This window comes from Sphingobacterium litopenaei, from assembly GCF_014692495.1.
Classification (GTDB): Bacteria; Bacteroidota; Bacteroidia; order Sphingobacteriales; family Sphingobacteriaceae; genus Sphingobacterium; species Sphingobacterium litopenaei.
Map to the genome: position 1 here is coordinate 57,672 of NZ_JACOIJ010000002.1, position 115,343 is coordinate 173,014.

Consider the following 115,343-nt stretch of genomic DNA (forward strand, 5'->3'; position numbering starts at 1 on the left):
ATACGAAAACTATGAGAATCCTTCACGTAATGTATATTATTTCTTGCCTTTGTTTTTAGGAATTCTTGGATTGGTGTGGCATTATAAAAAATCTAAACGTGACAGTTTTATCGTTGGTTTATTGTTTTTCTTTACGGGATTAGCAATTGTCATTTATTTAAACCAAACTCCGATGCAACCGCGTGAAAGAGATTATGCCTATGCTGGCTCTTTCTACATGTTTAGCGTTTGGATTGGACTAGGGGCAATTGCAGTTTTAGATATTTTACGACGGATATATGCGAATAAAGTAGTCGCTAGCATTTCTTTAGCGTTTGTATTTGTAGCTGGTCCGGGGATTTTGGCGTATCAAAATTGGGATGATCATGATCGCTCCGATCGTACGTGGACGCGTGATATGGCGTACAACTATTTGGAATCATGCGAGCCCAATGCTATACTTTTCACTTATGCAGATAACGATACCTTTCCTTTGTGGTATTTGCAAGAAGTAGAGGGTGTGCGGACCGATGTTCGGATAGTGAATTTGAGTTATCTTCAGTCAGATTGGTATGTTAAACAAACCATGCAGGACATCAATTTGGCTCAGGCCGCACCAATTCATATTCATCCTGATAAAATCAAGAAAGGTATACGTGATGTAATCCATTATTACGATATGGAGGTGGATGGATATGTTGATTTGGACACCCTTCTAGAGGTTATGCTTTCTGATAATCAAAGCAACCAATTGCCCTTATCTAATGGAAAATATGTAAATGTATTGCCTACTAAAAATATCCAAATGATAATAGATAAAGATTCAGTACTGCGTAATAAAGTCGTTCCAAAATCTTGGGAAAAAGACATCGCTGAGGTGATGCAATGGAGTTATAACAAACCGTATGTTACAAAATCTGAATTGAGTTTACTTTCCATCATACTACATAATAATTGGGAACGTCCGATTTATTTTGCCAATATGTTGGGGTCTGAAAATTTTATTGGTCTAGACAAATATTTAGTAAATGAAGGATTAGTCTATCGATTAATGCCCATTGAAAAAGAACAGCCTGAAAATGAAATTTCTTTGGTGAATACAGATACCTTGTATCGAAATGTAACTTCAAAATATGTTTATGGAAGTATATCAGATCTTGAACATTATGATGTGGATTATAGACGTTTTGTACAGAGTTATTTGTTTGATAAAACCGTAAATCTCACATTGGATTCTTTAGTAAAAGAAGAACGCTTGCAAGAAGCTAAGAACGTTGCATTGTTAGCGTTGCAGCATATGCCAAAACGTATAGTTGATATACATCATGTGCAATCTAATGCTGTAGTTGTGGATACGTTGATTAAAGTAAAAGAAAAAGAAAAGGCTCAACTGATTGCCAGTCGTGATATTGATTATATCGAATCAAATTTAAACTATTTAGTGGGAAAGGCAGATAAACTTACAGGATTCGATCGATTGGAAATAAATACCACGGTTGACTCCTTAAATCGATATAAAGAGATTGCTAATGCTCTTGGAAACGAGAAGCTAATTACACAAGTTCAGCGTATTGAGAATAAATACTTAAGTAATTAAAAAAGGAGGTCTTTGACCTCCTTTTCTGTATGTTTATCCTTTTTTGACTTCTTTAGCCCAAGAGTCTTTCAAAGTAACTGTTCTATTGAAAACCAGATGTTCTGGTGTAGATTTAGTGTCCAAATTGAAATATCCTAAGCGAATAAATTGGTAACCTTTGCCTGGTACAGCATTTGCCAAATCCGGTTCGATATACGCTTTTGGAATAATAGTCAAGCTATTTGGATTTAAAGATGCTTTGAAATCTTCTTCCGCAGCTGGGTTTTCTACTTGGAATAGACGGTCGTACAAACGTACTTCTGCTTCTTTAGCATGTGCTGTAGAAATCCAGTGAATAGTTCCTTTTACTTTCAATCCTGAAGTATCTTCGCCAGATTTCGAATTTGGAATATAATTACAGTGGATTTCTGTTACATTTCCATTTTCGTCTTTTTTGAAATCATGACATTCTACAATATATCCATGTTTCAAACGTACTGAAAGACCTGGTCCCAAACGGAAGAATTTCTTAGGAGGCTCTTCCATGAAATCATCACGTTCAATCCACAATTCTTTTGTGAAAGGAATAATGCGTGAACCTTCGCCACCTTCTACTTCTGGATTATTTTCTCCTACAAGCTCTTCCACTTTTCCATCAGGATAGTTTGTAATTACTAATTTGATAGGATCCAATACCGCCATTCTGCGCCAAGCTGTTTTGTTCAAATCCTCACGGATACAGAATTCCAACAAGCTGACATCGATCATATTTTCACGTTTTTGGATACCAATACGTTCCGCAAAATTTCGAATACTTGCAGGTGTATAGCCACGACGACGCAACCCTGAAATAGTAGGCATACGCGGGTCGTCCCAGCTTTCTACGTGACCTTCGTTTACCAATTGTAATAATTTACGCTTACTCATTACGGTATAAGTCATGTTAAGACGCGCAAATTCATATTGTTTAGAAGGGAAAATTTCTAATTGTTCGATCAGCCAATCGTACAAAGCACGGTGGGGAATAAATTCCAATGTACATATGGAATGCGTGATTTTTTCTATGGAATCCGATTGTCCGTGTGCAAAGTCATACATTGGATAGATGCACCATTTGTCTCCTGTACGGTGGTGATGGGCATGTTTGATACGATAAATAATCGGATCACGCATGTGCATGTTTGGATTAGACAAATCTATTTTAGCACGTAGCACCTTCTCACCATCTTGATACTTTCCATCACGCATCTCTTGGAAGAGCTGTAAATTTTCTTCCACCGAACGGCTGCGGTTTGGTGTAGGAACACCAGGTTCTGTAGGTGTGCCTTTTGCTGCTGCAATTTCTTCTGCTGTACTGTCATCTACATAAGCCAATCCTTTTTTGATTAGCGTGACAGCATATTCATATAATGTTTCGAAATAATCCGAAGTGTATAATTCTTCAGCCCACTGGAAGCCTAACCATTGGATATCGTTTTTGATGCTTTCTACATACTCAGTATCCTCAGTTACAGGGTTTGTGTCATCAAAACGAAGGTTTGTCTTGCCATTATATTTTTGTGCCAATCCGAAGTTAAGACAGATGGATTTGGCATGGCCAATATGAAGATAGCCGTTTGGCTCAGGAGGAAATCTCGTCAATACGCGACCATCATGTTTTCCTGTTCGAAGATCTTCTTCGATAATTTCTTCAATAAAATTTAATGATTTTTCTTCCTCTATCATGGTGCAAAGTTACTTATATATTGCTAAATATAGGAATGTTGCGTATAAAATATATAGGACTATGTCGTAATAAATCTAAATAGTTTTTAAATTAGGATATGAATAATCTACATTGCACTCGATACTGGATTTTATTAATTCTCAGTCTGCCTATATTGCTTATTGCTAAACCTAAAAAACCAGCTGTTTTAATTTACGGCAGTACGATAGAAGCCTATGTGGCAGCTTTGCAATCGGCAGCTTCTGGTGTTCCTACGCTTTGGGTAAATCCTGCCTCGTATTCTTTTGAGAAAGATAAGTTTGAGCTTAAAAGTTCAGAAGAAGGAAAGCTGATAGATGGAGGTGTGGTAAATCAATTCATAAAAGAAGAACGAAGTAAAAAAGACTCCACGAATAGTTTTATCCTGAACGGAAAAAGGCAATCTTATAATGTGCTTACAGCAGATAATTTATTTTTAACAATACTTAATGGTGAGGATGTTGTAAATATTGAACATTCGAAAAGTTGGAAGGTGACTTTGTCCAACAAAAGCAATTATGCAGTTCATGTGGTTATGGACGCCAGCATTGGTCATACATTAGCATCCAAAGCTAAAGTTGAAAATTTGCCACAAGCTCAGTTTATGCGAGCGAATGCGCTTACAATAGCCGATGCTAGAAGTGTCGTATTGGTAGGAGAGAAGCAAGGTGAGGTAGTGGTTTCGAGGTTAGGAGATTTGATAAGCCAAAAGGATAATTTTTTTGTAGCAGATGGGAATGATTTTATAGAAAGAGATAACCTTAATTTTAGATTGGCATATGGACAGGTGATGGGGGCTATTGCAGGTTATTGTACTTTTTTTAAGACTACTACAGACAAAATAGACTTGCGTACGTTGCAAAATGAATTACTGATGTTTAGAAGCCGATTATTACCTACGGTAGATGTGAGTTATCAAGACAAGAATTTTATATCGTTGCAAAGAATGTATCTTGCCGGAATACTTCCTTTAAGCACGAGCGAGGGTAAGCCCGCATTTGATTTAGCAGATTCGGTACGAGTATCGGATATTAAACCCATAGTAAATCAATTTTATTCTCGGGCACAATTGTGGTTCGTAGACAATACTCCAGAATTTTTAACCGTTCAAGATGCTTTAAATCTAATTAAATTCACGGCTTTTAGAGCGGAAGAATTGGATGTAGAAGTGAAAAATAAATGGAATAAAGAATTAACCTTCAAGGGTGAATTTGATCCCTCAAAGGTTGTTTCCAGATATGAATTTGCTGTATTGTTTGATAAATATGCTGCGCCCTTTGTGAAAAAAGTAAGTCAGGATGGTGCTACGATCTATCGTTAGTCCGTAACATTTAGTAAACGATCGCGCAATAATAGACAAGCGCCAAAAGAGGCTAGGTTATCATTTTTTGAAGATAAAATTATCTTGGTGTCCCTGTTTACAGTTGACAGCGAGTATTTGTTTACTGCATTTTTCAATGGCAAACTAAGGTATTCTTCGGATTTGGCAACTACTCCACCAATTATAATTAATTCTGGATTGAAGATATTAATAAGTGAAGCAATACCGCGTCCAAGCTTATCACCGATATAATTGATAGCTTCAATACAAAGGTTATCATCTTTTTTGGCAGCGGAGATAATATCATTTAGTTTGATCTCCTCAATTTTTTTGAATTTTTTGGTCAAACTACTAGTAGCTCCATCATTAATTTGATCTGTCACACGTCTTATTAAAGCATAACCAGAAGCTTCTGTTTCCAAACATCCTTTTTTACCACATTTACAGATTATATCGTTATCAAAAATGGAGATATGTCCGAATTCACCAGAGAACCCAGATTTACCATAATATAATTTTCCATCAATCATTATGCCTAGACCAATACCGTTGTCGACATTGATAAATAAAGCATCCTTTTCATCGGTTAATATTCCGCTACTAAACTCTGCATAGGAAAGCGCTTTGGTGTCATTCTCCAAGAATGTGGGAATGCCAATATTTTCCTCAAACAATTTAGATAAAGGATCCTCATAAAAATTAAAATAGGAATACGAGTAACCCGTTCTGTAGTTAATGCGTCCGGTAAGGTTAATACCCACACCTAATATTTTTTCTTTTACGATATTGTGTTTCGCGATAAATTCATTGATCTCTTTACAAATATCCAAAAGAGATTGCTCATTGTTTTCCAATAAATAAGGGATGTTATCTTTTTTGGAGACAATATCTTTTTTCATATTGATCATAGAGATACTTAAGTTGTCAATACCAACTTGTACCCCTATAAAATAAGCGGAATTTGCCACCAGACCATAGATGTTCGGTTTGCGACCTACGGCAGAAGTTGTCTTACCGTAATCTTTCACGAGCTCGTCCTCGATAAGTTCGCTTACGCACTCATTAATTTTAGGAATACTTATATTGAACTCTTTACTCAATTCTGCAATTGTAGCAGTCTCGTTTGTGGCAAAGTAGGCTAATATCTTTTTCTTAAGTCTAATATTTTTGTAGGCAACACCATTTTTATTTGCCTCGTGAATATCTTTAAAAAAGTTAGATGTCATATAACTTGTTAGGCTTAATACATTTATTTAATCAAATTAGCTAAGTAATAAGAGTTTATAAAAATATTTAATAATATGTTTTTAATAATTCATTTTTTTTAAATATAATTGAAAACTATTTGTAGCTAAAAGCTAATTTATAGTAAATCTAAATTATTTTTAGTTGAAATCCTAATTTTAGATATTAAAACATTACACTACAAAAACCTAATCTGTGAAAAACGAATCGAATAAAAAATCCATTCATCCAATATCTTGGATACCTACTACATGGTTTGCAATGGGGTTGCCTTTTGTCGCATTGTCTGGAGCTAGTTCAATCATGTACAAAAATATGGGTGTTTCTGATGCTCAGATCGCATTTTGGACTTCTTTAATCATGTTGCCGTGGACGCTAAAACCTTTTTGGGGACCATTTTTGGAATTGTACAAGACGAAGAAATTCTTTGTGTATGTCACGCAAATTTTCACTGGAATATTATTTGGATTAGTAGGATTAACGCTACAATTGGATCATTTTTTCAGTTTCTCAATTGCGGTTTTGACTATTATAGCTTTGAGTGCTTCCACGCATGATACAGCCGCCGATGGGGTGTATTTAAATGAGTTGGATGCCAAAAATCAGGCGAAATATGTGGGATGGCAAGGTGCTTTTTATAATATTGCTAAAGTTTTTTCTGGAGGCGTATTGGTGTATTTGGCGGGCGAATTTGAACAAAGGATCGGTATTTCAAACGCTTGGATGGTTGTCATGTTTTGTTATGGAATCTTGATGGTTGGTTTGGGGTTATATAATGCAAAAGCTTTGCCGAATAGCCAAGAAGAAGCTAAAACCACTACGTTAAAAGAAGGTTTTGTGACCCTTAAAGATGTGATTATCACTTTTTTTCAAAAGAAGAATATATGGTATAGCTTATTGTTTGTCGTTTTTTATCGTTTTGCTGAAGGTCAAGCAATTAAAATTATTCCTTTGTTTTTTAAGGCGGATCGTGCTGAAGGTGGCTTGGGTTTAAGTACTTCAGAAATCGGTTTATTGTATGGAGTTTTCGGGGCAATCGCTTTCGTTTTAGGGTCTATTTTGGCTGGTAATTATGTGGCTAAGAAGGGGTTAAATAGGCGAACTTTATTGATTTTGTGTGCCTGTTTCAATATTCCATTTGCGGCATATGCATTTTTAGCTGTTTTTGTTCCTACTAATTTAGTGGTTATTGCTACGGCTGTAATCGTCGAATATTTTGGATATGGTTTTGGTTTTGTGGGGATAATTTTGTTCACCATGCAAAATATTGCTCCAGGAAAATATAAAATGGCTCACTATGCTTTTGGTAGTGGACTGATTAATTTGGGTTTTATGTTGCCTTCGATGTTGAGTGGGGTGCTAAGTGATCATATGGGGTATAAAACATTTTTTATATGGGTTCTAATTTCTACTATTCCTGCTTTTCTTGTATCATGGTTTGTGCCTTTACGCAAGCCCGATGAAGAAGAGGAAGAGATGAGTAAAAATTAAATTATATTTCTTAATAAGATATTATTATTTATTGGGATGACAATATATATTTTAAAAAAAATTAAAATATATATTGTCAATTTGAATAATTTTTTATTATTTAGCGTCAATTACCTAAAAAAGTAAATTTCAGGTTTAGATGATTTCTAACCTCATAAATTTTCTAACAATTAGGTCTGCTACTAACGTTAAACATTTAGAACCATAATAATGCGTAAATTTTTTATTCTCTTTAGTCTTTTTGTAATAACATTAACCTCTGCTTACGCACAATTAAAAACTGATGTAATTATTGTTGGAGGAGGGGCGAGTGGCACTATGGCGGCGATTCAGTCGGCTAGATTAGGAGTAAAGTCTATTGTTATAGAGGAGACAGTTTGGCTAGGAGGGATGTTGACCTCAGCGGGAGTGTCTGCGATAGATGGAAATCATAATATGCCTTCGGGCTTATGGGGGGAATTTCGTAGTCACCTGTATGCTTATTATGGCGGACCTGCAGCTGTTGAAACAGGCTGGGTAAGTAACACTTTATTTGAACCTAAGGTAGGTAATCAAATCTTGCAAAAAATGGTTGCGGCAGAGCCAAATGTCAAGGTGCTTTATGAAAGTAAATGGAAATCTGCAGAAAAAAAGAATGGCGATTGGGTGTTAACGTACGCAGATTCCAAAAATAAAATTCATACTATTGAAGGTAAAGTATTGATCGATGCAACCGAACTAGGTGATGTGATGGCTTCATTAAAAGTGCCTTATTATTTAGGTATGGATAGCAAAGATCTGACTAAAGAGCCGTTTGCACTGGATCAAGCGAACGATATTATTCAAGACATGACGTATGTAGTTACGTTAAAAGATTTTGGTCCCAACGCTAATAAGACGATTAAAAAACCTAAAAATTATTCGAAAGAAGAATTTGCTGGCTGTTGTGATGTCTCCGACCCTGCAACATTCAATAAGGACAACAACGATTGTTTCAAGATGTTGACTTATGGTAGATTGCCAAATAATAAGTTTATGATCAATTGGCCTAAAAAAGGAAATGATATCTACTTAAACATTATTGAAAAATCTCCGGAAGAGCGCGTCAAAGCTTTGGAAGAAGCAAAGCAAATGACATTACGCTTTGTATATTATATTCAGCATGAGTTGGGTTTCAAAAATTTAGGTATTGATTTCGATGAGTATCCTACTAAAGATGGATTCCCAATGATTCCTTATCACAGAGAATCAAGACGTGTTGTAGGTAAATCTTTGTTTGCTTTGCAACATATCATGACGCCGTATGAAACGCCAGAAAAGTACTACCGTGCTGGTGTTATTGTGGGTGATTATCCAATTGATCATCATCATTATAAATATGGTAATGCCCCAGAAATTGATTTTGTGAAAATACGTGTTCCATCCTACAATGTTCCGTTAGGTGTATTATTACCTAAAGATTATGAGGGATTGATTATCGCTGAAAAGAGTATAGGTTCTACAAATATCGTTAATGGAGCGACGCGTCTTCAACCTGTAGTGTTAGGAATAGGACAAGCGTCAGGTGTATTGGCGGCGCTTTCTGTGAAACAAAATAAATTGCCTTCTCAAGTATCTATTCGTGATGTACAATCTACTTTATTAGATCATAAAGCGTATATCATGCCATATTTTGATGTTCCTACTACGGATCCTCAGTTTAAAGTCTTGCATAAAATAGGTGCAACAGGTGTAATTAAAGCTGTGGGAGTGCCTTACAAATGGGCTAATCAAACTTGGTTTTACCCGGAAAGAGAGATTAGTGAGTATGAATTGATGGAGGGCTTGCGTCTTTATTATCCAGTATTAAATAGTGTGTGGACAGCTTCAGGTAAAGCATTGACAGTAGCAGGCTTCCAGGATTTGATGAAAGAAATCAAGAAGGAAATTTCTTTGGAGCAAGTAAATACATTATTGAAGAAACAAGGTCTACCAGTTGTAACAGGAGAAAGTGCTCTTCTAAACAGAAGGTATACTTCGGTGTTGTTGGATGCGCATCTTGCACTTTTCGAAAAAGAAATTGACCATTCTGGAAATCTAAAATAATTATCTATCTACCTTTTTTTGCCCTTCATTGACCATGTTGGGCAAAATTATAAATCTATGAAAATGAAAAAAATATTGTGTTATTCTCTTTTGTTGGGGGCTTTAGGAACATATCAAGTTTCAAAAGCACAAGATTTCAATAATCCAAAAGTTATAAGTAAAGTGGAGCAAGTTATCAAAAAGGCTAAAGTTGGTAATTTGGTCATCTTGGATGAATTTTTGACCACTGCATATCCTACAGTTAATTACACAAAAGAGGTGTTGCCAAGTCCACAGTTTCTTATTTCAGACGATCCCGAATATATCCGTGTTCCCGAAGCTATTGCAATGCAAGAAAATGTAGCTCCTGGAGCAGTAAGATTGTATGTATACAATGTAAATGGTGTAAAAGAGCCTCAACAGATAAAAACAAAGATTACGGCAGTAATTAAAAATACAGGTAAAGAGAAAATGACTTTGCGTATGCTAAAGTATTCTTCTCAAAAACCATCAACCAATTATTTTGAAATTGGAAAAAAAGGTTTGGAAGATTATTTCAAATCTGATGTACAGAATGATGTACGCTTTATCCAACCAGGAGAAGTTGTTTCTATCGACCAACAATTGGAAAAAAATATTGTAAGCTACGATGAATTGGTACATGGATTCTATGAATTTGTAGTAGATCAACCTGCTCAGATCAGTGTATTGCAGACATCACCTGAGAAATCGGGACCACAAGCGTATGCGCAGATTAAAACTGTAATTCCGCATAGCCATGCCAATGCAGGACGTGGAATTTTTGGGGTTTCGAATTACAAGATTACGGCTACAGATACGATTAGTACAGCCAGTGGCGTAACACAATTAGTGATTGCTGATGGAAAAACTGATCCTTGGATCACCGGTACTATTGGGGAGAAGAAAGAATTTGCAAAGAACGCAGGTAACTACGGTGTGATGTACCACACGAAAATCAAGTGGAAAAGTACAGAGGGTAAAGGTTTGGCTTTAGTAACTTGGAATTCACGTTCGGCTGATAACCAATGGTGTGGCGGTATGGGGTTGACAATGAGTTTGACGAACCCTGATGGGTCTAGTACTGTTCGTCAATTACCCAACAATGCCTTGATTACTAAAGCAGCTCCAGAAGCTATTTTAGTGGAAATCTATAAACCAGATCCTACAAAAGAGATTCAAGAAATTGATTTCATTTACTCTCCTCCAGGAGCGTCTTGTTTACCAACACCTTTAGTACTAATCCCAGTTAATTTATAAGTGATGTTTAAGCGTATTATTAATTTATCTCTGGTTTGCTTGTTGTTAGCTTGTAGTAAGGGTGAAGACTCTAAGACTACACCTGAAGAAACAAAGCCCAATCCCGAACCAACGGAGAAATATACATTTTTAGAGAACGAGGTTCGTCCAGCAAGCTCATTAGCTTGTTTTGCGGGAGCTTACTATCGCAAAGTAGTAAGTAGTAAAGACACTTGGATAGGTATCAGTGGTGAGGTTACTTTACCAACTATCAAATTCGATGAAATCAGATTTAATCCAGCTAAACCTAAGCAGTACCTTGATAATCCTTCGGTATATATGGGTGGAAGTATGGATGGTCAAGAGACAGATATCGGTTTGACTTGGGAAGTAATCCGCCACGAAAATGGCGCGGTATCAGAAGAAAGAGTAGCTTTTCGTCCCTTCCTTCGTCGTGCTTCACACAAATCTGGTCAAGTAAGTTTGTATGTGAATGCACCAGCACAAAAGGAATACTACTGGTATCCGGGCGAAAAAGTTGAAATGTCCGTAGAAGTAATTTCGAATGGTGTTTTGAAATTGAGTATAAAAGGAGCAGGGAAAAGTTATGAGACAACTTTCGAAGCGGCTGGATATACATTGACAGGTGTGGGTGAGTTCAAGCGTGTCAACGCGATTGACCAAGTAAGCAACGAAGGAAAGCCAGCGCAATATACAGAAGCAGTGGTTAGTAATTCGAAATGGTCTTATACAAATTTAATACGTCGTCAAAAAGGAGAACGCGTTGTCGTACCAATGCACAATGGGCGTATGACGAGTATGCTTTGTCCAGCTACTAAACATTTCTCTATAGAGCAAAACGAGGAAGAAGCCAAAGTTGGCGCAGAAACAATTTCAATCAGCGGGAAAGGATTTTAGAGATGAATATTAAATCAATTTTAATCCTTTCGTCGGTATTTTTCACTATTGGTTGTGCTAATAAGGTGCCAAATGAGGCGGGCAATGTAAATGCTTCTACTTCATCAAAGTGGACGTATTTGGATAATGAGATCAAGCCTGAATTTTCGTATACATGTTTTCAAGGAGCTTATTACCGTAAAACGGTAAGTAGTAGAGATCATTGGATAGGAATCAAAGGAGAGGTAACATTACCGACTATTAAGTTTGATGAGTCACGAAAAAACTCGGCTAAGCCAGGTCAATATTTGGATAATCCTTCTGTTTACATGGGCGGACATATGGATGGACAGGAGACAGACATAGGTTTGACTTGGGAAGTAATAAAACATGAGGATGGTAGTGTTTCTAAAGAAAGGTTAGCATTCAGACCATTTTTTAGAAGAACCGATCATAAATCAGGACAAAAAGATGTATGGATCTATGCTCCTGCCAAAAAGAAATTTTATTGGTATCCGGGAGAAAAAGTAGAAATGTCGGTTGAAGTGGTGAAAGATGGATTGATGAAGATTAGTGTGAAAGGTGCGGGAAAACATTTTGAGGAAACTTACGAATGTGCTGGTTATACCTTAAACGGAATCGGGGACTTCAAACGTGTCAATGCGATTGATCAAGTTCGCAATGAAGGGAAACCCGCTCAACCAACGCAAACTAAGGTATCGGATGCGAAATGGTCTTACACTACACTGATTAGAATGCAAAATGGAAAGCGTTTAGAAGTGCCGATGCATGCAGGCCGATTTACCAATATGCGCTGTCCAGATGTGAAATTCTTTGAGGTGAATCAATCATCAAAAGAAGCTAAAGTGGGAGCGGAAGAGATTACTATTAGTGGTATAGGCTTTTAAGACCAATAGCTATGGTAAAATATAGAAATTTGAGTGTGGATTTTTTGCGTGGTCTAGCCATCTTTGGGATGGTGTTGGCTGCGGTGATTCCGTGGACTGCCGAATTCCCCGGCTGGATGTATCACGCTCAGGTGGGACCTCCAGATTTTACGTTCAATCCTAATAACCCTGGGATTACTTGGGTAGATTTGGTATTTCCTTTCTTTCTATTTGCCATGGGTGCTGCTTTCCCTTTTGCACTCAAAACTAAGTTAGCGAATAAGGAATACTTAACCATTGTACAAGGACTTTTGCGCAGGGGAGCGTTATTGGTTTTCTTTGCTATTGCATTAGCCTATTTGACACCTGCAAACCTTACTGCTGCACCTTGGGTAAATTATCTAACTTCCTTAGCTACTTTCTTTTCTTTCTTCTTGGTGTTTATGCGATTTGAGGGAACAGCATTTAAGAAATATGGTTTACAGCTATTAGGTTTTATAATAATTGCTGCATTAACTTATTACCATAGCGAAATCCTAGGAAATACATTTAGCAAAAGTAAAAACAATATAATCATATTGGTGCTGTCAAATATGGCTGTATTTGGATCAGCATGTTGGTTGTTTACGGCTTCTAACTTTTACCTGCGTATAGCTATTATGGTTGCCTTTATGGGCATCTGGTTTACACATTCTCTTGAAGGAAGCTGGACTGCTACAATTTGGTATTTTCATCCAGATATCAAATGGTTCTATAATTTTTCTTTCCTGAAATATTTATGCATTGTATTGCCAGGCTCTATTTTAGGAGATTTGGTATTAAAATACAAGGAAGTTACAAACAAATTGTATAAGCCAAAAGAAGTGAAATCCGCGGGCGTTGTAGCTTTGGCGAGTTTTGCTTTCGTGGTATTTCATGTGGTTACCTTATATACACGTGAATTGTCAATTAATCTTGCTGGTCACTTTTTGTTCATTGCTTTATATCTATGGTACTTCCGCAATAAAAATGAAGGACAGATCTGGTTTTACAAAGTGTTATTAGGATGGGGATTAGCTTTTGCGACAGTTGCCTTATTTTTTGAACCATTAGATGGAGGAATCAAAAAAGATCCTTCGTCATTTTCATATTGGTTTTTAACTAGCGGCCTTGCCTTCATCTTTTATGTTACTTGCGATTATTTGACTAAGGTACATTCTTCTAATAGGGTGATAAGTGCTTTGGTTAAATGTGGGCAAAATCCCATGATTGCGTATTGTGTGACCTCATTTTGTATTACCCCTGTATTGGGCTTGATTCAAGTACTGCCCATTCTGGACAATTTAGCCGCAGAGAGTCCTTTTCTAGGCTTGATTCGCACGGTATTATTTATGTTTTTAATGATATGGATTACCAATATAGCTACGGATAAAAAGTGGTTTTGGAGATCTTAATATTAACTGTTTTTGAAATGAAAAAAAACTTGTTTGCTGTCATATGTGGTCTTTTCGCACTAGCGCAAGTGAACGCACAGGAGGCAACTAAAGTAGATAGTAATTACATCTTTTCTGGATTCACGGAGAAGCTAGAGATGTTTAATAAACTCCCTGTTCGTAAAGGCGCAATTGTTTTTGTGGGGAATAGTTTGACAGATGCAGGCCGTTGGAATGATATCGCTCCTGAATTACCAATCTTGAATAGAGGAATTAGTGGGGATATTTCATTTGGCGTAGTCGCTCGTTTGGATGAAATAATCAGACATCAGCCCAAAAAAATATTTTTGATGATCGGTGTAAATGACTTGAAACGGGGAGTGCCTACTTCTTACATCATCAAGAATTACTATAGAATAGTAGAGAAGGTACAGAAGGAATCTCCAAAAACTAAAATCTACTTAAATAGCATTTTGCCTATCAATGAAAGCAAACTTATCGAGGCGTTTAAATCAGTGAAAAATACAGATGTCGCTATTTTGAATGCCGCATTGAAAAAGATTGCTGCCGAGAAAAAGAATATTCAATTTGTAAATCTTCATGAGATAGTAACGGACAAAAAGGGTCAGCTTCGGGAGGAAATTACACCAGACGGAATCCACTTGGAAGTTGCGGCATACATTGAAGTAGTAGATTATTTGAAAAAGATAAAGGTATTATAACATGAAATATTGTATTGCATTCATTCTTACGCTATTTGTGGGACAAGTTGCTTTTTCACAGAATACAAAAGATATGTCTCAAGACAGCACTTACAAAAATTGGTACTATGAGTCACGCGAAAAACTGTATCAAAACATAAAGAAGACTAAGGTCGATGTGGTATTTTTTGGTAATAGTATTACCGAGAGAGGACCTTGGCATGAGCTTTTTTCGAACTATAAAATTGCTAATCGTGGTATTGGAGGTGATAATACATTTGGGATGAAGGCGCGTGTAGCAAACGCGGTATCATGCAAGCCAAAGAAAATCTTTTTGATGATGGGAATAAATGATATCGGGCGGGGGCATGCTACATCATGGACATTGAAAAACTATGAAGAAATCATCAAAATCATTAAAGAAATAAGCCCCAAAACGAGGATATATATACAAAGTACATTGCCTCTCAACGAGGCTAAGATCCAATATGATTACCAACGCGGTAGAGAACAAAATATTAGAGCATTGAACGATGGTATTGTTCAATTGGCAAAAAAATATAAGGTGCAATATGTAAATGTAAAGGAAGTGTTGGCGAATGACTATGAATTGAAGTCAGAGTATACCAATGACGGCATACATGTCAACATTGACGCTTACCTGGCATGGGCAAAATATTTGAAAGATAAGAAGTATTTATAATGAGGATAACGGGAACTTTTATTGACGAGATAAGTCATGACATACCTCACCAAAACTGGGGTAGAGAAGAGTGGGATAGAGATTTCGCTCATATGAAAGCGATAGGAATAGATACTGTCATTTTGATCAGAAGTGGGTATAGACGTTTCATTACCTATCCTTCCGCATGGTTGCAAGATCAATATGGCTGTTATCAACCACCAGTGGATTTGGTAGAAATGTATTTGCAATTGGCCGAGAAACATGGACTGAAATTTTATTTTGGGCTTTATGACAGTGGCAAATATTGGGATACTGGTGTGATGCAACATGAAATCGATGCTAATCGATATGTCATCGATGAGGTATGGCAAAAATACGGGCACTATTCAAGCTTTGCGGGTTGGTACTTAAGTATGGAAATCAGCCGTCAGACTAAAGGAGCGGCAAGTGCATTCCGTATCCTAGGTGAGCAATGTAAAGGCGTAAGTGGCGGTCTACCTACTTTTATTTCCCCTTGGATCGACGGCAAAAAGGCGGTAATGGCTGCATCCTCGAATTTAACCAAAAATGACGTCGTGTCTTTGGAGCAACATGAAACAGAATGGAATGAGATTTTCCATGAAATCCATACTTCTGTAGACGCAGTAGCTTTCCAAGATGGACACATTGACTACCACGAGTTGGAGGACTTTTTTACAATCAATAAAAAGTTGGCGGATAAATACAATATGCAATGTTGGACAAATGCAGAGTCATTTGATCGTGATATGCCTATTAAATTTTTGCCTATCAAATTTGAGAAGTTAAAACTGAAACTGGATGCGGCGCGACGTGCAGGATACGATAAGGCGATTACTTTCGAGTTTTCACATTTTATGAGTCCACAGTCTGCGTATTTGCAAGCTGGACATTTGTACAATAGATATAAAGAATATATAGAAACGCTATAGATTGGTGATGGAAGAATTTGTTAAAAAATATAAAAGTGAATTATTAGAGAATGTACTTCCATTCTGGGAGAAATATTCAATAGACAAAGAATTTGGGGGATATTTTACATGCCTAGAGCGTGATGGCTCTGTGTTTGATACGGACAAATTCATGTGGCTTCAAGGCCGTCAGATTTGGACGATGTCTACCATGTACGACAAAGTGCAAGCCAAAGAAGAATGGAAATCGATAGGGGAACATGGTGCACGTTTCATCCTAGATCTTGGACGTGATGCGAATGGCCATTGGTACTTTGCCTTAGATCGTACAGGAAAACCTTTAGTGCAGCCTTACAACATTTTCTCGGATTGTTTTGCGACAATGGGATTAGCATCCTTGTACAAAATCACCAATAAAGATGAATACGCTCAAGTTGCAGTCGATACTTTCAACCGTATCCTGGAAAGACAGGGTAATCCAAAAGGAAAATACAACAAAGCTTATCCAGGTACTAGAAATCTCAAAGGCTTTTCTCTGCCTATGATTTTGAGCAATCTTTCTTTAGAGCTAGAACATATCGTGGGGACACAAACTGTAGAAAAGCTAATTGATGAAATCATCCACGAAGTGATGGAGGTGTTTTATCAACCAGAAAGCGGTTTGATTATGGAGAGTGTGCATTTGGATGGCTCTTTTTCGGATACCTTCGAAGGACGTTTGGTAAATCCAGGGCACATCATCGAAGCGATGTGGTTTATGATGGACTTAGCGAATCGCCGTGGAGATGCCAAATTGATGGATAAATGTATTCAAATCGCAATTCGAGCACTAGAATACGGTTGGGATCAGGAATTCGGAGGCATTCTATACTTCAAAGATATTTTAAACCGTCCACCACAACAGTTGGAGTGGGATCAGAAATTATGGTGGGTACATCTAGAAGCTTTGGTATGTATGGCTAAAGGCTATGCGTACACGGGTAATGAACAATGTAAAGCTTGGTTTGAGAAACTGGATGCATATACTTTTTCTAAATTCTCGGATCCTGTATATGGGGAGTGGTACGGGTATTTAAATAGACAAGGTCAGCCTTTATTAACTCTTAAAGGAGGAAAATGGAAAGGATGTTTCCATGTTCCTAGAGCATTGTATAAAATTTATGAAGCACTGGAATCTAAGGTTCCGGCTATTATATAGTATTGAATATCACTATTAAGACAATTTTTCTGAATGAATAATGTCTGCTTTATTCATTCAGAATTTCCAACTAAACTATGATAACAATTTATCAAAACCAAATTATCTAAATTAATGTATCTCAAATGAAAAACAGTGTCTTATTAATCCTAGCACTATTTACAGGGATTACTGTATTTGCGCAAGATATCATGTTGAAAGGTGTTGTAAAACACAAAGGAAATAAGGTATCAGGCGTGAGTGTTCTTGTAGAAGGTTCCTCGAGAGGAACAAGTACCAATGAGAAGGGGGAGTTCTCAATTAGCGTATCAAAAAATGAAACTTTGGTGTTTAATTTAATTGGTTACAACAAAAAGTCAGTTTTGTTAACAGGTCAATCGTTTCTTGAAGTCGAGTTAGAAGAAGTGTCTATCGATTTAGAAGAAACAGTAGTCGTAGGTTACAGTAGACAAAAGAAAGCCACCTTAACAGGGGCTGTTTCTGCTATTTCCGGTACCGAGCTAAAAGAAAGAAATGTAGCATCTCTTTCGAATGCTTTACAAGGGAAAATGCCCGGTGTGACCATTCAGCAAACTTCGGGACAACCAGGTGCTGACGGCGGTTCAATCCGTATACGTGGTATTGGCTCTATTAACTCATCTAGTTCACCATTGGTGTTGGTCGATGGTATTGAAATGGACATCAATCAAGTAGATATGAATGCGGTGGAATCAATTTCCGTATTGAAAGATGCTGCTTCTGCTTCTATCTACGGTTCAAGAGCATCAAATGGTGTAATCTTGATAACCACTAAAAAAGGTGCTGCTGGCAAAATCACAACTTCGTACAGCGGTTATGCGATGATGCAAAGACCTACAAGTATGCCTGATGTAGTATCAGCTTACGAATATTTGCAAGCTGAATTAGACGCTTGGGACAATGCGGGTATCTCGGTATCACCAAGTCAACGTGAACAGCAAATACAATTGATCGAAGATCAAAAGAAATATAAACCAGATAACTGGAATCGCTACGATACAGACTGGAAAGCGGAAACAGTAGAAGATTTCTCGTTGATGCACAACCATAACCTTTCCATCGCAGGAGGTAGCGACAAGTTGACTTTCTTCGGTTCAGGTTCCTACTTGAAACAAGATGGTCTAATTCCTAATAATAATTTTGACCGTCTAAATGTGCAATTAAACGCGGATGCTAAAGTATTGCCTTGGATGACTTTGGGATTAAATACTATTGTTCGTGAATCTAAAACTTTAGAGCCAGGTGCTAGTACGCCAAAAAGCATTATCAACAAATCATTATACATGTTGCCTACATTATCTGCAGCCAGAGAGTTAGATGGATATTGGGGATACGGTAAAAATGGTGACAATCCTACTGCTTTAGCGTATGCGAGTGGTACAAAAAATGCGCGTACGAATGAAAGAGTGTTGAACGGATCAGTAACTATTAATCCAGTTGAAGGATTGGAATTAATAGGTCAATATTCTAACCGTAGAGTGGAAGGTAGAAATACAAACTTAATCTTACCTTACAAAACATCTCTTCGTGGTAATTTATTAGGTATTTATCCAGCACAAGATAACTTAACAGAAAGCTGGAGCCAAACTATCCGAAACTATTACCGTACACAAGCTTCTTACGAGAAATCAGTAGGTAATCACTTCGCAAAATTCTTGGTGGGTTTCCAAGCTGAAGATCACAATTCTACTTCATTCTTCGGAAGCAAACAAGGTTTTGATTTAGAAAGATATTATTTGGATAATGGGGATGGTGCAACAGCTACTTCAGGTGGTGGTGCCAGCAGCTGGGCGATGCAGTCAGGTTATGCTCGTGTGAATTATACTTTTGATGATAAATATTTGGTAGAAGCATCAGGTCGTTACGATGGTTCATCACGTTTTACTCCTGAAAACAGATGGGGTTTCTTCCCCTCAATTTCTGCAGGTTGGGTAATTTCGAAAGAATCGTTTATGGAAAAAACTTCAGGTGTGATTAATTTCTTGAAATTAAGAGCTTCATACGGTTTATTGGGTAACCAAGAGATTGGTAACTATCCTTACACGGCTACTATCAATACAGGTTATGGTTATTATTTAGGTGATGGCAAAGAGTTAGTACCAGGTGTTGCACAAACAACATTGTCTAATAGCAATATCAGCTGGGAAAAATCAGAACAATACAACGTTGGTTTAGATTTAAATGTGTTGAGCAACAAATTGTCGTTGACAGCAGATTACTATGTTAAGAATATCTATGATATGTTGTTGACTTTTGCGCTTCCATACTATGCAGGTATGCAACCAGCGTACACTAATGCAGGTGATATGGAGAACAAAGGTTGGGAAATAGCTTTGGCGTACAAAAACCAAATCAACGATTTCAAATACAATGTAACTGTTTCAGTAAGCGATAACCGTAATAAAATCACTAACCTTAATGGTTTAAATTCTCAAGATAAATCCATGATGGAAGGTTATCCAAATAATGGTATTTGGGGGTATTTGTCAGACGGTTATTACCAAGATTGGGATGATGTAAATAGCTCTCCAAAATTGAGTAACGCAGCACGTCCTGGTTATATTAAATACAAGAAAATCTTTGAAGGTGAAGGCATAGACCCTAAATTAATTGATTCTAGAGATCAAGTTTATTTAGGTGATCCATTTCCGCACTACGAATACGGTGTTAATATCAATTTAGCCTACAAAAACTTCGATTTAACAACATTCATCCAAGGTGTGGGCGAGCGTTCTACTTTCATGAGTGGTGTAGGTTTGAAGCCTTTTGCTAATGGTTCCAATTTATTCAGACACCAATTGGATTATTGGACACCAGAAAATCCAAATGCAGCTTATCCGATTTTGGTTCCTGAAGCAAACTCAGCAGACAACTTCGTAAGATCGGACAAATGGGTGAAAGATGGTTCATATATGCGATTGAAAAATGTGGTTTTAGGATACAACTTCCCGAACTCTATCTTGAAAAAAGCAAACTTCAGTAACCTTCGCGTATATGTAAGTGGTCAAAACTTATTTACGAAGAGCAATTTCTATAAAGGATATGATCCTGAGGTTTCTTACTCAGGTAGCGTAGGTGGAGAATTTTATCCTGTTATGCAGACCTATACATTAGGCGTGGACTTCAAGTTTTAAACCTAAAAAACAGACTGGATTTTGATTTTAAAACCGTGTATTATGAAACTAATAAGAAACAAAACGTTCAAAAAATATATTTTCGCTATCTGTAGTATGGGTGTCTTGGGTGCAACTACTATAGGATGTAGCAACTACTTGGATAAGGAACCTTTAAGTGATTACTTATCCTCCAATTTTTACAACAATGAAGGTGCTATTAAGCAGGGTGCAAACGGATGTTACCAACGTCTGAAAATGAATCATACCAGCAGTAGCAGTAGTAATATTCCATTGTCAATTCTTTGGGATATGTATACGCCTTTCGGAATTGAGCGTGCCGATAATGCTTCTATAGGCGCTGGGACTTTAGATTTACGTTCTAATTTCACTATTGAATTTATATGGTCTACCTTATACACTTCTGTAGCGCGTTGTAATACGGTATTATCAGGAGCTGAGCCTTATATCAATCAGTTGAATGACAATTCAAAGGTATTGTTGGCAGAGGTAAAAGTATTGAGAGCACATTACAATATGCAGTTGGTAAGTTTGTTTGGCGATGTACCTTACTTCACAAAACCTGTGACGGATGAAGAATTGCGTAACGCAACACGTCAACCTTGGCAAGAAGTGGTAGATGCTATTATCCAAGATTTGGATGAGGCTGCTGCTGTATTGCCTTGGAAGAGCAATGAGTGGGGACGTGTAGACAAAGCAGTAGCTTTAGGCTTAAAATCGCGTATTGCCTTATATGCAGGATCATGGAATAAATTTGGACATGGCTTAGACGCGAAGAAAGATGCAGCAAAAGCTACAGAATACTTCAGAATTTCTGCTGAAGCTGCAAAACGTGTGATTGACGAAGGCGGTAGGACATTAGCTCCAAACTATAATGATTTGTTCACTCGTGTTGGTCAAATGAAGCCTGAGGTAAAAGGAGAAAACATGTTCTTCATGATGTTTTCTGACTTTGGTGATAAGAGTACACACTATATGTCGTTAGGTGAGCAGGTGCGTATGATTGGTCAAAGTGGTCGTTTCCCTACGCAACAATTGGTGGATACCTACGAAACAATCAACGGTAAGCGTATTGATGAAGCTAACTCAGGTTACGATCCTAAAAAGCCTTTTGTAAACCGTGACCCTCGTTTGAAATATACAATCTACACACACCAAGATACTATTATCGGTAATACAGGTAGCAACAAATTAAAATTCTTAATGGAATTGTATAAACCTGAAACCAAATCTTGGGATGCTGCAGGCAATGAGAAAATGGTTACCAATACAGATTATACTGGTTCGGTAGCTCAATACGGATATGTACAAAGTGGGGTAGGCTATGCATGGCGTAAGTACAATCATTTTGATGATGAAGGTTCAGCTATCCCAACATATAATATCATTCTGATGCGCTATGCAGAAGTATTATTAAACTATGCAGAAGCAAAAATTGAGATGGGTGAAATGGATGCTACAGTGGTAAATGCAATTGACCAAGTACGTGCTCGTGTAGGTATGCCAGGAATTTTACAGGCTGATCCATCACGTGCAGGTAACGAAGCAAAAATGCGTCAGATTGTACGAAGAGAACGTAAAGTTGAGCTAATTAAAGAATCACTTTATTTCTTTGATATGCGTAGATGGAGATTAGGTGGCATCCAAAATGCTGAACCTACGTACGGTTATCCATTAGCAACAGGTGTAGTAGCAGGTCAAACATATCCTGATGGTTACACACAGGTTACACCGGATATGGTTCCTTCTTACGGAGGTACTGGTTCAGAAAGAGATCTGAATGATGTGGCTAGCTATGCAGCATATGCAGCAAAACTTCGTGTAAGAGATAGAAGCAGAACATGGGAAGATAAATTCTATTTGTGGCCAATTCCGCAAACGGAAATTAACAAATGCCCTTGGTTGACGCAAAACCCTGGTTATGGTAACTAATTTTTAAGATTATTTTATGAAAACGATATTAAATATTAATAGTTTTTTATTTGGACTGGTGATGCTTTTCATAGCATCATCCTGTTCAAAAGAAAATGAATTGTCCCGCGAATACCAAGATGTTAAAATCGTCGGTGTAAAAGTGGATAATCAATTGTATACGCCGACTTATTCTGAAGACCAAACGGTAGTAACACTTCCGGCAGGTCGTGATCTTTCGAATGTGAAAGTGGAATTGTTGGTGGTGAATGGCTCAGTAACCGATTTTGAGAACAACAAAGAATACGATGTACGCAAACCTATCAATGTATCTCTGGAAGGTCTTAATGGAAAAAATGCAAATACAACATTGAAAATTGTATCGGCTCCATTGTTATCTACTTTTATTATTGAAGGATTAAACATTCCAGCTTCTGACATTCATTCCAGTAGCAATTCCTTAATCGTTCAAGTACCTCAAGGTACAAACTTGAAAAACTTGAAAGTAACGATGGAATTCTTGAACGGTACATTATTAGATTTCGTTTCTGGTCAGGCCAAAGATTATACGAATCCAACGTCTTTTCAAGTAAAAGGCGTAGATGAAGCTACGGTATATCCTTTCGAATTTATTATTACTACGGAAATTGTAGGACCAGCAACGATCAAAAGTTTAACGATTAATGGTGTTACGACTGATTCTGTACAGATATCGACAGGAAATGTGGTTACTCCTTTTGTGCCATCGTTGGTAGATTTCTCAAAATCAAATGTGACGATTGAAGCTGGTTTCGGTAATAAAATCGAAGCGGGTTTCACAGGTACAAATCTGAACTTATTATCTGGTGCTAACAAAGTAAAAATCACGGGTTCTGATGGTGTAGAAAGAGAATTTACAATAGCAGTACCTAAATTATCATTGAAACCATTATTTACAAAAGCATACAGTGCATTTGGCTTCCCTGATAATGATTTGGTAGGTGTTGCGTTCAGTGGTAATAATATTGTGGTTTCAAATTACTCAGCTACTGCACCAACTGTGGTAGGTCCTAACTACTATAACTTCTCTGGGCAACATGTTGGAACTTTGGATAAAGCAGATATCAAAGCTGTACACAGTTTCAGAAAAATTGCGTCGGATTCAAAAGGCAAATTATTATTAGTAGATTTAGGTATCAACGATGCGACTCATGTCGTATATAAATGGGATAATCTAACTTCTAAACCAGTTCCATATTTCAGCTATTCGAAAACAAGTCTTGGATTTAGCTATGTGCCACGCTCTTCGGGTATTAGTATTTCGGGAAGTTTGGATGGAGATGCAACTATCACCATCGGTATGGCACAAAAAACAGATCTTTTGGTATGGACTGTTAAAAATGGCGTATTAAACCCTACTCCTCAGAAATTAACTTTACCTATTACAAATTTAGGTTACTATTGGGCAGCAGAGCCGCTTCCTAATGGACAGCCAGGATATGTAGTAGCAGCAGTAGGTAATACATTCTCTGGTATTATTTCGACAAACAATCTTTTGGCGGAGAATTTTAAATTATCTGGAATTTCTACCTCTGATTGTAAGGTTATTGCTTATGAAGGCAGAACTTACTTAGCGTACACTGCATATGTTTCAGGTAGAGGTGCGGTATTACGTATCTGTGATATTACTAGTGGCGAAGTAGCTGGCTTCTCTACTCCGATTTTAGACGATTTGATTCCTTCTACCAATCCAAATGGAAACTTAACAATGGACGTAGATATGACAGTTTACAATGGTAAATTATATGCTGTATTCTCTTGTACTAACATTGGAATGCGATTGTATCAATTAAATTAACATTCATACTCCAAACAGAAAAAGCCACTTTGAAAAGTGGCTTTTTCTATATTTTAAAAAAAATCTTATTTCGTATTCAAATTTGTCATTGTCAAGTTGATGCCAATGCTAACAAATGAATGCACCATTTTGACACTGTGTTCAATTAATGCAGGTAATTCTTTTTGTTCTTCTTTGTCAAAGGGTCCTAATACATAGTCTACTTGTCTGCCTTTAGGATAATTATCACCGATGCCAAAACGAAGTCTAGGGTAATTTTGTCCTCCACACAAAGCTTCAATGGATTTTAATCCATTATGCCCTGCCGCAGAACCTTTTGGTTTGATGCGCAGTGATCCAAATGGAATAGCGAGATCATCAACAATAACCAATATATTATCTATAGGAACTTTCAATTGTTGCATCCAATAATTGACGGCCTTGCCACTTAAGTTCATATAGGTGGTTGGTTTTATGACGTAGACATTATGCCCGCGCATTTTGAATTCTGTATAGTAGGCATGTTTCAGAAGAGACCAAGTAGTGCCAGCTTGTTTAGCTAGTTCATCTGCCACCATAAACCCTATATTATGCCTTGTGTCAGCATATTCACTGCCTATATTTCCAAGACCAACGATCAAAAAATTCATGCTACAAAGGTAAAAAATGATTTTATATGCAACGAAAAAAGGGCATCGATATTTCGATGCCCTTCATTTTTGCGACGAAGCAAAAATTATTTTTTCTTACCGCCTTTAGCAGCTTTAGCAGCTTCTTGCTCTGCTTGACGTAATGCACGTGACATGATTACTGATACGATAGTATCGTCAGCGTTGTTTAATACTTTTGCGTTCTCTAATTGAACTTGAGCTACGCGGAAAGATTTACCAACCTCTAAAGATTCCATAGGAACTTCGATAACTTGAGGAATGTTTGTAGGTAATGCTTTAACGCGTAATTTACGTAATTTTTGAACTAATTTACCACCCATTTTAACACCTGGAGAAGTACCAGTTAATTGAATAGGGATATTTAATGATACTTCTTTATCATCAAATAACTCTAAAAAGTCAATATGAGTAACTAAATCAGTTAATGGATGGAATTGAGCGTCTTGAACGATAGCTTTTACAGTTTTTCCTTCGATGTTTAATTCTACGAATACTACATCTGGAGTGTAAAGAACTGGTTTCAAATCAGCTGCGGATACAGATAGGTGAGTTTGAGTAGTACCACCGTAAAGAACTGCAGGAACTTGTCCTTGGTAACGCAATTCTTTTGCATCTCTTTTCCCTACGTTCTGTCTTACAGAACCGCTAATAGCAATTGATTTCATTTTGATAATTTTAAAAATTGAGTTGCAAAGATAAAGAATAATTCTTTCATTTCAAGGTCTTATTTTACTAATTTATCTATTAGGGAACTATATAAGTTCTTGACTTCTATTATTTACCAAAATTTGCTAACCCCAGAGCTGACTTGATTAAAATTTTTAGTAAAGTTTTTGTTATACCATAATTTTTTTTCGTTTGTTCATTTTGTTTGATTATTTTTGAGTATAACCTACTTTATGAGTTTACTAGAAGATTTGTTAGAAGAAGTTCGGGCAGCAAAGACAACGATAACACGAAAATCAGCTTTAAATAAAGTGAAGCTGATGAGGACGTTATTCGACAAGGAAATGTTGACGTTGGGCGATCTTGTTCAAGACATGGGATTGAGTTTTCCTACAATGAATAGTCTGGTCTTAGATTTGCATCAGCGTAAAATGCTTGTGCCTAAGGATAAGGGAGAATCTATTGGGGGAAGAAAACCAGTTCTGTATCAAATCAATGATGGTATATTCAATGTATTGTGTGTGGAAATAGAGCGATTTGCAGTGCGCATGGTCGTGATGGACAACAATAATAATGTGTTGTTCGAGCCGAAGTCTTATCCATTTGAAATAAGTACACAAGAAAGCGATATTGAGGATTTGGTTCAAGTTATACTCCAATATTTTGAAGATAGACATATTGAAGAACAAAACATTTCGGCAATAGGATTGAGTATGCCAGGCCTCATCAATTTTAAAATCGGAACTAACCAAACATTTTACAGTAACAATTCCTTTAATATCTCAGACTATTTAAAACAAAAATTTGGGAAGCACGTTGCGATGGTGAACGATGTGAAAGGCGCGGCCATCAGTGAATTGGCTTATGGTGCAGCACAGGATAAAGAAAACGTATTGGTCATCCTAATGGATTGGGGAATAGGATTAGGAATTATTATCGATGGAAAAGTCTACATGGGTAACGAGGGCTTTTCGGGAGAAATGGGACATATGGTCTTTGTAGATGAGGGAGAATTATGTTATTGTGGAAAAAGAGGTTGTCTCGAAACTATCGCTTCCGGAGTGTATTTGGTTAATCAGGCTCGCGCTGATATTGAAAAGGGTGTTCCGACCTTATTAAAAAACCTAAAAAATCTTGCTGATCTTCAACCTCAACATATTATTCAAGTAGCAAATCAAGGTGATCAATATGCGATTGATTTAATTGCCAGCTTGGGGAATAATTTAGGAAAAGCGATTTCGTTACTTATACAGATTCTAAATCCTGAAGCGGTAGTGTTAAGTGGAAAATTTGCTAAAGCGGGATCTTTAATTACGATTCCAATTCAACAGAGTCTAAATAAATATACAATGAATGCCATTCGACAAAAATGTGAGATACAATTGTCTTCATTGGATGACAATGGCTATGCACAAGGGCTAGTGCGATACACAGTAGAAGATTATTTTAAAAATAATCTGGTTACTTTAAATATGAATAACTAACTCATTTTATACAATTAATTATATACGATATGGACAAACAAAATTCTTCAAGACGTGATTTTATCAAAAAATCATTGATTGGAGCTGCTGCCTTTACTATCGTCCCAAGATTTGTTTTGGGTAAAGGGTATTTGGCTCCTTCCGATCATCTTACTAAAGGAGTGATAGGGGTAGGATCAATGGGAAGAGGTCACTTTGGGTATGCAGGTACTAAAACTGTAGCCATTTGTGATGTAGATACTAGGCATTTGGCGCTGGCTCAAAATGCACTAGGAGGCGGTATTAAAGAGCATCATGATTTTAGAGATTTGATCCACAATCCAGAAGTAGATATTGTCCATATCGCGACACCTCCACACTGGCATGGATTGATGGCTCTTGAAGCGGCACGATCAGGAAAGGATATTTGGTGTGAAAAACCAATGACACGTACCATTGGTGAGGGTAAAAAAGTCAAAGAAGCTATTGCACAACATGGTAATATCTTTCGTTTGAATACATGGTTCCGCTTTGATGCCAACTTCTACGGTATGAATGTGCCTGTGAAGAAAATCAAAAAAGTAGTGGATACAGGAATGTTGGGTTGGCCGTTAAAAGTAACGATCAGCAAGCATACAGGTTTCGATTGGAAATTCTATTGGGTAGGAAAAGAAAATCTTCCAGTAGAACAAGCACCGAAAGAATTGGATTACGATATGTGGTTAGGGCCTGCACCTTATAAACCATACAGCACGCACCGAGTGCATACTACTTTCCGCGGTTATTGGGATTATGATGGCGGTGGTCTAGGAGATATGGGACAGCATTATTTAGACCCTGTTCAATACTTCTTGGGTAAAGACAGCGAAAGTCCTATCAAAATAGAGGTTGATGCTCCTCAACAGCATTCGGATGCGGTGGGTACTTGGCGTAAGATTACCTATACTTATGCGGATGGCTGTCAAATTATATTAGATGGTGAAGGAACAGAAGTGGGTAAAGCCTATATCGAAGGACCCAAAGGAAAATTATACCGAGGTTTCAAATCTGACATTCCAGATTTAGAACGTAAGCTGGCACAATATCCAGATCCTGCTCCTCAAATGACAGATTTTGTAGAAGCTGTGCGCACACGTCAAAAATTTGCATTGAACGAAGAAAATGGGTATTACTCCTGTACGTTGGTGAATTTGGGGTTAGCGGCTTTACGTTTGAATAGAACCTTACATTTCGACTCGGACAAGCAAGAGTTTGTAAATGATGAAGCAGCAAACAGATTGATTAATCAGCCAATGAGAGGTCCTTGGACAATGTAATTTTACCTATGAAAAAGATTTTTAATACTATATCGATATTATTGCTGTTGCAAACAGCATCTTATGCCCAACAGCCTGCTGGGCGTACAACAGAAACCAAAATTGCGGATGTATTGGCTCAACAGCCTGCCGAAGAGAAAAACAAATTCCTTTTGGCAATGGGTGAGTTGGAAAACTTTTCTTCCGAAGATGTAGCACAGTTATTACTTAAACTACGTTCTCAGGGACAAGACAATGCTACAGTTGAATACGCAACAAATTCATATGCATTGTATGTCATGCAGCCAGGTAAAGAAGCCGCTCGTGAGAAATATGCTAAAGGAATTTTGGCTGCATTGGACAAATTGAAAGATAATAACAATAAAGGCTATGCGCTGGAATTGTTGAAATTTTGCGGAAAGAATGAGGCTGTTGAAAAAGTTTCTACTTTCTTGACAGATGAATATTTAGCTGAAAAGGCGGCTCGTGTATTAAGTGCTATCCATACCAAAGAATCTGCTGCCGCTTTGAATAAAGCTTTAGCGGGGAATGTCACTGAAAAAACAGCTACGGCTATAATTGGCGCATTGGGCGAATTGAAAAATACGGATGCAGAAGACCGTATTTTAGAATTATTGAAAACATACCAATCGGATAATTTTCAATATAATGCTTATGCAGCATTGAGCAAATTAGGTACTTCTAAGTCGTACGATGTACTATATGCTAGAGCAAAAGCAAATGATTTGGCTTTTGACCGCACAAATGTTTCCGCTTTGTTGTTAGAATACGCAAACAATTTAGCGAAGAATGGCGATACTAAATTAGCGCAAAACATTGCTTCCAGAGTGTATAATGAAGCTTCTGCTGACAAAGCTATTGGAGCTAAGGTAGCAGCGTTAGAGTTATTAGCTCGTGTAGATGCGAAAGGGCAGCGCAAAAACTTGTTGGCTTTAACTAAGGATGAAAATCCGATTTTAAGAAATGTTGCTTTAGGTTTGTTAAGCTCGAATGTAACAGCTTTAGAAATGAAGAATATTACTTCTTCCTTGGTGAAATTAAATCCAGAAGCACAAGAAAGCGTGTTAAATTTCTTGAAAACAAATGACGCTACCGCTTCGGTTAAAGTTTTAGAGAAAAGTTTGGCTAAGATAAAAGGGGAAGATTCACGTATTGCCGCATACAATACATTATCTACTTTGACTAAAGGCAACAATACCGAATTTGTTATAAAGCAGATTTCTTCTGCTTCAGAGAAAGAATTGGCTGTGCTGAAAACATTATTGTTAACAGCTAATGACGCGAAAACTATCGATGTGGTTAATGCTTCACTGGCTTCAGCGGATGAAAAAACACAATTAGCTTTATTAGATGTATTAGCCAAACGCTCGAATGTCCAATCTTCTTCTGAAATATTCAAGTTAATAAATACTTCGAATGGCGCAGTAAGAAGTGCCGCTTTTGCCGCTTTGCCAAATGTGGTGAATGATAGCGATTTCAATACTGTAGCCGAACTATTGGGAGAAGCAGATGAGAAAGAGGTAAAATTAGTACAAGAAGCTGCGATTGTTGCTTTGCAAAATAACGCTGACAAGCAAAATATCGTTAAGAAATTAGCTGCTAATATTTCACGTTCATTAGCACCTTCATCAGCACGCTATTTCCCAATTTTTGCGGGAGAAGGAAGTGCTGAAGCATTGCAAACCGTTAAGAATTATATTGGAACAGATAATCCTCTTCGTGTTGCAGCCATCAACTCACTAGCAAATTGGTCAAATCCTTCTTCTTTGGAAACCTTGACGACACTATTGCGTCAAGAAAAAGATGCTTCTGTTTTCAATACGGTGTTCAATGGCTTTATCAAGCAATTGAATGCAAGTTCAGTGAATAATGATCAAAAAACAATCTTATTGAAAGATGCTTTTGAGTTCGCACAAACTGCAAGACAAAAAAATACGGCTTTAGCAAGTCTTAAATCAACAGGTACGTATTCTGCCTTAGCATTCGCTAGCAAATTTTTGAATGACAATGATTTGAAAGGTACGGCTACAGATGTGGTAATGAATATTGCTTCGGATAACAAATCGTTCATTGGTACCGATGTGCGTAATTGGTTAGAATCTGCTAAAAATAATCTTTCGGGTTCTGAAAGTTCTTATTTGCGTGAAGCTATCGTCCGTCATCTGGCCGAAATGCCTAAAGGTGAGGGTTACGTTGCTTTATTCAATGGAAAGGATTTGACAGGTTGGAAAGGTTTGGTAGAAAATCCTATCAAACGCGCTAAAATGTCTGAAAAAGAATTAGCAACTAAGCAAGCGGATGCGGATAAGAAAATGCGCGAAAGTTGGTCTGTCGAGAATGGAAGTTTAGTGTTTTCAGGACATGGCGATAATATTGCTACTGTAAAACAATATGGTGACTTTGAGCTAATATTGGATTGGAAGTTAGACAAAAATGGTAAAGAGCCCGATGCAGGGGTGTATTTGAGAGGAACACCTCAAGTACAGATTTGGGATATCTCCCGTACAAATGTAGGTGCACAAGTCGGTTCGGGTGGTCTGTATAATAACCAAAAACACGCATCAAAACCTTCTAAAGTAGCGGATAATCCGCTTGGCGAATGGAATAACTTCAAAATTCGCATGGTAGGGGAGAAAGTTTGGGTTTGGTTGAATGGTGAGTTGGTTGTAGATAATGTAACCTTAGAAAACTATTGGGATCGTAACCAATCAATTTTCCCAACAGAACAAATCGAATTACAAGCACATGGCTCGCGCGTATGGTATCGTGATGTGTACCTAAAAGAATTGCCTCGTAAAGTAACGTGCTCTTTAAGTGAGCAAGAGAAAAAAGAAGGTTTCGAAATGCTGTTTGACGGAACAAACTTGGATAAATGGACGGAATCTCCAGCTTACGAAATTGATGCTGAAGGCTCTTTGCGTGCAAATCCAGATGCCAAATTCGGTAAGAACATATATACCAAAGAACAATATGGTGATTTTGTATACCGTTTCGAATTCAAATTAACTCCTGGGGCCAACAATGGCGTAGGTATCCGTACACCCATCGAAGGGGATGCTGCTTATTTAGGTTATGAAATTCAGGTATTGGACGACAACGCAGATGTATACAAAAATTTGCAGCCGTACCAATATCATGGTTCTGTATATGGAATCATTGCTGCTAAGCGCGGAGCTTTGAAACCTTTGGGCGAGTGGAACGAAGAAGAGATTCGTATTCAAGGTTCTAAAATTAAAGTAACATTGAATGGAAAAGTAATCGTAGACGGAGATATCAAAGAGGCTACAAAAAATGGTACAGCTGATAAGAAAGATCATCCAGGATTAAAGCAAACTCAGGGACACATTGGTTTCTTGGGACACGGTACGGAAGTGTTTTTCAGAAATATTCGTATTAAAAAATTGTAATTAGTTTTATATTTTATAATTGGTTTCTTAGGGGTGAACAGTATGTTCATCCCTTTTTTTTGACGGGAATATATAATAAAAGAGGTATAAAACAAAAGCGGGATAAAATTTGCATTTTATCTCGCTTTTGTAAACAAATATCTATGGATATTATTCTACTTCGAATAAGTCAGAAATTGAAGAGTGTTGGTTTACGCTCTTAATTGCTTTAGCAAATAAATCTGCAGTAGATAATACTTTAATTTTAGTTGAGTTTTTAGCTTTTTCAGCATCTAATTGAATAGTATCTGTTACGATCATTTCTGTCAATACAGAGTTTTCAATTGTTTCGTAAGCTTTACCAGATAATACAGCGTGAGTACATACCGCTCTTACTGAATTAGCACCATTTTCCATAATCAAAGCGGCAGCTTTTGAAAGAGTACCTGCAGTGTCACAGATGTCATCGATCAATACCACGTCTTGACCAGTTACATCACCAATGATAGACATAGATTCGATTTCATTGGCACGTTTACGACGTTTGTCACAGATGATTACTTCCGCATTGAAGAATTTAGCAAATGTACGTGCGCGGTATGATCCACCCATGTCTGGAGATGCAATTGTCAAGTTAGGAAGGTTCAATGATTTGATGTAAGGAACAAAAATCACAGAACCATCTAAATGATCAACAGGGATATCGAAAAATCCTTGAATTTGAGCAGCATGCAAGTCCATTGTCATGATACGGCTAGCTCCAGCAGCAGTGATCAAGTTTGCAATCATTTTAGCACCAATAGCTACACGAGGTTTGTCTTTACGGTCTTGACGAGCGAAACCAAAATAAGGTACTACAGCAGTAATATAGTGAGCTGAAGCTCTCTTTGCTGCGTCGATCATCAATAATAATTCGAAAAGATTGTCGGTAGGTTGGTTGGTAGATTGGATTAGGAATACGTCAGCTCCTCTTACAGATTCATTGTAGAACGGTTGAATTTCGCCGTCACTGAATTTCGATAGTGTCTTTTCTCCTAAGGCTTTCCCGTACGATTGGGCGATTTTTTCTGCTAGTTCCTGAGTTCCTGAACCTGCAAATAATTTAACCGTGTTAAATTGCAAAGGCATGGTGTTGTTGTATTTATATGTTTTTATGAATGATGGACAAAGTTAGACAAATGAAATCGAAAATAAAAAGACTATAGTGAGAAATAAAAACACCTTTGTTTAGTTAGTGAATTATCGTAAAAAGAAAAAGAGAGCTACAAAATTTGTAACTCTCTTTTGTTGTCCGACCTGGATTCGAACCAAGACAAACAGAACCAAAAACTGTCGTACTACCCTTATACTATCGGACAATCCCTCGAACCTTTCTACTAGAAAAGACTAGTATTTCGTTCGTTGTGCAAAGATAAAAACTCTGTTTAAAATGTCAAACACTATTTTATCTTTTTTTAAATTTTCATAAAAACAAAAAAGAGAGCTATTCTTCATAACTCTCTTTTGTTGTCCGACCTGGATTCGAACCAAGACAAACAGAACCAAAAACTGTCGTACTACCCTTATACTATCGGACAAACATTATCAAACTTTTGTGTCATTGTTCCTTGTTTGACGATGCAAATATACGCTGATTTTTTTACTCGTCAAATTTTTTTTGCTTCCTGCACGTATCTCTGTTGATTTTCAGGACAATATTTTTTATTCGTTTATGCCCATTATATCATTTGAAGTCTCCAAAAGTGTAAAGCTGTGTTAAAATATGATTTATTTATTCATTTGTATCAATGTATTCCTTATTTTCGAATCGAGTTTATAAACAATTAACCGTTTGTTGGCTTGATTTGTCGAGTAACTACTGAAAATATAAACGGAAGCCTGACAAATCTATTTTCTAGAGCAATTAACATATATGATGAATTACAATAAGATTAACAATCTGCTGGGATGGCTTTGTGCTTTCGTAGCTACACTTGTTTATGTCGTGACTGCTGAACGCACCGCGAGTTGGTGGGACTGTGGGGAGTTTATCGCTTCTGCTTACAAGATGCAGATCGTTCACCAACCTGGAGCTCCTTTGTTTTTGATGATTCAAAACATCTTCTCGAATATGGCGATGGGGGATAAAACCCAAATTGCGTATTGGATGAATGTGGGATCTGCGGTTAGTTCTGGGCTTACCATATTGTTCTTGTTTTGGTCAATTACCGCTTTAGGACGTAAAATCTTTGTAGGAAATGCTAATTTATCCACCGCATTAAATCCCACGCAAACTATTGTAGTAATGGGAGCAGGTGTTGTGGGAGCATTAGCTTATGCTTTTACAGATACATTTTGGTTTTCAGCCGTAGAATCAGAGGTGTATGCGATGTCTTCATTATGTACTGCTGTGGTTTTTTGGGCTATTCTGAAATGGGAAGTACGTGCTGATGAAGAAGGAGCGGATCGTTGGTTAATCTTCATTGCTTATGTTATGGGACTTTCCATAGGGGTTCACTTATTGAACTTATTGGTAATTCCTGCTATTGCATTGGTTATTTATTTCAGAAGATCTAAACAAATTACTAAGGTTGGTGCTTTTAAAGCATTTATGATTGGTGTTGTCGTTTTAGGACTTATCTTATGGGGCGTCATTCAATACTTAATTAAGTTTGCTGCGTTTACCGATTTATTCTTTGTCAATACCTTGGGCTTGGGATTCGGAACTGGAGTTACTTTCTTTGCTTTATTAGTTGTAGGTGGATTAATATTCGGTATTTGGTATTCCATCAAAAAAGTAAAACCTATTCTAAACATAGCTTTAGTTTCTTTAGGATTTATCATCTTCGGATATAGTTCGTTTGCAATGATTACGATTCGTGCTAAAGCTGATCCCACATTGAATAACTCGGATCCTGATAATGCTTTTGCATTCCTAAGTTATTTGAACCGTGAGCAATACGGAGATGAACCATTATTTAAAGGAAAATATTTCGATGCGAAACCAACAGACGCATTTGATGCAGGTAATGTATACCGCAAAGACAAAGATAAATATGTAGTAGCGCGTAAGAAAACAAAATATAGTTATGATCGTGAAACAATTTTCCCTCGTATCTACAGCGATAGAGGTGAACATGCTAATTTCTATAGACAATATTTAGGTTTGGGTCCGGAAGAAAAACCTACTTTTTCGGATAATTTAAAATTCTTCTTCGGTTATCAAATCGGGCATATGTACTTCCGTTATTTCTTATGGAATTTTGTTGGAAGACAAAATGACGTACAAGGTCACGGTTCTACATTAGAGGGGAATTGGATTTCGGGTATCAAACCTATTGATAATATGTTGGTAGGGGGTCAAAGTGATTTGTCTACTTCCGAAAAAGAAAATCCTTCACGCAATACCTACTTCTTCTTACCATTGATAATTGGATTTATTGGTGCTTACTGGCATTTTGGTAAAAAGCAAAAGGATGCTTTAGTAGTATTATTGCTGTTCTTCTTTACGGGTTTGGCGATTGTATTGTATTTAAATCAGTCTCCATTACAACCTCGTGAACGTGATTATGCATATGCAGGATCGTTCTATGCTTTCTCCATTTGGGTTGGTCTAGGTGTTATCGCGATTTGGGAATTCTTATCTAAAAAAGTAAATGTGAAATCCGCTGCTATTGGAGCTACAGCTTTAGGTGTTTTTGCAGCACCCGTATTGTTGGCTTCTCAAAACTGGGATGATCACGATAGATCGGAGAAATCACTTTCGCGTGATATGGCATTAAACTATTTAGAGTCTTGTGCGCCTAATGCGATTTTATTCTCTTATGGAGATAATGATACCTATCCACTATGGTATTTGCAGGAGGTAGAGGGCGTGCGTACTGACGTGCGTGTCGTGAATTTGAGCTTGCTGTCATCGGATTGGTATATGCGTCAGATGATGAAAAAAGTAAATGATGCGGATGCACTTCCAATTAATATTGATCCTGAAAAAATTAAAGATGGTGTTCGTGATGTGATTTACTATTACGATTATCAAATTCCAGGAAATGTGGATTTACAGGCTGCTTTAGAAGTAATGCTTTCGGATGATCCACAGAATAAAGTGCCATTACAGTCTGGTGAAAGTGCTAATATTCTTCCTACTAAAAACTTGAAATTGCAAGTTGATAAACAAGCGGTATTAGCGAATAAAGCTGTTCCGGCTATTTGGCAAGATTCAGTGGTCGATTCATTGACATTCACTTATCCAATGGGTTATGTTTCTCGTGCAGAATTGTCGGTATTATCTATTTTGGCAAATAACAATTGGAAACGTCCTATTTACTTTACCACGACAACTCCTCAACAATTCTATTTGGGATTGGATAAATACTTGGTGTCAGAAGGTTTTGCTTTGCGCCTAATTCCTGTAGATACTAAAGTAGAGGATGCGGAACAAGGTGCGGTACAACATACGGAGGAGGTTTATGATAAAATCATGAACAAATACCAATGGGGTAATATTAGTAAAGCGAAATATTTGGATCCTGATACATACCGTTATTTAACATTCTATTTGAGTTCTATATTTGGAGAGACTGCACAAAACTTACTACAGGATGGTAAGAAAAAAGAAGCGCACGATGTAGTGTTGAAAGCTTACGAAAATCTTCCAAAGAAAATCTTCCAAATGGGAGAAGCTATGAGTTATATTCCGTTATTGGATGCCATGTATCAGACAGGGGAATCAGCTAAAGCAAAAGAAATTGCATTACGTAATTTGACGTATATCAAAGAGAACATGCATTATTTCGCTTCAAATCAATACATCAAAGATTTGTCGGCAGAACGTAATGTACGTTTAGCATTAGTAGGCTTACAACGTTTGAAAATGTTGGGTGAGCAATACAAAGATGCCGATGTGCAGAAAGCAACTGCAGAACTTTGGAAACAATACGGTTATTTCTTCGGAGAATAAACTGGATTAAACTAATAAACATAAAAGAGGATGTCGTAAGGCATCCTCTTTTGTCTTTCAGTAGAAAGTTAAAGGGTATACTTTCTATTTTTTATTCCAACTCTGAATAAAAAAGCCTATTTTTGTCCAAATAATCCTATAATGAAACAATCGATTTTATTAGACGGTCCTAAGTTTCAAATTACAATCAAAAGATTGTGTCAACAATTGATTGAAAATCACGGAGATTTCTCGAATTCAGCAATTATCGGTATTCAGCCGCGTGGTATTTTTTTAGCTAATCGTATAGCGAAAGAATTGAAAGAGATGTTGGGCAAAGACGTAGATACAGGTGTGTTGGATATTACATTCTTCCGCGACGATTTCCGACTTAAAGGAAATTCCCCTTTACTTGCCAACAGTACGCAGATTGATTTTATTGTGGAAGGTAAGAATGTGATTTTTGTCGATGATGTGCTTTGGACTGGTCGTACTATTCGTTCGGCAATGGACGCTATCCAAGCTTTTGGTCGTTCCAATCGCATTGAACTTTTGTGTTTAGTAGACCGTAGATTCTCCAGACAGATACCTATTCAGCCTGATTATATCGGAATCCAAGTAGATTCAATTGACTCTCAAAAAGTAATCGTGAGTTGGGAAGAAGTAGATAAGGAGGATAGTATCGTACTGATTACGGACAAGAAATAATTTTTTCAGCGAAAAATACTAATAAAATGCCAACAACAACAGAACAGTTAAGTACATGCCACTTATTAGGCATCAAAGACCTAACTGAGCATGATATTCAATTAATTTTAGATACAGCAGCAAATTTTAAGGATGTCCTGAATCGTCCGATCAAAAAAGTTCCTTCGTTAAGAGATATTACTATTGCTAATGTATTCTTCGAAAACTCCACACGTACACGTCTATCTTTCGAATTAGCAGAAAAACGTCTTTCAGCAGACACCATCAACTTTGCAGCGTCTTCTTCCTCAGTGAGTAAAGGAGAGACTCTAATCGACACAGTCAACAACATCTTAGCCATGAAAGTGGATATGATTGTAATGCGTCACCCTTACGCTGGAGCAGGTGTGTTTTTGAGTAAACATGTAGATGCGCAAATCGTTAATGCTGGTGATGGTGCACATGAGCATCCTACACAAGCATTGCTGGATTCTTTTTCTATTCGTGAGAAATATGGTGATGTAGCAGGACGTAAAGTGGCTATCATCGGGGATATTTTGCATTCACGTGTAGCCTTATCAAACATTTTGTGTTTACAAAAGCAAGGTGCTGAGGTGATGGTTTGTGGTCCGACTACATTGATTCCTAAATATATCACTTCATTAGGTGTAAAAGTAGAACATGACTTAATGAAAGCGTTGAATTGGTGTGATGTGGCGAATATGTTGCGTATCCAATTAGAGCGTCAGGATATTGCGTATTTCCCATCATTACGTGAGTACTCCATGTTATATGGATTAAACAAAGAAATCTTGGATTCTCTGGATAAAGAAATTACAATTATGCACCCAGGACCAATCAATAGAGGTGTCGAAATTACTTCGGATGTAGCAGATAGTCAACATTCGATTATTCTCGACCAAGTTGAAAATGGGGTTGCGGTACGCATGGCAGTTTTATACTTGCTAGCAGGAAAGAGAGGTTAAGGTTTTAACCTCTCTTTTTTTAGACTTCTTTTCTTGGTGGAAAGAAGAATTGCATAGGACTCAAAAGAAACAATGCCCATACGGCTTTCCCGACTAATATCAATTCATAAAATTTCATTTTCCGTGCACGAAATGCCAGAATTAAGCTAAGTGTAAAACTGACTATAAAGTTTACAAAACCAATTACACCTATTCCTACTACACCCCAGATAATCATATCTGTTGGTGCGCGTAATTCACTTCCGTAAATGCCTAAGGCTAGATTTCCACTAGCAAAAGTAATGTGGCGTATGTCAATGTTTAGTCCTAAAAATATCCCAATAGAGCCTGTCATGCCCATAAATACCCCAAACCATACGTTAGAAATAACACCAGCCCATTTCTTTTTGTACCAATCTGCAAATCGTTTCGTTTTTTCTTTTCCAAATACTTTCTTGAGAATTGGGTGTTGCTCAATTCTATAATAGAGAGAATGATGCTTATCCCGATTGGCTACACTTCCCGCAATAATCCCAGATAAGAATAAGAAAACACCTGCAATAGCAGCGTGCGCTATGGAAGGGGAATCAATAGGGTCCAAATTTGTGATAAGAGTACGCCATTTGGCAGAAGCTATATTGAAGTGAAAAAGCAGATCAATTCCTTTTATTAGTAGCCATGCTATTGGAAAGGCTAAAAACACATTACCCACAAAAGCTATAAATTGCGAACGAAAAATTTGGGAAAAGAAATGCGCGAAAGACCAATACTTGTAGTTTCGTTCTTCTTTACTTTCAGTCTTGCGTTCCAAAGCGCTGACTAATGCCGAAGCAGTCATAGCGGGCTGCTTGGTAGCTAGTGTACAGCCTAATAAATAAATTGCGGTGAAGCCTAATGCGTAGTTTAGACTATATAAAACTGCATGTCCAAAGATACTGGTGTCCACCTTAGCCAATAGTACTTTTATGACACATAGTATAGCTACAATACATCCACCACCACAGGCAGACCAAAACATTTTCGTGTATTCTTTCTTGGAAGTTGTTATATAATGTTCACCCGTCTGTGCGGTATGTTGTGTGATTTCGTAGGCTATGGATTGTGTACTTTCATTGATAAGCCTACGCACGTTCGTTTTGTTTGTATTTATACATATAAGCTTCTTTATTAGTGAAATCGTCTGTTCTACGCCTTCATTAGGCTCGTCTAATACCAAATAAGGAAGTGTCTCGCGGATCCGAGCCAATTGCTGACGCAATCGGAGTAAAGATTGATTCACTTTCATCGAAATCCCTAGTTTATGGGAATTATCAAAAGCATCATCGATATACTTTTCGCACTGACTTAATAGCACTATCAACTGTTTGTAATTAATGTCCGAACTAACCAGATAAGGATGATTTTGCGTACGAATATATTGGATAATAGCATCCATTTCTTGAAGTAGTCCAATAAATGGATTATCAAAATTCCGGTATTCCGGATTCATCTTGCTGACTTCGGTTTCCATTGCCCGTCCCGAAACACGCTGTGTCAAAACTTCCAACCCGTACAATATTTCCGAAATAGGATGATTGTTTTGTTCTAATTCGTAAATACTTTTTCCTTCAACCATTTCAAAGAGACGAATCAATTGTTCGTCTGGTATGCGCATAATCCAATCTGAATCTGTTCTAGAATAGAATATTTGGTTCAGTACGAATTCTAGAGATTCAGCAGGAGCTTGGTGAGGAATTATTTTAGCAATTAGCCTTCTTTTGACTTCGTACAAAAAATCATTGTAATTGATGATGCCGACATCCGAAATAATTTGATCGAAGTCTCTGGTCTGGAAGTTTAATGCATCTATTTTGGTAATTAATATTGTTTTGTATGAGGGCGTGGATTGCAATAATTCCAACAAATCATTAATTTCTACCAATAAAGAGTGTCTGTTTTTGCGATAGATATTTACGAGTTCAATTAAGAAGTCCAATCCATCAATTTCTTTATAAGTAGACTGTTCAAATAAGACTATTAACTCTTGTTTGGTCTGCGTCATGTAAGGTATGTATGTGTATTTGCTTGTTTAAAAAGCAATGAAAAATTACGGTTTTATATTGAAACACACAAAATCCTTCAAAGTTTTAATAAAATGCAACCTCTTGAAATAAACTTATCTAATGTGAAAAAATGTTAAATATTCTTATGTAATCCGACTTAATCGTAAAATTAGCGTTATAAAAGGTGTTTACTAACAGATGTTAACAACTTTTGAGGAAAACTTGATTCTTAACTACTAATTTAGTAGACTGAAGAATAGTATCTACATCACACTACGTGGGTGGCTATTTTGGGATGATTTTTTTAGAAATTTAGATAAAGAAAATACACCATTATGTACAAGAAAATTTACGGATTAGGTGTTGCATTGAGCTTAATGTCTGTTCCCGTATTTGGTCAACAAACAGCTTGGCAAGATATTAACAGAGCATATAAAACGGGATTGGAGTTATACGAACGTGGTAAGTTCAGTTCAGCAGCAAAGCAATTTGATAAAGTAGAGGAATTACGTACGAAATCGACTTTGCAATTGGATGAAACCGAAGAATTAACTTTAATCAAAGAAGGTGTACGTTTTTATCAGGCGGTATGTGCACTGGAATTGGGGGATTCGGATGCTGAAGGTCGTTTTCTGAAATACATTAAAGATTATCCAGCAAGTGCAAACTCCAAAGCGGCTTATTTTCAAATCGGTCGTTCGTACTATGCAAAGAAGGATTATCCTAAAGCGATAGAATGGTTTACTAAAATCGAAAGTAAAAATCTAGCTGGAGCGGAAAATATAGAATACCGTTTTAAACTGGGTTATGCGCAGTTTATGACGAATGACTATAAATCCGCGAAACCCTTATTCGAAAAGTTAAAAGACGAAAATAGTATTTATCAAGAAGCTTCTATTTACTACTATGCCTACTTGTGCTATTTGGATGCGGAGTACAAGACAGCTTTGAATGAATTTGAGCGCTTGAATGGTTCTAAAACTTTTGAGTCCACCTACCCTTATTACATCACAGCGTTGTACTTCCTGGACAAACGCTACGATGATGTATTGAGTTATGCGCTGCCAATTTTGCAAAATACAAAGCAAGAGTTCGAAACAGAGATGTTCCGTATTATAGGTGCGACGTATTTTATAAAAGGTGATTTAGCAAAATCAAAACAATACTACGATAAATTCCAGGCGCAAGATCAAGGTAAAACTCAAAATAACCAAGATAGTTACCAAATCGGTTACATCGCTTACAAATTAGGCGACTATAAAAAAGCAATCACCGAATTGGAAAAAATGACTGATCCGGATGAATATTATCAAAGTGCGATGATAACATTGGGTGATTCATTTATCAAGACAGGAAATAAACAAAGTGCACGTAATGCGTTCTTCAAAGCTTCAAAATTGGATTTTGATCCACAATTGAAAGAAGAAGGTTTGTTCAACTATGCGAAACTTTCTTATGAATTGGAATTCCACCAGGTTGCTTTGGATGCGGTCCAAGAATATTTGGATACCTACAAAAACAATAGGCGTAATGAAGAAGCTAAAACTTTATTAGCAGAAGTATTACTAAGTACTAAAAATTACCGTAATGCAGTAGATGTCTTGGAATCTTTTCCATTGACTTCTAAAGAAGCGAAAGCGGCTTATCAAAAAGTGACATATTACCGTGGTTTGGAGTTCTATAACGAGCGCGCCTTTGAAAATGGTATTTCCATGTTCATGCGTTCGGAAGCGAACCGTTATGACGAAGAAATCTACGCTTTAGCTGTGTATTGGAAAGCAGAAGCAATGTACGAAGTTCGCAAATACAAAGAAGCTGTAGCGAACTTTAATAAATTCCTGCAATTGCCTGCCGCACGTAAAACAGATGTTTATCACTATGCAAATTACGCATTAGCGTATGCGGCTTTTCGTAATGACAATTACAATACTTCAGCGAATTACTTTGAGCGCTTTTTATCAGGCGGTGGCAAAGACGGTATTGAATTGAATACAAAAAATGACGCTATTGCGCGTCTGGCAGATTCTTATTTTGCTACGAAAAATTACGGTAAAGCTATGTCTTACTATGACCGTTTGATTAGTTCAAATGCCCAAAGTCAGGATTACGCTTTATTCCAACGCGGAATTATCCAAGGATTACAAGGAAACAACGACGCGAAGATTGCTACGTTGAATTCTGTAATCGCAAAATATCCAAAATCAAATTACGCAGATGACGTAGCGTTCGAAATTCCTTACACTTATTTCTTAATGGGGAATTATGATCAAGCTATCAGTGGTTTGCAATCCATGGTGGAAAAATATCCGCGCAGTTCGTACGTTCCACGTGCCTTGTTGACAATAGGTTTGGTGCAATATAACCAAGATAATACAGATGCTGCACGCCAGACTTTCGAAAGAGTAGTAAGTCAATATGCTACAACAGACGAAGCTAAACAAGCGATTCGTTCGATTGAAAACATCTACCTAGATAAAGGTGATGCTTCTGGTTATATTCGTTATGCGACAGGGACGAATATTGGTAATCTTTCTCAAGCGGAGCAAGATGCCCACACATTTGGTGTAGCACGTAATTTGTTCGAACGTGGTAACTGGCAAGGTGCTGTAGAAGCAGTAAATGCTTATTTTGATAAGTTTCCTAAACCAATAAACGAGAAGTTCGCACGCTATATCCGTGGTGAAAGTTATGCGCAGTTGAAACAAGATAAGGAGGCTTTGCATGATTTCAATATCATCATGAATGACTGGACTTCGGCTTATACAGAAAAGACGCTAATTAGTGTTTCTAAATTACACTTGCGTAATAAAGCATATAACGAAGCTGTTCAAGTGTTGAAAAAACTAGAGTTGACTTCGGAATACAAAGAAAATTATGGTTTTGCGATTAAAAACTTATTGATCTCTTACTATAATATTGGTGATCCTGTAGAAACATTGAACTACGCTAACATCTTAAAAGGTTATGAAAAAGCTTCGGAAGAAGATATTGCTTTAGCACATTTATATGCTGCAAAAGCATATACTAGCCAAAACAAGACTGCTGATGCGACTAAAGAATTAAACTTAGCGGCATTGAAATCAAAAACAGAAACTGGTGCTGAAGCACGTTATTTAGTAGCTGAACAACAGTTGAAAGCAAAACAATACGACAAAGCTATTGAATCAGCTTTTGATATTTCAAATACATTCTCTTCTTACGACTATTGGGTAGCGAAGGGCTTTATTTTAATGTCAGATGCGTATGTAGGAAAAGGTGATAAGTTCCAAGCGAAAGCAACATTGGAAAGTGTAATCGAGAATTATGAAAATAAGACCGATGACATTCTTAAAACAGCGAAGGAACGTTTACAAAAATTGAAATAACAAGAAATAGGAAATAAGATGAAATTGCATAAAACAGTATTTAAGAATTATGCTATTGTAGCATTGTTATTAGGGGTAGGGCAACAAGTCTCCGCACAAGTTGATCCCGAAAGACCAGTAACGATAGATTCATTTGATGTAGTCCGTGATTACAAACCTATTCTTGCTGATGCAGTTAAGATTCGTCGTAGTCCGGATATGACTAACAAACGTGCATATATGCCAAAACTTACTTATGGTAATGTGCCCGATAAAAAGTTGGATATCAATACAGGTCTGAAAGAATTAACTGTTCAAGAATTACCTTTTACAAAAGCTCAGGATATCACATCGAATTATGTGAAATTAGGTATTGGGAATTTAGGAACAATCTTGGGTGAAGCATATGTAGCAAATGAAGAGTATGAAAATCTTCGATTTGGTGCTTTTGTGAAGCATCTGAATCAAAAAGGTTCTTTAGAAGAGCAAAAATTCTCTAGACAAGAGGTTGGAATTTTTGGTCGCCGTATCTTGGATGGTTTTACCGTAGACGGAACTTTAGGTTACAATCGTTATGCGACACGTTTCTATGGAATTCCAGCAGATATAAATGGTATTTCAATTAATCCAGCAAAAGAAGCACAAGCTTTTAATGATATATATTTCACGGGCGAGTTAACAAGTAATTTTGATCCCAATAATGAAGAAGCAGTTTCGTATTCAGCGAAATTAGATGCTTATACGTATAAAGATAAGTTCGATGGTAGTGAAAACTCAATCGCTATTTCGGGTTATTTAAATAAGCGCGTACGTACCTTCAATATTGGTGCTAATGTGGCTTTAGATTACAATACTATCGGTGGTGTAGGTGCTAATTTAGATAAGTTCAAAAATTCTGTAGCGACCATCAATCCTTATATCAGTTTTAAGGGTGATAACTATACATTGACTTTGGGCGGAAATATTGTGTCGGAATTTGGGGACGAAAGTAGATTTAATATATTTCCAGCAGCGGAAGTCGATTTCTCCTTAGTACCTGGCTATATTCACTTGTTTGGTGGATTGAATGGTGGTGTTCAAAAAGCTTCATATAAGCAGTTTACGCAATTGAATCCTTATTTGGGTCCAAATCAAAATTTCCAAAATCAAGTGGATAGATTGCATATTTTTGGTGGTATCAAAGGAAACGCAGGTGCGACATTTGGCTACAAAGCGAAAGTTATCTACAAATCAATTGAAGGATTACCATTATTTTTGAACAACGAAGATGCACCATTCCGTTTTGATTTGGTGTATGATGGTAATGAAGATAGTAAAGCCAAATATTTTGGAATTGAAGGTGAAATCAATGTTCGCTTATCCCAATTGGTTAATTTAGGCGGTCGTTTGAACATTGATGGGTATACTATGGCGACTCAAGAGGAAGCATGGCATACACCAAAATTACGTTTGGCAGCTAATGCACGCTTTAATATCTCAGAAAAATTGTATATTGATGCTGAAGCGTTATTCCATGGTTCGACATGGGCAGCTACTTACGATTATGATTTATCATCATTTTCATCTGTGAAAAATAACTATCATAAAGTGTCAGTACCCGAATTTTTTGATTTAAGTGCTGGTGCTGAGTACAAAGCGATGTCTAATTTGGGTATATTTATTAAAGCGAATAATATTTTCAATAAGGAGTATGAACGCTACTTATATTATCCAAGATTGGGTTTCAACGTGATAGGTGGGGTTAATTTTTCATTTTAACAAATAGAATTATAACTTTGCAACACATATTTTTAGTTTAATTAGATGATTCTAGGAAGACAAGTTCATTCTTTGCTCAAAAGACATTCGTCAGTGTTTGTCTTAGGCTTAGGTACGTTTAGACGTATCCGCACTGCAGCGTCTTATGATGCAAAGCGTAATGTTGTCTTACCTCCATTGAGTTATATCGAATTTGAACATGATTCGCAAGAAGGTTATGATTTTGCGTTGTATGTTCAACAAAGTAATCAGGTTGAGAAACTAGAAGCAGAAAGAATTGTTCAACAGGAAGTAGACAAACTAATTGATGCGATCCATACGGATGGGCAAGCTACTTTGGACGAATTAGGCTATTTGGTTTCTTATGGACATTCTTTTATTTTCAAACCATTGGATTTAAGTGGTTTTCAGTTTGTTCCAATTGAAGATCCTTATCAAAAGATAATGGAGAATACCCAAGAGGAAGTTCAGGAAGAAATACCAAATATTGTTCCTTCTATTCCTGTAGCAGAACCTTCGTCTCCAGTAGAAGAAACCGTGGTTTCAGAATTAATTGATGCGCAAACTTCAGCAGAAGAACAGACACCTATAGAAAATGCTCCAGTTAATTCTTTCCAACAGCATAGAGAAGAGCCGTTAGAATATTTTGAGGAAACTCCAAAGCGAAGTAACGCAGTAGTCTATGCGCTGATTGCTATAGTGGCGTTGATTGCCATGGGCGGAATTTATTATTACAGTATTCTTTCCAAAAAATTGGATAATGTTGATCAGCTCTTAAGCGCCATGGATTCAACAGATTTTGTAGAAGATACTACAAGTTATAGTGTGGATTCTAATGCAATGGCAGCTGTGGATTCTTCTGCTTTAAACTCTTCGGATTCGTTGGCATCGACGGTTCAACAGGTTCCAACTGCAACTGTTGATGAGCCTGCTTTGCATAAGTATACTATTGTGGTAGGAACACATCCTAAATATGAACAAGCAGAAGCAGAAGCTGCTGAGTACCAAAAGAAGGGATTCAAGCATGTACGTGCATTACCTTCCAATTTGGAAAAAAATCGTAAAAAAGTAATTTGGGATACATACCCAACAAAAGAGTTGCGTGATTCAGCATTGCGTTATGTACAAAAAAATGTAAAAGCTGATGCATGGCCAGCAGTATTATAGTTAAGTAAATAGAAACCAATAAATAAATATTTTTAGATATTATGTCATTCATTCAAGACACAGCGTTATTAGATAGTGCAAATTCGGTTGTAAATCAATCCGTTGCTATTGCTGCTCCAGTACAGGATCAAAACCTAATCGAATTATTGATGAAGGGTGGTTGGATTATGATTCCAATTGTTGTTTTATTTTTCATCGGATTAGTGATTTTTATTGAGCGTTACATTACTATTCGCAATGCTTCCAAATCAGATGGTAACTTAATGGCTCAGATCAAAAGCAATGTATTGTCTGGTAAATTGGATTCTGCTATTGCAGTATGTCGCTCTAGCAATTCGGCGTTAGCGCGTATGTTGCAAAAAGGTTTGACACGCGTAGGACGCCCTATCAAAGATATTGAAGGTGCTATTGAAAATGCAGGTAAATTAGAGGTTTCTCGATTAGAAAAAAATATCAACGTATTAGGTATCATCGCAGGTATAGCGCCGATGCTTGGTTTCGTGGGTACGATCTTTGGAGTAATCCAAATCTTCCGTGATGTGGAAGCTGCCGGTGGTATCGATATCGGTTCGGTATCTGGAGGTCTTTACGTAAAAATGATTGCTTCAGCTTCAGGTTTGACTATTGGTATCTTGGCATACATTGGTTATCACATTTTGAATATGATGGTGGAGCGTTTGATCCTTAAGATGGAAACAGAAGCGGTTGAGTTTATCGATTTATTAGACGAACCAGGGGTTTAATCAAGGACTTATAATTGGATAGACCATGAATATAAGAAATAGAAGAGGCAAACCTACTGCAGAAGTGCATACAGCTGCGTTGAATGATATCATGTTTTTCCTGATGTTATTCTTCCTGTTGGCATCTGCGGTGGCCAATCCTCAAGTGGTGAAGTTGTTATTACCCAAATCTAGTGCTGGAGAACAATCTGTAGCAAAGAAAACAGTTACAGTTTCTATTACTGCGGATTTGGCGTACCATGTAGATAAGCAAACAGTTCCTTACGAAGCGTTGGAACAAATATTACAGGCGCAAATGAACCCTGGCGAGGAAGTAACGATTATGCTTTATGCGGATAGTACTGTTCCGATCCAAAATGTTATTTCGGTGATGGATGTGGCAAACCGTTTGAAGATTAAATTGGTGCTTGCTACCGAGCCAAAGAAGGATTAGAAAATTGATCATTTGACAATTTGAAAGTCATTGAGTCTAAGTTTTTGACTATTTAATTTTGACTTTTTTAATTTAAGAAAATGTATTATCATATAAAAGAAGAGAATAATTTACCCAAGGCACTAGGCTATTCGTCTATTGTGATGGCACTTTTGTTTGCTATTGGCTATTTTATAGTCTTTGGACAACCTGGCATTCCAGAGTATGGAATGGGTGGGATTGTGGTAAATTATGGTACCTCAGATGTGGGTATGGGCGATGATTATATGAGCATTGAAGAGCCTTCAATGGATGAAAATGCAAATAATGTCCGACCTGATCGTGTCGTGCCTACCGAAACACCTACTCCTACACCTTCGCAACAAACATCGGATAAAGCGGTGGCTACTCAGGATATGGAAGATGCTCCCGCTGTAACCAAAACAGAAAAGGCTGTAAAAAATCCAGCTCCTGAAACGACTAAAGAAGTTAAAAATAGCACCCCAACAGTCAATACCAATGCCCTTTATAAAGGCAAAAAGAATAATGGTCAAGGTGCTGGTGATGGAGAAGGAGGCGGTCCTGGAAACCAAGGTTCGGCTTTAGGTGATCCTTTAGCATCCAATTATGGAGAAGGTGGATCGGGCTTTGGTGATACTCCAATATCCTTGACAAGTAGACATTGGGCTGTAAGGCCTAATATCGACGACAAAAGCCAATTCTCAGGTGTTGTCGTATGCGAATTGACGGTGGACAGAAATGGTAATATTATTAGTGTTCGTCCAGGGGTTAAAGGAACAACCTATTCCTCACCTACCGTTTATAGCATGTTGGAAAGAGAATTGCGTAAAGCAAAATTCAATACCGTTCCAAATGCTCCAGAGAGACGTGTGGTACACGTAACCATTAATTTCAAAGTTAGATAATTTAAGTTTTATGCATACTTATACAGAGGTAATCGATTATTTATATAGTCGATTACCTATGTTTACACGTGATGGTGCTTCGGCATTCAAGAAGGATTTGGATAATACATTGGCACTCTGTGAAGCTTTTGATAATCCACAACATAAATTTAAAAGCATCCACGTAGCTGGCACAAATGGCAAAGGTTCTTCTTCGCATATGCTTGCTGCGATTTTGGCCAATGCTGGTTACAAAACTGGCTTATATACTTCTCCACATTTAGTGGATTTTCGCGAGCGTATCCGTATTAATGGAGCGCAGATATCTGAGCAATTTGTTGTAGATTATGTTAATAACAACCAAGATTTAATCGAAGATGTACAACCTTCTTTCTTCGAAGCTACGGTAGTAATGGCTTTTGATTACTTCGCCAAGGAGCAAGTAGATATTGCTATTATTGAAGTAGGCTTAGGAGGAAGATTAGACAGTACCAATGTTATATCACCAGAAGTGTGTCTGATTACCAATATCGGTATGGATCATATGAATTTGTTAGGCGACACCTTAGAAGAAATAGCAGGAGAGAAGGCAGGTATTATAAAACCGCATATTCCAGTTGTAATTTCTGAGTCCCACGAAATAACAGCTCCGGTATTCATCGCAAAAGCTAACTTGGAAAAAGCTCCGATTATTTTTGCGGATCAAAAAATCAAAGCCAATCGATTAGAAAAGGATGCTTTAATGCAGCGTATTGGAATCTCTAAAGAATGGGAAACTAAAGTGTATGATTTGGATTTAACAGGCTCTTATCAAGTAAAAAATATTGCTGGGGTATTGGCCGTTGTAGACCAAATCCGTCAAAAAGGGTTTGCTATTTCGGATGAGCAATTAATTTATGCCCTTGCTAACGTACAAAAGCTAACGGGGTTCCAAGGCCGTTGGCAAACATTAAGTACAGATCCTTTGATTATCTGCGATACTGGACACAACGAAGACGGTATTAAAGAAGTTATCAAAAACCTGAATGAAGTTTCTTACAATAAACTTCATATCGTTATCGGTGCGATGAAGGATAAAGATTTGGATCATATGCTTCCTTATCTACCGAAAGATGCTATTTATTATTTTTCTAACCCTGACATGCCACGTGCTATGGAAGCTGAAGAATTAGCAGAAAAAGCAAAAGGTTATGGCTTATCAGGAAGAGTTTGTGGCTCCGTTATCCAAGCTTTAAATGAGGCAAAGTCCGCATATTTACCTGGTGATTTGATCTTTGTCGGCGGTTCTAATTTTGTTGTTGCAGAAGTATTGCAACAAATGAAATAATTTCCAAATAACTGTGTAATTAAGTATTAGTTGTTTAAATTTAAGATACTACTAATACTTAATTATGAGATTCTTACTAAATGCCTTTATATTCTTTGCACTCATTAGTTGCGAACAACGAAAAACTTCTTCTCAAAAAGCTCAGACAGACGAATCTCAGGACAGTATATCTGCGGTTATTACTGAAACAACTAAATACCTTATCACTGAAAATGCTGTCGGCTATTTCAATATAGGCGAGCCTTGGCAAAGTATTGCAACAGAAAAATATACCTATATCTATACACAAGGCTATAGTATATGTGTAGACGCTTATTGTGATGGTGGTTATGTTTTGGGATTGAAAATGGATGAGGCAGGAGAATTTATTGAAGATGGAATGTTGACTATTGGCTGTGCGCAATTTGACGATGATGAATCCGAAACTAAATATTAGGATAATTCAAATGTCTTTTATACATCGTCCGATAATTGTAAAGCGTGGTATTGGAAAGATAAGATTAAGTATATCTTTATATATTCTGATTTATTTAAAACCAAATAGGGGATATGTGTGGGAACAACGCTTAAAGAATTGGAAAGTAAATTAGGTAAATTACAATTTGATATTGGTTGGATAGAGGAAGACCCAAATGCTATGCAAGTCAAAATTGCCACTTATCCAACGATACAATTTATTTTGGATATAGAAGATTATAAAGGCGATTGGGAAAAGATTAGTCTCTCGAGAAATAAGAATGAATTGAGTATTGCTGATTTCAAAGAAGGTACTAAGATAGACCGTATTCTTGTGGATAAAAGGAAGGTTAGTCAAAGGTAGAATTTAAAACGCCCAATTTTCATAATTGGGCGTTTGTTATGATTAAAACTAAAACTCACCAACCTTTACTTTCTTCCATTCTTCATAAAGATTATAGGGGCTATCATTACCCAGTTTTAATTCTCCTTCTATAGTAAGCGTATTTCCATCTTCAGACAGCTTATACTTCAATTGAATTTCATCAAGATAGGTGCTTGTAATATGATTAAATACACTTTCTGCATAGTTACCTTTATCATCTATTTTAAAAAGGCCGTCATGTGTAAATAAAGCACCTTGCTCGGTCACGCGCATATTGGAGAACTTTCCGTCATCTGAGAAGAGTTTGTAGGCTCCGAAGGTCATATCATGTATATTTCCTTGACCATCTTTTGTTTTCTTTAATTCCCAAACACCAGTTAAGGGTTTGTCTTGCGCAAAACTTATGGCGCATACGGCCAAAAGAAATGTGGCTAGTAATAAAATTTTTTTCATCATATCAGTTTTGTATTAAGTTATTTCCAAATCTTCAAATTATCAAAATCTCAAATTATTTATTTCCTTTTATTGCCTTAATAATTCCTTCTAAGTTTTCGTTAAATTCTAAAAGTTGTGCAAAGACTTTATCGTCTTTACCAAGACCGCCATGTTTGTTGTTTTTAAGGAAAATAGTTTTGATATCTTCCCAACGTTTTTGCTCTTCGGGTGTAATTAAGCCTGCTAATTCTTTTAATTTCAATAAATTGCTTTCCGTGTCAGCAGTCAAAGTTTGCGATTCACTTTCGTAATGCGCACGCACCACATCATCAATTTCCTTATCATTCATCATCGGAACGATTTGCGTAACCAATTTACTCATGTTACGGTACGAACCTTGCATTTTGAATGGAGGTTCTGTACGATAGGAGTCTTGCATCGCTGCGGATTGAATATAGTTTTTGTTGACTTTGATTACCACATCCCGAATTTTCAATACATGCTTCAGTACCGCTACGAAATTGTCAATATCCTGCTTCAAATAATTACCTTCTAAGTCAGGTAATTGTTCTGTTTCTTGTTGAACAAAGTTTATCAGTGCATAGAAATCCTTAAATGATTTGCTCGCTATCTTTTCGAGATGTGGATTTTCAATAGCGGCATTTTCAATAAGACTGAGGTTAAACAAATGCTCTGTATCGCCAATCACATCACCCAAATTATACACATCAGCACGGTTCGCCAACATATCTGGAATTTGAAACTTAGAACCCGATTCTGTATAAGGATTTCCTGCCATCACAATGCAAAAACGTTTACCACGTAAATCATAGGTTTTGCTTTCTCCCTCAAAAATACCATCAATCTTGCGTTGTCCATCAGCTAATGAAATGAATTTTTGTAAAAATTCAGGATTTAAATGCTGAATATCATCAAGATAAAGCATCACATTGTCCGCCATCTTAAAAGCCAGATTGATTTTTTTTAATTCCTCGCGTTCGCCGGAAGTTTTTGCTTCGATAGGGTCAATAGATGTAATCGAATGTCCTATCGTTGGACCATTAACTTTTACAAAATGTAAACCCATCGTTTTAGCTAAATATTCCATCAATGTCGTCTTACCATATCCTGGAGGAGAAATTAGAAGCAACATGCCCATTCGAGCTGTGCGTTTGGTGTCCCCAGCAGCACCCAATTGTTTGGCTAAATTGTTTCCAATTAGCGGAAAATACACCTCGTTGATAAGCTTATTGCGAACAAAAGATGTGAGCACCTTGGGTTCAAACTCCTGAATTTTCAATTCTTTCTCATACGATTTTACCAATTGCTCTTTTAGTGCAGCAAAACCATTAAATCTAAGTACATCATTCTCCACGAAAGACTGTAATTTTTGAATAAAATCATGATAATGAATTGTGATTTTTCCATCTTCTAAAACAGCATGATTTCCTTTTAGACCTTCTAACGAAACTGTGTCATGTGCAAAATGAAGATGGTAGCTTTCTTTAGGGAACAATAATTCTACTGCAGCTTCTTCTACATACTGTCTGTGTGTTTTATATTGAGGATCTTCATCTATAAACGCGTGTAACCAATTTAGGGTCAGGTAATATTTATCTGCTACACTGAAAAATTCACTCTCCAAATCATCATGAAAGGATTTGTAAGTCTTTCTATTTTCTAGGGCACGTTGGAAATCTTGTTTCAAATGGTCCGCACTTTCGCTTAAAACCATTTGCCTATATTGTGAAATCGCTTTAAAAATATATGTAGCGACATTTTTCGCGACAATCCCCACATTATCCACAATATTATCCCAAGTTTGGAAGATGCTTGAAATTTCTTCTACCGTGCTTTGATAGCGGTTACTTTTAGGGAATGCTTTCAACACATTCGATGTAGAATGAATCAAAGCCTCTAGTTTCTGTCTAGTCACAGGGGCTAAAGTAAACCAGAAAAGATGTGCTGCAGCACGTACCTTCGGTGCATACCGCAAAAGTTCCATCTTATCATCCATACTTTTGATACCTTGATAAATTTGTAGCGCATCAAAGTTGTGTACACCTTTTATGTAATTCTCTGAATAATTTTGCTCAACAATTTGTGTAATAAAGCTTTCCGAATCAAAAGAATCTTGGTTTTGCGAAGCCAAAAATGTTTTATAAGCTAAATATTCAGCTCTATACACCACTTTATTCTCCGACACAAGCTCTTGCTCCCAAATATCCTGATAAGTCAGAATATCTTGATTTTTGACTTTTTGATAAAAGCTTGTGCCTGTCAGATGATAATATAAATCCTCATTGCGTCGTAATAAGGTCAAACTCAGCGGTTGCTTGTTAACCGTAAATTTATGCTTTCCAAGCGCTATAATGTTATCGCCATCGACATAAAGTTCAGTTTTGTCTCGTAGAATCCGCAAGGCATCTTCTTGTGATTTTTTAAGTAAGTTTTCTAGATTTTCGGCTTTCGAAACATCCTGTAATGTTTTCAATTCGCTTATAAGTTCGCGAATCTTATCAATCATCAAATCCGAAGCATAGAAACTCAAAATCTCTTCACGCGAATTGAAAGTTTTGGATTTATTTTCAATGTTTTTCAGTACTCGAAGACCGATTTGCTCTAAAGAAGAACTTCTTTTGTTGAGTTGCTCAACAATTTGTTCGCGACGCCCATTGAATGCTTTGATGATTTCATCACGTTTATCGGCAATTTTTAATGCAAAATCATCAAATTCAGAAAACTTGCTATCCAACTCTTCCAGTTGAGCGACGATTTTGGTATAATATTCATCAACCTTATCAGCAGAAGTCGAAAGTTCTAAATAGTTTGTAACGGATTGCTCGAGCAAAGTCAATTGTGCCGAAAATTCTGCAATAGCTTCTTTGCTTCTTAGCGAGCTTAATTTGCGCGTCAGTTGTGCACGAACTTCATTCAGTGATGAAAATATCAACGATATTTTCTCAATGATTTTGGTCGTCTGTGTGACATCATCGATTTTTAAGCTGTTTAGAATATCAATCAACAATTCCAGTTCGGAAGAAATGGCTGTATTGTTTGTTTCAACTTCTTTTGCATCAAAAGCTTTGGTAATTTCCTCAACATTTTTCTTTTGCTCAATGACACGTTGCTCATAGGGTAGTAGTGCTTCATCCTTCAAAAGGAAAGCAACTGTCTTTTCTGACAGGTCGGAAGAAATCTTTTCTATTTGTTCCGAAAGTAGCGCTATTTGTGCATCTTCCGTGTATTTTACATTTTTCAGGTCTATGATTTCGCCCTGGAGTTTGCGCGAATCCGCCAATTGATGAACCAATTGATCCAGCTTTTCAACAGTGGTACTGTTAATATTAAAGACCAGTTGATCTAACTTTTGGTGGGTTTTTGCTACTACATCAAGCGCATGTTTGCGCAAAGCTTGTACTTTCACGAATTCATCAATCGCAGTGTTAGCCACTTCCGCAATCTGTCTTAGGGGCTCGCCTAAATTTTTTAAAGCGGCATCATGAATCCAAAAGTAGCTATCTAAAATCCCATTCGTTTTACGAAGAATATCCTCATACAAACCTTCGTAACTATCTTCCTTATTGACTAATTGCACGACTTCTTGTACTTCAGCCATCGCTTGTACAATCTGCTTGTTGCCGACTTTGTATAAAGGGTCGTCTCTACGCTCCAAATTTTCCTGTAGCACAATCATATATGGCGTTTGCCATATTTGTACCTGATGATGACGTGTAGCCTCGGCTTCCGTACGGAAATAAATCAGCGAGCCATCATCAAATACCGTAAAACCGTTACATATAATAGGTGTTTCTACCGTTTGCTGGATGATGTTGTACGACATCAGAATGTAGGTGTTACTTTCCGATTGCGTAAAGATATAAAAGAAATCTTCGCCATTTGGCGAAGCTATTCTGCGTAGGAAACTTACATTTTCGAAGGTATTATCAAAAACTTTGTAAGTTCCATTTTGAAGATAATATCCATTCGAAAAGATGACACCTTGATTGTCAGGCAGCAAAATAGCCGACTCATTCAACGATTTGAGGTTAACAACCTCTTTAGTACGTTGATTGAAAATATAGGCCCTAAATTCTTCTTGATATGGCTTAATGCGTACGGCAATCAAATTCCCTAAATCAGCATAATAGTAATCTGCATCATCCAATTGTTGGTCGGTATTAGCTACTTTTTCCGCATAAATTCCTTTGCCAGAATCTGTGTTATCTTCTATTTTGAAGGTGATATCCCCGTGTAAAGCTTCAATAAAGACTTTGTCTAAAATGGATATATGCGGAAATTTCCCTAAACGGCGATCTTCTAAAGTGGTTTTGGTCCACGAAAACTCATGCTGCAGCGGCAATTTAACTTCATGAATGCTTCTGTCGTCTTGATAAATAAGTTTATCCCCTTTAATTAGCCACTTGAAAGCTTTTCTGTCTTCCGCATTTTTAGACGTTTGGAAAATCATGTAAAGATAATTTTCTGTTCTGCGGAATTTTGAAAAGATAGAATCTCGGTAGTATTTATAAAGATTTTGGTAATCGGTAACGAAATTAGAATCGTTGATTAGTTCTAGCGATTGTGGAATGAAGTGGTTGTCTTCAAACTTATATATACTAAAAACATCCTCCAATTTAATCTCGGTACGAAGACCAAAATGTACGTTATATCCGAAAATACAAATGTTGTCAAGTGCTATAATGCCACGCGCCACACAGTTGTTTTCGGTGGTAATGCGTTGATTGGCTTTCAACACAAAGCTTGTAGAATTAAAAACTTCTTTACGCGCTGAATTGAGCGCTCCTACACGCTTGGACAAATTATCGCGTTGTGTCAATAGGCGTTTGCGAATGATTTCGTACGAGCCTGTATCTAGCGAATCTTGTTTTATAGGTACCTCTTTGTTTTCTTGCATGGATATGAGTTTTTGAGGCTTTTATAATAGTGTAGTAATCCTGACTTGTCAGGATTACTAATGCTCTCTTTTTTAAATTAACTTTTTATTCGAAATACCTAAATTTTTGGCAATACCGAATAATGAATTAATAAAGCCTTTATCTTCTTCGTTTTCTTCTGCCGAAGCTGCTTGTTGCAATTTGATTAAAGCAGCTGAAACCGTTAAGTTCTTAATGTCATTAGTTGAAATACCATACTTATCCGCTAAGGAACGTACTTTCTCCGCTAAATCACCTTTTCCATCAGGACCTAACAAGGAATTTTTAATGTCAGTGGCGTGTTGTGAATTATCAATCAATTTATCGAAACCTTTGGCATTGGATACTTGACGAACGATATTTTCGAAGAACAATGTTTCGCCGCCGACAATGTCAATTTTTGCTGATTTCAATGCTTCTGATAACACAGATGCCTGTGCACCAGCAATGTCTTTTTGGATATTGATATGTGCCAATTCCACATCGCGTTCTTTTTGCAATTGCAATTTGAACTCTTCGTGCTCTTTACCTACGCCATCCAGTTGTTTCATCGCCGAAGCTTTTTCTTCAATTCCTTTAGCTTCCGCTAAAGCTTTTTCACGAACAACTTCTGCCTGAGCTAAACCTTCTTTGCGTAAGGCTTCTGCTTTTTTCTCAATAACTGCAGCCTCTTTCGTGCCTTGTATTTCTTCTGCCTCTGCTTTTGCCACCATCACTTCAGCTTCAGATAAACCGATTGCCGCTTCTTCTTTTGCTTTCGCTTCCGCAATGATTTTACGAGCTTCTGCTTCTTTTGCAGACGCTTCTTTCTTCGCTTCCGCTTCGATTAATAACTCTTGTGCTTTTTTCTCCGCTATTTTACGAGCAGCTTCGGCATCGATTACTTTTTTCTCGGCTTCCTGTTCTGCTGCAATTTTCGCTGCTTCAGCCGCTTTCACCGTAGCGATTAAACGCTCTTCGGCTTCTTGCGATGCCGCAATAACACCCGCTTTTTTCTTGCGCTCTACTTCACGAAAAACTTCTAAATCTTTAACAGCTTGTTGCTCTTCGATAACTCCTTTTTCTAATTGTACACGTTCTTTGATGACATTCTGAATTGTTTTTTGCTCCGTTTCTACCGAACGTTGTTTGTCGATTTGCGCCAATGTTACGATGCGCTCACGCTCTGTAGCTTCTAAAGCACGGTCTTTCTCCACACGTTCTGTTTCCACAGCGTCCGTACGGAGTTTATTTTTCTCTGCGATGATGATCTGACGCATCTTGTTTTCTTCTTGAATTGCTAATGCTTCTTCTGTAGAAATGCGAACAGTTTCTGCTTTTAAGCGTTCTTCTTCACGTACTTTAACGATTTCAGCTTCTTCACGTGATTTGATGTTTTCAATCTCACGACGTTGCTTTTCTTCTTTTTCTGCCAATTGTCGTTCTAATTCCAAAATTGCTTCACGTGCTTCGACATTTTGCTTTTTGATAACCTTCTCTTCTTCACGACGAATAAGATTGGCATTCATATTTTGTTTTGCCGTCAATTCCGTGATTTTTTTAATACCTTCTGAATCTAAAATGTTGTCAGGGCTCAAGAACTTTAATTCAGTTTGCTCCAAATAGTCAATCGCACAGTCATCCAAGATGTAGCCGTTCAAATCGGTGCCGATGATATTTAGGATTTCATCACGAAATTCACGACGCGCTTCGTACAATTCGATGAAATCGAATTTTTTACCTACTGTTTTCAACGCTTCGGAAAATTTCGATTCAAAAATATTCTTCAACGTTTCTGGTTCACTGGCACGATCACAACCCAAATTTTGGGCTACATTGATAACATCATCTACTGATTTGTTGACACGTACGAAGAATGCTACTTTGATATCTGCACGGATATTGTCCTTACAAATTAAACCATCTCCTTGCATTCTGTTAATCTCGATTTTCTTAACAGAAATATCCATAATTTCCATTTTGTGGAATACTGGAACCACGTACATACCTTTGTTGAAAGCAACTTTAGTGCCTCCTACACCCGTACGAACTATAGCTTTTCCCTGAGGAATCTTTTTGTAGAACATACTCAGTACTACAAAAAAGGCTACAATAATAAAGACTATGACACCTACTGCTAGAAGCACTATGCCTGTTAGTCCGTCGATTAATAATAATTGATTAGTAGTCATATTTTATTTAAGTTTTATATTTTTTAAAAGTTGTTGAGGTTAATATTCTTTTGTACGTAATAGTATTTCTTGTCTTGCGTTTCATTCACAATAAGGACTTCATCACCATACTGGATTTCCTTGCCATCCACACTTTTGACATTCAACCGGATCACATCATTCTGGATAATAATTTCTGCTGAACCTAATTTTTCTCCTTTTATCGTCGAACGCATGGTGCCTATTCGTCCTAAAAATTCATGTGCTTCTTCGCCAGTATAACCTACCTTTTGGTAAAGTTTGGTAACGGGAATCGTCACATAATGCATCAGGAAATATGTCAAAACAAAAATTGGTATAAGGATAAAAACCGATTTCCAACCATAATTGCCTAACTGAAAAAGTAGGGAAGAAGCAATGGTAATCATCCAGCCAATGAATTTGAATAAGGTAACAATCACCATAAAAGGTGCTTTACCTATATTGATAAAGTCCATTGCTTTCGATAAAAAAGATGGTTCTGCTTCCCCTTCTGCATTCAAATCTGTATCACTTTCAACATCTTGAATGTCAGCTCCCTCAAAATCTACATCGACATCTGCATCGCCAAAATCAAAACCATCGCCCAATAGCATGGTAAATAGCCAATATACAAGCGACAAGCCTGTCAAAAGCGTCATTATTGCATTTGGCAGTGGATGGAATAAAATGTTGATTACTTCTGTCATAGCTTTTATTTGTTAAATGGTTTCTCTTTTGAAAGTATAATGGAATGTCCATGAACTGCCGCTCACAGAAAGGTCTTGCATGCTGACCAGTTCCCATCCTTGTCTTCCTAACTCATTGAGGACTTTGTCAATTTCATCAGCGTCCAATTTTGTACCCCAAAAGCCTTTAGGCTCAATCTTTAATGTTTTATATTCAAATCGTTTCATGTCATTCTGATTTTTGGTGGATAATTATTTCGTATTAATAAGATGTAAACTAATGTTCCAATGAAGGGTGCAAAAAGAATCAGAAGTATAATCAACACTTTATCTGTGCTTTTGTACGTAAAATCTCTTTTTTGCAAATCCCACAATGCGCCAATAGCGAAAATCAAAGGAAGCAAGGTGAAAAATCCCATAACGATTAGAATAAAAATTTCAGCAGTTCCCAGATTTATGAATAATAAATTTTCCATTGTGTTATGTATTATTGAGTTTCCGTTTTAATTCTTCCAATTCATCTTTAGGTGTGTCAGCTCTCTTTAGCAAATAGTCAATTTCTTGTTCTGCTTTTTGCTGGGTATGTTCCTCAAAAGCATCATTGTACGCTTCCTGTTGTTCTATTTTGGATTTCATCTTTTCCAAAAGTTCAATGGTGCTGTTGTTGTCAATGTTTGCCATTTGCTTGTTTGCGAATTCGGAAGCATGATTTATGCGTTGTTTAGCTTTCAAAGTGGCTAGCTCTTTCTCCCATTTTGAGATATTGAACTTTAATACATCAATTTTATTATTGATCAAATTTATTTTATCTGTATATACTATACTTTCTGTTGAAATTTCTGCAGCCTCTTCTGTCAATTTTTTCTTGATACTAAGTGCTTCCAGTGCAAGCTGATCAGCTTTTTTAGCCTCTATCTCTTCCTTTTGTGCTTTTTGCAAGAGTAGCAAAGCCTTTTCTTCATACGTTCCAGCATCAGCCAATTTGTTTTTAGCTAGATTTTCACTTCTAATAAGCTGTGCTCTGTTTGAAATATAAGCTTCGGTCAATTCCGAAAGCTGCTCCTTCATTTCTTCTATTCCTTTTTCAATTAAATGAATAGGGTTTTCCATTTTGTCAACCAAAGCATGAATCTCAGCTTGTCCTATTTTTAAAAGTCTTTTGAAAATATTCATCACGATATGTTATTGTTTTGAAAATTGTATTAATTGTTTGTTATACTCACTCAGCAATAGCGAAAGTGAATTAATAGCCGCATCAAATTCATTTTGATCCAGATTGTGCAATTGCAGGGTGTATCTGAAAATTACACGCTTACCATCTTCTGTTAGCGCGAATGCACCGTGAATGATATCCCTATTCTTAATTAATAGAGATTTGAAGATGTGCAGATTATCCGTATGCAATGAAAATAGATGTTGTTCGAAAATGATAATCGGCGGTGTAACCCCTACAATCAGATTCTTAATGCCATCAAAATTGTTTTCAATGAGAAAAAAACCTTCTTTCCCATTCTTGCTGATTATGGTATAATCCAAATCGAGAATAAATTTTTCAACAGTTTTGAAGTTCATTGGCTAATTAATTTATATATTTGCTTATATTGTTAGCATAAAGATAATAAATGCAAAATATTTTTGCAAAATATTTTTACGATTTTTTTGAAAATGAGTCAAATTGGAAATAATATTAAGAAGCTAAGAAAGGTGAAAGGGCTAAGTCAGCAGGCTTTTGCAGATTTATTTAACTTAACAAGAGGGAATATTTCTTCGTATGAGGAATTTAGAGCCGAACCTAAAATTTCGGTTATTTTGCAGATTGCAAAATATTTTAGCATACCTGTGGCAGAATTGTTGGAGCAGCAACTTACGGTGAATGAAATTTTGAATTTCGAAGACCATTTTGAAGCAGAAGCAACCAGAGCGGATGTTAAAAACTTGACGGATATTCCTTTTATAAATAGAGAATATTTACAAAAATCTTCCAATGTAGATATAAGTGAACTGCCGCATATTTACTTTCCTGTATATAATAAGCATAGTATGCTTGCTGTGGAAAATTCGGATTTAATTCCTAATCCAATCGATTTTCCTTTTGAAGAAGGTGCGGTGCTATTTTTCGAACATGTAGAAGTCGATATTTTGCATACATTGGAATCTAAAATCGGTTTTTATATGCAAGATGAAGATTTGTTCTTCGGACAGTTTGAAATTGCGGATAAGCAAATAAAACTGAAATTGAACGATTGGAAGGAAGCTGTGTTTAACGAAGAAAATAAGCAGTCCTTTTGGAAATTGTATGCAAAGTTTGCGAGGGTTTAAAAAAAAAGCTCCATTTGAATCACAAATGGAGCTTTTGCTTTATTTCATCTCTTCTTTTAAAAATCGAGCGGTTTCGGAGTTTTTGACTTTGATTAAATCTTCTGGAGTGCCTGCAAAAAGTAATTTTCCACCTTCACGGCCACCTTCTGGTCCCATATCAATAATCCAATCGGCTGTTTTAATTACATCCAAGTTGTGTTCAATTATTAATACTGTATTTCCTCTTTCGACTAAACGATTGATAACGCCCAATAATACGTTTACATCTTCAAAGTGTAATCCTGTTGTTGGTTCATCAAGAATGTAGAATGTATTACCAGTATCTTTTTTCGAAAGTTCTGTTGCTAATTTGACACGTTGTGCTTCACCACCAGATAGGGTAGTGGACGATTGTCCTAAGGTCAAATAGCCCAATCCAACATCTTGCAAAGTTTTAATCTTACGGTAAATCGATGGAATATGTTCGAAGAAATCTACCGCTTCATTGATACTCATGTCCAATACATCTGAAATAGATTTTCCTTTATAGCGCACTTCCAACGTTTCTCGGGTATAGCGTTTGCCATTACATGATTCGCAAGGTACTTGAACATCCGGTAGGAAATTCATTTCAATGATCTTCATTCCTGCACCTTGACAAGTTTCACAACGTCCACCTTTGACATTGAAAGAGAACTGTCCAGGTTTGTATCCGCGAATTTTAGCTTCGGGAAGCTGAACGTATAGCGTTCTAATATCCGAGAAAACACCTGTGTAAGTCGAAGGATTCGAACGTGGTGTTCTTCCGATAGGACTTTGGTCAATCTCAATCACTTTGTCGATATGCTCTAATCCTTCAATGCTTTTGTGTGGCATTGGTGTTGCTTTGGCACGGAAAAAGTGTTTATTCAGAATGGGGTACAAAGTTCCTGTAATCAAACTGGATTTTCCGGATCCAGAAACACCTGTTACTAAGATTAACTTTCCAAGAGGAAAGTCAACAGAAACATTTTTAAGGTTGTTGCCTTTGGCTCCTTTTAGAGATAATACATGACCATTTCCTTTTCTACGTTCTTTAGGAATAGCAACTTCCTTTTTACCATTCAAATATTCCGCAGTCAAAGAATCAGCTTTTAGAATTTGCTTAGGTGTGCCTTCGGCAACAACTGTACCTCCATTTATACCAGCCGCAGGTCCCATGTCTATGACATAATCAGCATGCAAAATCATGTCTTTATCGTGCTCCACAACTAAAACAGAATTTCCTATATCACGCAGATTTTTCAAAGAATTAATTAATCTTTCGTTATCACGCTGGTGCAAACCAATACTTGGTTCATCCAAGATATAAAGAACGTTTACTAATTGTGAACCGATCTGTGTAGCTAATCGAATACGTTGCGCTTCACCACCTGAGAGAGTTTTGGAAGAACGGTTCAATGTTAGATAATTTAGTCCTACATCCAACAGAAACCCAAGGCGTGTTTTGATTTCTTTAAGGATTTCAACAGCAATAGTCTTTTGGCGTTCGTCCATTTTATCTTCGATATTTTCGAGCCATTTGGCTAATACCGAAATATCCATTGCAGCTAATTCTGCAATATTTTTGTCTGCAATTTTAAAGTGTAAGGATTCTTTGCGCAATTTATCACCATGACAAGTTGGACAAACTACTTGCGTACGGAATTCTTCCAACGCAGGTGCATCATCAGAATATTTGCCGTTGTGTTCTTCCAACATTTTGAAGATACCCGAAAAAGAAACTTTATATTCTCTAGCTCCATACGAACCGTAAGACACCGTTAATGTTACAGGTTCTTCTGCGCCAAAAAGCATCAAATCAATTTGCTCGTCTGTCAGCTTTTCAACCGGGTTGGTTAATGAAATTTCGAATTTCTTTGCTACAGCTTTTATAATTGCGCTATTCCAGCTTTCTTTTAGTGGGCCTAAAGGAACAATTGCTCCTTTTTGAATACTTAATTTTTTGTCTGGAATAACTATATTTTTATCAATCTCGAAAATATATCCTAATCCATCACATTTAGGGCAGGCTCCATAAGGAGAGTTGAAAGAAAAGGTGTTCGGTTGCGGTTCATCGTAGGAAATACCCGATTCCGCATCCATTAAATATTTACTGAAAAACTGTTCTTTGGTATTTTCGCGGTTTGCAATTTTGATAATCCCTTTAGCAGCTTTCATTGCCTGTAATACCGAAGTATACAAACGTTTTTTATCATCTTCCGTAGCTCTCAGTCTATCGATGACAATTTCTATATCGTGAATTTTGTAGCGGTCGACCTGCATTTTAGGTACTAAATCTAGTACTTCTCCGTCTACACGTACTTTAGCATAACCTTGTTTGCGTATCTGTTCGAAAAGCTCGCGGTAATGTCCTTTACGGCCTTTGACCACAGGAGCTAGTATGTTGATTCCTTCGTCCTTAAAGTCAGTAAGGATCCGATCTACAATCTGCTCTTCGGACATACGCTGCATTTTCTTACCTGTAGCGTATGAAAAAGCTTCACTCGCACGCGCATACAGCAGTCGTAAAAAGTCGTAAATCTCGGTGATCGTCCCTACGGTAGAACGCGGGTTTTTGTTAGTCGTTTTTTGCTCAATAGAAATAACAGGACTTAGTCCAGAGATTTTATCTACATCAGGTCTTTCCAATCCACCCAGAAACTGTCTACTGTAGGCCGAAAATGTTTCCATATAACGGCGCTGACCTTCGGCATAAATCGTGTCAAAAGCCAAAGAGGACTTTCCTGAGCCACTTAGCCCAGTAATAACCACTAATTCATTTCGCGGAAAGGAAACATCAATATTTTTTAAATTATGTACACGTGCACCATATACTTCTACTTCACTTTGATCACCTAAATCGACTGCTTTTGTTTTTGACATATTGAGCTTAAAAATTTACGAACTTGCAAAGTTACTGATTATTACGCGGACTTTATACGTGTAGCGTAGGTGTTATTACCTAATATTATATTTAGATGATGATGGAATAATTTTTGTAAGTTGCTTGTATAAATTGCTAGCCTTGAAAAAATTAGATTTAAGTCGTCACGAAAAAGAAATAGTGGACCAAGCCCTAGACTTTTGGAAAGCGAATGGAAGTTTGGATGATCAGAAAGTACAGGAATTAAGAACTACTATAGACGAGCGAAGTTTCGAATGGAAAGTTTTGGCGCGCTATGCCTTTTGGGTTGCGTTGGCCTCCTTAATTTTTTCGGTGGTTTCCTTGTTTTCGGATAATGCTTTAGAAAAGTTTATTCAGCAGTTTTATGATACGCCTAATGTTATATTCTGTTTTTTCTTTGCCGGATTAGCTTTCGCTTTTTACTTCTTAGGTTTTCGGAATAAGAAACGTTATCCTGAGAAAACTTTTTCAAATGAAACATTAATGCTCGCGGGATCCTTTTCTACGGCGGCTTGTATTGGTTTTTTGGGACAAGTCTTGGATCGCGAAAATCATTTTTTCAGTATACTTTTCTTCTTATCGATATTAATTTACGGTGTTTTATCTGTCAAGTTGAGTTCCAAATTGATATGGATCTTTACATTGGTCGCTCTGGGAATATGGTTTGCAACTGAAACAGCCTATCATAGTGATTGGGGGTGGAAATTTTGGGGAATGAATTATCCTTTACGCTTTACCATTTTTGGGGCTATACTTACGACAGCGGCTATCTTTGTGCAGCCTAAGTTTGCTTCACTGAAGCCTTTCAAATCTACAAGTATTATTATCGGATTACTATACACGATGATAGCGTTGTGGTGTTTATCCATTTTTGGAAATTACAGTGATTTTGAAGCATGGACAAAAATTCGTCAATACGAAATTTTATATTGGGGATTACTAGCCATTGCGCTATCATTAGGGTTAGCTCTATATGGATTGAAAAGGAAGGATACTGTTATTCGAGATATAGGTTTTGTATTCTTTTTGATCAATTTATATACACGTTTCGTGGAATATCTTTGGGATAATATAAACCGAACTATCTTCTTCTTAATTTTAGCTATTTCTTTTTGGGTTGTTGGACGATGGTCTGAGAAGATTTGGAAAAAGCAACAAAGCTCTTCGGAATAGAAGAGCTTTGTTGTTAATTAATTTTAATGCTGTAAGTAATGTCTACTCCTCCGGCAGCTAACATATCATGTACGGAACAGTACTTTTTAACAGCTAGTTCTGCTGCTTTTTGTGCTTTGAGTTCATCAATTTTTCCTTTCATCAGGAAGTTGATATGGATTTTAGTGAAAATATTAGGAATCTCTTCTCTACGATCTCCTTCCACTTCTACTTGAATTTCTTCAATTTCCTGACGTTGTTTTTGAAGAATAGTAGTTAAGTCAAAAACACTACAAGAACCTAAGGCCATCAATACTAATTCCATTGGTCTTACACCTTTACCTTCTCCTCCGATACCTTCAGAACCATCAATATTTACTTTTACAGAAGACAATTCACTTGAAGCTTCGAAATGTACTGCTTTATTTATACGTTGTAATGCTACTTTCATATCTTGTAAATTATAATACTACTAAAATAAGAAAAGGTCGCTGTAAAAGCGACCTTTTCCCTTATTTTTAGCGAAGCTATGACTTAAGGCATTTTTACACCTCGGAATCCCGTAGCGTCTACTTTACCTACTTTAGTGCCATATTTTGAATTTATAGCTTCTATTATCATATTTGCCATAATAGCATTTCCCATTGGAGTCAAGTGAATACCATCTAGTGAAAAGGCATTACCTGTAACATAGGCTGAACTAACACCTACACCGTTATAGTTTATTCCAGTTTTCAACTTAGTCAATAAGCTATTAACATCAGCAACAGCTAAGTTTTTGTCTTTTGCAAGGTTTTTAATAAATGCATTCAAATTATTAACACGAGCTTTAATGTCAGCAATTTCATCTTTATCTAACACAAATTTGTCATGTAGAGGATTCTGAGGAATTAAGCCATAGCCCGCAGTCATTGGATTTCCGTAAACAACAGCTTTTCCTAAAGTATCAGTTGGGAAGCGCAAAGTAAATAAATCTTCACTTGTAGCAGCACGAACACCATTCGCTGTGGTAATGTAAATTTTCTCAAAAGCTCCACCTGTTGATGCTTTTACACCAGCTTCTATTCTTGCTGTTGTAACTGTTGTGAAGAAGGGAACTGAAGTAACATCAGGAATTGTCGCTAACACTCCTTTTTGGTTTTTATCTGTCAAAAGGTTAATAAAGTTCGTATAAACCGCTTTGAATACCGCTTCCGAAGTGTATGTGGTAGTTGGATCTAAAGGATCTTCATAGCCCCCATTCGAAGCATAACCCAATACATCATTGTTTCCTAACCAGAAAGTAAAGAAGGTGTGATTTCTTCCCGCAACAAACTGTTGGTAATTCTTTGTACCCACTTCGTTATCTGCAATAAGACGTTTAAAATACATGTTTGCAGCACTTACTTGTCCTACTCCCGAATGATCGATTCTCATGCCTGGTATACCAAGGTTATGGATTTCGGGACCTTCGTATTTCGCTAAGGTATTAGCTCCAGTATATGCCAATTTATCGGTAACAGATTCTGTTACGGGATTTCCGTTAACTAATTCTTTTAATCTAATATAGCCAGAGCCATTAGATTGTGCTTCCGAGAAAAATGGTGTGTTAAATTCTCCACCACCATGTGAACGAAATTTTTCTGCTATTAAATTTGGAAAGGCTGTTTTTTGCACTTCTAAATATAATCCCCCATCTGAAAATCCCGCTGTCAATGAATTACCTATCGAGATATATTTCGAAAAATCAACATTCCCGTTTTGTGTTGGTTCAAAGTCATTGCTGATTTCAGGTTTACATGATACAATTAAAGCTAAGGAAGCAAGCCCGAAGTATAGTTTTATATTTTTTCTGAACGTTTTCATAGTTTATTACCATTTATAGGTTAAAGAAATACCTGGAGCGTGTATATTAGTTTTAAATGTTCCGCTTAATGCAGTTTCTACATTCGTAACGGTTCTTTCAATAATACGCTGGAAAGTATAGGCTCCTGAAAGATCAAATTTGTCAGAAAGATTGTACGTGAAACCTACCGAGCCCATTACACGGTTATTATCTGGTGTTTCCGCATATACATATTGAGCGCGAACAGGTGTATAGACATAGCCTGCACCAATTCTTAAATCTAAATTTTCTGAAGCATTGTAATTAAGACCTACTTTTCCTGAAAAGGCATTTTCGTATTTCTTAGTTTGCTCCGTGTCGCTCAACACAGGAGTATTATCTTCATAATCGAAAACCAGTTTTTTGTAAATACTGTATCCTATTAATGTAGCATCCGCAGCTAGGTCCATTTTTTCTCCTACTGGGAATGTTATTCCTAAATTGAAAGATGATGGTAATGGTAATTCAGCGGAGAATTTGGTGTCAGGAAAAGACGTAGCCAAAGCTGCTGGTACAGTAAATTTAGCATCTCCATCTTCTAATTTTGTTCTCACGTGGGATCGGTAGCTTAATGACACCGCAAAATCATCTTCTAGGTTATAGTGCACACCAACATTGTATCCCATACCTGTTCCAACTCCAGTAAGTTCAGCACGTCCTGCATTTCCATTTTGATCAAATACGGGTAGTGAACGCGAAAGGTCAACTGTTCCTACATTGTATACAAAGCCCCCGCCAATACCGAAGTTTTCAGTCAATTTAAAACTGATAGTAGGTTGAATATAGATAGCACGCAATGCCAAATGATTTAATTCAAATCTGCCTGGCCAATCTGTTCCCCAGTCTACAGCACCACCATACGGTGTGTATACGCCAATACCCGCTTTCCACCAGCTATTCTTAGGGCCAAAAGACGCGAATAAAGAAAAAGGCGGACTTATTTGAAATTTAGTGTTGTATTGGACATCACTATTTACTTCTTTAAATGCTGATCTGAACATGACAGCAGAAGCACCGAACGAAATCGAATTATTTTCTGCTTTTGAGAGTGCTCCAGGATTATAGAAGATACTGGTCTCATCAACAAATAATGCAGACCCAGCTCCAGACATTCCTAGCGCTCTTATGCCCTGAGTGTTCACTTGGGAACCCTGAGCAAACGTTAGTGTTGGACTTGCCAGTAAAAGGGCAAAAAGTAATTTTCTCATATTGCGTGAGGTTTTTTTAATTAGAATTTAGTATGCTGACATAATAAAATTATATGCTAACATAGTATTTTTTTTATAAATAAAATAATTATTTGTCTTTTTTTGATTAATTGAAATGATTAACTTAACAATCAAAATATATATAACATCATGAGTCAAGTTACATTTAAGGGAACACCTGTAAGTACAAATGGTTCTTTACCTCAGGTAGGAGAACGAGCTCCAGACTTTTCATTAACGTCAGCAGATTTGTCGCAAAAGTCAATAAAAGATTTCGAAGGTAAAAGAATTATCTTAAATATTTTTCCAAGTATAGATACAGGTACATGTGCTGCGTCTGTGCGTGCATTCAATGAAATTGCTTCGTCATTACCTAATTCGGTAGTGCTTTGTATTTCCAAAGATTTGCCTTTTGCGCAAGGAAGATTTTGCGCTGGTGAGGGGTTACAAAATGTGATTACATTATCTGAATATAAAAACTGCTCATTTTCAGATTCTTACGGAGTTCGTTTTACCGATGGTCCTTTGGAAGGATTATTAAGTAGAGCGGTTGTCGTGGTGGATGAGACAGGTAAAGTTATTTACCATGAGCAAGTTTCAGAAATAGTTGATGAACCAAATTATGAAGCTGCATTAGCAGTTTTATAAAAATAATCTCATTTTACTAAGGATTAGGCGATATTTTCGCTAAATCCTTAGTATTACAATATGTAATGTTATTTAAAATAAATAATATTGCAGTATGCTAGAAAATCAACCTACCAAACATTTCATTCTCGTTGATCCTTACCTTAAGGATGGTATACTATTAGCTAAAAAATTGCTTTCTATAGGTTATTATGTTTCCGTTATTGGTGATACGGCAAACTCTGAAGTTGATGTAATTTCCACCAGGCAATCGAGTAATAATGATTTAGAAATTCTTGATATTAAAAATGGTTGCATAAACAATATTATACCTAATAATGATTTAAAATTTTCTAAAAAATTTTATGTTTTAAATACACTTAAGAGTGTAAATTCAATATTTACGGTACCAAATACTAAAGAGAATAATGCGCTTTTTGCAGAGTTTATACATGGTATAGAACGATTCGCAATTGAAAATCAAATTGAGATTTGTTATAATAAAATTCATCATTGTGAATTATCATTTATAGAAGAAATAATAGATTACTTAAATTCTTTTTTTAAAAATAATGAGAAGAGGTTGATGGTAAATTCCTTAGATATTGTTTGGTTTGTCGGTGGTAAGAATATGTTTATAGATGAAATAGTGAAAGACATTCTTGATTCGAATTCGGATGCTGATAATTTCTCAAACAGGATTACTTTTAGAGATCTCTTAAAAATATATTTCGAAGTGTTGGGTGCAGAGTTAGAATTCTGCGGTAAAGGTGAGCAGGAGAGAGGAGTTATTGTGGATTATGAAGAAGAAATTTTGTCACTCCATGGCCTGGGGAGTCAGAAGATACGCTTGGGTAATACAGTATTAAAAATCAACGATTTACATGACTCAAGTTTATTTGAAAAGTTAAAGGGACAGAATTTGAACTCTTTAGATTCAAATTTATCTGCAGAATTAGAAGGTAAAATCAAAAGGTTAATTAAAAAGAAAATTTATAACAATATGTAAATGAGGCTTTTGTCCTACTAAATTGGTTTAGTGAGTTAAAAGCTTAAAAAAAGAAATAAAAGCTAATAAATTGGAATAGTTTTTGTTATCATTAGGCATCTACGAAAAACAAAATAAATACAATAATATTACTAGTTATGTTTAATTTGGGGGCAGGATTATGGAAGGTAAAGTAGCAAATATTCCGAGCACAAAATCGGACAATGAGATAAAAAGCAATAAAGATAAATCGAAGATTTATTTTTTTATTGTGGCTATTATCGCATTGTTAGCTACGAATGTGTACTTCTATGTAAAATATAAATCTTCAGGTGAGAAACTATATACTTTAACACTTCAAAAGGAAAAACTTCAAATAGAAATAGATCGTATAGAAGCGGAATTGGATAATATCGATCGTCAAAATATTCAAGGTTTGCCACAAGAAGTAATAGATCAACAACTGAAGGCACGTCAATTGATAGCTGATTTACGTCGTGCATTAGAAGAAAACAACGTTTCAGATAGCCAAATTCAGTTAGCCAATTCTCAACTCGAGTCACTTAAAAGTAATGTATCAAAATTGTTAACGGAGGTAGACGATCTCAAGCTTCAGAACGAAATACTGAAAAAAGAGAATGTAGAACTGCAAGGTACAGTTAAAGAAACTACGAACAAAGTGCAGAAGTTGGCTAACGATAATTCTGTATTGAGTGAGAAAGTTCTGATTGCTTCCTCGCTAAAAGTTTCCAATATTGTGATTAATGGAGTGGAGCAAAAGAAAAATGGAACTTTGGAAATAGAGAATAGAGCAAAAAAAGCAGATAAATTACAGATAAAATTTACTATAGTGGATAATCCACTGGCTAAAAAAGGTAGAAAAGAAGTGTTTGCTAGAGTCATAGACCCACAAGGAAATTTAATAGCAGCCAGTAATGATGTATTCTATGTTCATGGAGATAAACTTCAGTATACTTTTAAAGAGCATATAAATTTTACCAATAATGGAGAAGAATATACATTCTTATGGAATGATCAGACGAAATTGAAAAAAGGTGCTTATACGGTTCTTCTCTATGCTGATAATGCTATTATGGGTAGATCTAGTGTAGTACTCAAATAATTTTTGGAGTTTAGACTTCATTATACTATTAATATGAATGTCCTTCTTGATATACGAGAGGGACATTTTATTTAAGGCTATCTGCGTTTCGAACCATATCCAGCAGCTGCTATTCTTTTCCTTTATATATCTTATCTAATTAGTACCATCAGATATGTAGAGAAACAAAGAAATTGCTATAGGCCTTAAGACATAAGAAAAGGCTTATGTTTTTATTACATAAGCCTTTTTGTATAATATTTATATTTCTATTAAGATTCGTAATTTGCTTTTTTCGGAAATACCAATGAAGCAATAACGCTAATAGCTAAGATCGCAACGATAATAATTAGCGAGTGCGACGTCGTAAAACCCCATTCTTTTAGGTAGCTATGCAATAACATTTTTGCGCCAATAAAAACTAATAAGAAAGCTAATCCGACCTTTAAAAGGTGAAATTTGTCTATAATATTTACTAATAGGAAGAACATAGAACGCAAACCTAATACAGCAAAAATATTCGAAAAGAAGACAATATAAGGGTCTTTGGTAACGGAGAAAATCGCTGGAATAGAATCCACAGCAAAAATTAAATCTGTAAACTCAATCACTAATAACACTAAAAATAGAGGAGTAACATATTTCACCCCATTCTCTATTACGAAAAACTTACCACTTTCGAGTTTATGTGTTACTTTGAAATATTTAGATGCGAATTTAACTACAGCATGATTCTGAGGATCTACTTCTTCTTCTTGGTTGCGGTTGATATACATCATGATACCTGTGTATACTAGGAAAGCTCCGAAAACGTATAGAATCCATCCAAACTTAGCTATCAATGCAGCTCCAACAAAGATAAATATACAACGCATCAAAATAGCGCCTATAATACCCCATACTAATACCTTATGGTAATATTTTTCTGGAATACCAAATGAGGAAAATAGGAGCACCATTACAAAGATATTATCTACAGATAGGGCATACTCGACAACATATCCTGTAAGATATTCTAACGTCAAATTTTTGTTATAGGCTTGTATACTCGCAACTACATCATCTGTTATTTTCACATCATGAAGATGTTTGGCTACGACTTCTTTCAGACGGGCGAGATCATGAACATTGTGCAATTCATTACCCCAGAAATATAAAATTGCCCCAAAACCCAGTGCAAATAAAACCCATATTAAGGACATAATTGCAGCGGCTTTCAAGGTGATGGGTTTATCATTTTTGCTAAATAATCCTAAATCAATAGCGAGCATGAGGATAATAAAAATTATAAATCCTCCAAAAAACATTAGTTCGTGACTCATCTTTATTTATTACGTTCTGTGGTAAATTTTACTAATTGTTGTAAGCCTAATTTATATTCATTATCCGGAAATTCATCCAAGATAGCAAAGGCTTCTTGTTGAAACTGCAACATTTTATTTGTAGCATAATCTAAGCCTCCACTACTTCTCACAAATTGAATTACTTCTGCTACTTTCTCTGGATTATCGCTGTGGTTTTTGACCAATTTGATAATGTTTCTTTTTTGTGATGTACTAGTCTCGTTTAATGCAAAAATCAAAGGCAAAGTCATTTTCTTTTCTTTGATATCATTTCCAACAGGTTTTCCTACATCATCCAATCCAAAATCAAATAAGTCATCCTTAATCTGGAAAGCTAATCCTACCTTTTCTCCGAAAAGTCGCATTTTCTCGACCACTTCATCAGAGGCACCAACCGAGGAGGCTCCAGACGCGCAGCATGATGCAATTAATGAAGCTGTTTTTTTACGGATAATTTCGTAATAGATTTCTTCCTTAATGTCCAATTTGCGTGCTTTCTCAATTTGTAGCAACTCGCCTTCACTCATTTGCTCTACGGCGTGAGAAACTATCTTTAAGAGATTCAGTTCGCTGTTGTTTACGGAAAGTAATAATCCTTTCGCCAACAGAAAGTCACCCACCAACACGGCTACTTTATTTTTCCATAACGCATTAACCGAAAATAGGCCTCTACGTTCATTGGCATTATCCACAACATCATCATGAACCAAAGATGCTGTATGAAGTAACTCCACTAAGGAAGCACCACGATACGTTGACTCATTGATGGTACCACAAAGGCCTGCCGCAAAAAAAACAAACATAGGACGCATTTGTTTGCCCTTTTGTTTGTAAAGATATTGAGTTATAATATCCAATAGCGGCACAGAACTCTGCATAGATTGCTTAAACTTTCTTTCGAAAGAAGCTATTTCTGTGGCTATGGGTTTTTGTATTTCTTTTAAACTTCGCATGAAAAATGGTACGTACCAATAAGCATCAATTATAGTTAACTAATATAGCAAAATTACACTAGATGGATTCAACTGATTTTTCTAATTCAGCATACCATTCCGCACCATATTCGCGTATTAAGGGATCTTTGAGGAATTTGTACACGGGTACTTTAAGTTCTTTGCCAAAGGTACACGCGTCATGACAAATGTGCCAACGATCGTAATGTAGTACATCAAATTCGGGATAATGTGTAGTACGGATAGGATAGAGATGGCAAGAAATTGGTTTTTTCCAACTTACATCCCCTAATTCATATGCTTTTTCAATAGCACATTTTGTTATTCCGTTTTCCCAGGTAACGTAAGCACATTCCTTATTACCGTCAACACAGGTAGTCGTTAGATCACCATCAGCATCAATAACACTTGTTCCGTATTGTTCTACCGCTTCAATTCCTTTTTCTGTCATCAAATGTTTTACTTTCGGATAAATCTCTTCAAGTATCGCTTTTTCTGACTCTCTTAGTGGTGCTCCAGCATCACCTTCTACACAACAAATACCTTTACATTTCGATATATTGCAAACAAAATCATTGTTTATAATATCTTCATGCACAAGTACATTACCAACCTCAATCATTAATTTATTTATTTTGAATAACTTACTTTTTTCCCTAATTCGTACTTCAGACCATCAGCTTTTGTTAATTCCATTGTTACTGAGCCGATTAAGATTTCCACCTGTGCCTTTACGGGTATTCTGTTTCCATCATTGGTCACCCAAAGATATAATTTACTATCCTTTTTGAAAATACGTCCAGGCTTAATTTCTGGATTAAGTTTGATACAATCTAATGTACCTAATGCTGTTTTGATTTTTTCGGTTCCCACATAAGTCACACGCAACTCAGCAACTTCATCATTTAAGAAATAAGGTATTTTGAACGAGTCACCCGATTTGAGCGAAGCTAAATCCAGGTTTCTTGCAAAATAATAGGCGGAAACTAAATCAAATAATTGAGATGAAGGGCTTTTGAAAGTTCCTTTAGCACCTTTTACCGTATGATTCCGGTGATCAAAAGTTGCATATTCCTTACGCGTATAACTGTTCTCGTGAATATCTTCCGTGTACAAATAAGGTTGGTAGGTCGAACCATCAATATAACTGTCATATTTATTTTTTACCGTATAAAAAATTGAGAAACCTGAAGAAGTCTGTCCATAAGCACTTAAATGAAATACATTCTTGTTGCTGAATTGTAATTTCGATTTGTTAACCGAAAGCACGCCATTTGCGGCAGAAAGAATCCCGTATTTCAGTTTATAAGATAATTTTTCACCTTCTTTGAATGTTGGTTCTTTAAGATAAGGCAAAGTCTGGCTATACCCAAGGGTTAAACCAGTAAAAAGAAGTAATAATGCTGCGTAAAATTTTTTCATATAAATAGGACAGTCTGGTAGTCAAATAGTTTAACTTTTGCGTTTGAATACGGGTACAGTAGAACACGGTTCACCGTACATGATGCTTTTGGCTACATGAGTAAGGCGTGAAGTAAAAGTGACGAAAGCACTTTCGGGAATGAATATATCCCCACAACCTTTTACTACTACACGCTGATCCTGATATTGGGAATAATCAATAGCATTGATAGCTAAAGTATATTGTTCGCGAATTACATCATCTTTTGTTCCAAAAGTAATGGATTTAGCAAAAGGTGTTAATTTGTTCGACAGAATCATATATGCCCATGTCGGTACAATAGCGTCAGTGGAGCACGTGATTCCGATATGCTTATCTTGATATTGAGACCAATCGTGTTCTTTTACAAAATCACGGAAATCTTTTTCACGTAATATAAGTCCGTGAAATAAATTATTTTTTATATCGTATACGATGATATCTTCCTGATTTGGTGAATACTTTGCCAAATCTATCGTTAACAACCCACTTTGAGCTACCTTGTTGACAATGTTTTCTTGAATTTCCATATTCTCTAAAAATAAAATAGCCGAACACCTTAGGTGTTCGGCTATAAAAATAATTATAATATCTTAATAAAATCTAATACGATTGTCATCAATATCAGCATTGTCCATCAACGCTTTAAAGATAGATCCCCATGAACGTTGTTGTTTCGCTGCCAACAATTGTTTTTGTTGTGCTTTGCGTTCAGATTCTACCATCTCTTTAGGATTTACAAAGCTAGAAACTTGAACAGCGTAAACGCCTTGCGTACCCTCGATGCTTTTTGAAGGTTTGTTAGGTTGTAAACCAAATACAGTACCTACTACTGCGCTTTCGAAAGAAACACCAGGAATTACTGGGTTAGCTAATACGATGTTTTCAACATTGATAGCAGATTTACCCAATTTTTGAGCTACTTGATCAATCGATGTAGCACCATTCAACGCGTTATTCATTTTTTCTTTCAACATACGCGCTTTCACTAGGTTTGTTACACCCAATTGAATTTCTGATTTGATAGCTTCTAATGGTTGGATACCTTTAGGGCTTACAGATACAGTTTTAGTAAGGATAAAGTGATCGTTTGATTCAAAAATTTTGTCTGTTACGTCGCCAGCTTTTGATTCATACACCCATCTTACTAATTCTCTAGGAACTTCAACACCATTTAACGTATTGTCCATAGCACGTAGGCGGACAGATCTTTCTGCAGTTAAATTATGTTTTTTAGCAACATCAGCAAAGTTTTTGCTGTTAATTTCCGAAAGGATGTTGTTTGCTTTTGTATAAGCTGCATCTGTAGTTTCTTTACCTGCTACGATTGCTTTATCAACTACAGCAACTTTAACGATTTTAGAGTTACCGATATGTTTTTCAATTTTCAATACGTGAACACCGAATTGAGATTCCACTACGACAACATCACCAGGTTTATTGTTGAAAGCAGCTTCTTCAAAAGGACCAACCATTTGACCTCTTGTAAATGTACCTAAATCACCACCATTTACTTTGCTTGCTTGATCCTGGCTAAATTCAATAGCTAAAGTTTCGAATTTTTCGCCTTTTGCTAATAAGCCTTTGATCGAATCAGCTTTCGCTTTTGCTTTTTCAACACCACCTTCAGCAGCTGCGTTTAACAAGATATGACTTGCTTTTACTGAATCAGCACTGAATTTAGAATCTATTACTTTTGCGATCTCATAGTGACCGTTTGAAGCGTAAGGGCCTACTGTAGTACCTACAGGTACATTAAATACCACTGAATCTAAAGCTGCGCTTAATTGACCTTTTTTGTAGTAAGTAACAGGCGCTTTGTTGTCCGAATTAATAGTTACGAATGAAGAATCATTTTTCGAAGCGCTTAATTCTTGTTTTAATGATTGGATAGATGCGAGAGTAGCCGCTGAATCTTTTTTCGTAGGTCTTGCATCGATCAAAATATATTCTACAGCACGAGTTTCTTCTTCGTTTCTGAATAAGTTTTTGTTTTTATCGTAATACTCTTTGTAATCAGCTTCAGTTAATTTGATTTCAGCCTCGTTTACAGAAGAGTAATCCAAAAGAACATATTTGAAATTAGCCAATTTATTTTTAGCTGTGTATTCATCTTGTGCTTCTAATGCTGTAACGTATACAGATGAACCTACTAAATTGGAATATTTTTCAGCTAATCTTTGTGAACGGATTTGCTCTAACATGCTTTCCCATTGTTGAGCAATTTGAGGATTTGATTTTGCTTCAGTAATTACTTGAGCTAAATAAGTTCTATCGAATTGACCAGTTTGAGGATTAGTGAAAGCCTGTACGATTTGTTGTGCTGGATTTGGACCAGAAATCAAATCATTCAATTCTTTTTTCCCTAATGTAATACCTACTTTTTCAATTTCAGAATTCAACAATTCTTGAGAAACCATTTGATTCCAAACTTGCTGAACAGCAAAATTTTTGATTTGCGGTGTTTCAGCACCTCCCATTTGTTGTTGATACTGATTGGAAGTTTGCTCTACCAACGCATTAAAATTTTGGTAATCGATACTGTTTCCATTGATGTTCCCTACTTCATTTTGCTTTTGAGCCCAAAATGGTGCTCCTGATCTTAAAGCATCACCTAGCAAAAACGCAACAATTGCTAAACCGATAACGAAGATTACTAATCCCGCGCGGTTACGCAAATTACCCATTAATCCCATATTCCGTAATTTGTATTTATGTGTTTGTTCTTTAGTTATTTAATTGACTTTGTTTTTAAACAAGGCGCAAGATACAATTTTTATAAAAAAAAAGCATATAAAATATATGCTAATTCAAAACATCTTTTTTAGTTTTTTGTTATACCAGATTTTATTGCCCAAAAGCAGGTAGCTGGCTATTGTTAGATGGTAGATAAAAACCTGTCATATTTTCACCTTGGATATTTTTAAAATCTGTATCTGAACGGAAAGAAGTGGCTTGCATACTACCTCTAGCGTCCTTAAAATCCATCGTAATGGGTACAGAGTTGTAATATATCTTTTGGTTTTCGTCGTAAAAAATCTCTTCAGATTTGATCACAGAACCATCAGCCATATTGATAACCACATTTTTGCGAAACTCCGTAATGCCTTGTAAAGCACGCTGAATTCCGTAATCCGAACGAATTCTTTGGGTTTCTTTTCCAGTAGCATCATAAAAAATAATTTGGAGGCCTTTCTCGAATTCGTAATTGTTGTTCTTGCCTTGCGTGGTATCGTGATAGATTTTCATTTCAGGACCTGTCAACTGTGCTTTTACGACTGCGGAATCGCTATATATGATTTTAACATCTTTATATAAATCGACAGCTTCTTCGGCTTTGATGTTTTCAATCGCATTAATATCCTTCATCTCATTCTCACAGGCCGTAAACAGCAAAATCCCTATTACACACAAAGCGAATAGGGATGCCATATTTTGTTTGCGGAATTTATTAATCATAGCTTCTTCTTTGGAACCAAAGATCATTGATATTAAATCCTACACTAATATTGATATAGCGCTCACGCACTAAGTTATTGTTCAATGTACCTTGTTGACCAAATTCAGCCGAAATATTAATTCTAGAAGAAGTACGGCCAAAATTTGTTTCAGGAAGAGGAAGACCAAAACCTACTGTTACTGCCATATCATCTATACGTGTACTGTTGGTCGTGATGTGTCCTTGATTATATCTTACGCCTAATCTATAATCCACGATATCCCAATATCTATTTGAACTAGCATCTGGTTTCCATTGACCACCTAAAGCAACACCGTAGTTTTTGCCTAGAGGTGCTTCGCCGGCACGAGTTTGGTATTCAGTCCAATCTGCGTATTTGAAATCTGCGCCAATCATCCAATCATAACCTTTAGATACTGTAATACCCACGCTATGTTTCATTGGAAGGTTGATATTACGTGTTCTATCGCCTACTTGAGGAAGAGAATCTAAGGCTACATTTTCGAAGTCTTCATCCAAAGATGGTTGCGTACGCGTGATCAACTGCGAAGTATTCTCTTTTACTGTGTTATTAAGCGACCCGGAATAGCCTAAAGTTATATTGTGCTTTTTGCTAACAGGAAACGAATATTGTGCACCATAATCTACGATTAAACCACGAACCAAACGTGTCACTTGACTCTTAGCATTTAAAGAATTATAATCGTAAGGAAAACTTACAGTAAGATTATCTTTTAATTCACCAAATAGAAAACCTGCGTTACCACCGATACTGAATCCTTTGAAAGGAGAAAAACCATAACCTACAAAAGCTTTATTCAGACCACCTTCACCTTCTTTTGATTGGCGGGTAGTGATTGTTCCCATGGTACGAGTTTCAGTGATGTTGTAACCCAGATCAGAGTATGGCATCAATCCAAACGCAATACCATGATTACGTGCAACAGCAAAACCAAATCCAAAATGTGAAAAGGCAAAGTCCGCTGTGTTGTCTTGCGCAGTACCTTTATTCAATTGCGTGATATTTCCGTAAAGACCTGCGTCCAAAATGGTTCTGTTCAATCCTGAATAACTTGCAGGATTGGCGATGTTCAGAATAGGCAAACCAGCTTGATATCTTACGGCAGTAGAAATACCACCCATGGAACGTGTTTGTGGCAACAAATCTTCGCGCATCTGCCCAATACCAAATTTAGAATAGGGCGAATGCGAAGTAGTTTCTTGAGCGAAAGTCTGTGTTCCCGACAACAACAATGCTGTTCCGAGCATAACTTTTATCGCTTTTTTGGCACTCAATATGTTTGACTGTCTATACATATATTTATTAAAATCCGATATTGGACTATTCTTTTATACTGTTAGGTCAATAATAATACTAACTTTTATTGGATACAAAACTATTTATTTTTAAATGAATACCTGAGTCTATTTTGTTAAAAAAGGTTAATCATTTAAATATTAATTCATTACATAAATTGGAAATAAATAATTGTTGCAACGATTATAATGTAAATACTTTCATAAAGCCATTTTATTTTAGCGTAGGCAAAATAATAGGCCAAATAAATAGCCAACGGCGGCGCACATAATAAAAAATGGTTAATTGTAATTTGGCTATTCAGGTAAAATGATCCAATAATCAAAAGTAGCATATAGAACAACAATTGAAAGGCTTTTCTGATATGAACTATACTTCTGAAATATTGATCTTTCAAGACCAAAAGAAACAATAACATTGCAATTCCTACAGGAAAAACAACAAAATAATCGTGATAATCAACCTTTAGTCCAGTAGGCAAGGAATTGACGAAAGGCTTAAATATTTCCAAGAATTCATCCCATCGATCCACCCAATAATAAGCCACGCCCAATAAGAAATAGATCACGCTAAAGCCCAAAATAGGTGTTACCCATTCACGCCATATAAAAGGTCTGAATATGATTAAAGCTATCCATAACAACATCAGCATGACGATGAATGGAAAGTAAATCAGACTTCCTAAAGCTACAATCATACCCAAATCAAACATCAACGTTTTGACATCAGCTTGTTTATACATATTGAATAATTTGCCCATCATCCATATAGTGATGAAATTGCAAATCAACGTAGGAGATAGCACCAAAAACGGCAAAAACAAACTCACTAATGTCATAAACATCAGTGCTGTTAAGAAAGTAGGTTTGCCTAAAAAATTGAAGTGGTTGATAACTTTATTGAGGAGAAAAGCTTGTAACAACGTCAAGACTAATGTGATTAACACATTAGATTGAGGTTCAAGATTTTTTCCAAATTCAATGTTAAGGAGATTATCAACAGCAGGTTCTAGAAAGAAAGGTTTGAGTTCTGCAGGCAAATGAAAAAAAGCCCCCAAACACAGTATAGTTCCCACGGCACATACCCAAAATATGTTGATAGGGGTGAATTTTCTGTGTTGATTGATAATCATAGTTTTGGCAAATCAAAAAATTGGAAAGACTATTTGTCTTCCAATTTTTTTACTTTTTTGTCAATGGTGAATAAATAAATATACATACCAATTACAATTGTCAAGATTACGCCGACTACAACCCAAATCTTTCCCGAACTTCTCAATCCTGTAGCCATTTCTACCGTGTTGTCTTGAGCAAAAGTGCATATAGAGAATAGCACGAATGCTAATGCAAGGCTAATTTTTTTCATTCTACTATTTATTGAATTTTATTTGCTTTGTTTTCTAATAGACGTAGTCTGTAACGTAATGTACAAACCCATGAACCAGTCAATATCCAGCCAATTACAGCTGTGTAAAATACAGGACGCATGTAATTGTCCATGTCTAAGTCTCCAAATGTGGAGTTGCCACCATTTCCTGGATGCAAAGAATCTGTTAATTTGGGCAAGATGTACAACAATACGACCATTATAGGGAAGGCGAAGATGTTGTATACAGCGGATATTTTAGCGCGTTTTTGTTCTTCATCCAAGGCATTTCTCAATACCAAATACGCCAAATACATTAATGTAGCGATAGCCGAACCATTTAATTTCGGATCATTTGGCCATGGCTCTCCCCAGGTAATATTTGCCCATTGCATACCTGTCAAAAGACCGAAAGCACAGAAAATAATTCCTGTGTTCACAGCTTCGACTGCAAGCATATCATGTTTTATGTCTCCACTATTCAAATATTTGATACTGTTTATTACAGAGATCAAATACAGTGTCAACATGGTAAACCACATAGGCACGTGAAAATAAACGTTACGAATGGATTCATTTAGAATGTGAAGCTCGGGTACAGGACCGATAAAACCAGCGACAACAGACGCACTTACCATACACGCCGCAAGGATTTTCCACCAATTTTTTCTCATTATTTACTAATAATTTTAATCCCTCCAAAGGTAAGGAAATAACAATAAAGAAATAGTAATAGTTATGACATTAATTGCGAGTAATACCGCGATTTCACCGTAGCTAATTCCGCGATCTAATCCTTGTAATGCATTGTTCGACAACTTAATCAATACGATTAGTAAAGGTATAATGACAGGGAAAGCCAGAATCGCCATTATAGTACTATTATTGCCTGTCTTAGAACTAATGCCAGATACCATCGTAAAGACTGTAGCAAAACTGATGCTTCCTAACAAAACCGCTACAAAGTAAAGTAGGGCATCACCAACAGGGTTTTTGAAGATTACAGAATAGGTGAAATAAGCAATAATAGACAGTAACACCATGAGAATAGTGTTATAAATAATTTTCGAAAGAATGATTGCTTTGGGGCCTGTAATAGAATAATAATACAGTTGTCGGTATTGACTTTCTTGGACGAAAGAACGACTTATAGCATTAATAGAGGCAAAAAGTAGAATAATCCAAAAAAGGGCATTCCACATTAAAGCATTATCTACAGTTTTGAATGCTTGATAGCAAACAAAAACTGTAGATACTACATATAGAAATATGCTATTGATAGCATGTTTTGATCGCCATTCTAAGATAAGATCTTTATGGACTAAAGTTTTGACTTCTTTCAAAAGACTCATGTGCTACAAAGATACACATAATTTGAAATTAGCCGATTGAATGCTAGATTAAGCGTTCGAAATATCTGATTTTGCTTTGTCAGCAATATCTTCTGCTTGATTAGCTAATCCTTGCGCAGCATCTGAAGCTTTGTTTGCCCATGAAGAAGCTTTGTCAGATACTTTGTCTAATACACTTTTACTTGCGTCTTTCGCTTTTGATTTAAGATTTTCTAATTCTTCTTTTGCACTTGCAGCCAATTTTGAAGCTTTTTTAGATTCTTTTTTGGAAAGCTCTTTTAGGGATTTCGTTAAATCTTTGATGCCACAATTTGCTTTATCTAAAGTTTTTTTACCGTCTTCTGTCGCTAATAAATAATAAGCAGCTGTACCCACCGCAAGACCTAATAATGCAAATGCTACTAATCCGTTTTTATTTTTCATAATATTGAAATTTTGAATGTATATATAATGACTACCTATTTAGTGTCTTTATAAAACAAGCATCATTCCAAAAAGTTTTGAGATTATTGCATTAACATTATTTAACTTTCCACTGTGCGTTTAGCGGATTGTAAAGTGTATAAATGATGGTAAAGTCCTGACCCTTTAGCTAATAATTCATCGTGATTACCAAACTCTGCTACTACACCGTCTTCTACTACAACGATGTTGTCTGCATTTTTAATGGTAGATAGTCGGTGAGCGATGATAATAGAAGTACGATTTTTCATCAACTCTTCTAAAGCTTCTTGAACTAATCTTTCGGATTCTGAATCTAAGGCAGAAGTAGCCTCATCTAAGATTAAAATGGAAGGATCTTTTAATAAAGCTCTTGCTATAGCAATGCGTTGACGTTGTCCGCCAGATAATTTTACCCCACGTTCGCCTACAATAGTATCATATCCTTCTGGAAAACCCATAATGAAGTCGTGTGCATTCGCGCGTTTTGCAGCTTCAATAATACTTTCAGGATTGGCATCCAGACGGCCGTAATTGATGTTTTCACGAATAGTTCCTCCAAATAAGAGGACATCTTGAGGTACGATAGCCACTTGATTACGAATATCGGTTAATGAATATTGGGAAGCGTCCAAATCATCGTATAAGATTTGGCCTTTCGTAGGATTATAGAATTGTAAGATTAAAGAGGCAATAGTAGATTTACCAGCGCCACTAGGCCCCACAATTGCTATCTTATCTCCCGCATTAGCTATAAATGAAATGTCTTTTAGAATATTAATATCAGGTCTAGATGGATAAGCAAATTGTACAGAAGAAAATGTCAACTTACCCGCAATAGGTTTAATGATGTCTTTGTTATCCTCGTTAACGATGATGTTTTCGGTCTTCTCATTCAAAATCTCAATCACACGTTCACTTGCTCCCAATGCTTTTTGAATACCAGCATATAATTCTGGGAAGCTTCCCATAGAACCAGCTACAAACATGGAATACAAAATGTAAGTGGTTAAATCACCTACTGTTATTTCGCCAGTAGAGACTAAGGATGCACCATACCAAATTACCGCGATTACAGCACCGAAAATACAGAAGATGATAAATGAAGCGAACAAGCCTCTGAAAGTAGCACCTTTAATAGCTAGCTTCACCACATTATCTAATTTTTTGCTGTATCGTTGTGCTTCATAAAATTCATTTACAAACGCTTTAACATTGGAAATACCTAATAAGGTTTCTTGTACTATACTATTGGAATCCGCTAACTGATCTTGAGTTTGGCGTGATAGATTACGAATAAATCTTCCGAAGAAAATTGCTGTAACTACCAAAATTGGTAATATACTTAAATTCATTAAGGCCAATTTTGGTGAAACCCAAACCAATAATAACACACCGATCAAAAGGCTTAACATTTGTCTGATTATTTCAGCTAAAGTCGTTGTTAACGTATCTTGGATTTGAGATAAATCAGAAGATAATCTGCTGTTTAATTCCCCAACTCTTCTATTTGCAAAAAAATCGACAGGAAGAGTTATAAGTTTTAGGTAAGAATCACGTCTGATGTGGGCTAGAGCTTTCTCTGCAATTTCTACAAATAGTCGAATGCGAAAGAAAGACATTATCGACATGAATAATAAAATACTCAAAGATAAAGCGCCAATGTAAAAAACGCTTGGCTCTAACCACGGATAGATTTGCTTTCCTTGAGCTGCATCGATCATGGCTCCTAGCAAAGCTGGAAACGTTAGCATTGTCAAGCTTGAAAGTACCAAAAATACCATCCCCATAGCAAACTTGAACTTAAAAGGCTTCAGGTATGTAAAAATTTCTAAAGCTTTTTTTACTAGTTCCTTGCTAATTTTTGGTTTTGGTAATTCTTCAGCTTGGGTATTGCCACTATTCAGTCTTTGTCTAGCCATTTTCGTTAACTCAATGCTTATTTAATGGCGACAAATGTACATATATTCCCAATGGATGACATCAGACTTTCGTCACATTTTTCGATTTCAATTGCTTGTATTGGTATAGTAAACCCAAAATAAGTGCAACTATTATCAAAATAAATACATAAATATACTTGCTGCTATTGAGATCTTCTTCTTCCAATGATTTGATTTTATCTTTTAACTTGTCATTTTCAGCCTGCAATTTTGAGATTGTTTTCATATAGGCTGTGACTTGCTGATCATATTCGTTCGCCAGCTGCTCATAGCGTTCTTTTTCACTGTCTTTTAGATCCAAAAGTTTGCGTGTTTCTATGAAAATATTATTGTCTGTGACGACGATTTGTTTTAAAATATCAATGGATTTCTGCATGTCATTTTTGGATTTGAAGAGACCAAAAATTCCAGTCTTTTGTTGAAGTGAAACATCATATTCTCCAAATTTCTGATTACGTGCATTTAGTAGATTATTGACACGCTTGCGTTGATCCTCGAAAGAAGTGGAATTGTCTAAAGGAGATTGAGCTAATAAAGAAGTTGTAGTGGTGAATAAAATTAAAAGTGCAAAAAGCAAGTTTTTCATTTGTTACGATTTTGTTCTTGATTAAGACTTGACTGTTTAGGTTTAGTTTAATTTTTTTTTGGATTGTAGCAATCCAAAAATGTATATCGTTTTACAGATATACTAAACAACCAGATTATGAATTTAATAAAATCTTTTTTATTTATTGGGCTTGCTATGAGCGTATTGCTGGGTTGCGACAAAGTGGAGAGTAATACTTATTTCAAAACTCGTTTGCCTGTCTTTGAAAAGATGTCGGTTATTCGCACTCAAATGACATCAGTAGTCGAGCCGCAAGCTATCGAGCAAACAGGTAAAATCTATATTTTCAAGGATTACTTATTCATAAATGAGCCAATGAAGGGGATTCATATTTTTAATAATGTAAACCCTTCCAATCCAAGCGCAGTTGCTTTCTTGAATATTCCTGGAAATGTGGACATGGCTGTAAAAGACAACGTGCTTTATGCAGATAGCTATGTAGATTTATTAGCCTTTGATTTATCTAATCCTACAAAACCAACATTATTGAATCGTATTGAAGAGGTTTTCAAGAATGTCTATCAATATGATTATGAAAATCAAACATTGAACAGTGTAGTGGTGAGGTATGTGGATACGGTAGTGAGTAGAGAATACTTTCGGACTTATAATCCTTATATAAACTATTATAAAGAGACAGTGAATTACTCCAATTCCGATGGTGGAGGAAGTTATGGTCAAGGAGGTTCGATGGCGAGATTTACCTTAGCCAATGAACACTTGTATGCTGTAGATCATTCATCTATGAACTTATTTGATGTTTCGGACAAAACGAAACCATCATTTAAGAAAAATATTAAGTTGGGGTGGGGTATCGAAACCATCTTTCCTTATAAAGACAATCTTTTCATCGGAACAAATTCAGGGATGTATATTTATAATATCGAAGATGCTTCAGCACCAAAAGAATTATCGAGATATGAGCACGTTCGTGCTTGCGATCCTGTCGTGGTAAATGACGATTATGCTTTTGTCACGTTGCGCACAGGTGCAGTTTGCGCAGGCATTGTAAATGTTTTAGAAGTAGTAGATATTAAAGATTTGAAAGCCCCCAAATTAGTGAAGACTTTTCAAATGCAAAATCCTCATGGCTTAGGATTGTCAGGAGATGTATTGTATATCTGTGAAGGTAAATATGGATTTAAAAGTTTTGAGGCGTCGGATGTAAACAATATCGGCTATTCGCCAATCGAGCATCTGTCTCAATTAAACAGCACTGATGTGATTCCAGGTCCAAAATCCTTAATCATAATAGGAGAGAAGGGTGTGTGTCAATATGATTATTCGAACAAAAAGTCTTTGAAATTATTAAGTTGTATATCTGTAAAACCTATTCAAGATTAATATGCGCATTTCTCTTTATTTGATTCTGATCTTGATGGGGATTAGTTCTGGTTATGGACAGACAAAAAAATATTTAACCCAGCTTGAAGGTGGAATTTTAACTTACGGCGTTGCTACAAAAGAGTTGGGGTATTCCTTTAGAGGAATAAGTTCTTATGATATTTCACCAAGTGCCTATTTTGGAATAGGAAGTGGCTATGAGCAATATATGTTCAATGAAGTGGATGATAAAACGTTCAAGTTAATACCCATATTTATTCAAGCTAAATATATATTAAAACCAGAAAAAAGGACATCATTATTTGGAGCTTTTGATTTAGGGTATGGTATTAATTTGAATAAGAAAGAAGTGTCTAATCTCTCCAAAATATCTTATGAAGGAGGTGTGCTCGCTTCTCCTCAACTTGGGATACATTGGAAATCCAAACGAAATAAAGAATATTTTAGTTTGGCAATTGGTTACAAATACCAAGTTTTAAAAGAAGATAATTATTACAACTACCGGTGGACTGAAGATTCACCTGTATTGTGGAATGCTGATAATTCACTCCTACAAGGATATGATAACTACTCTTATGATAAGTATCATATGCATCGGTTATCTGTTATGCTGGGATTTGGGTTTTAATTAAGATATAAACTCAATCATAATCATTTCATCGGGATAAAGTCCCAATAAAGTGCTGGCGTTACCTTTGTTGATAGCGATTTCTAGGAAGTTGGATATTCCAAAAAGACATAGCTTTTCACCTTCGGAAACTTCATTGTAATGCCAGCTCATTTTGTTGATGGTCTCGTTACGCTTGAAGTGCAAGATAAAATTACGTCCTTTTTGGACTTGATTGAACAAATCTTTACTGATATTGCTGATTACATTGCCAAAAGAATCAATATAGGAGACGTGACCTTTGATAATATTTCCTTCTATAATAGGGAGTAAGGTTACCTTTTGAAGAGGCGCATCAATTTTAGTTCCCAGCTCGGCAATATCTTTTCCCGAAGCGATGTGACAAGCTGCTTTAACTAATATATCGGCCAAAGGAAAATGTAAGAAGCGAAGATCTTGCATGATTTCAATTTCATACAATTCTTCTGCTTGGTCTTCACCCAAAATAATACTGAAAATACCATTATCGGCACCTACGAAATAATGTCCGTTGTATTTCATGGCAATATAACGACTACCTTCTTGAAATACTGTGTCTATACCGATAAGATGAACGGTGTTTTTCGGGAAATAATGATAGGCATTTTGCAATACAAAAGCCGCATTTTGAATATTAAATGAAGGGATTTCATGCGTGATATCAATTAATCTGACATCAGGAAGCAAAGAGATGATGCTTCCTTTAAGTGCCGCTTGATAAAAATCGCGATACCCAAGATCAGTTGTTAATGTAATTACACTCATGTTTGTTTGTTAGTGCGCTAAGAGAGACGCGCTATAGCTATTCCTTAATATTTTCTAAAAACAGATTACAAAGGTATAAAAACTACCCATGTTAATACCTCATATTTCTTCAAAATAATGAATATTTTTTAGAATTAGTGAGAGTCAGAATATTAGTTTGTATTTTTGTTTAGTAAGATAAAAATCATTTATCGATGTAAACAAAGATATTTATCTTTACTATGAAACCATTACACTAAAAATATAAAAGTTTGGGTGAATTAATAATCAATTTGGACGGCGTCAACTTAGCTTCGCTTTGGGGTGCGCAAAACGAGAATTTTGAGTCTATTAAAGAAAGATTCCCAAAATTGCGTTTGATAGCTAGGGGTACAGAACTTAAGGTGCTAGGTGAAGATAATGAACAGAAATCTTTTGAAACTGTATTCTCTACCATTATAGATCACGTTTCTAAATACCACAATCTTGAGCCTATTCAATTAGAAGAACTTTTGGGCGTTAAACCAAGTGCGGAATCAGTTGCTGAAAAAGAAAAGACAGATGCTTCTGCAGCATTGAAAGGTGAACCCATCGTCTATGGTCCTAATGGGCTAATTGTACGTGCGCGTACGCCAAACCAACGTAAGATGGTGGATAGTATCAATAAGAATGATATTTTGTTTGCTATTGGTCCTGCAGGTACGGGTAAAACATATACAGCAGTAGCGTTAGCTGTTCGTGCTTTGCGCAATAAGGAAATAAAACGTATTATCTTAACTCGTCCGGCTGTGGAAGCAGGAGAGAATCTAGGCTTTTTGCCTGGAGATTTGAAAGAGAAAGTGGATCCGTATTTGAGACCTTTGTACGATGCCCTTGACGATATGATTCCTGCTGAAAAGTTGAAAGGTTATTTGGAAAACAGAACTATCGAAGTTGCGCCTTTAGCTTTCATGCGTGGCCGTACACTGGACAACTGTTTTGTGATTTTAGACGAGGCTCAAAATGCTACCGATATGCAATTGAAAATGTTTCTAACGCGTATGGGACCTACAGCCAAATTTATTGTAACAGGTGACTTGACACAGATCGACTTACCTAAGAAAAATCAATCTGGTTTAGCCACAGCTGTGAAGATATTAGATGGCATCCAAGGGATTGACATCGTCCACCTAACAGGGAGTGATGTGGTACGTCACAAATTGGTGAAACGTATTTTGGAAGCTTACGGAGATTTGAACAATAATAAATAAATATACAAGACATCACAAGATGTCATATTAAATAAGATGAGTGCGATAAAAGAAACTAATTTTCAGTTTGACAAACAAACTGCTTTTTACAGAGGTAAGGTAAGAGATGTTTACACGATTGACAATGAGTATTTGGTAATGGTCGCATCAGACCGTATTTCGGCTTTTGATGTGGTATTGCCTAGACCAATTCCTTACAAAGGGCAGGTGTTAAATCAAATTGCTGCTAAGTTTTTAAAAGCTACGGAAGATATTCTCCCAAACTGGGTGATTTCAGTACCAGATCCTTCGGCTACAGTAGGTCATATGTGTGAACCATTCAAAGTGGAGATGGTGATACGTGGTTATATGTCAGGTCATGCTTGGCGTATCTACCGCGATGGTGGTCGCGAATTGTGTGGTGTAACTTTACCAGAAGGTTTGAAAGAAAACGATAAGTTTCCAGAACCTATTATTACCCCAACAACTAAGGCTGCAGTAGGTCATGACGAAGATATTTCAAAAGAAGATATTATTGCGCAAGGGGTTGTAAGTCAAGAGGATTACGAGCAATTAGAGAAATTTGCGCATGCATTATTCCAAAGAGGTACGGAAATTGCTAAAGAAAGAGGACTGATATTAGTAGACACGAAATATGAGTTTGGTAAGAAGGATGGAAAAATCTATTTAATGGACGAAATTCATACACCAGATTCATCGCGTTATTTCTACCTAGAAGGATATGAGGAAAGACAAGCCAATGGAGAACCGCAAAAACAACTTTCTAAAGAGTTTGTGCGTCAATGGTTAATTGAGAATGGTTTCCAAGGAAAAGAAGGTCAACAAGTACCTGAAATGACTGACGAAATTGTTCAATCTATCTCTGAGCGTTATATTGAGCTGTATGAGCATATAACAGGTGAGAAATTCCAATATCCTGCTGATGGCGAAGTATTAGCGCGTGTTGAAAGTAATATCAATAAGGCATTATTGGAATTATAAAAAACAACACACTTCATTATGAGATACACAATTGATAAGCACGAGCGATATGTAGTTATCGAACCGTTGCGTGAAATTATTGATGGCGTTGCTGCCAATTATTTAAAAGGTGAGTTCATGTTGCGGAATACCGCCGGACAGCGTAATATTGTGTTAGATCTTAATTTGGTAAAGGAAATTAGCGAAGAGGGTATCCGAATGGGACTTTTAGCACATCGTTTGTGTCATGCTGTTGGTGGAGATTTTATCATTATAAATATTAATCCACAAGTGATGCAAACGCTAAAAGCTTTAGGTTTGGATCAACACTTTACTATTCTGAAGTCAATCGCCGCAGCGGAGGATTTGATTTTTGGGAATGAACTTAAGCGTGACGTAATAGGAGGATAAATATTTTATGAGATTTGAAGTTTTGATTTTGGGGAACAGTTCGGCTACACCTATGTTTGAACGCCATCCAACCGCCCAAATAATAAATTTCAATGAACAGATATTCTTAATAGATTGTGGTGAGGGTACGCAAATGCAATTACACCGTTATGGTGTAAAAAGCAATAAAATATCGCATATTTTCATCAGTCACTTACATGGAGATCACTATTTGGGATTAGTAGGTTTGTTGTCATCAATGAACTTACACGGTCGCTATAGTGATCTTCATTTATATGGTCCAGCGCCATTGATTGATATTATTAATCTTCAGCTGAAGCATTCGGAAACATACTTACAATACAATCTTATTTTTCATGCGACTAATCCTGAAAAAGAAGAATTGATTTTTCAGAATAATACGATTTGTGTTACTTCATTTCCTTTGAAACATCGAGTTCCTACCACAGGATTCCGATTTGATGAGGCGCAAAGAAGCGCTTCGTTGATCCGTGAGAAAATCCAGCATCTCAATATGCCTACTGTTTTCTTTCAGCAGTTAAAAAAAGGAATTGACTGTGTGGATTTGGATGGAACAGTATATAAGGCTTCTGAATTAACTAAACCAGCACCTGCACCACGCAGCTATGCATTCTGTTCGGATACAAGAGCATTCGAATCGTATGTTTCTAGCATTCAAAATGTGGATTTACTGTATCATGAAAGTACTTTTATGCATGATATGTTACCACGTGCAATAGAAACGTTTCATAGCACCTGTTTAGAAGCTGCACTAATCGCTAAACAAGTGGGAGCTAAAAAATTATTGCTTGGGCATTACTCCGCCCGCTACCGCGAACTAACTCCATTACTTCAGGAGGCAAAATTAGAATTTGTCAATACAGAGTTGAGTTCAGAAGGAAAATGGTATAATGTCTAGCGTTTTTGTGGATTTTTCACCATCTTTACGCCAAAATTTTAACAGGCTCTTATTATGTCTTTTAACTTAGAAAATCTTTTACGGGACAACATCAAGAAATTGGTCCCATATTCTTCCGCTCGTGATGAGTTCAAAGGAGAAGCGTCGGTATTGTTGGATGCGAATGAAAATTCATTTGGTTCACCATTATCGCATCATTACAACCGCTATCCAGACCCATTGCAGCATCAAGTTAAAAGCAAACTTTCTTCTATCAAAGGCGTACCAGCAGACAATATTTTCTTAGGAAATGGTAGCGATGAGGCTATTGATATTTTGTACAGAGCTTTTTGTAAGCCAGGAGTGGACAATGTGATTTTGGTTCCGCCGACTTACGGTATGTATGAGGTTTCTGCGAATATCAATGATGTCGAGATTCGTAAAGTAAATCTTTCTCCAGACTATCAGTTGAATTTGGATGGTATTGCGGCAGCAATTGATGCGAATACAAAATTGATTTTCATCTGTTCACCAAATAACCCAACAGGAAATAGCATTCGTCGCCAAGATATAGAAACGGTATTGACGAATTTTGACGGAATCGTGGTGATTGATGAAGCGTATATCAATTTCTCAAAACAACGTTCGTTCACACAAGAATTGAACGAATTTCCGAATTTGGTTATTCTTCAGACTTTGTCAAAAGCTTGGGGATTAGCGGCATTACGTTTGGGTATGGCTTTCGCCAGCAAAGAAATAATTGCTGTATTTAATAAGATAAAACCTCCTTATAATATCAACCAAGCTACACAAGACTTAGTATTGGAAGCTTTGGGAAATGTAGAACAAGTAAATACTTGGATTAAAGATACGGTTGCAGAACGTGAAAAATTGGTTGAAGCGTTGGCAACAATTGAGCAAATCCACCACATCACACCTTCTGATGCGAACTTTATCTTGGCTAAATTGGTAGAACCACGTGAATTGTATAACTTCTTAGTAAATAAAGGAATTATTGTACGTGATCGTTCGAAAGTGGAGTTGTGTGAAGGATGTCTACGAATCACTGTAGGTACAGCGGACGAAAATGTTAAATTAATAGAGGCTATCAAGCAATTTTATATATAACTAACCATGGCAGATTTGATTAAAAGAGTTTTATTTATTGACCGTGATGGCACTTTAATCTTAGAGCCCGAAGACCAACAAATAGATTCTTTTGCAAAATTGAAGTTTTATCCAGGCGCATTGCAGTATCTTCCGCGTATTGCGAAGGAGCTGGATTTTGAAATAGTATTGGTGTCGAATCAAGATGGTTTGGGTACAGACTCACATCCTGAAGCGAACTTTTGGCCAGTACATCATTTTATTATTGAAACATTAGCTGGTGAAGGTGTAACTTTTGCCAAAGAACATATTGACCGTACTTTCCCGCATGAAAATGCACCTACACGTAAGCCAGGAATTGGTATGTTAGGTGAATATTTTGATGCTACAAAATATAACTTGGCCGAATCATTCGTCATCGGTGACCGCGTAAATGATGTGAAATTAGCTGAAAATTTAGACGCTAAAGCTATCTGGTTGCGTAATAATGATGAGTTGGGTAAGCATGAAGGAGTTGAATTTTCGGAGGAGTTTATAGCTTTAGAAACTTCGGACTGGAAAGCGATTTACGAATTCTTAAAATTAGGAACACGTACTGGCGAGCACCACCGCAAAACAAATGAGACTGATATTTATATCAAGTTGAATTTGGATGGCTCGGGAAAAGCGGATATCGATACAGGTTTACCTTTCTTCGACCATATGTTGGACCAAATCGCACGTCACGGTGCTATTGACCTAACTGTGAAAGCGAAAGGTGATTTGCATATTGATGAGCATCATACGATCGAAGATACAGGTATCGCTTTAGGTGAAATCTTTTTGAAAGTTTTAGGCGATAAACGTGGAATTGAACGTTATTCTTATACCTTGCCAATGGACGATTGTCTAGCGCAGGTAGCTTTAGACTTCGGTGGACGTAACTGGATTGTGTGGAATGCGGAATTCAAACGTGAAAAAATCGGAGATATGCCGACAGAAATGTTTTTCCATTTCTTCAAATCATTCTCTGATGCTTCGAAATCAAATTTGAATATCAAAGCAGAAGGCGATAACGAGCACCACAAGATAGAAGCGATTTTCAAAGCTTTTGCGAAGTCAATCAAAAAAGCTGTACGCCGCGACGCAGACAATATGCAGTTGCCAAGTACGAAGGGAGTTTTATAGTATTGAGAATTGAGTACTGAGAATTGCGTACTTAGCCAATTTAGTCTTGATACGCAATACGCAATACTCACTACTTCATAAATATGATTGGAATTGTAAATTACGGAGCAGGGAATATATTTTCATTGACGGCGGCGTTGGATAGAATCCAAGTAGAGCATGGAATGATTAATACCCAAGAAGACTTCGAAAAATATAGCCACATTATTATTCCAGGTGTGGGACATGCTGGTGCTGCAATGAAAAAGTTGCAGGATACAGGCTTGGTGGATACCATTTTGGCATTACAAAAACCTGTATTGGGTATTTGTGTGGGCATGCAGCTGATGACTTCTTTCTCGGAAGAAGGGAATGCAGATATGCTGAACATTTTCCCTGTTAAAACGTTACACTTTGACAAACGTATAGGAGCTAAAGTTCCGCATATGGGTTGGAACAGTGTTCGCGAAGAAAACAACAGTCCACTTTTTACGGATATTCCAGATAATAGCTACTTTTACTTTGTTCACTCTTATTTTATAGAGCGCGAAGAATCGACTGTTGCGGCAACATGTTCGTATGATTTGGATTTTGCGGCAGCATTTCAAAAAAATAACTTTTATGGCGTACAATTTCACCCAGAGAAATCGGGTAAGTTTGGCGAGCAGTTGTTATTAAATTTTTCTAAATTTTAATTAAATAAAAATATTACTATGTATATCATTCCAGCGATTGATGTTTTAGACAAGAAGGTAGTACGTCTTAGAGAAGGAAATTACCAAGACGTGACGACTTACGATATCTCTTTAGAAGAACAAATCAAAAATTACTATGCTAATGGTACTGAAATGGTACATATTATTGATTTGAACGGTGCTAAAGGCGATTTCTCCAACCAAGAATACCTTTTTGAAATTATCCAAAAAACGGATATGAAGGTACAATATGGTGGTGGTGTACGCAGTATCGAGAAAGTAAAAGAATTGGTAGATGCAGGTGTTTACCGTGTTATCGTGGGTACGCAAGCGATTACTAATCCTTCTTTCTTGGAAGAATTAGCAACCTTAAATCAAGGTCCTGTCAAATACGCAGATCACATCGTTATTGCGATTGATGTATTAGATGAGGTTATTAAATATTCAGGTTGGCTAGAAAGTTCACCAATCAAATTGGTTGAGTATATTGATAAATGTTTGGCATTAGGATTCTTCCGTTTCTTGTGTACTGATATTTCTAAAGACGGAAAATTAGGTGGCGCTGGTGTTGAGCTGTACAAAAAATTGTTAGATCACTCGCCAATTATCAAATTAATCGCTTCAGGAGGTATTTCTTCGATGAAAGATATCGAAGAATTGAACGATTTGGGGCGCATCGAATCAGTAGTGGTTGGTAAAGCGATTTACGAAAACAAAATCACGATTGAAGAGATTAAAGATTGGAATTTGAAAGCATTAATTAAATTCTAAGATGCTAGCAAAACGTATCATTCCTTGTTTGGATGTCAAAGATGGCCGTACCGTAAAAGGCGTGAACTTCGTCGACTTGCGTGATGCGGGGGATCCAGTGGAGTTGGCTTGGCAATATTCGGAACAAGGCGCTGATGAATTGGTGTTTTTGGATATTACAGCGACACACGAAAAGCGTAAAACTACTATTGACTTGGTCAAAGCAGTAGCTCGTCAGGTTAATATTCCTTTTACAATTGGTGGCGGTATCAACGAAATGCGTGATGCTGAAATCTTGTTAAATAGTGGTGCGGATAAAATTTCGATTAATTCGGCTGCAGTTCGCAATCCGCAATTGATTGATGATTTGGCAAAAGCTTTCGGAACACAATTCGTAGTTGTTGCGGTGGATACACGCTTGGTAGATGGGAAAAATTATGTGCACCTACGCGGAGGTCGTGATAAAACAGACATCGAAACAGAAAATTGGATTAAAGAAGCCGAGAGTCGTGGTGCAGGCGAAATCTTATTGACTTCGATGGACCATGATGGTACTAAGAATGGTTTTGATAATGGTTTGTTAAAGAAAATCAATGATACGATTAACATCCCATTGATTGCTTCAGGTGGTGCTGGAAATCAACAACATTTTGTGGATACATTCCAACAAGCGAATGTGGATGCTGCTTTGGCGGCTTCAGTATTCCACTACGGTGAGATATTGATTCCAGACTTGAAAGAAACATTACGTAAAAACGGTATTGTTGTTAGGTAATATTCGTTATTTCGAATGAAACGAAGTGTAGTGAGATATCTAATAACAGATTTCTCCTTATCGAAATGACGTTGATATAGATTTAGTCCTTTTAGATATAGGGCAGCAAAATAAAGAAAGCTATGATAGATTTTGAAAAAGGAAATGGACTAGTTCCAGTAATTGTCCAAGATTTTCAAACATTAGAAGTGTTGATGTTAGGCTATATGAATGAAGAGGCTTGGCAAAAGACACAACAAGAAAAGAAAGTTACATATTTCTCCAGAACGAAGAATAGATTGTGGACAAAAGGTGAGGAGAGTGGTAACTTTTTATTGGTAAAAAGCTATCATATCGACTGTGACCAAGACACTATTTTAATCAAAGCAGAGCCTGTAGGTCCTACTTGTCATACCGGTTCACGCAGTTGTTTTAATACAGAATATAATCAAAACTTTTTGTTGGAATTAGAACGTATTGTGAAAAATCGTTTTGAATTTCCTTCGGAAGATTCTTATGTAAACCGCTTACGCAAAAAAGGTCTTAATAAGATCGCACAGAAAGTAGGGGAAGAAGGTGTGGAGACTGTTATTGCTGCTTTAGCTGAAACAGAAACTGATTTGATTAATGAAGCGTCAGATTTGCTGTTTCACTTAATTGTATTATTACGTGCAAAAGGTCTTTCGTTAGAGACTGTCGCTAAAAATTTAGAAAGTAGACATCAGTAAGACATTCTTAAGATGATATTCTTATAAAAGTGCCGTATCTTCGTACGGCACTTTTTATTTTAAAGTTTTCAGGAAAAAGCCTTTTCGGTTGAATACAAGGCTCTTATGTGGGTTATCAAAGATAGTCAAGTAACGATTTGGTAACGGTGCTTATTGCTTTGCTTTTCAACACGTTTCCGTTAGCTCACAGCAAATATACAAAATTTATTATTCTCAAAACCATACAAAGGATTTTAATATCCGATTATTACACTTGGTAAAACAGGACAAGAAAAAAGGGCTTTTATTAAACCCTTTTTACGCTGTACAGATATAGCAAACCCTACCTACCGTCCTGCTCGTCCATTTTTTTGATAAGGCTTTCTTTAAGGCTGTCAAGGAATTTAGTTCTGTTCATTTTTCGGGATTTGAGTTCTAAAAACGTGTGATAGAAATCTCCCAAATCAACATTAAAAGTGCTTTCAAAGACTTTGACGATAGGTTTAATATCTGCATTGGCGTTATTGAATATGCCTTGTGAATGTAGTGCATAAATCAATTCGGTTAAAGCGGTCTTGCTACCTGTTCAATGCAGGGTTGTCGGTTTGTCGCTTGTGGCTGTTTTTGATAGTTGGTCTTCGAGGTAGTCCTGTATCAAATCATTGGCAATAATCTTTGCTACTTTGTAATCGTGGGAAGTGGAAAAACTGTGGTCGGTTTCAAAATAGAATGTGTCCAAACTCAATTGAACATTGTGCTTGCCACGAACAAAATAGGTGTGGTCAAGATAAGTGCTGTCGGTTCTGTAATAGCTGTAAAACGCCATATTGTTATCAAAAAACCTTTTGAGCTTTGATAATTCTTTATTGAAATATTCTTCCAAAACTTCTTTTCCGCCATAAGGTCTTTTGGCTTCAATCTTATACACAGCATTGTAATAAATGAGCTTTGCAACGATGGTAGGTTTCTGATGTTTGAAAAAACGGATTTCTTCGTCTTCATCGCTGAACCCTGTTTTTAGCACATATTCCTTTAATTCGGATAGGCATTCTACAATAAGAAGTATAACAGCTTCTATCCGTTGTATGGAGCAATCAGCTTCAACCTCCAATTCGTTGACTGTTGTTTTTAACCTATGTAATGTTTCGTTGTAAAATTTATTCATTCGATTATTTTGAAATGTTTAAGCGCACTATGAGTAGTGAATTGCCAACAGCGCTGTTCCCTCATCAAAAACATCTGTCATTTCAACGATGATGATGATGTTGGTGTTGATGGTGCTGAAAATTACCTATATAATGATGATAAATATGACGGACAACAGCAAAAATTAGGAATATCAATATGGCAGAGAGGAAAATCAGCATTGTCCAATTAAGTATTCGGTGATGCAATCTTTCTACCCTTTTTACAGGCTTTCTTGATTGAGAAATATGCCGATTGGGGATATATTTCTTTTTGCGTATTTTCTTTTTCCTTTTCAAAACTCATAAATTGAAGGGGTTTAAAATTTCATTCGCTGTATTCTTACCGCATTTAAAATTGCCAATAACGCTACGCCAACATCCGCAAAAACAGCTTCCCACATTGTCGCCAATCCACCTGCTCCAAGTACGAGTACAATAGCTTTGACACCGAAAGCCAAACCGATATTTTGCCAAACGATTTTCTTTGTCTGTTTACCGATGTTGATTGCCATAGGTATTTTACTTGGCTTATCGTCCTGTATGACCACATCTGCGGTTTCGATAGTGGCATCACTCCCTAATCCACCCATTGCGATACCTACGTCGCTCAATGCCACAACAGGAGCATCGTTTACACCATCGCCCACAAAAGCAACGCTTTCGCCTTTGGCTTTGATGTCTTTAACTCTGTTTACTTTGTCTTCGGGCAATAAATCTCCAAAGGCATTGTCTATCCCCAACTGCTCCGCTACATATTTCACAACGGTACTTTTATCTCCGCTAAGCATCGTTGCTTTAACATTGAGCTTATGCAATAGGGTTATGGTTTCTTGTGCATCTTCTTTGATACTGTCGGCAATCGTGATGTAACCAACAAATTTGCTGTCGTATGCAACGGCAATAGTTGTATAAACGATGCTGTTCGGGTCTAAGTCGTATGATATGCCGAACTTACCCATCAGTTTGAAATTCCCGACCAATAAATCCTTACCGTTTACCGTTGATTTCAAACCGTGTCCGGCGATTTCCTCCGTATTTTCCAATCGAATTTCATTATTCGGTCTCCCCACGTATCCGTGAATAGCGGTTGCTACGGGGTGTGTGCTATGGCTTTCCAAAATGTTGACTAATTCCAGAATTTCAGCTTTATCAAATTCGGGATTGAAGTTGATATCCTGAACCTTAAAAACGCCCTCTGTCATTGTACCTGTCTTATCCATCACTACGTTTTGAATATCGGAAAGAGCATCTAAAAAGTTACTTCCTTTGAACAGTATTCCATTTTTGCTCGCAGCACCAATACCACCGAAATAACCTAAGGGAATGGAAATAACCAACGCACAAGGGCAGGAAATAACCAGGAATACCAAAGCCCTGTACAGCCAATCTCTAAACTCATAATTTTCCACAAAGAAATAAGGCAGTAGGCAAATGGCTATGGCTAACAGCACTACAATAGGCGTATAGATTTTTGCAAATTTCCGGATAAATAATTCCGTTGGTGCTTTTTGTGCAGTGGCGTTTTGCACCAATTCTAAAATCTTGCTCAACTTACTGTCGGTGTATGCGGTCGTAACTTTTACCTGCGATACGGTGTTGAGATTTATCATCCCTGCCAAAACGGTTTCGCCTTTGTTTTTTGTATCTGGTTTGCTTTCGCCTGTTAAAGCCGATGTATTGAAAGATGCCGTTTCGGACAACAGTTCTCCGTCTAAGCCTAATTTTTCTCCCGGTTTAAGCTGTATAATTTCGCCAACGGCAACAGTTTCTGCCTTTACGGTTTGCGGTTCATTGTTTTTTAAAACGGTTACTTCATCGGGTCTTTGGTCAAGCAAAGATTTGATGTTTGATTTTGCCCTCGAAACAGCCATTGTCTGAAAAACTTCGCCAACGGCATAGAACAACATTACCGCAACGCCCTCGGGATATTCGCCAATGGCAAATGCCCCGATAGTTGCAATGCCCATCAAAAAGAACTCCGAGAAAATCTCGCCTTTGCGAATACTCTCAACGGCTTCTTTGAGTACGGGCAGTCCAACAGGAGCATAAGCCACCACGTACCAAATAATCCGTACCCAATCGGTAAACCACGTCTGCGGAAACCAATTATCCATTGCAATACCTGCAAGCAACAGCGCAAGGGAAATAATGGCGGGAAGAAACATCTTGAAAACATTGTCAGTATCTCCTGAATGCGAATGGTCGTGTCCGTCATCATCACTGTGGTCGTGATTATGCCCGTCATTTTTGTGATGCCCTTTTACCAATTCCTTAGCACCTGCTTTGGTGTAGATTTTTTCTTCCTGTGTGCAACAAGTCATTTTGCCTTGTGCATCGTAAGTATGCTTGTGATTTTTGTCTGTATTTATCATAGCCTTTAATTTTTTAGGTTCGTTACACTTTTTTATTTCTTATTCTTTCTACATTATTATTCATTATATGCCTCACGATATGCTGAAAAATAAACTTCTTGAAAGCGTTCAGTTCTTGTTGATGTTTTGCATAAAACGCATCGGGTGTATCAAAAACGCCAAAGTCCCGATTGATGCCTTTATCCTGAATAAATGTATTATTGAGGTTCCATTCAATCGGCGGGTTCTCAAAATTATCGGTATAAACCCCGAAACCGCAAAAAGTGGTCTTGCAATCACTGTTCTGTTCCTGTAATTTAGTGAGGTACGGTTTATCCAAAATCACGCCCTCCAAAAAATACCATTGCTCGTTTACCCAAACTTCAACCCAGCTATGCAAGATATTCTTAGGCGATAGTCTGTACCAAATACCTGTAATAGCTCCTTTCTGCAATGCCTTGTCAATGGTAAAGCCGTGAATACGGTTAGGTACATCTGTTGCTCTTAACAAAGCCATTAATAAAGTGGCTTTTGTGTTGCATTGTCCGTACCCGTCATTCAGCACCTGCGATGCGGAAATATAATCAGAAACATTATAGCCAAACTTTATTTCGTCCCGTACAAAATTGTAAATGGCTTGAACTTTGGCAACGGTGTCCAAGTTTTCCCACCCTCTCTGCTCCAATAGCTTTTGTATGGAAGCATTGGAGTAGTCAAGGATTTTTGTTTCTTTAAGATAGGTGTCCATAACACATTTATATTTATAACAAAGTTACACAGGGAGAGCCTGCAATGCTATTGCAAACTCTCCTTTAAACAGTTTTCACAAATTCCCTTACCAAATAATTTTAGTTCGTCGATACGGTAATTCTGACTTCCATTCTGCGGTATTATAAAATCCTCCTTACAGGTTGTCTGCTTACAAATCTTACAATAGAAATGTAAGTGCCAATCCTTGTGTGTATTTTCATCACACCCATCGTGGCACAGAATATACTTGACCGTAGTGTTCTCCTGAATACTGTGTACAATGCCTTTTTCTTCAAAAGTTTTCAAAGTCCTGTAAATCGTAACCCTGTCTGCTTTATAAAAATGGCTCTCGATTTCAGATAGGGACATTGCTGTTTGCTGTTGCTCCAAGAAATCATAAACCAATATCCGCATACTGGTCGGATTGGTGTTCTTTGACAACAGCTTCTGTTCAATGTTTTTTTTCATTATCCAATGTTTTTTAGTGAGCGTGGGCGTGTTCTCCCGAATCATCCATTTTTGCATTCACAAAAAATGCACTTTTTACCACGATATGCGTTCCGTGAGGAATTTCACTTACAGGTGTAATTGCCGTATAACCTAATAGAGAAGCACCTTTAATGACTTCCATTCTTACAAATCGAGTTCCCTTTTCAGAACCGTGGTCGTGAGCCTCCTCTTCATCGTGGTCGTGAGCTTCTCCCTCTTTATGCTCGTGGGGTTCTTCTTCCTGCTCCTTGACCAAAAAGATGTAATACTTTCCGTCTGCATTGACAATAGCATCGTTGGGTACAGCCGTACTTAATACATCATCTAAACTTACCATTCCGGTTATACTCATTCCGTCAATCAATCCTGTTTTATCGCCTGTAATTCTGCTGTGAACGGCAATGGTCTTACTCTCTCCGCTAAAAGATGAACCAATACTGTACACTTCGGCAGAATAGGTCTTATTGGGATTGTTGGTTACGACAAAATCTATTTTCTGACCTATTTTGATAAGGGGAATATCCTTTTCATAAACCTGTAAATCCAAGTGCAATGCTGTGTTCTCTATTATTTCGGCAATAGGCGAAGACACATCTACATAGCTTCCGATTTTGGCAAAAACGTTACTTATAGTGCCACTTATCGGGCTTGTAACGACCAACGAGGATTTAAGGCTCGCATTTGACAAGGAAGCCGGATTAATACCCATCATTTGGATTTGTTGTTGTAACGATGCTTTTCGTGTTCTCAACGTGTTCAATTCAGATGTGGCACTTTGCAGGTTTTTCTTTGCACCTGCATTTCCCTCGTTCAGCTCTCTTTGTCTTGCCACTTCCTGCTCTGCAAATTCTATCCGGCTATTAATGCTTAGGTATTCTTCCTGCAACTGTATGAATTGCGGATTGGAAATTGTGCCGATGACCTGACCTTTCTTTACAAAATCGCCTATCTCCACATTGAGGGATTTGATAACGCCACCAAACATTGAAGTTGCATTTGCCTTGTTGCTGTTGGGTACTCTCAATCCTCCGTTGGCTTTCAATGTTGCGGATAATTGTTTTTGTTCAATCATCCCTATTTCGATACCAACGGCTTTCATCTGCTCATCGGTCAGCACGGCAACATTTTCTTCTTCGTGTTCGTCCGTTGTTGTTTCTGCTTCCGTTCCGTGATTATGCCCATCGCCCTCTTTATGATTATTTGTACAGGCGTTGAAAGCAAAGAATGCTACGAGGACAAGAACGCTAAAAACTATATTATTTATGATACGTTTCATATATTGTATTATTTACTGATTAATGAATGGATAAGCGTTACAGCCTCATTGATTTGCTGAATGCTATTTAAATAATTAAGCTGAATGTCTGCTGTTGTCTGCAAGGCAAATAGGTACTCCACATAAGAAATATCTCCGGTACTGTACCCCAGCTTTGCAGCATTGATAATCTCATCAGCATTGGGAAGTGCCTGCTCCTTGAAATAGGTAAACTGCGCTACATATTGTTCGTATTGTTTCAAGGCGTTTGCCAATTCCGTTTTAAGCTGTTGTTCCTGCCATTGCGCATTTAATTCCAATGATTGTTTCTTGTAATCAAGCGAGCGAATTTTTGCTTTGGTGGTTGTAAAAATGGGGATTGTAATACCTACATCAACAAAACTAAACCGCTGTCCTCTGCCATAAAATTGCTCTACACCATTTTTACTGTGCATTCCTATCAGCGATATGTTATTATAGCCGAACGTAAAATCAGGCAGGCTGTTTGCCCGTTCCAATTTCTTGTTCTGTTCGGCAATTTTCGCCTCTTGGTACAATAGCTGGATGCTCGGATGATTTGCAACAGCCGAACTGTCAATGAAAGAACTTAACAGCAATGGTGTATAATCCGGTTGAGGTTCTATTAAGAAATCTTCCTGTGTCTGCATCAGATTTTTAAGGCTTTGATAGGCGTTCTGCCTTAAAACCTCGTTCTGTTGATACAAAAGACTTATTTCCCCTTTCTTGGTAGTTGCAGTATTAACGTCTAATTTACCTATATCTCCCGTTTTATACCGGAGTTCCGCAACACGGATAAAGTCTACATAAATACTATCAAGATACTTTAAAACCGAAGCATTATGCTCCAAATATTCCAACTGATAATAATAGGTTCTTACCTGTTTTTTCAGTTCGTTTTCTGTCAGAGCCTTCGCCCACTGCTGACCTTTTACCTGCTCTTTGACAAGATTTTTCTTTGCCCCAAAGAGTGTCGGAAAGGGAATGGTCTGTGAAATTTGGAAACCGTCATTATATTCAAATCCCTCATTATTCCCGTATTGGAAGTTTACATCGGTCTTCGGTAGTTCATACGCCGTCTTGCTAAGGCTTTGGGCAGATTGAATATCCATATTTTTGGAACGTAGCTGAGGGTTGGTCTCCACAGCTACTTCAATAGCTCTATCTACACTCATCGGAGTTTGTGCCTTACCGTTTTGAGAAAAACCCAAGAACACAAACAGCAACAGCACGGGTGCTATGGCTTTCGTTTTACTATTTTTCGGAGGTTTTTGGTTTCTCATAAATACGAGGTACAGCAATGGCAGGACGAACAATGTCAGGGCAGTTGCCGAAATCAGTCCACCGATAACCACGGTTGCCAACGGTTTTTGTACTTCTGCACCTGCACTTGTACTCAACGCCATTGGTAAAAAACCTAAACTTGCCACAGATGCCGTCATCAATACAGGTCTAAGCCTTGTTTTAGCTCCCTCGATAATTCTCGGAATAATCTCGTTCCAACCCTCTTTTTCCAGTCTATTGAACGTGGCAATCAGTACAATCCCATTCAGAACAGCAACACCAAACAGGGCGATAAATCCGACACCTGCTGATATGCTGAATGGCATATCCCGCAATAACAGGGCAAATACGCCTCCAATGGCACTCATCGGGATAGCTGTATATACCAAAACGGCTTCCTTAAACGAATGGAATGTGAAATACAACAGGATAAAAATCAAAAGCAATGCGATAGGTACAGCAATCAGCAATCTGTCGGTAGCTTTTTGGAGGTTCTCAAACTGACCACCATAAGTAAAATAATAACCTGTCGGTAGCTTAATCTGTTCAGCCAATTTATCCTGAATTTCATTGACAACGCTGGCTACATCCCGCCCCTGTACGTTGAAGCCGACATATATCCTGCGTTTACCGCCTTCACGGCTGATTTGTGCGGGCCCTAATTTGTAATCAATGTTTGCAACCTGTGAAAGCGGTATTTGGTCGCCGTTTGGTAGTGGGATAAACAGATTGCTCACATCCTCAATGGAACTGCGGTGGGCTTCATCAAGCCGTACCACCAAATCAAATCTTCGTTCGTTTTCATAAATCACACCTGCTGATTTACCTGCGAACGCAGTGCTGACAATATCGTTTATTTCCTGTACATTCAAGCCGTAATTGGCTATTCGGGTACGGTCATATTCGATATTGATTTGGGGAAGACCTGCTACCCGTTCTACCTGCGGAGCAGTCGCACCTTCTACTGTTTGAATAATAGCATTCGCTTTATTGGCATAAACCAACAAACTGTCGAGGTCTTCTCCGAATATCTTAACGGCTACATCCTGCCTGATACCTGTCATCAGTTCATTAAACCGCATCTGTATCGGCTGATTGGCTTCAAAGAATACACCGGGAATAACTTCAAGTTTCTCCATCATTTCATTGGAAAGCTCGTCATAGGATTTTTTTGTTTTCCATTCGTCCTGCGGTTTTAGGATAATCATCAGGTCAGTGGCTTCGGGAGGCATCGGGTCTGTCGGTACTTCGGCAGCACCAGTCTTGCCTACGACCATTCTCACTTCGTCAAATTCCTTGATTATCCTTGATGCCTGCATAGAGGTTTCCAGACTTTGGCTTAACGATGTTCCTTGTGGCAGGATACAGTGGAAAGCAAAATCGCCCTCGCCCAATTTTGGCAGGAACTCTCCGCCCATCCGTGAAAAAAAGAATATACTTATGGTAAACAGCCCAACGGCAACCGCAATAACCACATATTTCATCCGAATGGCTTTTTCTAACAATGGTTTATAAACCCCTTGAAGATAGTCCATCATTTTGTCTGAAAAATTCTTTTTGGTAATCGGCTTTTTAGACAAACACAAAGCACTCATCATCGGGATATAGGTAAAGGACAAAATCAATGCTCCCAAAATGGCAAAACTTACAGTCTGTGCCATTGGCGTAAACATTTTACCCTCTATACCCACCAAAGTAAGGATAGGGATATAGACAATGAGGATGATAACTTCGCCAAATGCGGCACTCGTACGAATTTTCCGTGCAGATTCATATACCTCTTCATCCATTTCTGCCTGCGTAAGTCTTTGTGTGGATTTCCGCAAGCCCAAATGATGCATTGTCGCTTCAACAACAATCAGGGAACCATCTATTACCAATCCGAAATCAATAGCCCCCATACTCATCAGGTTGGCACTTACACCAAACAGCCGCATCATTCCCAACGCAAAAAGCATAGATAGCGGTATGGCTGAGGCTACAATCAGTCCTGCTCTGAAATTCCCCAGGAATAGAATTAATACAAAAATAACAATCAGTGCGCCCTCAATGAGGTTCTTTTGAACCGTACTTATCGCTCTATCAACCAAATCCATTCTGTCTAAAAATGGTTCTATGACCACGTCTTCGGGTAGAGATTGTTGGATAACCGGTATTTTTTCTTTGATACTTTTTACAACTTCAGAGGTGTTTTCTCCCTTCAACATCATTACAATCCCACCCACAGCATCTACTTCGCCATTATAGGTCAATGCTCCGTACCGGGTTGCGTGACCAAATTGTACTTCTGCCACATCTTTGATAAATACCGGAACGCTACCTGTATTTTTAACGACGATATTTCCTACATCTTCCAATGAAGTAACCAGACCAATCCCGCGAATAAAGTAAGCATTGGGCTTCTTATCGATATATGCACCTCCGGTATTTTGGTTGTTGTTTTCGAGGGCGGTAAAAATATCGGAAATACTAACGTCCATTGCCTTGATGCGGTTTGGGTCGATAGAAACTTCGTACTGTTTAAGCAAACCACCGAAACTATTGACTTCTGCAATTCCCGGAGTACCGTAAAGTTGTCTGGCAACAATCCAGTCCTGCATTGTCCGCAAATCCATTGCGGAATATTTGTCTTCACTGCCTTCTTTGGGATGAAGAATATATTGGTACACTTCGCCAAGACCTGTACTGACAGGAGCAAGTTCAGGTGTTCCAATCCCGTCAGGTATCTGGTCTTGTGCTTCTTTCAGCTGTTGGCTTACTAACTGTCGTGCAAAATAAATATCGACATTATCTTGAAAGACAACGGTTACAACAGATAATCCAAATCTTGAAACACTTCTTATCTCTTCTACTTTTGGAAGATTAACGATACTTTGCTCTACGGGAAATGTTACTAATTGTTCTACTTCTTGTCCTGCCAATGTAGGCGACAGGGTAATAATCTGAACCTGATTGTTTGTAATGTCAGGTTGGGCATCAATGGGGATTTGCTTGGCACTCCATACCCCCCAAATGATGAGAAACAAGGTCATCAATCCTATAATGAACTTATTCTTTATAGAGAATTTTATAATACTATTTAACACTTCTATTGTGATTAATGATGAATAATTAATGATAAATTGCAATGATTATGAATACGAGAAATACGAAGTATGACCCAAAACATTCAGCTTGTTGCTGTACGCAAAAAGCTATAATCATTAAAACATTAAAAATTATGCATTAATCTTTGGCGGTTGCCAAATTCCCCCCAGATAGTGGGATATAAAGGTACATTTATAATAAACTTTAGGCTTAGAAAGGTCAAAAGTCTTCGCCTTAACTAAGCTGTATACATTCCATTGAAGCACTATACCTGAAACTATTCCACAACAACCGCATAAACAAAATGGACTGCACATATCAGTTGTTTCCTGATGGTCGTGGCTTCCTTGATGGGTTAATTCTTCCGAATGGTTATGGTTTTGAAAGTTGTCCTTTTCATACATATCGGTACACGGCATTAAAAATACCGTCATCATATAAATTGCCAATATGGAGTAAAAGACTTTCATATTCTTTTGCAAAGTTAGTAAAAAAGTAATGCAATGGCATTGCATTGTTTATTGCAATCGTCTCTTTTTCTTCTTCATCCGTTTAGCAAATGTTTCTTCTTTATAATCCACGCCTTGTGCATCAGGTAAAAGGCTGAATAATCCTATATCGAAATTCTGAGAATGTTCCTGTGGGATAAACTCAAAAAGGGTCTTTCGTTGGTTGGTTGTCTATTGTATTCGTTTTGGAAAGAGGGTTATCCTGTGTTTTCAGTTCGGGTTTGTTGCCGTTGTTCCACCAATCGTTAAAAACATTTGCAGACAGGTTTCTGTCTAACTGTGAACCATTCCATACACTACGGCTCTCGTGGTCAGTGAAAGTTACTCCGTAAATCCGTCCGTTGTCGTTTCTGCGAACAATCGTATTAATACCGTGTTCGGTCAATTGTTTTCTAAATTCTATTTCGTTGCTTGTCGTGTGCATAGCCAATTCAACAGTATTCTTTAAAACTGACCTTACAGGATTGGTTTTCATTTTCTCTTTTGACTGTTCAAAATGCTTTTGTAGTTGTGCAACTCCTGCGTCTTTTCCGAAAAGCGATGCCTTAAACGGATTGCTTGCCTTGTTTCCGTTTTCGTCCACTGCCACATAGACCAATCCGTTTACCGGCTGACCGTTCCGCTCGCCTTTGACTTCTTCCGCTGTGATGTTGAACAGCGACAATAAAGCATTATAGCTTCCCATAGTCGGAAAGCTGTAATACTTCGGCAAATGCCGTACTACCGAAGCAATCTGACTTTTGATGTCGCCTTTGTGGTAATCCACAGGTTTGAAAACTTTGTTGGCTTGTTTCTGCTCCTGCTCGGTTGCTTTGTGCAGGTTGTATTTCGTTTCAAAATCCCGACAGATTGCCATTGAACGTGGGTGGTCGTAATCATCGGGGATTTTCTTACCGTCAATGCCTACACAGGTCGAAACGATATGGATATGCATTCGGTCAATGTCCGTATGTTTGAAAACAATATAAGGCTGATTTCCGTAGCCCATACGTTCCATATATTCCTGTGCCATTTCCGTAAACTGCTCATCGCTTACCTCGTCTTTCGGGTCTGGGTTCAATGAAATATGCCGTACCGTTTTTTCTGTTTTGATGTTTGCAGACAAATACGGCTCAAAACATTTATTGAAATACGCTACGGAATACCTGCCGTCCATTGTGTCGGGTATTTTGTTCAGCAACAAAACCGCTCCGTTTTCCCTGTCCACTTTCTGCTGATTGTACAAAATCGCTCCGTACATATTGCTTCCCTTTCCGATTTTTGCAATCATAATTTTACTCTTTATGTAGATATTGCTTTTCAAATCTGTCGGTAAGAATTAAAACCTTTAGCAACAGTTCTTTCATTTTTGCGGTCTGTTTTTCCAATTTATAGAGATATGCAGATGCTTTTTTCTCCGAAAAATTGGCGTTCAATAGCCTTACAATCTGATTGTAATTGGTTGCTATTCCTCGAAACTGACTGAAAAATTTGGTCAGTCCTGCGTGGTATTCTACCGCATTCATATCAATTTTTACGGTCTTTACGGTCTTTTGAAAGATGCAAGCCGTAATGAAATGTGCCTTTACACTTATCCCCGATTGGTCAAAGAGGGCAAGGAACTTGGCGTTTTCCTCTGCATTCAGGTTAATAGAATACCGATGTACGGCAGGGTCATTCTTCGGTTTTCTCCCTGTTTTCCTAATTTGTTTACTGTTCTTTTCTTCCATAATAAATCCATTTCTAATGTTAAACAAAACTGCGACTTCGGAGCGGTTTTCAGCTCCCTGCAAGGGCAAGTGCTTTTGAGTGCCGAAATTCATTTAGAGTACCTCAAAAGATAACTTGCTCTGAACAGGGGTTCAGAAAAATCCGTTTTGCAAACGGATTAGGGTTAGCCGAAAAAATCAACCGTTTCTATTACAAAGTTCGGTAAGAGTGTTTGAATAACAGCTATTTATAAACACGACAATAAACGCCAAATAGTGCCACTGAATGCCCCCTTATGGCAGATTTGGACTGCTTTTATTTCCTTTGTATATGGTTAGCTGGCTGATTGGTTATACCCTTAATGAAGTAACTAAACAGCATAAATTTAGATAGCAAATCAGCGTGAGTGATTGCTGGAAATCCACTGGCTTTTTAGCTAATGAAAAATATGTAGGTACATAGATAGTTGCATCTGTCCAATGATATGTATAACTAATTGTTCATCTAACCAAACAACTAATTTGAAACAATATTAAAAACGATAGATATGATACACGAAGAAAACAAAAAACAGCAACCCAAAACAGAGGATTTTTCTATTGAAAATTTTCTTGGCAGTGAAAAGAAAAAAACTGAACAGGAAGTAACGCATCAGGTAGATTTTGCCAAACCCGAAATTGACGAAGAAGCGATGATGCGTGTAATGGCAGGAGAAGAACCTACGGAAACGGAACAGACAAGACCGTCAGCGAACACCGTCAAAAGAACGACCTCAAAGCCAAAGAAGCTGACCAAAGAGGACTACTGCGGACAGTTTTTTAAAATTCCGAACACTACGGCAAGCAAAGGCAAATCAGTCTATGTTCGGCAGGAACACCACGAAACATTCAACAGGCTTACAAACATTATGGGTATCGACAAACTCACAACTTATGCGTATCTGGATAACATTATCGAATACCATTTTCAGGAGTTCGGAGAATTGATTAAGGAAATCTATAATGAAAAGCACAAGCCATTGTTTTAAATACTAAAGTGGCAGGGCATTAAATCTAATTGTAATATCTTTTCTTTAACCAAAGACTTGCCCTTACCAATAGTATCAAAACAGGCACTTCGACCAATGGTCCGATAACGCCCACAAATGCCTGTGGCGAATGAATACCGAAAATCGCTATGGCTACGGCTATTGCCAATTCAAAATTGTTTCCTGTGGCTGTAAATGCGATAGATGCGTTTTTGTCGTAAGGAACTTTAAGGGATTTATTGATAAAGAAGCTCACAAAAAACATCAGTACAAAATAGATTACTAACGGTATGGCTACTTTTACTACATCCATTGGCAACTCCAATATTTTATCACCTTTCAGACTGAACATTAATACGATTGTAAACAGTAAAGCATACAATGTAATGGGCGATATTCGGGGTACAAATTTCCTGTTATACCATTCTATACCTTTTGATTTTACAAGGAAGTAACGGCTTAGAAAACCTGCCAAGAATGGAATGCCTAAGTATATCAATACGCTTTCGGTTACGTCTTTCATTGATACGCTTACATTGAAGTTGGCTAATTCTAATTTTGCAGGTAGTACGTTGATGAATAACCAAACTAAGAAGCTATAAGAAAGTATCTGGAAGATACTGTTTAATGCAACTAACATAGCTGTATATTCTCTGTTTGCTTTAGCTAAATCACTCCAAACGATTACCATTGCGATGCACCTTGCCAAACCTATCAGTATCAAGCCTGTCATATAATCGGGTTCGTTCCTTAAAAACAGAACGGCTAACCCGAACATCAGTACTGTGCCGATAACCCAATTGAGCAATAAGGATATACCGATTACTTTTTTATCCTTAAATGCCATAGGTAATAATGAATAATCAACCTTTGCCAATGGCGGATACATCATCAGTATCAGACCTACTGCCAAAGGAATATTGGTCGTGCCTACGGACAAACTATCTGTTACCTTGGAAATATTGGGAAAGAAATAGCCCAAGCCCACACCTAATGCCATTGCAAGGAATATCCATAGGGTTAGGTAACGGTCAAGAAATTTTAGTTTTGGTTGCATCGGTTATTTTTTAATCATTGAAAAAACATAGAACATTTCAGTTGCTATCTGCAAACTTCTCTCTGTATAGACTTTTGTCTGCTCTGTTGTACCGTCTGAAATTTTCGGGTCTTCAAATGTGATAGGTATTCTTTTTTCCGCACCTGCAATGAAAGGGCATCCTCCGTCTGCCTGCGAACAGGTCATAATGGCTGTAAATGCCGATACATGATTGAAAGGGCTATCGTACTTTTTTGAAAAACCGATTATAGGTAAAGTATTTTCACTATACTTTATAGCATATACAGGATTATTATTGTCTGCAATTTTAAAGATGTTTAAACCCTGATTAGTCAATGTTTCTGCAACTTTTGGAAATAGTGCCGTTTCTTCCGTACCGCCCGAATAACAATGCACATTCGGAATATGGTAATATACACTTGCCACCTGTGCCCAAACCTGCGACAAATGGCTTCTACGTGAATTGTGGGTACAGATGAAATTTAGATTTATTTCCTGTCCGCTATTTACCTTTTGCTGTATGTAATCTACCAACGGCTGTAATACGGTTTTACGTTCCTCGCTTATGGTCTGAACATCAGTTATTCCCTTTATGGTTGCAGCTAAATTTTTATACATTACGATTGGTTTATAGGGTTTAACAACAGCCCGAATCAGGTGTACAGCAAGCACTGTTCGGCTCTGATAATTTTACTTTTTGTTTTTCGGCAGGAATACCGCAGGCATCACTTGCCAAACAAGCGGTTTGTTTGTTATTCAGTACAAAATGGTTTCCGTTAAAATCCAAATCGTATTTACCGATTGTTTCGCTCTGGTATTCTACTTCTATTTCGGCATCATCAATTCCCAATTTTTCTTCGGATAATTTAATGATGTTTAATAATTTGGTCGGTTTTAATCTGTGTTCAAAATCGTTGGCGTTCCATAATTGGAAATTGACAACTTTTTCATTTCGGATAGTTCCGCCACAATCAATAAAGTGTTTGGTAATAATACCTACTTCCGTAATGTGGAAATGTTCGGGAACAAAAGTTCCGTTTTCTAATTGAAATTCAACATTGTCTAATGTTGGCAAGATTTCTTTGATTTCTGATAGTTTCATTGTTTTTGAATTTTAAAAAGATTTATTAAATTATATATTGCAATATAACGATGTTAAATACTAAAAAAAACGGCTAACAGCACTTGTTTACCTTTACTTCCTGATTGAAAAAAGTATTAAAATCCGTTTGGATTTTTTTCCAAACATTTTCATCAATACAATAGCAAACAGATTTGCCCTCGATTGTCCCCTGAATGATACCGATGTTTTTCAATTCCTTTAAGTGCTGTGAAATAGTTGCCTGTGCCAAGCCCAATTCCTCGACCAAATCATTACAGATACAGGCTTTCTGGTTGATGATATATTGAAGTATGGCAACCCTTGCAGGGTGTGCCAGAACCTTAAACAGAGAAGCTAATCTATTTTGTTCGTCTGTGAATATTTCCGATTTGGTAAGTCCCATATTTTGTTTTTATACATCGCAATATTACGATAATAAATTCAAACACAAAAGGTTTTTTCGTAAAATTCTTTTCAAAGAAAAAAACAGAAAAAAAAGAAAGCTGTTCAATCAAGACGGACAAGCGGAAAACCAAAAGGAAACGGAATAAGTCCCGAAGGGTGGCAGGGCAAACACAACAACTCGGCGAAGCCACCTTTTTGCCCTGCCATTATGCCGTAAGCTTTTGGTTGGGCGGTGTGGTGGCTGTCCGCCTTACCTTTGCTGCCTTTTTGTTCTTTTTTGGGTGCACATTTCAAATACTCCTTTTATCAAAATGCTTTTGACTGCCAAAGACTGCCACTAAATGCCAAAGGCAAATGGAGTAAACTTCTATGGTTTACATTGGGGAAAATTTTGAACCTATGGCACAAAAAGTAATTACCGACAAAGAGCGGAAAGAGAAAGAACAATCCGAGCAAAGAAAGAACACACCTTTTATGCAGGTCGATAAGAACAGCGACCCAATTTCCAATTTCGTTGCCAACTTTAAACGTCAATTCAAAGACACAAAGGGTTTAGGTCTTGGCAGGCTGTTCGGGGGCAAACCTGCTGAACCACCAAAGCAACCGGCCGAACCCGAAAGCGTAATAGGTGCGACAAAAACTGTTATGCGTTCGGATTATAAAAATGCTGAAAATCAGACCATACAGACCAATAAAAAGCCTGCTTTAAAAATGGACAATTCAATCAAAATACAACAGGCTCGCCCAAAAAACAAAAAACCAAAGTTGGGATTATAACCGAGTATTTAGCATCTGAACGCCAAATGCAACCTTTGACTACAACATTGGAAAACCTTGTATAAGCACCTTATATTTTTGAAGTTTAAATGATGTAGATATGGAAATAACAGTTTTAGACATTCAGATTTTAAAGGCATTGCACAGGGAAGTAAAGGAAGTATCCTTATTGGTTAAGGAAATTACATTGCCCTACAAAGCATTGCAACAGGCAACAAAATGGCTCGACCAGCAGGAAGCCTGCCAACTGCTTAATATCAGTAAGCGAACATTACAGACATACAGGGCAAAGGGCATTCTTGGTGCAGCGCAAATCAATCGGAAGACTTATTTCAGATTATCCGATGTGGAGTTACTTATGCAGGGAGAGCGACCATTAAAAAAGCAAAAGAAATGAAACAGATTGGAAATTCAAACGAGGATATGCTTGCCCTGCTCGAAGCTATGGTAGGCATCAAAAATGAACTGCTGTATATCAGGCAATATTTCCACCCATTGTTAAAAGGGGAAATCTACCTGTCAGGCGAACAGGTTTGTGAGAAGCTACACATTAGCAAACGGACGTTGCAACAGTACAGGGATGACGGACTGATACCTTTTATCAAACTTGAACGGAAAATTCTTTTCCGTGAAAGCGATATTATCAAGGTATTGGAAGACAACTATCAGCGTTAGCCGAATAAATGAATGCTTTGAAACCGTAACCGTATCGGTCAATTAAAGAAACAGCCCACTGCTTAAAGCGGTGGGCTGTGTTGCTATTTGGTTTCATTATACTTTAACCCTAAAAATCTATTTTCTTTTGTAAATGATGCTCTTTTTACGTCATTGACATTGAATGATAATTTATTATTTTGGGAAGCTAATTCTATAAGGTCACTATTTAATGTAACGATATACTGAAATTCATTAGGACTCTTTTCATTGTAGCCAGAGAGAAAATTTAAGCTTTTTTCAATAGAATCATCATCTTCAAAAATATTATCGTGAATTAAGAATCCTGGGTGATATTGTTTTGTGTATTCATTAAGCATCAATGAAATATCATAGATAAATACTTTCATTCTTTCAGTAGAATGACTACCATCATCATCGGTTCTCATAACAAATTCGACAACATTTTTATTTTTTGTTGTTTTAATCTCGAAATGAGCTTCCCTATTACCCATTATTTTTTCGTGAATTTCTAAAATCGTTTCTCTAAAGCTTTTAATTATTTTAGCTTTTTGATATAATTCTTCATCAAAATCAGAAATTAGAACAGTTTTTTCTGCCTCTAATATTTTTTTATCTCTTTCTGCGGTATCATATCTTTCAATCAACGAACGAAGATTACTCAATTCACTGTTCTTATCATTGAAGATTTTTATTGAAGTCTTTAAATCTCTTAAAACTTCTCCATTATCTATAAGACTAATTTTTTGAGAATAATCATTATCTAATTTTCTAACTACTTCATTTAGTTGATTAAG

The 115,343-nt window shown here is 37.0% G+C and carries 98 protein-coding genes and 2 pseudogenes (2 of these 100 cut by a window edge); 52 read left to right on the forward strand and 48 right to left on the reverse strand.

Annotated elements, in window-relative coordinates; translation table 11 throughout:
• Positions 1-1,576, forward strand: partial view of a glycosyltransferase family 117 protein gene (locus H8B04_RS01470; RefSeq protein WP_190301232.1) — the 3' portion only. The gene continues 1,415 nt to the left of window position 1, outside the view; the window shows 1,576 of its 2,991 coding nt (coding positions 1,416-2,991); the start codon falls outside the window, past its left edge; the stop codon is at positions 1,574-1,576.
• Positions 1,577-1,609: 33 nt separating this feature from the next.
• On the opposite strand, the gene H8B04_RS01475 is transcribed toward H8B04_RS01470, so the two are convergent.
• Complete coding sequence (locus tag H8B04_RS01475; protein ID WP_190301233.1) at positions 1,610-3,280, reverse strand: glutamine--tRNA ligase/YqeY domain fusion protein; 1,671 nt, start codon at positions 3,278-3,280, stop codon at positions 1,610-1,612.
• A gap of 98 nt (positions 3,281-3,378) precedes the next feature.
• On the opposite strand from H8B04_RS01475, the gene H8B04_RS01480 reads away from it, so the two are divergent.
• The gene (locus H8B04_RS01480) at positions 3,379-4,620 is read left to right on the forward strand and encodes a hypothetical protein (RefSeq protein ID WP_190301234.1); all 1,242 of its coding nucleotides are present in this window, start codon (positions 3,379-3,381) and stop codon (positions 4,618-4,620) included.
• Here the strand turns inward: H8B04_RS01480 and H8B04_RS01485 are convergent.
• The gene (locus H8B04_RS01485) at positions 4,617-5,846 is read right to left on the reverse strand and encodes an ROK family transcriptional regulator (RefSeq protein WP_190301235.1); all 1,230 of its coding nucleotides are present in this window, start codon (positions 5,844-5,846) and stop codon (positions 4,617-4,619) included. The genes H8B04_RS01480 and H8B04_RS01485 overlap by 4 nt on opposite strands.
• A gap of 214 nt (positions 5,847-6,060) precedes the next feature.
• On the opposite strand from H8B04_RS01485, the gene H8B04_RS01490 reads away from it, so the two are divergent.
• From H8B04_RS01490 to H8B04_RS01550, 13 genes are all read left to right on the forward strand, one after another.
• Positions 6,061-7,356: an MFS transporter gene (locus H8B04_RS01490; protein WP_317170629.1), complete on the forward strand. Its 1,296-nt coding sequence runs from the start codon at positions 6,061-6,063 to the stop codon at positions 7,354-7,356.
• A 210-nt stretch (positions 7,357-7,566) separates the two neighbouring features.
• Entirely contained in the window at positions 7,567-9,420 is a 1,854-nt protein-coding gene (locus H8B04_RS01495; RefSeq protein WP_190301236.1) for an FAD-dependent oxidoreductase, read from the forward strand.
• A 63-nt stretch (positions 9,421-9,483) separates the two neighbouring features.
• Positions 9,484-10,677: a copper amine oxidase gene (locus H8B04_RS01500; RefSeq protein WP_165289975.1), complete on the forward strand. Its 1,194-nt coding sequence runs from the start codon at positions 9,484-9,486 to the stop codon at positions 10,675-10,677.
• Between the two features lie 3 nt (positions 10,678-10,680).
• The gene (locus tag H8B04_RS01505; protein ID WP_223815202.1) at positions 10,681-11,574 is read left to right on the forward strand and encodes a hypothetical protein; all 894 of its coding nucleotides are present in this window, start codon (positions 10,681-10,683) and stop codon (positions 11,572-11,574) included.
• A gap of 2 nt (positions 11,575-11,576) precedes the next feature.
• The gene (locus tag H8B04_RS01510; RefSeq protein ID WP_190301237.1) at positions 11,577-12,461 is read left to right on the forward strand and encodes a hypothetical protein; all 885 of its coding nucleotides are present in this window, start codon (positions 11,577-11,579) and stop codon (positions 12,459-12,461) included.
• Between the two features lie 11 nt (positions 12,462-12,472).
• Entirely contained in the window at positions 12,473-13,873 is a 1,401-nt protein-coding gene (locus H8B04_RS01515; RefSeq protein WP_165289977.1) for a DUF5009 domain-containing protein, read from the forward strand.
• Between the two features lie 17 nt (positions 13,874-13,890).
• Positions 13,891-14,574: a GDSL-type esterase/lipase family protein gene (locus H8B04_RS01520; RefSeq protein ID WP_190301238.1), complete on the forward strand. Its 684-nt coding sequence runs from the start codon at positions 13,891-13,893 to the stop codon at positions 14,572-14,574.
• A gap of 1 nt (position 14,575) precedes the next feature.
• Complete coding sequence (locus H8B04_RS01525) at positions 14,576-15,256, forward strand: GDSL-type esterase/lipase family protein (protein ID WP_165289979.1); 681 nt, start codon at positions 14,576-14,578, stop codon at positions 15,254-15,256.
• Positions 15,256-16,188, forward strand: a complete 933-nt coding sequence (locus H8B04_RS01530) for a DUF4434 domain-containing protein (protein ID WP_165289980.1) — start codon at positions 15,256-15,258, stop codon at positions 16,186-16,188. Before H8B04_RS01525 ends, H8B04_RS01530 begins: the two co-directional genes overlap by 1 nt.
• 7 nt (positions 16,189-16,195) lie before the next feature.
• Positions 16,196-17,365, forward strand: a complete 1,170-nt coding sequence (locus H8B04_RS01535) for an AGE family epimerase/isomerase (RefSeq protein ID WP_190301239.1) — start codon at positions 16,196-16,198, stop codon at positions 17,363-17,365.
• A gap of 125 nt (positions 17,366-17,490) precedes the next feature.
• Positions 17,491-20,517, forward strand: a complete 3,027-nt coding sequence (locus H8B04_RS01540; RefSeq protein WP_165289982.1) for a SusC/RagA family TonB-linked outer membrane protein — start codon at positions 17,491-17,493, stop codon at positions 20,515-20,517.
• Positions 20,518-20,559: 42 nt separating this feature from the next.
• On the forward strand, positions 20,560-22,449 hold the full coding sequence (locus H8B04_RS01545; protein ID WP_206366768.1) for a RagB/SusD family nutrient uptake outer membrane protein: 1,890 nt from the start codon (positions 20,560-20,562) through the stop codon (positions 22,447-22,449).
• A 16-nt stretch (positions 22,450-22,465) separates the two neighbouring features.
• Positions 22,466-24,265, forward strand: a complete 1,800-nt coding sequence (locus H8B04_RS01550) for a DUF5018 domain-containing protein (protein WP_190301240.1) — start codon at positions 22,466-22,468, stop codon at positions 24,263-24,265.
• Positions 24,266-24,330: 65 nt separating this feature from the next.
• Here H8B04_RS01550 and pth read toward each other — a convergent pair whose 3' ends face one another.
• The gene (gene pth, locus H8B04_RS01555; protein ID WP_165289984.1) at positions 24,331-24,894 is read right to left on the reverse strand and encodes an aminoacyl-tRNA hydrolase; all 564 of its coding nucleotides are present in this window, start codon (positions 24,892-24,894) and stop codon (positions 24,331-24,333) included.
• Positions 24,895-24,980: 86 nt separating this feature from the next.
• Positions 24,981-25,580: a 50S ribosomal protein L25/general stress protein Ctc gene (locus H8B04_RS01560; RefSeq protein WP_165289985.1), complete on the reverse strand. Its 600-nt coding sequence runs from the start codon at positions 25,578-25,580 to the stop codon at positions 24,981-24,983.
• A gap of 234 nt (positions 25,581-25,814) precedes the next feature.
• On the opposite strand from H8B04_RS01560, the gene H8B04_RS01565 reads away from it, so the two are divergent.
• Genes H8B04_RS01565 through H8B04_RS01575 form a run of 3 tightly spaced genes read left to right on the forward strand, consistent with a single transcriptional unit; the run spans position 25,815 to position 31,767 of the window.
• On the forward strand, positions 25,815-27,065 hold the full coding sequence (locus H8B04_RS01565) for an ROK family protein (protein WP_165289986.1): 1,251 nt from the start codon (positions 25,815-25,817) through the stop codon (positions 27,063-27,065).
• A gap of 29 nt (positions 27,066-27,094) precedes the next feature.
• Positions 27,095-28,360 carry a Gfo/Idh/MocA family oxidoreductase gene (locus H8B04_RS01570; protein WP_190301241.1) on the forward strand — a complete coding sequence of 422 codons (1,266 nt, stop codon included), beginning with the start codon at positions 27,095-27,097 and terminating at the stop codon, positions 28,358-28,360.
• An 8-nt stretch (positions 28,361-28,368) separates the two neighbouring features.
• Entirely contained in the window at positions 28,369-31,767 is a 3,399-nt protein-coding gene (locus H8B04_RS01575; RefSeq protein ID WP_165289988.1) for a DUF1080 domain-containing protein, read from the forward strand.
• A gap of 150 nt (positions 31,768-31,917) precedes the next feature.
• Here H8B04_RS01575 and H8B04_RS01580 read toward each other — a convergent pair whose 3' ends face one another.
• A complete protein-coding gene (locus H8B04_RS01580; RefSeq protein WP_165289989.1) occupies positions 31,918-32,874 on the reverse strand; it encodes a ribose-phosphate pyrophosphokinase in 957 nt (318 codons plus the stop codon).
• A gap of 784 nt (positions 32,875-33,658) precedes the next feature.
• Between H8B04_RS01580 and H8B04_RS01585 the strand changes: the two genes are divergently transcribed.
• The 3 genes from H8B04_RS01585 to H8B04_RS01595 all read left to right on the forward strand — a co-directional run bounded on the left by H8B04_RS01585 (position 33,659) and on the right by H8B04_RS01595 (position 38,337).
• Positions 33,659-36,685, forward strand: a complete 3,027-nt coding sequence (locus H8B04_RS01585) for a glycosyltransferase family 117 protein (RefSeq protein WP_223815203.1) — start codon at positions 33,659-33,661, stop codon at positions 36,683-36,685.
• A 141-nt stretch (positions 36,686-36,826) separates the two neighbouring features.
• Positions 36,827-37,372, forward strand: coding sequence for a bifunctional pyr operon transcriptional regulator/uracil phosphoribosyltransferase PyrR (gene pyrR, locus H8B04_RS01590; RefSeq protein ID WP_190301242.1), 546 nt, complete (start codon positions 36,827-36,829; stop codon positions 37,370-37,372).
• Positions 37,373-37,398: 26 nt separating this feature from the next.
• Positions 37,399-38,337 carry an aspartate carbamoyltransferase catalytic subunit gene (locus tag H8B04_RS01595; protein WP_165289991.1) on the forward strand — a complete coding sequence of 313 codons (939 nt, stop codon included), beginning with the start codon at positions 37,399-37,401 and terminating at the stop codon, positions 38,335-38,337.
• Positions 38,338-38,356: 19 nt separating this feature from the next.
• Here H8B04_RS01595 and H8B04_RS01600 read toward each other — a convergent pair whose 3' ends face one another.
• Positions 38,357-40,357 (reverse strand): recombinase, encoded by a 2,001-nt coding sequence (locus tag H8B04_RS01600; protein ID WP_190301243.1) that lies wholly within the window; start codon positions 40,355-40,357, stop codon positions 38,357-38,359.
• Between the two features lie 336 nt (positions 40,358-40,693).
• On the opposite strand from H8B04_RS01600, the gene H8B04_RS01605 reads away from it, so the two are divergent.
• From H8B04_RS01605 to H8B04_RS01645, 9 genes are all read left to right on the forward strand, one after another.
• The gene (locus H8B04_RS01605) at positions 40,694-43,723 is read left to right on the forward strand and encodes a tetratricopeptide repeat protein (protein WP_165289993.1); all 3,030 of its coding nucleotides are present in this window, start codon (positions 40,694-40,696) and stop codon (positions 43,721-43,723) included.
• Positions 43,724-43,741: 18 nt separating this feature from the next.
• On the forward strand, positions 43,742-45,460 hold the full coding sequence (locus tag H8B04_RS01610; protein WP_165289994.1) for a porin family protein: 1,719 nt from the start codon (positions 43,742-43,744) through the stop codon (positions 45,458-45,460).
• Between the two features lie 45 nt (positions 45,461-45,505).
• Positions 45,506-46,627 (forward strand): hypothetical protein, encoded by a 1,122-nt coding sequence (locus tag H8B04_RS01615; protein ID WP_165289995.1) that lies wholly within the window; start codon positions 45,506-45,508, stop codon positions 46,625-46,627.
• 41 nt (positions 46,628-46,668) lie between these two features.
• Positions 46,669-47,370 carry a MotA/TolQ/ExbB proton channel family protein gene (locus H8B04_RS01620; RefSeq protein ID WP_165289996.1) on the forward strand — a complete coding sequence of 234 codons (702 nt, stop codon included), beginning with the start codon at positions 46,669-46,671 and terminating at the stop codon, positions 47,368-47,370.
• 25 nt (positions 47,371-47,395) lie between these two features.
• Positions 47,396-47,803: an ExbD/TolR family protein gene (locus H8B04_RS01625; RefSeq protein ID WP_190301244.1), complete on the forward strand. Its 408-nt coding sequence runs from the start codon at positions 47,396-47,398 to the stop codon at positions 47,801-47,803.
• An 80-nt stretch (positions 47,804-47,883) separates the two neighbouring features.
• Positions 47,884-48,708, forward strand: a complete 825-nt coding sequence (locus H8B04_RS01630) for an energy transducer TonB family protein (RefSeq protein ID WP_165289998.1) — start codon at positions 47,884-47,886, stop codon at positions 48,706-48,708.
• Positions 48,709-48,718: 10 nt separating this feature from the next.
• The gene (locus H8B04_RS01635; protein ID WP_190301245.1) at positions 48,719-50,014 is read left to right on the forward strand and encodes a bifunctional folylpolyglutamate synthase/dihydrofolate synthase; all 1,296 of its coding nucleotides are present in this window, start codon (positions 48,719-48,721) and stop codon (positions 50,012-50,014) included.
• Between the two features lie 64 nt (positions 50,015-50,078).
• Positions 50,079-50,450: a hypothetical protein gene (locus tag H8B04_RS01640; protein WP_190301246.1), complete on the forward strand. Its 372-nt coding sequence runs from the start codon at positions 50,079-50,081 to the stop codon at positions 50,448-50,450.
• A 117-nt stretch (positions 50,451-50,567) separates the two neighbouring features.
• Positions 50,568-50,834 carry a hypothetical protein gene (locus H8B04_RS01645; RefSeq protein WP_165290001.1) on the forward strand — a complete coding sequence of 89 codons (267 nt, stop codon included), beginning with the start codon at positions 50,568-50,570 and terminating at the stop codon, positions 50,832-50,834.
• A 48-nt stretch (positions 50,835-50,882) separates the two neighbouring features.
• Here H8B04_RS01645 and H8B04_RS01650 read toward each other — a convergent pair whose 3' ends face one another.
• From H8B04_RS01650 to H8B04_RS01685, 8 genes are all read right to left on the reverse strand, one after another.
• On the reverse strand, positions 50,883-51,311 hold the full coding sequence (locus H8B04_RS01650; protein ID WP_165290002.1) for a DUF4488 domain-containing protein: 429 nt from the start codon (positions 51,309-51,311) through the stop codon (positions 50,883-50,885).
• A 52-nt stretch (positions 51,312-51,363) separates the two neighbouring features.
• Complete coding sequence (locus H8B04_RS01655; RefSeq protein WP_190301247.1) at positions 51,364-56,208, reverse strand: DNA repair ATPase; 4,845 nt, start codon at positions 56,206-56,208, stop codon at positions 51,364-51,366.
• A 72-nt stretch (positions 56,209-56,280) separates the two neighbouring features.
• The gene (locus H8B04_RS01660; protein WP_190301248.1) at positions 56,281-58,398 is read right to left on the reverse strand and encodes a flotillin family protein; all 2,118 of its coding nucleotides are present in this window, start codon (positions 58,396-58,398) and stop codon (positions 56,281-56,283) included.
• 23 nt (positions 58,399-58,421) lie between these two features.
• A complete protein-coding gene (locus H8B04_RS01665; protein WP_190301249.1) occupies positions 58,422-59,105 on the reverse strand; it encodes an OB-fold-containig protein in 684 nt (227 codons plus the stop codon).
• 12 nt (positions 59,106-59,117) lie between these two features.
• Complete coding sequence (locus H8B04_RS01670; RefSeq protein WP_165290006.1) at positions 59,118-59,312, reverse strand: DUF4177 domain-containing protein; 195 nt, start codon at positions 59,310-59,312, stop codon at positions 59,118-59,120.
• On the reverse strand, positions 59,309-59,560 hold the full coding sequence (locus H8B04_RS01675; protein WP_165290007.1) for a PLDc N-terminal domain-containing protein: 252 nt from the start codon (positions 59,558-59,560) through the stop codon (positions 59,309-59,311). Before H8B04_RS01675 ends, H8B04_RS01670 begins: the two co-directional genes overlap by 4 nt.
• 4 nt (positions 59,561-59,564) lie before the next feature.
• A complete protein-coding gene (locus H8B04_RS01680) occupies positions 59,565-60,257 on the reverse strand; it encodes a PspA/IM30 family protein (RefSeq protein WP_165290008.1) in 693 nt (230 codons plus the stop codon).
• Positions 60,258-60,266: 9 nt separating this feature from the next.
• Positions 60,267-60,656: a YbjN domain-containing protein gene (locus H8B04_RS01685; RefSeq protein WP_165290009.1), complete on the reverse strand. Its 390-nt coding sequence runs from the start codon at positions 60,654-60,656 to the stop codon at positions 60,267-60,269.
• A gap of 93 nt (positions 60,657-60,749) precedes the next feature.
• Here H8B04_RS01685 and H8B04_RS01690 point away from each other — a divergent pair, with 93 nt between their 5' ends.
• Positions 60,750-61,403, forward strand: a complete 654-nt coding sequence (locus tag H8B04_RS01690) for a helix-turn-helix domain-containing protein (protein WP_165290010.1) — start codon at positions 60,750-60,752, stop codon at positions 61,401-61,403.
• Between the two features lie 39 nt (positions 61,404-61,442).
• Here H8B04_RS01690 and uvrA read toward each other — a convergent pair whose 3' ends face one another.
• Positions 61,443-64,286, reverse strand: a complete 2,844-nt coding sequence (gene uvrA / locus H8B04_RS01695; RefSeq protein ID WP_190301250.1) for an excinuclease ABC subunit UvrA — start codon at positions 64,284-64,286, stop codon at positions 61,443-61,445.
• Positions 64,287-64,428: 142 nt separating this feature from the next.
• Between uvrA and H8B04_RS01700 the strand changes: the two genes are divergently transcribed.
• A complete protein-coding gene (locus H8B04_RS01700) occupies positions 64,429-65,481 on the forward strand; it encodes a DUF2157 domain-containing protein (protein ID WP_165290012.1) in 1,053 nt (350 codons plus the stop codon).
• Between the two features lie 13 nt (positions 65,482-65,494).
• Here H8B04_RS01700 and H8B04_RS01705 read toward each other — a convergent pair whose 3' ends face one another.
• From H8B04_RS01705 to H8B04_RS01715, 3 genes are all read right to left on the reverse strand, one after another.
• Positions 65,495-65,911, reverse strand: a complete 417-nt coding sequence (locus H8B04_RS01705) for an OsmC family protein (RefSeq protein WP_165290013.1) — start codon at positions 65,909-65,911, stop codon at positions 65,495-65,497.
• 83 nt (positions 65,912-65,994) lie between these two features.
• Positions 65,995-67,305, reverse strand: coding sequence for an SGNH/GDSL hydrolase family protein (locus H8B04_RS01710; protein WP_165290014.1), 1,311 nt, complete (start codon positions 67,303-67,305; stop codon positions 65,995-65,997).
• Positions 67,306-67,311: 6 nt separating this feature from the next.
• Complete coding sequence (locus H8B04_RS01715; protein ID WP_190301251.1) at positions 67,312-68,532, reverse strand: OmpP1/FadL family transporter; 1,221 nt, start codon at positions 68,530-68,532, stop codon at positions 67,312-67,314.
• Positions 68,533-68,682: 150 nt separating this feature from the next.
• Between H8B04_RS01715 and tpx the strand changes: the two genes are divergently transcribed.
• From tpx to H8B04_RS01730, 3 genes are all read left to right on the forward strand, one after another.
• Positions 68,683-69,180, forward strand: a complete 498-nt coding sequence (gene tpx, locus H8B04_RS01720) for a thiol peroxidase (RefSeq protein WP_190301252.1) — start codon at positions 68,683-68,685, stop codon at positions 69,178-69,180.
• A gap of 94 nt (positions 69,181-69,274) precedes the next feature.
• On the forward strand, positions 69,275-70,168 hold the full coding sequence (locus H8B04_RS01725; protein ID WP_190301253.1) for a hypothetical protein: 894 nt from the start codon (positions 69,275-69,277) through the stop codon (positions 70,166-70,168).
• A gap of 160 nt (positions 70,169-70,328) precedes the next feature.
• Positions 70,329-71,270, forward strand: a complete 942-nt coding sequence (locus H8B04_RS01730; protein WP_165290018.1) for a hypothetical protein — start codon at positions 70,329-70,331, stop codon at positions 71,268-71,270.
• Between the two features lie 251 nt (positions 71,271-71,521).
• Here the strand turns inward: H8B04_RS01730 and H8B04_RS01735 are convergent, their stop codons facing one another.
• From H8B04_RS01735 to H8B04_RS01805, 15 genes are all read right to left on the reverse strand, one after another.
• Positions 71,522-72,571: a TerC/Alx family metal homeostasis membrane protein gene (locus H8B04_RS01735; RefSeq protein ID WP_190301254.1), complete on the reverse strand. Its 1,050-nt coding sequence runs from the start codon at positions 72,569-72,571 to the stop codon at positions 71,522-71,524.
• 2 nt (positions 72,572-72,573) lie between these two features.
• Positions 72,574-73,545, reverse strand: a complete 972-nt coding sequence (locus H8B04_RS01740) for a polyprenyl synthetase family protein (protein ID WP_165290020.1) — start codon at positions 73,543-73,545, stop codon at positions 72,574-72,576.
• 58 nt (positions 73,546-73,603) lie between these two features.
• On the reverse strand, positions 73,604-74,167 hold the full coding sequence (locus H8B04_RS01745) for a DUF3109 family protein (RefSeq protein WP_165290021.1): 564 nt from the start codon (positions 74,165-74,167) through the stop codon (positions 73,604-73,606).
• 8 nt (positions 74,168-74,175) lie between these two features.
• On the reverse strand, positions 74,176-74,967 hold the full coding sequence (locus tag H8B04_RS01750; RefSeq protein WP_165290022.1) for a DUF3108 domain-containing protein: 792 nt from the start codon (positions 74,965-74,967) through the stop codon (positions 74,176-74,178).
• 30 nt (positions 74,968-74,997) lie between these two features.
• A complete protein-coding gene (locus H8B04_RS01755; RefSeq protein ID WP_165290023.1) occupies positions 74,998-75,516 on the reverse strand; it encodes a DUF2480 family protein in 519 nt (172 codons plus the stop codon).
• A 63-nt stretch (positions 75,517-75,579) separates the two neighbouring features.
• Positions 75,580-77,682, reverse strand: a complete 2,103-nt coding sequence (locus tag H8B04_RS01760) for a peptidylprolyl isomerase (RefSeq protein WP_190301255.1) — start codon at positions 77,680-77,682, stop codon at positions 75,580-75,582.
• A gap of 151 nt (positions 77,683-77,833) precedes the next feature.
• Positions 77,834-78,445: an LPS export ABC transporter periplasmic protein LptC gene (gene lptC, locus H8B04_RS01765; protein WP_165290025.1), complete on the reverse strand. Its 612-nt coding sequence runs from the start codon at positions 78,443-78,445 to the stop codon at positions 77,834-77,836.
• Positions 78,438-79,763 carry a hypothetical protein gene (locus tag H8B04_RS01770; RefSeq protein ID WP_165290026.1) on the reverse strand — a complete coding sequence of 442 codons (1,326 nt, stop codon included), beginning with the start codon at positions 79,761-79,763 and terminating at the stop codon, positions 78,438-78,440. The genes lptC and H8B04_RS01770 overlap by 8 nt, the downstream gene beginning before the upstream one ends.
• Positions 79,764-79,912: 149 nt before the next feature.
• Positions 79,913-80,896, reverse strand: a complete 984-nt coding sequence (locus H8B04_RS01775) for a DUF6427 family protein (RefSeq protein WP_165290027.1) — start codon at positions 80,894-80,896, stop codon at positions 79,913-79,915.
• 29 nt (positions 80,897-80,925) lie between these two features.
• Positions 80,926-81,129 carry a CcmD family protein gene (locus H8B04_RS01780; protein WP_165290028.1) on the reverse strand — a complete coding sequence of 68 codons (204 nt, stop codon included), beginning with the start codon at positions 81,127-81,129 and terminating at the stop codon, positions 80,926-80,928.
• Between the two features lie 8 nt (positions 81,130-81,137).
• Entirely contained in the window at positions 81,138-81,803 is a 666-nt protein-coding gene (gene ccsA / locus H8B04_RS01785; protein WP_165290029.1) for a cytochrome c biogenesis protein, read from the reverse strand.
• A gap of 15 nt (positions 81,804-81,818) precedes the next feature.
• Positions 81,819-82,481, reverse strand: coding sequence for a heme exporter protein CcmB (locus H8B04_RS01790; protein ID WP_165290030.1), 663 nt, complete (start codon positions 82,479-82,481; stop codon positions 81,819-81,821).
• A gap of 48 nt (positions 82,482-82,529) precedes the next feature.
• Positions 82,530-82,904 carry a YtxH domain-containing protein gene (locus H8B04_RS01795; protein ID WP_165290031.1) on the reverse strand — a complete coding sequence of 125 codons (375 nt, stop codon included), beginning with the start codon at positions 82,902-82,904 and terminating at the stop codon, positions 82,530-82,532.
• A 101-nt stretch (positions 82,905-83,005) separates the two neighbouring features.
• Complete coding sequence (locus H8B04_RS01800) at positions 83,006-84,844, reverse strand: ABC transporter ATP-binding protein (RefSeq protein WP_165290032.1); 1,839 nt, start codon at positions 84,842-84,844, stop codon at positions 83,006-83,008.
• A 61-nt stretch (positions 84,845-84,905) separates the two neighbouring features.
• Complete coding sequence (locus H8B04_RS01805) at positions 84,906-85,451, reverse strand: hypothetical protein (protein ID WP_165290033.1); 546 nt, start codon at positions 85,449-85,451, stop codon at positions 84,906-84,908.
• 117 nt (positions 85,452-85,568) lie between these two features.
• Between H8B04_RS01805 and H8B04_RS01810 the strand changes: the two genes are divergently transcribed.
• Together H8B04_RS01810 and H8B04_RS01815 are read left to right on the forward strand one after the other, a co-directional pair.
• Positions 85,569-86,816 carry an LVIVD repeat-containing protein gene (locus tag H8B04_RS01810; RefSeq protein ID WP_165290034.1) on the forward strand — a complete coding sequence of 416 codons (1,248 nt, stop codon included), beginning with the start codon at positions 85,569-85,571 and terminating at the stop codon, positions 86,814-86,816.
• Position 86,817: 1 nt separating this feature from the next.
• Positions 86,818-87,444: a hypothetical protein gene (locus tag H8B04_RS01815; RefSeq protein WP_190301257.1), complete on the forward strand. Its 627-nt coding sequence runs from the start codon at positions 86,818-86,820 to the stop codon at positions 87,442-87,444.
• Here the strand turns inward: H8B04_RS01815 and H8B04_RS01820 are convergent, their stop codons facing one another.
• Positions 87,445-88,227 carry an SAM hydrolase/SAM-dependent halogenase family protein gene (locus H8B04_RS01820; protein ID WP_165290036.1) on the reverse strand — a complete coding sequence of 261 codons (783 nt, stop codon included), beginning with the start codon at positions 88,225-88,227 and terminating at the stop codon, positions 87,445-87,447.
• Between the two features lie 251 nt (positions 88,228-88,478).
• On the opposite strand from H8B04_RS01820, the gene H8B04_RS01825 reads away from it, so the two are divergent.
• The 10 genes from H8B04_RS01825 (at position 88,479) to hisIE (ending at position 96,905) form a co-directional block, all read left to right on the forward strand.
• Complete coding sequence (locus tag H8B04_RS01825; RefSeq protein WP_165290037.1) at positions 88,479-89,456, forward strand: PhoH family protein; 978 nt, start codon at positions 88,479-88,481, stop codon at positions 89,454-89,456.
• Between the two features lie 36 nt (positions 89,457-89,492).
• Positions 89,493-90,437, forward strand: a complete 945-nt coding sequence (locus tag H8B04_RS01830) for a phosphoribosylaminoimidazolesuccinocarboxamide synthase (RefSeq protein WP_165290038.1) — start codon at positions 89,493-89,495, stop codon at positions 90,435-90,437.
• An 18-nt stretch (positions 90,438-90,455) separates the two neighbouring features.
• A complete protein-coding gene (locus H8B04_RS01835; protein ID WP_165290039.1) occupies positions 90,456-90,827 on the forward strand; it encodes an STAS domain-containing protein in 372 nt (123 codons plus the stop codon).
• A gap of 7 nt (positions 90,828-90,834) precedes the next feature.
• Positions 90,835-91,746: a ribonuclease Z gene (locus tag H8B04_RS01840; RefSeq protein ID WP_190301258.1), complete on the forward strand. Its 912-nt coding sequence runs from the start codon at positions 90,835-90,837 to the stop codon at positions 91,744-91,746.
• A 54-nt stretch (positions 91,747-91,800) separates the two neighbouring features.
• Entirely contained in the window at positions 91,801-92,853 is a 1,053-nt protein-coding gene (gene hisC, locus H8B04_RS01845) for a histidinol-phosphate transaminase (protein WP_165290041.1), read from the forward strand.
• 6 nt (positions 92,854-92,859) lie between these two features.
• Positions 92,860-93,999: a bifunctional histidinol-phosphatase/imidazoleglycerol-phosphate dehydratase HisB gene (gene hisB, locus H8B04_RS01850; protein ID WP_190301259.1), complete on the forward strand. Its 1,140-nt coding sequence runs from the start codon at positions 92,860-92,862 to the stop codon at positions 93,997-93,999.
• Between the two features lie 83 nt (positions 94,000-94,082).
• Entirely contained in the window at positions 94,083-94,673 is a 591-nt protein-coding gene (hisH, locus tag H8B04_RS01855) for an imidazole glycerol phosphate synthase subunit HisH (protein ID WP_165290043.1), read from the forward strand.
• Between the two features lie 18 nt (positions 94,674-94,691).
• Positions 94,692-95,444, forward strand: a complete 753-nt coding sequence (locus tag H8B04_RS01860; RefSeq protein WP_165290044.1) for a 1-(5-phosphoribosyl)-5-[(5-phosphoribosylamino)methylideneamino]imidazole-4-carboxamide isomerase — start codon at positions 94,692-94,694, stop codon at positions 95,442-95,444.
• A gap of 1 nt (position 95,445) precedes the next feature.
• The gene (hisF, locus tag H8B04_RS01865) at positions 95,446-96,198 is read left to right on the forward strand and encodes an imidazole glycerol phosphate synthase subunit HisF (protein ID WP_190301260.1); all 753 of its coding nucleotides are present in this window, start codon (positions 95,446-95,448) and stop codon (positions 96,196-96,198) included.
• Between the two features lie 122 nt (positions 96,199-96,320).
• On the forward strand, positions 96,321-96,905 hold the full coding sequence (hisIE, locus tag H8B04_RS01870; protein WP_190301261.1) for a bifunctional phosphoribosyl-AMP cyclohydrolase/phosphoribosyl-ATP diphosphatase HisIE: 585 nt from the start codon (positions 96,321-96,323) through the stop codon (positions 96,903-96,905).
• Between the two features lie 322 nt (positions 96,906-97,227).
• Here the strand turns inward: hisIE and H8B04_RS01875 are convergent.
• Positions 97,228-98,049, reverse strand: a pseudogene (locus H8B04_RS01875) (RteC domain-containing protein).
• 36 nt (positions 98,050-98,085) lie between these two features.
• Between H8B04_RS01875 and H8B04_RS01880 the strand changes: the two are divergent.
• Complete coding sequence (locus H8B04_RS01880; protein WP_156138256.1) at positions 98,086-98,262, forward strand: hypothetical protein; 177 nt, start codon at positions 98,086-98,088, stop codon at positions 98,260-98,262.
• Between the two features lie 126 nt (positions 98,263-98,388).
• On the opposite strand, the gene H8B04_RS01885 is transcribed toward H8B04_RS01880, so the two are convergent.
• The 8 genes and pseudogenes from H8B04_RS01885 to mobA form a co-directional block, all read right to left on the reverse strand.
• Positions 98,389-100,443 carry a heavy metal translocating P-type ATPase gene (locus H8B04_RS01885; RefSeq protein ID WP_190301262.1) on the reverse strand — a complete coding sequence of 685 codons (2,055 nt, stop codon included), beginning with the start codon at positions 100,441-100,443 and terminating at the stop codon, positions 98,389-98,391.
• Between the two features lie 22 nt (positions 100,444-100,465).
• Positions 100,466-101,170 (reverse strand): transglutaminase-like domain-containing protein, encoded by a 705-nt coding sequence (locus tag H8B04_RS01890; RefSeq protein WP_003010388.1) that lies wholly within the window; start codon positions 101,168-101,170, stop codon positions 100,466-100,468.
• Between the two features lie 47 nt (positions 101,171-101,217).
• Positions 101,218-101,640: a Fur family transcriptional regulator gene (locus tag H8B04_RS01895; RefSeq protein WP_013597180.1), complete on the reverse strand. Its 423-nt coding sequence runs from the start codon at positions 101,638-101,640 to the stop codon at positions 101,218-101,220.
• Between the two features lie 13 nt (positions 101,641-101,653).
• On the reverse strand, positions 101,654-102,937 hold the full coding sequence (locus tag H8B04_RS01900; RefSeq protein ID WP_190301263.1) for an efflux RND transporter periplasmic adaptor subunit: 1,284 nt from the start codon (positions 102,935-102,937) through the stop codon (positions 101,654-101,656).
• 8 nt (positions 102,938-102,945) lie between these two features.
• Complete coding sequence (locus H8B04_RS01905; RefSeq protein ID WP_093363806.1) at positions 102,946-107,304, reverse strand: CusA/CzcA family heavy metal efflux RND transporter; 4,359 nt, start codon at positions 107,302-107,304, stop codon at positions 102,946-102,948.
• A 132-nt stretch (positions 107,305-107,436) separates the two neighbouring features.
• The gene (locus H8B04_RS17390; RefSeq protein ID WP_032132266.1) at positions 107,437-107,820 is read right to left on the reverse strand and encodes a DUF6660 family protein; all 384 of its coding nucleotides are present in this window, start codon (positions 107,818-107,820) and stop codon (positions 107,437-107,439) included.
• A 3-nt stretch (positions 107,821-107,823) separates the two neighbouring features.
• Positions 107,824-109,084, reverse strand: a pseudogene (mobB, locus tag H8B04_RS01910) (conjugal transfer protein MobB).
• Between the two features lie 4 nt (positions 109,085-109,088).
• Positions 109,089-109,523, reverse strand: coding sequence for a conjugal transfer protein MobA (mobA, locus tag H8B04_RS01915; protein ID WP_013597184.1), 435 nt, complete (start codon positions 109,521-109,523; stop codon positions 109,089-109,091).
• Positions 109,524-110,050: 527 nt separating this feature from the next.
• Between mobA and H8B04_RS01920 the strand changes: the two genes are divergently transcribed.
• A complete protein-coding gene (locus H8B04_RS01920) occupies positions 110,051-110,530 on the forward strand; it encodes a DUF3408 domain-containing protein (RefSeq protein WP_190301264.1) in 480 nt (159 codons plus the stop codon).
• A gap of 25 nt (positions 110,531-110,555) precedes the next feature.
• Here the strand turns inward: H8B04_RS01920 and arsB are convergent, their stop codons facing one another.
• The 4 genes from arsB to H8B04_RS01940 form a co-directional block, all read right to left on the reverse strand.
• Positions 110,556-111,587 carry an ACR3 family arsenite efflux transporter gene (arsB, locus tag H8B04_RS01925; protein WP_090000216.1) on the reverse strand — a complete coding sequence of 344 codons (1,032 nt, stop codon included), beginning with the start codon at positions 111,585-111,587 and terminating at the stop codon, positions 110,556-110,558.
• A gap of 3 nt (positions 111,588-111,590) precedes the next feature.
• Positions 111,591-112,205 (reverse strand): low molecular weight phosphatase family protein, encoded by a 615-nt coding sequence (locus H8B04_RS01930; protein WP_190301265.1) that lies wholly within the window; start codon positions 112,203-112,205, stop codon positions 111,591-111,593.
• A 19-nt stretch (positions 112,206-112,224) separates the two neighbouring features.
• Positions 112,225-112,689 (reverse strand): DUF6428 family protein, encoded by a 465-nt coding sequence (locus H8B04_RS01935; RefSeq protein WP_024568182.1) that lies wholly within the window; start codon positions 112,687-112,689, stop codon positions 112,225-112,227.
• 73 nt (positions 112,690-112,762) lie between these two features.
• Positions 112,763-113,092 (reverse strand): ArsR/SmtB family transcription factor, encoded by a 330-nt coding sequence (locus H8B04_RS01940; RefSeq protein ID WP_024568181.1) that lies wholly within the window; start codon positions 113,090-113,092, stop codon positions 112,763-112,765.
• A gap of 401 nt (positions 113,093-113,493) precedes the next feature.
• On the opposite strand from H8B04_RS01940, the gene H8B04_RS01945 reads away from it, so the two are divergent.
• The 3 genes from H8B04_RS01945 to H8B04_RS01955 all read left to right on the forward strand — a co-directional run bounded on the left by H8B04_RS01945 (position 113,494) and on the right by H8B04_RS01955 (position 114,546).
• On the forward strand, positions 113,494-113,871 hold the full coding sequence (locus tag H8B04_RS01945) for a hypothetical protein (protein WP_190301266.1): 378 nt from the start codon (positions 113,494-113,496) through the stop codon (positions 113,869-113,871).
• Positions 113,872-113,971: 100 nt separating this feature from the next.
• Positions 113,972-114,268 carry a helix-turn-helix domain-containing protein gene (locus H8B04_RS01950; RefSeq protein WP_190301267.1) on the forward strand — a complete coding sequence of 99 codons (297 nt, stop codon included), beginning with the start codon at positions 113,972-113,974 and terminating at the stop codon, positions 114,266-114,268.
• A complete protein-coding gene (locus H8B04_RS01955; protein ID WP_024568178.1) occupies positions 114,265-114,546 on the forward strand; it encodes a helix-turn-helix domain-containing protein in 282 nt (93 codons plus the stop codon). The genes H8B04_RS01950 and H8B04_RS01955 overlap by 4 nt, the downstream gene beginning before the upstream one ends.
• 83 nt (positions 114,547-114,629) lie before the next feature.
• Here H8B04_RS01955 and H8B04_RS01960 read toward each other — a convergent pair whose 3' ends face one another.
• A protein-coding gene (locus H8B04_RS01960) for a DUF2326 domain-containing protein (RefSeq protein ID WP_024568177.1) crosses the window boundary here: on the reverse strand, positions 114,630-115,343 show its end. Its footprint extends 1,014 nt past the window's final position; only the last 714 of its 1,728 coding nucleotides appear in the window; its start codon lies beyond the right edge, outside the window — the gene reads right to left on this strand; it ends in the stop codon at positions 114,630-114,632.

Bases quoted from the DNA above. Each gene is read 5' to 3' on its own strand.
- H8B04_RS01540 (WP_165289982.1), top strand. From the start codon at position 17,491: ATGAAAAACAGTGTCTTATTAATCCTAGCACTATTTACAGGGATTACT.
- H8B04_RS01805 (WP_165290033.1), bottom strand. From the start codon at position 85,451: ATGAAAAACTTGCTTTTTGCACTTTTAATTTTATTCACCACTACAACT.
- pth (WP_165289984.1), bottom strand. From the start codon at position 24,894: ATGAATTTTTTGATCGTTGGTCTTGGAAATATAGGCAGTGAATATGCT.
- H8B04_RS01920 (WP_190301264.1), top strand. From the start codon at position 110,051: ATGATACACGAAGAAAACAAAAAACAGCAACCCAAAACAGAGGATTTT.
- tpx (WP_190301252.1), top strand. From the start codon at position 68,683: ATGAGTCAAGTTACATTTAAGGGAACACCTGTAAGTACAAATGGTTCT.
- H8B04_RS01615 (WP_165289995.1), top strand. From the start codon at position 45,506: ATGATTCTAGGAAGACAAGTTCATTCTTTGCTCAAAAGACATTCGTCA.
- H8B04_RS01715 (WP_190301251.1), bottom strand. From the start codon at position 68,532: ATGAGAAAATTACTTTTTGCCCTTTTACTGGCAAGTCCAACACTAACG.
- H8B04_RS01675 (WP_165290007.1), bottom strand. From the start codon at position 59,560: ATGGAAAATTTATTATTCATAAATCTGGGAACTGCTGAAATTTTTATT.
- H8B04_RS01525 (WP_165289979.1), top strand. From the start codon at position 14,576: ATGAAATATTGTATTGCATTCATTCTTACGCTATTTGTGGGACAAGTT.
- H8B04_RS01710 (WP_165290014.1), bottom strand. From the start codon at position 67,305: ATGAAAACGTTCAGAAAAAATATAAAACTATACTTCGGGCTTGCTTCC.
- H8B04_RS01770 (WP_165290026.1), bottom strand. From the start codon at position 79,763: ATGTATAGACAGTCAAACATATTGAGTGCCAAAAAAGCGATAAAAGTT.
- H8B04_RS01650 (WP_165290002.1), bottom strand. From the start codon at position 51,311: ATGATGAAAAAAATTTTATTACTAGCCACATTTCTTTTGGCCGTATGC.
- H8B04_RS01815 (WP_190301257.1), top strand. From the start codon at position 86,818: ATGCGCATTTCTCTTTATTTGATTCTGATCTTGATGGGGATTAGTTCT.
- H8B04_RS01885 (WP_190301262.1), bottom strand. From the start codon at position 100,443: ATGATAAATACAGACAAAAATCACAAGCATACTTACGATGCACAAGGC.
- H8B04_RS01895 (WP_013597180.1), bottom strand. From the start codon at position 101,640: ATGAAAAAAAACATTGAACAGAAGCTGTTGTCAAAGAACACCAATCCG.
- H8B04_RS01940 (WP_024568181.1), bottom strand. From the start codon at position 113,092: ATGGGACTTACCAAATCGGAAATATTCACAGACGAACAAAATAGATTA.
- H8B04_RS01575 (WP_165289988.1), top strand. From the start codon at position 28,369: ATGAAAAAGATTTTTAATACTATATCGATATTATTGCTGTTGCAAACA.
- H8B04_RS01515 (WP_165289977.1), top strand. From the start codon at position 12,473: ATGGTAAAATATAGAAATTTGAGTGTGGATTTTTTGCGTGGTCTAGCC.
- H8B04_RS01520 (WP_190301238.1), top strand. From the start codon at position 13,891: ATGAAAAAAAACTTGTTTGCTGTCATATGTGGTCTTTTCGCACTAGCG.
- H8B04_RS01780 (WP_165290028.1), bottom strand. From the start codon at position 81,129: ATGAAAAAAATTAGCCTTGCATTAGCATTCGTGCTATTCTCTATATGC.
- H8B04_RS01660 (WP_190301248.1), bottom strand. From the start codon at position 58,398: ATGACTACTAATCAATTATTATTAATCGACGGACTAACAGGCATAGTG.
- H8B04_RS01605 (WP_165289993.1), top strand. From the start codon at position 40,694: ATGTACAAGAAAATTTACGGATTAGGTGTTGCATTGAGCTTAATGTCT.
- H8B04_RS01800 (WP_165290032.1), bottom strand. From the start codon at position 84,844: ATGGCTAGACAAAGACTGAATAGTGGCAATACCCAAGCTGAAGAATTA.
- uvrA (WP_190301250.1), bottom strand. From the start codon at position 64,286: ATGTCAAAAACAAAAGCAGTCGATTTAGGTGATCAAAGTGAAGTAGAA.
- H8B04_RS01550 (WP_190301240.1), top strand. From the start codon at position 22,466: ATGAAAACGATATTAAATATTAATAGTTTTTTATTTGGACTGGTGATG.
- H8B04_RS01945 (WP_190301266.1), top strand. From the start codon at position 113,494: ATGGCACAAAAAGTAATTACCGACAAAGAGCGGAAAGAGAAAGAACAA.
- H8B04_RS01560 (WP_165289985.1), bottom strand. From the start codon at position 25,580: ATGAAATCAATTGCTATTAGCGGTTCTGTAAGACAGAACGTAGGGAAA.
- H8B04_RS01760 (WP_190301255.1), bottom strand. From the start codon at position 77,682: ATGGGATTAATGGGTAATTTGCGTAACCGCGCGGGATTAGTAATCTTC.
- H8B04_RS01610 (WP_165289994.1), top strand. From the start codon at position 43,742: ATGAAATTGCATAAAACAGTATTTAAGAATTATGCTATTGTAGCATTG.
- H8B04_RS01565 (WP_165289986.1), top strand. From the start codon at position 25,815: ATGAGTTTACTAGAAGATTTGTTAGAAGAAGTTCGGGCAGCAAAGACA.
- H8B04_RS01955 (WP_024568178.1), top strand. From the start codon at position 114,265: ATGAAACAGATTGGAAATTCAAACGAGGATATGCTTGCCCTGCTCGAA.
- H8B04_RS01750 (WP_165290022.1), bottom strand. From the start codon at position 74,967: ATGAAAAAATTTTACGCAGCATTATTACTTCTTTTTACTGGTTTAACC.
- H8B04_RS01535 (WP_190301239.1), top strand. From the start codon at position 16,196: ATGGAAGAATTTGTTAAAAAATATAAAAGTGAATTATTAGAGAATGTA.
- H8B04_RS01790 (WP_165290030.1), bottom strand. From the start codon at position 82,481: ATGAGTCTTTTGAAAGAAGTCAAAACTTTAGTCCATAAAGATCTTATC.
- H8B04_RS01690 (WP_165290010.1), top strand. From the start codon at position 60,750: ATGAGTCAAATTGGAAATAATATTAAGAAGCTAAGAAAGGTGAAAGGG.
- H8B04_RS01595 (WP_165289991.1), top strand. From the start codon at position 37,399: ATGCCAACAACAACAGAACAGTTAAGTACATGCCACTTATTAGGCATC.
- hisC (WP_165290041.1), top strand. From the start codon at position 91,801: ATGTCTTTTAACTTAGAAAATCTTTTACGGGACAACATCAAGAAATTG.
- H8B04_RS01745 (WP_165290021.1), bottom strand. From the start codon at position 74,167: ATGATTGAGGTTGGTAATGTACTTGTGCATGAAGATATTATAAACAAT.
- hisB (WP_190301259.1), top strand. From the start codon at position 92,860: ATGGCAGATTTGATTAAAAGAGTTTTATTTATTGACCGTGATGGCACT.
- H8B04_RS01930 (WP_190301265.1), bottom strand. From the start codon at position 112,205: ATGTATAAAAATTTAGCTGCAACCATAAAGGGAATAACTGATGTTCAG.
- H8B04_RS01580 (WP_165289989.1), bottom strand. From the start codon at position 32,874: ATGCCTTTGCAATTTAACACGGTTAAATTATTTGCAGGTTCAGGAACT.
- H8B04_RS01775 (WP_165290027.1), bottom strand. From the start codon at position 80,896: ATGATTATCAATCAACACAGAAAATTCACCCCTATCAACATATTTTGG.
- H8B04_RS01585 (WP_223815203.1), top strand. From the start codon at position 33,659: ATGATGAATTACAATAAGATTAACAATCTGCTGGGATGGCTTTGTGCT.
- H8B04_RS01740 (WP_165290020.1), bottom strand. From the start codon at position 73,545: ATGCGAAGTTTAAAAGAAATACAAAAACCCATAGCCACAGAAATAGCT.
- H8B04_RS01600 (WP_190301243.1), bottom strand. From the start codon at position 40,357: ATGACGCAGACCAAACAAGAGTTAATAGTCTTATTTGAACAGTCTACT.
- H8B04_RS01475 (WP_190301233.1), bottom strand. From the start codon at position 3,280: ATGATAGAGGAAGAAAAATCATTAAATTTTATTGAAGAAATTATCGAA.
- H8B04_RS01620 (WP_165289996.1), top strand. From the start codon at position 46,669: ATGTCATTCATTCAAGACACAGCGTTATTAGATAGTGCAAATTCGGTT.
- pyrR (WP_190301242.1), top strand. From the start codon at position 36,827: ATGAAACAATCGATTTTATTAGACGGTCCTAAGTTTCAAATTACAATC.
- hisH (WP_165290043.1), top strand. From the start codon at position 94,083: ATGATTGGAATTGTAAATTACGGAGCAGGGAATATATTTTCATTGACG.
- H8B04_RS01840 (WP_190301258.1), top strand. From the start codon at position 90,835: ATGAGATTTGAAGTTTTGATTTTGGGGAACAGTTCGGCTACACCTATG.
- H8B04_RS01685 (WP_165290009.1), bottom strand. From the start codon at position 60,656: ATGAACTTCAAAACTGTTGAAAAATTTATTCTCGATTTGGATTATACC.
- H8B04_RS01950 (WP_190301267.1), top strand. From the start codon at position 113,972: ATGGAAATAACAGTTTTAGACATTCAGATTTTAAAGGCATTGCACAGG.
- H8B04_RS01635 (WP_190301245.1), top strand. From the start codon at position 48,719: ATGCATACTTATACAGAGGTAATCGATTATTTATATAGTCGATTACCT.
- H8B04_RS01680 (WP_165290008.1), bottom strand. From the start codon at position 60,257: ATGAATATTTTCAAAAGACTTTTAAAAATAGGACAAGCTGAGATTCAT.
- H8B04_RS01495 (WP_190301236.1), top strand. From the start codon at position 7,567: ATGCGTAAATTTTTTATTCTCTTTAGTCTTTTTGTAATAACATTAACC.
- H8B04_RS01835 (WP_165290039.1), top strand. From the start codon at position 90,456: ATGAGATACACAATTGATAAGCACGAGCGATATGTAGTTATCGAACCG.
- H8B04_RS01795 (WP_165290031.1), bottom strand. From the start codon at position 82,904: ATGAAAAATAAAAACGGATTAGTAGCATTTGCATTATTAGGTCTTGCG.
- H8B04_RS01510 (WP_190301237.1), top strand. From the start codon at position 11,577: ATGAATATTAAATCAATTTTAATCCTTTCGTCGGTATTTTTCACTATT.
- H8B04_RS01500 (WP_165289975.1), top strand. From the start codon at position 9,484: ATGAAAAAAATATTGTGTTATTCTCTTTTGTTGGGGGCTTTAGGAACA.
- H8B04_RS01725 (WP_190301253.1), top strand. From the start codon at position 69,275: ATGCTAGAAAATCAACCTACCAAACATTTCATTCTCGTTGATCCTTAC.
- H8B04_RS01630 (WP_165289998.1), top strand. From the start codon at position 47,884: ATGTATTATCATATAAAAGAAGAGAATAATTTACCCAAGGCACTAGGC.
- H8B04_RS01505 (WP_223815202.1), top strand. From the start codon at position 10,681: ATGTTTAAGCGTATTATTAATTTATCTCTGGTTTGCTTGTTGTTAGCT.
- H8B04_RS01820 (WP_165290036.1), bottom strand. From the start codon at position 88,227: ATGAGTGTAATTACATTAACAACTGATCTTGGGTATCGCGATTTTTAT.
- H8B04_RS01480 (WP_190301234.1), top strand. From the start codon at position 3,379: ATGAATAATCTACATTGCACTCGATACTGGATTTTATTAATTCTCAGT.
- hisIE (WP_190301261.1), top strand. From the start codon at position 96,321: ATGATAGATTTTGAAAAAGGAAATGGACTAGTTCCAGTAATTGTCCAA.
- H8B04_RS01830 (WP_165290038.1), top strand. From the start codon at position 89,493: ATGAGTGCGATAAAAGAAACTAATTTTCAGTTTGACAAACAAACTGCT.
- H8B04_RS01570 (WP_190301241.1), top strand. From the start codon at position 27,095: ATGGACAAACAAAATTCTTCAAGACGTGATTTTATCAAAAAATCATTG.
- H8B04_RS17390 (WP_032132266.1), bottom strand. From the start codon at position 107,820: ATGCAATGCCATTGCATTACTTTTTTACTAACTTTGCAAAAGAATATG.
- arsB (WP_090000216.1), bottom strand. From the start codon at position 111,587: ATGCAACCAAAACTAAAATTTCTTGACCGTTACCTAACCCTATGGATA.
- H8B04_RS01705 (WP_165290013.1), bottom strand. From the start codon at position 65,911: ATGAAAGTAGCATTACAACGTATAAATAAAGCAGTACATTTCGAAGCT.
- H8B04_RS01545 (WP_206366768.1), top strand. From the start codon at position 20,560: ATGAAACTAATAAGAAACAAAACGTTCAAAAAATATATTTTCGCTATC.
- mobA (WP_013597184.1), bottom strand. From the start codon at position 109,523: ATGGAAGAAAAGAACAGTAAACAAATTAGGAAAACAGGGAGAAAACCG.
- H8B04_RS01890 (WP_003010388.1), bottom strand. From the start codon at position 101,170: ATGGACACCTATCTTAAAGAAACAAAAATCCTTGACTACTCCAATGCT.
- H8B04_RS01810 (WP_165290034.1), top strand. From the start codon at position 85,569: ATGAATTTAATAAAATCTTTTTTATTTATTGGGCTTGCTATGAGCGTA.
- H8B04_RS01860 (WP_165290044.1), top strand. From the start codon at position 94,692: ATGTATATCATTCCAGCGATTGATGTTTTAGACAAGAAGGTAGTACGT.
- H8B04_RS01670 (WP_165290006.1), bottom strand. From the start codon at position 59,312: ATGAAACGATTTGAATATAAAACATTAAAGATTGAGCCTAAAGGCTTT.
- H8B04_RS01755 (WP_165290023.1), bottom strand. From the start codon at position 75,516: ATGGAAATTCAAGAAAACATTGTCAACAAGGTAGCTCAAAGTGGGTTG.
- ccsA (WP_165290029.1), bottom strand. From the start codon at position 81,803: ATGAGAAAAAATTGGTGGAAAATCCTTGCGGCGTGTATGGTAAGTGCG.
- H8B04_RS01735 (WP_190301254.1), bottom strand. From the start codon at position 72,571: ATGAGTCACGAACTAATGTTTTTTGGAGGATTTATAATTTTTATTATC.
- lptC (WP_165290025.1), bottom strand. From the start codon at position 78,445: ATGATTAATAAATTCCGCAAACAAAATATGGCATCCCTATTCGCTTTG.
- H8B04_RS01730 (WP_165290018.1), top strand. From the start codon at position 70,329: ATGGAAGGTAAAGTAGCAAATATTCCGAGCACAAAATCGGACAATGAG.
- H8B04_RS01485 (WP_190301235.1), bottom strand. From the start codon at position 5,846: ATGACATCTAACTTTTTTAAAGATATTCACGAGGCAAATAAAAATGGT.
- H8B04_RS01655 (WP_190301247.1), bottom strand. From the start codon at position 56,208: ATGCAAGAAAACAAAGAGGTACCTATAAAACAAGATTCGCTAGATACA.
- H8B04_RS01530 (WP_165289980.1), top strand. From the start codon at position 15,256: ATGAGGATAACGGGAACTTTTATTGACGAGATAAGTCATGACATACCT.
- H8B04_RS01640 (WP_190301246.1), top strand. From the start codon at position 50,079: ATGAGATTCTTACTAAATGCCTTTATATTCTTTGCACTCATTAGTTGC.
- H8B04_RS01625 (WP_190301244.1), top strand. From the start codon at position 47,396: ATGAATATAAGAAATAGAAGAGGCAAACCTACTGCAGAAGTGCATACA.
- H8B04_RS01900 (WP_190301263.1), bottom strand. From the start codon at position 102,937: ATGAAACGTATCATAAATAATATAGTTTTTAGCGTTCTTGTCCTCGTA.
- hisF (WP_190301260.1), top strand. From the start codon at position 95,446: ATGCTAGCAAAACGTATCATTCCTTGTTTGGATGTCAAAGATGGCCGT.
- H8B04_RS01665 (WP_190301249.1), bottom strand. From the start codon at position 59,105: ATGACAGAAGTAATCAACATTTTATTCCATCCACTGCCAAATGCAATA.
- H8B04_RS01935 (WP_024568182.1), bottom strand. From the start codon at position 112,689: ATGAAACTATCAGAAATCAAAGAAATCTTGCCAACATTAGACAATGTT.